This window comes from Nodosilinea sp. E11 (genome assembly GCF_032813545.1).
Taxonomy (GTDB): domain Bacteria; phylum Cyanobacteriota; class Cyanobacteriia; order Phormidesmidales; family Phormidesmidaceae; genus Nodosilinea.
Genome location: NZ_CP136520.1, coordinates 756296 through 871638, shown reverse-complemented (window position 1 = coordinate 871638; position 115343 = coordinate 756296). Strand labels below are relative to the sequence as shown.

General features: G+C 54.4%; 83 protein-coding genes, 1 tRNA gene, 1 pseudogene and 1 riboswitch (2 of these 86 running past the window's edge). Of the genes and pseudogenes, 45 read left to right on the top strand and 40 right to left on the bottom strand.

The features are described 5' to 3' along the window. Window positions 1-433, bottom strand: the 5' portion of a protein-coding gene (locus tag RRF56_RS06260; protein WP_317036778.1) for a response regulator transcription factor. The gene continues 329 nt to the left of window position 1, outside the view; 433 of the gene's 762 nt are visible here — the first part of the coding sequence; the start codon lies at window positions 431-433; its stop codon lies off the left edge, out of view. Window positions 434-593: 160 nt separating this feature from the next. Beyond that, entirely contained in the window at window positions 594-1916 is a 1323-nt protein-coding gene (locus RRF56_RS06255; protein ID WP_317036777.1) for an aminopeptidase P family protein, read from the bottom strand. A gap of 345 nt (window positions 1917-2261) precedes the next feature. Here RRF56_RS06255 and RRF56_RS06250 point away from each other — a divergent pair, with 345 nt between their 5' ends. From RRF56_RS06250 to RRF56_RS06240, 3 genes are all read left to right on the top strand, one after another. Further along, on the top strand, window positions 2262-2570 hold the full coding sequence (locus RRF56_RS06250) for a hypothetical protein (protein ID WP_317036776.1): 309 nt from the start codon (window positions 2262-2264) through the stop codon (window positions 2568-2570). 78 nt (window positions 2571-2648) lie between these two features. Next, window positions 2649-2852: riboswitch (cobalamin riboswitch) on the top strand. Window positions 2853-2958: 106 nt separating this feature from the next. Further along, window positions 2959-3396 carry a hypothetical protein gene (locus RRF56_RS06245; protein ID WP_317036775.1) on the top strand — a complete coding sequence of 146 codons (438 nt, stop codon included), beginning with the start codon at window positions 2959-2961 and terminating at the stop codon, window positions 3394-3396. Between the two features lie 71 nt (window positions 3397-3467). Beyond that, a complete protein-coding gene (locus tag RRF56_RS06240) occupies window positions 3468-3866 on the top strand; it encodes a DUF1636 domain-containing protein (RefSeq protein ID WP_317036774.1) in 399 nt (132 codons plus the stop codon). A gap of 54 nt (window positions 3867-3920) precedes the next feature. On the opposite strand, the gene RRF56_RS06235 is transcribed toward RRF56_RS06240, so the two are convergent. After that, window positions 3921-4418, bottom strand: coding sequence for an ureidoglycolate lyase (locus RRF56_RS06235; protein ID WP_317036773.1), 498 nt, complete (start codon window positions 4416-4418; stop codon window positions 3921-3923). Between the two features lie 375 nt (window positions 4419-4793). On the opposite strand from RRF56_RS06235, the gene RRF56_RS06230 reads away from it, so the two are divergent. Beyond that, a complete protein-coding gene (locus RRF56_RS06230; protein WP_317036772.1) occupies window positions 4794-5942 on the top strand; it encodes an alanine--glyoxylate aminotransferase family protein in 1149 nt (382 codons plus the stop codon). Between the two features lie 63 nt (window positions 5943-6005). Here RRF56_RS06230 and RRF56_RS06225 read toward each other — a convergent pair whose 3' ends face one another. Further along, window positions 6006-6887, bottom strand: a complete 882-nt coding sequence (locus RRF56_RS06225; RefSeq protein ID WP_317036771.1) for a CPBP family intramembrane glutamic endopeptidase — start codon at window positions 6885-6887, stop codon at window positions 6006-6008. Window positions 6888-7154: 267 nt separating this feature from the next. Between RRF56_RS06225 and RRF56_RS06220 the strand changes: the two genes are divergently transcribed. Continuing rightward, window positions 7155-8936, top strand: coding sequence for an adenylate/guanylate cyclase domain-containing protein (locus RRF56_RS06220; protein ID WP_317036770.1), 1782 nt, complete (start codon window positions 7155-7157; stop codon window positions 8934-8936). A 362-nt stretch (window positions 8937-9298) separates the two neighbouring features. Here the strand turns inward: RRF56_RS06220 and RRF56_RS06215 are convergent. From RRF56_RS06215 to psbZ, 3 genes are all read right to left on the bottom strand, one after another. Further along, a tRNA-Gly gene (locus RRF56_RS06215) sits at window positions 9299-9370 on the bottom strand. A 101-nt stretch (window positions 9371-9471) separates the two neighbouring features. Beyond that, a complete protein-coding gene (gene ribH, locus RRF56_RS06210) occupies window positions 9472-10041 on the bottom strand; it encodes a 6,7-dimethyl-8-ribityllumazine synthase (RefSeq protein WP_317036769.1) in 570 nt (189 codons plus the stop codon). Window positions 10042-10052: 11 nt separating this feature from the next. Continuing rightward, window positions 10053-10241 carry a photosystem II reaction center protein PsbZ gene (psbZ, locus tag RRF56_RS06205; protein ID WP_317036768.1) on the bottom strand — a complete coding sequence of 63 codons (189 nt, stop codon included), beginning with the start codon at window positions 10239-10241 and terminating at the stop codon, window positions 10053-10055. Between the two features lie 121 nt (window positions 10242-10362). On the opposite strand from psbZ, the gene RRF56_RS06200 reads away from it, so the two are divergent. The 7 genes from RRF56_RS06200 to RRF56_RS06170 all read left to right on the top strand — a co-directional run bounded on the left by RRF56_RS06200 (window position 10363) and on the right by RRF56_RS06170 (window position 20525). Beyond that, window positions 10363-13176: a CBS domain-containing protein gene (locus RRF56_RS06200; RefSeq protein WP_317036767.1), complete on the top strand. Its 2814-nt coding sequence runs from the start codon at window positions 10363-10365 to the stop codon at window positions 13174-13176. An 87-nt stretch (window positions 13177-13263) separates the two neighbouring features. Continuing rightward, window positions 13264-14808 carry a hypothetical protein gene (locus RRF56_RS06195; RefSeq protein WP_317036766.1) on the top strand — a complete coding sequence of 515 codons (1545 nt, stop codon included), beginning with the start codon at window positions 13264-13266 and terminating at the stop codon, window positions 14806-14808. A gap of 178 nt (window positions 14809-14986) precedes the next feature. After that, window positions 14987-15316, top strand: coding sequence for a DUF6825 family protein (locus RRF56_RS06190; RefSeq protein ID WP_317036765.1), 330 nt, complete (start codon window positions 14987-14989; stop codon window positions 15314-15316). Window positions 15317-15528: 212 nt separating this feature from the next. Then, the gene (locus tag RRF56_RS06185; protein ID WP_317036764.1) at window positions 15529-17322 is read left to right on the top strand and encodes an AarF/ABC1/UbiB kinase family protein; all 1794 of its coding nucleotides are present in this window, start codon (window positions 15529-15531) and stop codon (window positions 17320-17322) included. Between the two features lie 20 nt (window positions 17323-17342). Continuing rightward, the gene (locus tag RRF56_RS06180) at window positions 17343-18101 is read left to right on the top strand and encodes a PP2C family serine/threonine-protein phosphatase (protein WP_317036763.1); all 759 of its coding nucleotides are present in this window, start codon (window positions 17343-17345) and stop codon (window positions 18099-18101) included. A 618-nt stretch (window positions 18102-18719) separates the two neighbouring features. Then, window positions 18720-18914, top strand: coding sequence for an NblA/ycf18 family protein (locus RRF56_RS06175; RefSeq protein ID WP_317036762.1), 195 nt, complete (start codon window positions 18720-18722; stop codon window positions 18912-18914). Between the two features lie 738 nt (window positions 18915-19652). After that, window positions 19653-20525 (top strand): universal stress protein, encoded by an 873-nt coding sequence (locus RRF56_RS06170; protein ID WP_317036761.1) that lies wholly within the window; start codon window positions 19653-19655, stop codon window positions 20523-20525. Window positions 20526-20555: 30 nt separating this feature from the next. Here RRF56_RS06170 and RRF56_RS06165 read toward each other — a convergent pair whose 3' ends face one another. The 4 genes from RRF56_RS06165 to RRF56_RS06150 all read right to left on the bottom strand — a co-directional run bounded on the left by RRF56_RS06165 (window position 20556) and on the right by RRF56_RS06150 (window position 24978). Continuing rightward, window positions 20556-22097, bottom strand: coding sequence for a serine/threonine-protein kinase (locus tag RRF56_RS06165; protein WP_317036760.1), 1542 nt, complete (start codon window positions 22095-22097; stop codon window positions 20556-20558). Window positions 22098-22477: 380 nt separating this feature from the next. Further along, on the bottom strand, window positions 22478-22885 hold the full coding sequence (locus tag RRF56_RS06160; RefSeq protein WP_410510574.1) for a hypothetical protein: 408 nt from the start codon (window positions 22883-22885) through the stop codon (window positions 22478-22480). A gap of 198 nt (window positions 22886-23083) precedes the next feature. Then, window positions 23084-24256, bottom strand: a complete 1173-nt coding sequence (locus tag RRF56_RS06155; RefSeq protein WP_317036758.1) for an anhydro-N-acetylmuramic acid kinase — start codon at window positions 24254-24256, stop codon at window positions 23084-23086. 17 nt (window positions 24257-24273) lie between these two features. Then, window positions 24274-24978 carry a TrkA family potassium uptake protein gene (locus tag RRF56_RS06150; RefSeq protein ID WP_317036757.1) on the bottom strand — a complete coding sequence of 235 codons (705 nt, stop codon included), beginning with the start codon at window positions 24976-24978 and terminating at the stop codon, window positions 24274-24276. A gap of 171 nt (window positions 24979-25149) precedes the next feature. On the opposite strand from RRF56_RS06150, the gene RRF56_RS06145 reads away from it, so the two are divergent. Beyond that, window positions 25150-26313, top strand: a complete 1164-nt coding sequence (locus RRF56_RS06145; protein ID WP_317036756.1) for a GuaB3 family IMP dehydrogenase-related protein — start codon at window positions 25150-25152, stop codon at window positions 26311-26313. A 205-nt stretch (window positions 26314-26518) separates the two neighbouring features. Here the strand turns inward: RRF56_RS06145 and chlP are convergent, their stop codons facing one another. The 3 genes from chlP to def all read right to left on the bottom strand — a co-directional run bounded on the left by chlP (window position 26519) and on the right by def (window position 29089). Continuing rightward, entirely contained in the window at window positions 26519-27754 is a 1236-nt protein-coding gene (gene chlP, locus RRF56_RS06140; RefSeq protein WP_317036755.1) for a geranylgeranyl reductase, read from the bottom strand. Between the two features lie 234 nt (window positions 27755-27988). Then, window positions 27989-28351, bottom strand: a complete 363-nt coding sequence (locus RRF56_RS06135; RefSeq protein ID WP_317036754.1) for a hypothetical protein — start codon at window positions 28349-28351, stop codon at window positions 27989-27991. Between the two features lie 162 nt (window positions 28352-28513). Next, a complete protein-coding gene (def, locus tag RRF56_RS06130) occupies window positions 28514-29089 on the bottom strand; it encodes a peptide deformylase (protein ID WP_317036753.1) in 576 nt (191 codons plus the stop codon). Between the two features lie 527 nt (window positions 29090-29616). Here def and dnaA point away from each other — a divergent pair. Continuing rightward, window positions 29617-31032: a chromosomal replication initiator protein DnaA gene (dnaA, locus tag RRF56_RS06125; protein ID WP_317036752.1), complete on the top strand. Its 1416-nt coding sequence runs from the start codon at window positions 29617-29619 to the stop codon at window positions 31030-31032. Between the two features lie 25 nt (window positions 31033-31057). On the opposite strand, the gene RRF56_RS06120 is transcribed toward dnaA, so the two are convergent. The 4 genes from RRF56_RS06120 to RRF56_RS06105 form a co-directional block, all read right to left on the bottom strand. Then, window positions 31058-33289, bottom strand: a complete 2232-nt coding sequence (locus RRF56_RS06120) for an EAL domain-containing protein (protein ID WP_317036751.1) — start codon at window positions 33287-33289, stop codon at window positions 31058-31060. Further along, a complete protein-coding gene (locus tag RRF56_RS06115) occupies window positions 33282-36296 on the bottom strand; it encodes an ATP-binding protein (protein ID WP_317036750.1) in 3015 nt (1004 codons plus the stop codon). The genes RRF56_RS06120 and RRF56_RS06115 overlap by 8 nt, the downstream gene beginning before the upstream one ends. Before the next feature lie 424 nt (window positions 36297-36720). After that, window positions 36721-37332, bottom strand: coding sequence for a transglutaminase-like domain-containing protein (locus RRF56_RS06110; protein WP_317036749.1), 612 nt, complete (start codon window positions 37330-37332; stop codon window positions 36721-36723). Further along, complete coding sequence (locus RRF56_RS06105; RefSeq protein WP_317036748.1) at window positions 37329-37823, bottom strand: GNAT family N-acetyltransferase; 495 nt, start codon at window positions 37821-37823, stop codon at window positions 37329-37331. The genes RRF56_RS06110 and RRF56_RS06105 overlap by 4 nt, the downstream gene beginning before the upstream one ends. Window positions 37824-38076: 253 nt before the next feature. Here RRF56_RS06105 and RRF56_RS06100 point away from each other — a divergent pair, with 253 nt between their 5' ends. The 3 genes from RRF56_RS06100 (at window position 38077) to RRF56_RS06090 (ending at window position 47171) form a co-directional block, all read left to right on the top strand. After that, a complete protein-coding gene (locus tag RRF56_RS06100; protein ID WP_317036747.1) occupies window positions 38077-39471 on the top strand; it encodes a response regulator in 1395 nt (464 codons plus the stop codon). Between the two features lie 347 nt (window positions 39472-39818). Then, complete coding sequence (locus RRF56_RS06095) at window positions 39819-42188, top strand: sensor histidine kinase (RefSeq protein WP_317036746.1); 2370 nt, start codon at window positions 39819-39821, stop codon at window positions 42186-42188. 240 nt (window positions 42189-42428) lie between these two features. Beyond that, window positions 42429-47171, top strand: a complete 4743-nt coding sequence (locus tag RRF56_RS06090) for a PAS domain S-box protein (RefSeq protein ID WP_317036745.1) — start codon at window positions 42429-42431, stop codon at window positions 47169-47171. A 1129-nt stretch (window positions 47172-48300) separates the two neighbouring features. Here the strand turns inward: RRF56_RS06090 and RRF56_RS06085 are convergent. Further along, window positions 48301-48639, bottom strand: coding sequence for a hypothetical protein (locus tag RRF56_RS06085; protein ID WP_317036744.1), 339 nt, complete (start codon window positions 48637-48639; stop codon window positions 48301-48303). Window positions 48640-49247: 608 nt separating this feature from the next. Here RRF56_RS06085 and RRF56_RS06080 point away from each other — a divergent pair. Next, window positions 49248-50558 carry a hypothetical protein gene (locus tag RRF56_RS06080; protein ID WP_317036743.1) on the top strand — a complete coding sequence of 437 codons (1311 nt, stop codon included), beginning with the start codon at window positions 49248-49250 and terminating at the stop codon, window positions 50556-50558. Window positions 50559-51029: 471 nt separating this feature from the next. Here RRF56_RS06080 and RRF56_RS06075 read toward each other — a convergent pair whose 3' ends face one another. Continuing rightward, window positions 51030-51419, bottom strand: a complete 390-nt coding sequence (locus tag RRF56_RS06075; RefSeq protein ID WP_317036742.1) for an AbrB family transcriptional regulator — start codon at window positions 51417-51419, stop codon at window positions 51030-51032. A gap of 538 nt (window positions 51420-51957) precedes the next feature. On the opposite strand from RRF56_RS06075, the gene RRF56_RS06070 reads away from it, so the two are divergent. After that, a complete protein-coding gene (locus RRF56_RS06070; RefSeq protein WP_317036741.1) occupies window positions 51958-52728 on the top strand; it encodes an SDR family oxidoreductase in 771 nt (256 codons plus the stop codon). Window positions 52729-52990: 262 nt separating this feature from the next. On the opposite strand, the gene RRF56_RS06065 is transcribed toward RRF56_RS06070, so the two are convergent. The 4 genes from RRF56_RS06065 to RRF56_RS06050 form a co-directional block, all read right to left on the bottom strand. Continuing rightward, entirely contained in the window at window positions 52991-53479 is a 489-nt protein-coding gene (locus RRF56_RS06065; RefSeq protein ID WP_317036740.1) for an orange carotenoid protein N-terminal domain-containing protein, read from the bottom strand. Window positions 53480-53649: 170 nt separating this feature from the next. Continuing rightward, a complete protein-coding gene (locus tag RRF56_RS06060; RefSeq protein ID WP_317036739.1) occupies window positions 53650-54678 on the bottom strand; it encodes a formamidase in 1029 nt (342 codons plus the stop codon). 95 nt (window positions 54679-54773) lie between these two features. Beyond that, a complete protein-coding gene (locus tag RRF56_RS06055) occupies window positions 54774-56150 on the bottom strand; it encodes an aspartate aminotransferase family protein (protein WP_317036738.1) in 1377 nt (458 codons plus the stop codon). 103 nt (window positions 56151-56253) lie between these two features. Continuing rightward, a complete protein-coding gene (locus tag RRF56_RS06050) occupies window positions 56254-56505 on the bottom strand; it encodes a DUF6464 family protein (RefSeq protein WP_317036737.1) in 252 nt (83 codons plus the stop codon). Between the two features lie 200 nt (window positions 56506-56705). Here RRF56_RS06050 and RRF56_RS06045 point away from each other — a divergent pair, with 200 nt between their 5' ends. Next, complete coding sequence (locus tag RRF56_RS06045) at window positions 56706-58511, top strand: ABC transporter ATP-binding protein (RefSeq protein WP_317036736.1); 1806 nt, start codon at window positions 56706-56708, stop codon at window positions 58509-58511. Here RRF56_RS06045 and RRF56_RS06040 read toward each other — a convergent pair. The 3 genes from RRF56_RS06040 to RRF56_RS06030 all read right to left on the bottom strand — a co-directional run bounded on the left by RRF56_RS06040 (window position 58508) and on the right by RRF56_RS06030 (window position 59934). After that, entirely contained in the window at window positions 58508-59158 is a 651-nt protein-coding gene (locus RRF56_RS06040; protein ID WP_317036735.1) for a hypothetical protein, read from the bottom strand. The two genes, RRF56_RS06045 and RRF56_RS06040, sit on opposite strands and share 4 nt — an antisense overlap. Before the next feature lie 11 nt (window positions 59159-59169). Further along, window positions 59170-59505 (bottom strand): YtxH domain-containing protein, encoded by a 336-nt coding sequence (locus RRF56_RS06035; RefSeq protein WP_317036734.1) that lies wholly within the window; start codon window positions 59503-59505, stop codon window positions 59170-59172. 75 nt (window positions 59506-59580) lie between these two features. Beyond that, complete coding sequence (locus RRF56_RS06030; protein ID WP_317036733.1) at window positions 59581-59934, bottom strand: hypothetical protein; 354 nt, start codon at window positions 59932-59934, stop codon at window positions 59581-59583. A 90-nt stretch (window positions 59935-60024) separates the two neighbouring features. On the opposite strand from RRF56_RS06030, the gene RRF56_RS06025 reads away from it, so the two are divergent. Continuing rightward, window positions 60025-62181, top strand: coding sequence for an S-layer homology domain-containing protein (locus tag RRF56_RS06025; RefSeq protein WP_317036732.1), 2157 nt, complete (start codon window positions 60025-60027; stop codon window positions 62179-62181). 158 nt (window positions 62182-62339) lie between these two features. Here the strand turns inward: RRF56_RS06025 and RRF56_RS06020 are convergent, their stop codons facing one another. After that, on the bottom strand, window positions 62340-64397 hold the full coding sequence (locus tag RRF56_RS06020) for a prolyl oligopeptidase family serine peptidase (protein WP_317036731.1): 2058 nt from the start codon (window positions 64395-64397) through the stop codon (window positions 62340-62342). Between the two features lie 249 nt (window positions 64398-64646). On the opposite strand from RRF56_RS06020, the gene RRF56_RS06015 reads away from it, so the two are divergent. Beyond that, on the top strand, window positions 64647-65174 hold the full coding sequence (locus tag RRF56_RS06015) for a hypothetical protein (protein ID WP_317036730.1): 528 nt from the start codon (window positions 64647-64649) through the stop codon (window positions 65172-65174). Window positions 65175-65203: 29 nt separating this feature from the next. Continuing rightward, window positions 65204-67282, top strand: coding sequence for a hypothetical protein (locus tag RRF56_RS06010; RefSeq protein ID WP_317036729.1), 2079 nt, complete (start codon window positions 65204-65206; stop codon window positions 67280-67282). A gap of 61 nt (window positions 67283-67343) precedes the next feature. Here RRF56_RS06010 and RRF56_RS06005 read toward each other — a convergent pair whose 3' ends face one another. After that, window positions 67344-67658 (bottom strand): hypothetical protein, encoded by a 315-nt coding sequence (locus RRF56_RS06005; protein ID WP_317036728.1) that lies wholly within the window; start codon window positions 67656-67658, stop codon window positions 67344-67346. 143 nt (window positions 67659-67801) lie between these two features. Here RRF56_RS06005 and ligA point away from each other — a divergent pair, with 143 nt between their 5' ends. The 7 genes from ligA (at window position 67802) to RRF56_RS05970 (ending at window position 76498) form a co-directional block, all read left to right on the top strand. Further along, entirely contained in the window at window positions 67802-69856 is a 2055-nt protein-coding gene (gene ligA, locus RRF56_RS06000; RefSeq protein WP_317036727.1) for an NAD-dependent DNA ligase LigA, read from the top strand. 472 nt (window positions 69857-70328) lie between these two features. Beyond that, on the top strand, window positions 70329-71591 hold the full coding sequence (locus RRF56_RS05995; protein WP_317036726.1) for an EAL domain-containing protein: 1263 nt from the start codon (window positions 70329-70331) through the stop codon (window positions 71589-71591). Window positions 71592-71731: 140 nt separating this feature from the next. After that, entirely contained in the window at window positions 71732-73639 is a 1908-nt protein-coding gene (gene glmS, locus RRF56_RS05990; RefSeq protein WP_317036725.1) for a glutamine--fructose-6-phosphate transaminase (isomerizing), read from the top strand. Window positions 73640-73711: 72 nt separating this feature from the next. Further along, on the top strand, window positions 73712-74377 hold the full coding sequence (locus RRF56_RS05985) for a Uma2 family endonuclease (protein WP_317036724.1): 666 nt from the start codon (window positions 73712-73714) through the stop codon (window positions 74375-74377). A gap of 97 nt (window positions 74378-74474) precedes the next feature. Continuing rightward, window positions 74475-74924, top strand: a complete 450-nt coding sequence (locus RRF56_RS05980) for a DNA phosphorothioation-associated protein 4 (protein WP_317036723.1) — start codon at window positions 74475-74477, stop codon at window positions 74922-74924. A 23-nt stretch (window positions 74925-74947) separates the two neighbouring features. After that, on the top strand, window positions 74948-75508 hold the full coding sequence (locus RRF56_RS05975; RefSeq protein ID WP_317036722.1) for a hypothetical protein: 561 nt from the start codon (window positions 74948-74950) through the stop codon (window positions 75506-75508). A 15-nt stretch (window positions 75509-75523) separates the two neighbouring features. Beyond that, window positions 75524-76498, top strand: a complete 975-nt coding sequence (locus RRF56_RS05970) for an HNH endonuclease (protein ID WP_317036721.1) — start codon at window positions 75524-75526, stop codon at window positions 76496-76498. Here the strand turns inward: RRF56_RS05970 and RRF56_RS05965 are convergent. Further along, a complete protein-coding gene (locus tag RRF56_RS05965; protein WP_317036720.1) occupies window positions 76495-76722 on the bottom strand; it encodes a transcriptional regulator in 228 nt (75 codons plus the stop codon). The two genes, RRF56_RS05970 and RRF56_RS05965, sit on opposite strands and share 4 nt — an antisense overlap. 92 nt (window positions 76723-76814) lie before the next feature. Here RRF56_RS05965 and RRF56_RS05960 point away from each other — a divergent pair, with 92 nt between their 5' ends. The 7 genes from RRF56_RS05960 to RRF56_RS05930 all read left to right on the top strand — a co-directional run bounded on the left by RRF56_RS05960 (window position 76815) and on the right by RRF56_RS05930 (window position 79576). Next, window positions 76815-77138 carry a hypothetical protein gene (locus tag RRF56_RS05960; RefSeq protein WP_317036719.1) on the top strand — a complete coding sequence of 108 codons (324 nt, stop codon included), beginning with the start codon at window positions 76815-76817 and terminating at the stop codon, window positions 77136-77138. 122 nt (window positions 77139-77260) lie between these two features. After that, a complete protein-coding gene (locus RRF56_RS05955) occupies window positions 77261-77515 on the top strand; it encodes a hypothetical protein (protein WP_317036718.1) in 255 nt (84 codons plus the stop codon). Window positions 77516-77622: 107 nt separating this feature from the next. Then, complete coding sequence (locus RRF56_RS05950; protein WP_317036717.1) at window positions 77623-77916, top strand: nucleotidyltransferase domain-containing protein; 294 nt, start codon at window positions 77623-77625, stop codon at window positions 77914-77916. Then, window positions 77913-78311 (top strand): HEPN domain-containing protein, encoded by a 399-nt coding sequence (locus RRF56_RS05945; protein ID WP_317036716.1) that lies wholly within the window; start codon window positions 77913-77915, stop codon window positions 78309-78311. Before RRF56_RS05950 ends, RRF56_RS05945 begins: the two co-directional genes overlap by 4 nt. Next, the gene (locus RRF56_RS05940; protein WP_317036715.1) at window positions 78308-78886 is read left to right on the top strand and encodes an AAA family ATPase; all 579 of its coding nucleotides are present in this window, start codon (window positions 78308-78310) and stop codon (window positions 78884-78886) included. Before RRF56_RS05945 ends, RRF56_RS05940 begins: the two co-directional genes overlap by 4 nt. Window positions 78887-78990: 104 nt before the next feature. Next, window positions 78991-79290, top strand: a complete 300-nt coding sequence (locus RRF56_RS05935) for a nucleotidyltransferase family protein (RefSeq protein ID WP_317036714.1) — start codon at window positions 78991-78993, stop codon at window positions 79288-79290. Further along, entirely contained in the window at window positions 79274-79576 is a 303-nt protein-coding gene (locus tag RRF56_RS05930; protein ID WP_317036713.1) for a DUF86 domain-containing protein, read from the top strand. Before RRF56_RS05935 ends, RRF56_RS05930 begins: the two co-directional genes overlap by 17 nt. 210 nt (window positions 79577-79786) lie before the next feature. On the opposite strand, the gene RRF56_RS05925 is transcribed toward RRF56_RS05930, so the two are convergent. Next, a complete protein-coding gene (locus RRF56_RS05925) occupies window positions 79787-81094 on the bottom strand; it encodes a C1 family peptidase (RefSeq protein ID WP_317036712.1) in 1308 nt (435 codons plus the stop codon). Window positions 81095-81233: 139 nt separating this feature from the next. Beyond that, window positions 81234-81836, bottom strand: a pseudogene (locus tag RRF56_RS26370) (hypothetical protein). Window positions 81837-82125: 289 nt separating this feature from the next. Between RRF56_RS26370 and RRF56_RS05910 the strand changes: the two are divergent. Beyond that, window positions 82126-82365, top strand: coding sequence for a hypothetical protein (locus tag RRF56_RS05910; RefSeq protein WP_317036709.1), 240 nt, complete (start codon window positions 82126-82128; stop codon window positions 82363-82365). 9 nt (window positions 82366-82374) lie between these two features. Then, the gene (locus tag RRF56_RS05905) at window positions 82375-82698 is read left to right on the top strand and encodes a hypothetical protein (protein WP_317036708.1); all 324 of its coding nucleotides are present in this window, start codon (window positions 82375-82377) and stop codon (window positions 82696-82698) included. A 211-nt stretch (window positions 82699-82909) separates the two neighbouring features. Here the strand turns inward: RRF56_RS05905 and RRF56_RS05900 are convergent, their stop codons facing one another. The 7 genes from RRF56_RS05900 to RRF56_RS05870 form a co-directional block, all read right to left on the bottom strand. Further along, window positions 82910-84022 carry a response regulator gene (locus tag RRF56_RS05900; RefSeq protein WP_317036707.1) on the bottom strand — a complete coding sequence of 371 codons (1113 nt, stop codon included), beginning with the start codon at window positions 84020-84022 and terminating at the stop codon, window positions 82910-82912. Between the two features lie 63 nt (window positions 84023-84085). After that, window positions 84086-87238, bottom strand: coding sequence for a CHASE2 domain-containing protein (locus RRF56_RS05895; protein ID WP_317036706.1), 3153 nt, complete (start codon window positions 87236-87238; stop codon window positions 84086-84088). A 116-nt stretch (window positions 87239-87354) separates the two neighbouring features. Next, the gene (locus RRF56_RS05890) at window positions 87355-88965 is read right to left on the bottom strand and encodes a hybrid sensor histidine kinase/response regulator (RefSeq protein ID WP_317036705.1); all 1611 of its coding nucleotides are present in this window, start codon (window positions 88963-88965) and stop codon (window positions 87355-87357) included. Between the two features lie 420 nt (window positions 88966-89385). Next, window positions 89386-89766: a response regulator gene (locus tag RRF56_RS05885; RefSeq protein ID WP_317036704.1), complete on the bottom strand. Its 381-nt coding sequence runs from the start codon at window positions 89764-89766 to the stop codon at window positions 89386-89388. Window positions 89767-89946: 180 nt separating this feature from the next. After that, window positions 89947-94548, bottom strand: a complete 4602-nt coding sequence (locus RRF56_RS05880; protein ID WP_317036703.1) for a PAS domain S-box protein — start codon at window positions 94546-94548, stop codon at window positions 89947-89949. Window positions 94549-94985: 437 nt separating this feature from the next. Beyond that, window positions 94986-97115, bottom strand: coding sequence for an EAL domain-containing protein (locus tag RRF56_RS05875; RefSeq protein ID WP_317036702.1), 2130 nt, complete (start codon window positions 97113-97115; stop codon window positions 94986-94988). A 130-nt stretch (window positions 97116-97245) separates the two neighbouring features. Beyond that, window positions 97246-98388, bottom strand: coding sequence for an EAL domain-containing protein (locus RRF56_RS05870; RefSeq protein ID WP_317036701.1), 1143 nt, complete (start codon window positions 98386-98388; stop codon window positions 97246-97248). 534 nt (window positions 98389-98922) lie between these two features. On the opposite strand from RRF56_RS05870, the gene RRF56_RS05865 reads away from it, so the two are divergent. The 6 genes from RRF56_RS05865 (at window position 98923) to RRF56_RS05840 (ending at window position 113243) form a co-directional block, all read left to right on the top strand. After that, window positions 98923-100314: a diguanylate cyclase gene (locus RRF56_RS05865; RefSeq protein WP_317036700.1), complete on the top strand. Its 1392-nt coding sequence runs from the start codon at window positions 98923-98925 to the stop codon at window positions 100312-100314. 488 nt (window positions 100315-100802) lie between these two features. Then, window positions 100803-101525 carry a response regulator gene (locus RRF56_RS05860; protein ID WP_317038340.1) on the top strand — a complete coding sequence of 241 codons (723 nt, stop codon included), beginning with the start codon at window positions 100803-100805 and terminating at the stop codon, window positions 101523-101525. After that, window positions 101506-104922 (top strand): response regulator, encoded by a 3417-nt coding sequence (locus RRF56_RS05855; protein WP_317036699.1) that lies wholly within the window; start codon window positions 101506-101508, stop codon window positions 104920-104922. The genes RRF56_RS05860 and RRF56_RS05855 overlap by 20 nt, the downstream gene beginning before the upstream one ends. 72 nt (window positions 104923-104994) lie before the next feature. Further along, entirely contained in the window at window positions 104995-107361 is a 2367-nt protein-coding gene (locus tag RRF56_RS05850; RefSeq protein WP_317036698.1) for a sensor histidine kinase, read from the top strand. A gap of 415 nt (window positions 107362-107776) precedes the next feature. After that, complete coding sequence (locus RRF56_RS05845; protein ID WP_317036697.1) at window positions 107777-111757, top strand: PAS domain S-box protein; 3981 nt, start codon at window positions 107777-107779, stop codon at window positions 111755-111757. A gap of 850 nt (window positions 111758-112607) precedes the next feature. Next, entirely contained in the window at window positions 112608-113243 is a 636-nt protein-coding gene (locus tag RRF56_RS05840; RefSeq protein WP_317036696.1) for a response regulator, read from the top strand. 485 nt (window positions 113244-113728) lie between these two features. Here the strand turns inward: RRF56_RS05840 and ftsH3 are convergent, their stop codons facing one another. After that, window positions 113729-115343, bottom strand: the 3' portion of a protein-coding gene (gene ftsH3, locus RRF56_RS05835; RefSeq protein ID WP_317036695.1) for an ATP-dependent zinc metalloprotease FtsH3. Its footprint extends 227 nt past the window's final position; 1615 of the gene's 1842 nt are visible here — the last part of the coding sequence; its start codon lies off the right edge, out of view; it ends in the stop codon at window positions 113729-113731.

The following is a 115343-nucleotide window of genomic DNA, read 5'->3' as shown; positions in this document are numbered from 1 at the left end:
GGCGCAGCAAGGCCCGGCACCGAGCCACCAGCTCACGCATGCCAAAGGGCTTAGTCAAATAGTCGTCGGCCCCAATTTCAAGGCCCACCACTCGGTCGGTTTCGGTGCCCTTGGCACTCAGCACCAAAATGGGCACATCAATACTTTGGTGGCGCAGCAGCCGACAGAGGTCTAACCCATTCATGCCAGGCAGCATTAGGTCAAGCACCACCAGGTTGATTTCAGGTCGGTTGGCGTGGCTCGACACTGAGGTGCCGCCCAACATATCTAACGCCGTCAACCCATCTTCTGCCACTAAAATGTCAAATCCCTCTTCCGCTAGCCCCAGGGCTACCGTTTCTCGAATCAGCTCCTCGTCTTCAACGACTAACACTCGGCCTAGGCCGACCCGCAGATTAGACTGGGTCTGGGGTGCAAGCTCTAAAGAATCCATAGGAAACGGTTCATGACTAGGGTACTTCGATCATATCAGCCCCCCAGGCTGCTGGATAGCTGCTCTATCCCAGAGCCGTCATCAAAGGCCAGTCTGAAAGGCCAGCCCTGCTGGATGTAGACGGCTGCGGTGGCGTCACCGATTTGCGGTAATCCAGCTCTCAAGCCGCGCTGGCCAACGTTTCTATAGCTTCGACTTGGGTGGGCAGAGCCGCCGTTAAGACCGTGCAGCCGGTGGCAGTAATTTGCACATCGTCCTCAATACGAATCCCGCGCACCTCCCGGAAAGCCTCCAGGCGCTCCCAGTTCACCGCGTCGTCGTAGAGACCCGACTGCCGGGCCGGGGCCAGAATGCCCGGTACCTGGTAAAAGCCCGGCTCAATGGTGACGACCATATTGGCCGCCAGGGGCCGGTCTAACCGTAAAAACTTGAGGCCAAAGCGATCGCTGCGCTGTCTGCCGGGCGCATAGCCCGCTACATCACCCAAATCTTCCATATCGTGCACGTCTAGCCCCAGCAGGTGCCCCACCCCGTGGGGAAAGAACAGCGCGTGGACATCTCGTTCTACTAGACTGTCGGGTTGCCCCTGGAGTAGACCTAGCTCGACTAGCCCCTGGGCCAGGGTGCGACAGGCCAGCAGGTGCAGATCGCGATATTCTATCCCTGGTTTGGCGGCGGCAATGCAGGCATCGTGGGCTGCTAGCACGACGGTATAGATCTCCCGCTGAGCCGGAGTAAACCGCCCCGAAACCGGCCAGGTGCGGGTAATATCTGAGGCCCAGCCGCTGGGGGCTTCGGCTCCGACATCGGCCAGTAACAAGTCATTGGGGGCCAGGGTGTGGTGGTATTGCTCGTTGTGCAGCACCTCGCCATGCACGGTGACAATGCTGTTGTAGGCGCAGGTCATGTCGTGGGCCATAATCACCTGCTCCATGGCGGCTCGCACCTGGGCTTCGGTCTTTGCCTTGGGGGTTGCTGCCATACCCGCCTGGTGAGCCAAGACTGAAACCGCTGCCGCTGCTTTGATCTGCTCTAGGGCCGCTGTGTCGTGGTGCAGGCGCAGGGCAACCAAGGCCTCTACTAGAGCAAGGCTGCGATCGCGCTCGATCGAGTTCTGGGCGGGCAGGGTGGCGGCCGCTTGGCGGTAGCGCTCGGCGTGCCCATAGGGGTAGGCGGCATTAGCCCCTATCTCAGCGGCGATCGCCTCTCGACTGGGAGCTGGCCCGTGCCAAAGGGCAGCCTCGGGTGTAGGGTCATCCATAAAGAGCGTGAGCTGGCCCCCCTCTAGGTGAATGGCGGCATTGGCCAGGGACAAACCGGCAAAGTACAAGAAGTGACTATTGGCCCGAAAGGGGTACACATTGGCCGGAAAGTTGCGTGACACCGCCCGTCCCGACCACAGCATTACCGGTCCAGGATGTTGCTGGGCCAGGCGATCGCGCCGCTGCTGAAGGGCTTGCAAAACCAGGCTCTGAAGGGGCATAGATCAGTGACTACAACAATGCCCTTAGTCTGCCACAGGGCATGAGCCCTGGGGTGTACCCAGCCCACCGGAATCTAGGGGAAGTCTTACGGCCACCGTCATAGGGGCTAGACCGTAAGCAATCTTAGGGTGCTCAACCGCCTGCCGTTCAGTCCGGTTCTCAGCGAGGACATATCTTAACCAAAGTGGTTGCCGCCCCAGGCCCCACCGTTAACCCCAATCGCAGTGTGATCTCGTAAAATAAAACCAATAATAATTAATTTTCTATATAGCTTCTGTTCAAAAAGCAGTTCAAATGCACTATCTTTGAGTCTGTGACAGCTAGCCTACTGTAGGTGCAGCGCTATGGCTTCTTTAACGATTCGACCAGGGTCACAAGTTCGCCTCAAGGGCCAAGATGACCACGTGCCCGACTTCGTAGTAACGCGGTGCGATCGCGATCGCTGCTGGATTCGTCAGCACGACTGGGCACCCGATACCGAGCTGACGGTCAGCTTTAAGCAACTCTTAGTGCCCCCTGAGGCCGGTGCCACCCTAACTCTGGCTCTAGCTGAGCGGGTCAAAGCCTCGGGGTTGCTTGCGGCCCATAGCGACCACCGCGCCGGTAGCAACGTCATCTATATGGCCGCCCACCGCCGCCGTCGGGCCACCTAGGGCTGGTAGAGTTCGTCTCAATGGCTGAGGTCGCCACAAATCAATCGACCGATAGCGTGTTGCTCAGCCCCTAGGGTGTTAGGATGCAGCTCTATCGGTTTTAGTGGGGATCAGCCACTAAAGGAAACGGGGAAAGCGCAGCGAACATCTGCCACTGTCCCGCAGCTGTGAGCCGGTTTTGGTTGGCCAATTTGAAATTTTGGATCCACATCTTTCCAGAATTCAGCATTGCCCATTTAAAATCGTCAAGTCAGAATGCCCGCCGATGGATGCCCACCGTCATATCCATCTGCGAGGTACAGGTGACTTATAGTTTTTGGTTGGCCCTGGGGCGCTGCTTCCCTGGACCTTTGTTTTTGACCGTTTTCAGTCGCGTAGGGTAGTGGCCATGCGCGTACAAGACACGTTATGGCAGGGCTGTTTTGGCGACTGGCAGCCCCTGTTTATTCGAGACTATTGGCTGCCCCTCGGTCACCTGGCCTGGCAGGGATGGTTGCACCACGGCCCTGGTATGGTGGTCTGCGAGATCCATATCCCCACCGCCACGGTGGACTGGAGCTGTACGGCGGTGCCCTATACCGCCCGCTTTGTGCCCCAGGCCGATCTGGCGACCTGCTGGGGCGACTTGGGCTTAGCCGCCGACCAACAACCCGTCGTAGAAACCGCTGTCGTTACCTACGACCCCGAACAAGATGCCATTTTGCTGCTGCTAGGCGACTCGCCACCTCACCTCTCTTGCCTGAAGGGATGGGCCGTGCCGCCACCAGAGTGCTCTCGCCAAATGGGCCATCGCAGCGCTGAGTTTACGGTTACTTCCTCTCTTTAAGGTCCAACTTGCACCGCCAACCGCACAGCATGACTGGCTGGTGCAGCCAATTTACTTATTTTGTGAATCCCATGACCCAACAGTCCACGCTATTTGTTTGCTCCCTGTGTAAGTTTCCTCAGCCGGCTCCAGCGGCAGGCGACAACACCGGGGGCCAGTACCTAATCGATCAACTCACCCGCTGTCTAGACGGTGAGCACGCCATCGCAATTCAGCCGGTGCGCTGTATGGCCGCCTGTGGCCAGGCTTGCAATGCTGCCCTCAGCGCCCCTGGTAAGCTCACCTTTATCTTTAACGGTCTTTCGCCCCAGACGGCGGCCCCCGACCTGGCTGAATTTTGTCGCCAGTATGCCGAGGCTACGGGGGGTAAGGTGGCCTATGGACTGCGATCGCAGCCGATCAAACAAGCCACGGCCTATGTGCTGCCACCCCTGGCGGCTGGGGCAGTGGAGGCTGCGATCGCTCGCTAGTGGATGAGTGAATGAAGCCTGAACTACCCGCCTACCCGCCCACCCATCCACCCCCTACCCATCCACCATCTCAAACTCCAACCCCAACTCCCCCGCCAGGTCGCAGGTCTGGTGGTCAACCTCATTCGTATTGCTCAGCTCTAGGTTGTAAAAGCTGACAGCGGCGTGGCGAAAGTATGGCCCTGCATGCCAGGTGCCCACCTCCAGCTTAATAAAGCAGTTGCCAGGAATATGAAAGGCGCGAATGTCTTGCGGGTTGGGTTGGGCCGCCGCTCCTGGTGGAGCCACCGCCATCAGCCAGTCTTTGCCCTCTAGCGCCCCTAGGCACTGGGTGCAGCGCTGGTGCCGGGTAATGGTGCGAAATCGGGTGCCCTTGGCCGCCAGCGTCATGATGTAAAAGCGGGGAATGCCTGCATCTAGCCTGAGCTGAGCATCGGCGGGGCCAAAGGGGGCTTCGTCAGCACTGGGAAAAATCACTTGGCCAAAGGGAGCAAAGGCTTGAGGAGTAATGGGTTGGGCCTTCAGTTGGTGAAGGGTGAGCGGAAGAGTCATGGGTAGTGTGTGAAAACGTTCTTTGAACTGGGGCGATCGCTAGCTAGATAACGCATACCTAGGGCAGTTCGTTTTTTGTTCAGGGGTCTGCTGCCATTCTTTGTTTGCTAGTTTAGCCAACGGCTTGCCGTGCCGAAACCTCGGCGATCGGTAAGGCTAGACCCAGCGAAGTGGGCTTCTTATCCTGCATCCTGTTTGGTTACCCCTGATTCAGCAGGGTGTATGCCATGCGCCCCTGCGGTTTGGACTTTTGGGAATCGGGGTTATGCCATTCCGATTTGGTCTTACAACACTCCAAAAAATTGTCAGCCCCTCCCGTCCTTATTGGTAAGCTGGAGGTTTGTTTCTTTAGTTGCAGAGTTGGGGCAGTAAGGCATGGATAACAAGTTGATGCTGATGATTCCGGGGCCGACCCCCGTACCCGAGCAGGTGCTGTTGGCCATGGCCAAGCACCCCATGGGCCACCGCAGCGGCGAGTTTAGCGCGATCATGGCCGAGGTCACCGAAAACCTCAAGTGGCTGCACCAGACCCAAAACGACGTGCTGGTGCTGGCCGCCAGCGGCACCGGGGCGATGGAAGCAGGCATCATCAACTTTCTCAGCGCGGGCGACAAGGTGCTGGTGGCCAGCAACGGCAAATTTGGCGAACGCTGGGGCGAAGTGGCCCGCGCCTACGGCCTAGCGGTACAGGACGTGACCGCCGAGTGGGGCAAACCCCTGAATCCTGACGACATCAAGGCTGCTCTTGACGCCGACACCGCCAAAGAGATCAAGGCGGTGATTGTCACTCACAGCGAAACCTCCACCGGGGTGCTCAACGATTTGGAAACCATCAACCGCCATGTCAAAGCCCACGGCGCGCTGATCATGGTCGATGCAGTGACTAGCCTGGGGGCAACCTCGGTACCGGTGGATGCGTGGGGGCTAGACGTGGTGGCTTCTGGTTCTCAGAAGGGCTATATGATTCCCCCCGGTTTGGCTTTTGTCAGCGTCAGCGCCAAGGCGTGGCAGGCCTACGAAACCGCGACCTTGCCCAAGTACTACCTCGACCTCAAGCCCTACAGCAAAAATGCGGCTAAGAACACTACTCCCTTTACGCCGCCGGTGAATATGTTTTTTGCCCTGCAAGCGGCGCTGCAAATGATGCAGAAAGAGGGCCTAGAGGCGATCTTTGCCCGCCACGATCGCCAAAAGCGGGCCACCCGCGCCGCCATGACCGCGCTCAACCTGCCGCTGTTTGGGGCCGATGACTGCGCTAGCCCAGCGATCACCGCTGTCATGCCCCAGGGGGTTGAGGCTGAGCAGGTTCGCTCGGTGATGAAGAAGCAGTTTGATATTGCGCTCGCGGGAGGCCAAGACCACCTCAAGGGTCAGATCTTTCGCATTGGCCACCTGGGCTTTGTAGGCGATCGCGATATTCTCACCGCCGTCGCTGCGATCGAGGCTACGCTAACCAAGCTAGGTTACAACCAGTTCACACCGGGGGCTGGGGTCGCCGCTGCTGGGCAGATTCTGCTGAGCTAAGGGCTGCCAATCAGGGGGGTTGCGGCTGTGGCCTAGCCTCAAACCCCCTGATTTAGGTGAAGCCTACCGTCGGCCAAAGAGCAGAAAGCAAAAAATGGCGGCTACCCCCACCAGGCTCACCAGGCTAGCGAGCGGATTGAGCTGGGAGGCGGTAAACACCGACGGTGACGGCAGCGCAGAGTTGGCGTAGTTGAGGACCAGCACCACAAATAGGTTATTGGCGGCGTGCACTCCTAACGCCAGCTCTAAAGACTGGTCTTTGACCGTAATAAATGCCAGAAATGCTCCCAGAAAAAAATAAAGTAAAGCCATGATGAGCAGCCCTGACTGGGCTTCGGGGTTGAGCAGGTGAGGCAGCATAAATAACACCGAAGACCCCACAATCGGTATCCATGAATTGGACGCTTTTAAGGCTAGCCCTTGCATCAGGTAGCCCCGAAAAAACAGCTCTTCGGCAGAGGTTTGTAGCGGTGTGACGATCAGAGCAATGGGCAGAAAAATTAAAAATTGGGGTATGTCAAGCGTTAACTCAATCGTGCGCCCCAATAAAACTTCTCCCACCAGCGTTGCCAGCGAGATTAACAGGAAATAAAACCCAAAGCCTTGAAAGATCCGCTGCCAATTGATGCGATCGCTCGGCGTAATCAAAGTAATCAAGCGGCGTCGATGTAATCCATAAACAGCAATTAGCAGCCCGATCAGTAATCCAATTAACAGGCCGTTGATCGCCAAGTAGGGCAATAGCGGGTTGACGCCCTCAAACTGAAGGGTTTCAAGATTTAGCTGGGTCTCAGGATTATCGTCGAGATCCAGAGCAATGCTCAATGCCACCATTGGGATTGCGCCAACTACCTGATAGAAAAAGAGAATAATTGCAATGGCGATCGCGTAGCGCCACCAGGAATTTTTTCCTTGGTTTGCTAAGGCAAGATATGGATTGGTCATCGTTCTTCACCAAGGCACAGTTCAAATAACCTTAGCGCTAAGTCTGAGCATCGCTCAAGCGTTGGTCCTATGGTCTACCCAGTAGTCGGGCTATCTTAACAAATACGCCCTGCCCCATCGCCTTAAATAAGTCATTACAAAAAAATAAGTCATTAAAAAAACGGTTTAATTTCAAAGCAATGGTGAGGAGTAGGGATGTTTGGGTCCGTGTTGGCTACCCTACAGATTACTCTTGAGGGTTAACACCCCTCATAGCACACGCCCCCCATGAACCTGCGTCACAAGACCTTACTCGTCACTACGCTGCCTCTGCTAGGGCTGCTAGTAATTCTCTACAGCAGTTATTCCGCCATTTTGCAGCGTAGCTACGGTCGCCTAGAACGGCAAGACGCCCAGCGCAACCTGCAACGGGTTGATGAAACGCTGGCGGGTGACCTGGCTCAAATGCATAGCGTTACCCAAGACTGGGCTGCCTGGAACGATACCTACGCCTTTATTCAAAACGCTAACCCCGCCTATATCGAGTCAAATTTAAGCAAATATGCGTTTGAGAGCCTGCGACTCAACGTTGTGGCCTTAGTCAACCGAGATGGTGACTTGGTCTATGGCGCAGGCTACGACTTTGAAACGAGAGCCTTTTTGCCATTTCCCTCTGACCTTGCCCAGCAGCTCACCCCTGAGAGCCCCCTGATGCAGTTTCCGCACCTGGCTTACCACCATAAGGGCATTATGGTCGTTAATGGCCAACTCATGCTGGTGGTGGTCGAGCCGATTTTGCGCAGCGATGCGACCGGTCCAGCCAGGGGTGCTCTGCTGATGGGGCGTACCCTGAGTGATGAGGTGGTCGACACTCTAGCCCTGCGAACTCGGTTAGATCTAAAGCTGCACTTGCTTGACGATGATCTGCCAGAGACTCTTCAGACGGCGCTGGCGAGCCTGGGCGAAGTCTCAGATTCTACGACTCCTGCGACCTTAGTGCGATCGCACAGTGCCGATACGCTAGAGGGCTATGTTCTGTGGCCCGATATCTATGGCAATCCCCAGGCGCTGCTAGAGGTCAAGTTACCCCGCGACATTTATCGCCAGGGGCAGATTAGCCGTTACTACTTAGGCTGGTCACTGCTGGGGTCATACCTGATATTTACCGGTGGTATGCTGCTGCTGCTCGATCGCGTCATTTTGCGACGGCTGCTGAGGCTGAGTCAGCAGGTACAGCACATTGGCCGGTCGAATGATCTGAGCCAGCGGGTACAGGTGCAGGGCACCGACGAACTCAACCAGCTCGGCAACCAAATTAACGACATGTTGGGCGAGCTGCAAATTAGTAACGAAAAACTGGCCACCGAGCAGCAAAAGGCCGAGCAACTGTTGCTCAATATTCTCCCCGCCGCGATCGCCGGAGAACTGATGCAGGCCAAAACCTCGATCCCCCAGCACTTCGACGAGGTCACCATTCTGTTTGCTGACATTGTTGGCTTCACCAGCCTGTCTCACCATCTATCGCCCATCAAGTTAGTCGATCTGCTCAATCAAATCTTTTCTGCCTTCGACAGCCTGGCCGAGCATCTGGGGCTAGAAAAGATCAAGACCATTGGCGATGCTTATATGGTGGCGGCAGGGCTGCCCCTTCGTCGTCCTGACCATGCGGAGGCGATCGCTGAAATGGCCCTCGCTATGCAGCAGGTCACCACCTCCTTCAAAGCCGAGTCCGGTGAACCACTGGAGATTCGGATTGGCATCAACACTGGTGTGGTCGTAGCTGGGGTGATTGGCACCAAAAAGTTTATCTACGACCTCTGGGGCGACGCCGTTAACGTGGCCAGCCGCATGGAATCCTCCAGTGAGCCAGGCAGAATTCAAGTGACTGCCGCCACCTACGATCGCCTCAAAGACTACTACCAGCTAGAATACCGGGGCCGCACTGCGATCAAAGGGCGGGGCGAAATGGAAACCTACTGGCTGTTAGGGCATCGTCCTGATGCGCTGTTTTGCCCCCTCAAAAAATTTAGCCTGGAGGCCCACAATCCTGGCGCAGTCCTCGGGCCTTGAGTCACCCTAACCCGGTTCATTCATGCCTCTGGAACGTCAGTACTAATGCTGGGTCCGAATCGCATAACCCCGATTCTGAACAGGTGGATTGCGTAGGGGCAAACGGTGTTTGCCCAGCCTACCTAAGGCAAAACCATTTTTCCCAGAGCACCAAGACTTGCCTGAATACCCACCGGTGGCATCAGCCTCTGGCCCGTTCGGCACAGGTAAACCCTGACACCCGCAGCACCTAACTAGAGTAGTTATGGTTCTGTCAGCCCACACTCGCCTGAGCAGTTAACGGTAGATTGGCCCCAAGTCAGACCAAGGTGGCAGCTACCCCAACACTGACCTAGCGTCAGCAGAGCACAAGACCTTTAATAAGCGGGTAACGCGATTCGAACGCGCGACATTCACCTTGGCAAGGTGACGCTCTACCACTGAGCTATACCCGCATAAAAACCAGAGTCGGAAGCAATTCGTTCGCTGGTTTTGACTTTACTTAGAATCTCAAAAAAGGGTGACTATGTCAACATTTTTTTGAAATTGTTTTGCCTTAGACAGAACTGCCATCGCCAGCAATTGCAGGCTGGGCTGACAGGGCAACCCCTGGCCCTAACCTAGCGGCACTGCCGCCAGCGCCCATGGCTGAGTGAATTTCACCCATCAGGCTGGCCATTTCCAGGGCACTCATGGCGTAATCCCAACCGTGATTGGCCTTAATGCCAGCCCGCTCTAGGGCCTGCTGCAGCGTATCGGTAGTCAGTACCCCAAAGATAACGGGTACCCCCGTCTGAAAGCCTATTGCTGCCACCCCCTTAGCCACCTCTGCTGCCACATAGTCAAAGTGGGGTGTCGAGCCGCGAATCACGGCTCCTAGGCAGATGATGGCGTTGTAGCGCCCGCTTAAGGCTAGCTGCCGAGCCACCAGCGGAATCTCAAAGCTCCCTGGCACCCAAGCATAATCAACCTGGGTACCTTCGGGATTGACATCAATACCGTGGCGCTTTAGGCAGTCTTGGCAGCCCTCCAGCAGTTTACCTGTCACTAAATCGTTGAACCGGCCTAGCACAATGGCAAACCGAGGAGACCCTGTCGAGACTAATGTGCCTTCAAAAACCGCCATAAAACTAGTATCTACACCACAAAATAGTTAAGGCCGCCTACTACAACCACCAGCGCGCCCCAAATGATAGAGCCAAACAGGATGAGTTTTTTAGACTGATCCCAGTCTTGGGGAGAGGCGTAGGCCACGGGCACATACACCACCAGCACAAAAGACATCAGCACCAGGGCAAACAGCGCGAGTTGAAACAGAATTACCATTGGTTTATCTTAGCTCTCTCAAACACAGCAGCGGAGACGGCGGTGAACAGCCCGAAAAATCGGGCTAACAGCCACACTACCCTAACCAGTACGCTATCAGAAAGAGGCCCCTGGGAAAAGTATGGATCTGGTACTTTGTCACACTACCGCCGACTTCGACACCCTTGGGGCTGCCGTGGGGTTGGCGCGGCTACAGCCGGGGCGACGAATTGTGCTCACTGGCGGGTGTCATCCTACGGTGCAGCGGTTTTTGGCGCTATACCGTGACGAATATCCCTTAATCGAACGGCGAGCCGTAGACCCCAGCCAGATTGAACGTCTCACCCTGGTTGATGCCCAGCAGCCCAGTCGCTTTGGTCCAGCGGCCGATTGGATTGCCCAGGCCGAGCAAAGCTGTGTTCCCATCACTGTCTACGATCACCATCCCACCCAGGTGGCCTCCACCCAGGCGACCAGTGAGAATTCTGCCCTAAAGGCCACTGAAGGAAACACGATTGAGCCAGTGGGAGCCGCTACCACCCTGGCTGTTGAGGCCTTGCAAATCGCCAACCTAGAGCCCACGGTGGCGGAAGCCACCGTTATGGCCCTGGGCATCCATGTAGATACGGGATCGCTGTTGTACGAGGGGGCAACGGCGCGGGATGCCACTGCCCTAGCCTGGTTAATGGCCCATGGAGCTAATCTGGCGGTGGTTGCCGATTTTGTTGAGCCGGGGCTGAGCCCTGTCTTACAAGCTCTCTTGACCAACGCCATGGCGGCCCTTCAGGTAGAGGCTGTGGAGGGCCATAGTCTGGTCTGGGTATTGCTGAAGGTCGATGGCTATGTACCAGGGCTGTCGGGGTTAGCAGAGCGGCTCATTTCTCTCGCCGATGCCGATGCTCTGCTGTTTGGGGCCTACTATTCTGGTTCGGAACGCACTGGTCCAGGAGACAGCTCTACCGGACTGGCCAATCCGTCCAATTTGCCTGATTTAGAGCCGAGTTCCTACAAGCTGACTTTGATTGGTCGAGCTCGTGGTTCTCTGGGCGATCGCCTAGACTGGGGGCGCTTGCTCACCGCTTTAGGCGGCGGCGGTCACCCCACGGCGGCTTCGGTCACGCTGACCACGCCAAATCCCCCGGAAGTTTTGCGGGAAGTGATTGATGAGGCGCGATCGCAGCTGCCGCCCCGACCCACCGCCCGAGCGTTGATGTCATCGCCCGTGCGCACCATTCGCCCCCCCACCACCATTCGCGAGGCCCAGCGAATTTTGCTGCGCTATGGCCACTCGGGCCTGTCGGTCGTGGATGAGGGCGATCGCCTGGTGGGCATTATTTCGCGCCGCGATCTCGATCTAGCCCTGCACCACGGGTTTAGCCATGCACCGGTCAAGGGCTACATGGCCACCAACCTCAAGACCATCACCCCCGACACTCCCCTGGCCGAGATCGAAGACCTGATGGTGACCTATGACATTGGTCGCCTGCCGGTGCTGCACCAGGGAGCTTTAGTGGGCATCGTCACCCGCACCGACTTGCTGCGCCATCTGCACCAGGGCCATACCTCTCAGGCCTCAGCGCAAAAATGGCCTGCCCTGCCAACGGCTACCACCCTACAGCACACCCTAGAGGCCAGCCTGTCGCCCCTACTGCAAGATATTTTGCGCCAAATTGCTGCCGCCGCCCAAGAGCGGGGCTGGCATCTTTACTTAGTCGGTGGGGCGGTGCGCGATCTTTTGATTTGTGCTGCGTCAGCCGCCGCTACTTTGCCCGATTTAGATCTAGTCGTCGATGGATGGGTTGATACCGTTGGGGCTGGAGTCGAGCTGGCTGGGGTGATCAAACAGCACTTTCCGGAGGTCGATTTGCAGGTGCACGGGCGCTTTCAAACTGCATCGCTGGTGTGGCGCAAAGATCTCAACCATCCTCTAGCCGGGCTGATGATCGATATTGCCACCGCTCGCACCGAATTTTACCCCTATCCTGCCGCTAATCCTGAGGTTGAAGCCAGCTCCATTCAACAAGATCTCTACCGTCGCGATTTCACCATTAACGCCCTGGCCCTGAGGCTTACGGCTCCGGGGGCGGGGCAGCTACTCGACTATTTTGGTGGGCTGATTGACCTACGCGAGGGCACCATTCGCGTGCTCCATGCCAATAGCTTTATTGAAGACCCTACCCGCATTTATCGGGCGGTACGGTTTGCAGTGCGGTTGGGGTTCAGACTCGATGCTCAGACCGAGGGCTACATTCACCACGCCATGGCCAGCGGAGTTTGCACCCAAATCCAGCGCCAGATGCGGCGGGCTCCTGCCCTTCAGGTTCGTCTGAGAAATGAGCTGAAATACATCTTTGAAGCGCCCTATTGGCAGCCAGCCCTAGCCTTACTCGACCGCTTTCAGGCCCTGGGTTGTTTGCACAGCGACTTGGTGATGACTCCGGCTTTGTGGCGTCAACTCCGCCGCCTCACTCGCTGGGTGCAGCGCTTTAGCTGGCCCGATGTGGGGCCGCCTTGGTTGCTGCGGCTGGAGGGGCTGCTAGCAGCAGTGCCTGCCGAGGAGAGAGCGGCGATCGCCACTGCTCTGCATCTGCCCGATCGCACCATCCAGCGCCTGGCCCAGCTCAACGACTTAGAGCAGCGCTGGCAGTCTCTAGCGGTTAGCCAACCCCGCCCCAGCGATCTCTATGCCGCCTACCGTCAGGCCGATCTCTCTACCCTGCTGCTGGTGAGCGTTCGGCACCCTCGTCAACTGGGGCCGACCATCTGGCGATATCTAACCCAGTGGCTCGAAATATCGCCCCTAATTGACGGTCACCAGCTCAAAGCCCTGGGCTATCGACCGGGGCCAGCCTTTCGCCCTATGCTAGAGGCTCTGTTTGCAGCCCAAATCAATGGTGACATTGCCACTCAGAGCGAGGCCCAGCGGTTTTTAGCTCAGCACTATCCCCAGCCTTAATTGAGTCCCAAGAATATTGGCACAACGGCCTCTCGACCGGCGAAGAACAGGTTAAAGTGGCAAAGATATTCAGCGCCTTCTGTTTCTATGACCCTAGCCGTCGGCACCGTCCTCAAACATGGCACCTATGTCATTGATGCCTGGGTAAGCGAAGACACCGTTGGTCCGGTCTATCTAGCTATGGATGTGCCTAGAGGGCAGTGGATTCAGCTACGGGTGCTCGGCAGTCGTAACCCCCAGGACCTGCCCGAGGCTTTAGAGCGCCAGGCGTTTTACCAGTATTTACAGCAGGTTTCCGACCTAAAGCATTCGGTCTTTCCCCAGTGCCTGGGGGGATTTGAAGAAGAGGGGGTGTGTTACCAGATCTTAGCCAGCCCGACTGGAACACCCCTTGATCGGCTTGTGACCGCAGATCATCCGCTGCCCCCCAGCGTCAGCTTAGCCCTACTCAGGGAGCTAATTGCTGCCCTACAGGCCTTGCGACCCCTGGGCTGGACTGGGTTACGGCTCAGCCCTGACCAGGTTTGGTCTGACCCTGAGGCGAAAACTACCACTTTTATCGGCTTTGATCTGCTGCCCGGTTTTTCTGTGGCTCCAAGCTTCGCCGATAGCACACTAGCCGACCCGGCTCCAGTCAGCAGTACCTCAAACAACGGCGATTCAGATACCACAGCTTTAGCCCCTACCGTCGTTGCCCCCGCAGAAGCCGCCTTAGTGCGTGGGCTCAGCGATCTGCTGTATTTTTTGCTGACTGGGCAGGTGGCTACAGCCACCAAGGCCCCCTTGGCGGTTGAGGTGCGCCGCCGTTATCCCGCCCTGCCCCGCAGTTTAGATATTGCCCTAGAGCAGGGTAGCCCGACCGGCCAGCGTTTACCGGCGATCGCCCTGGCCGATTGGGCCGCCCTGCTGCCCGATGCCACTAGCTTGCCCCCCGACCCGGCCCCGGTGGTGCCGCTGCCGCCTTACCCTGTTGTGCCAGTCACCCTGGTTGTGCCAGGCGATCGCATCCCCGGCAGTGGGCCAAGCACCCAGGCGATCGCACCCCTCTCCTCTACCAAACACCCTTCTAAAAAAGTGCTGGCCCTCGGGCTGACCGGGCTAATTGCCACTGTCAGCGGGCTGGGAATCGGCCTTTATGCCCGTCTGCAACCCGCTAGTTCTGCCAGCCCAGAGCGGCTCAATCCCAATCAGTCGTTTCCACCCCAGCCTGGCTGGAACAGCAACCCGCTTTGGCAGCCCTGGGACGATGCTCCTGCCAATCGTAGGCGTCCCGATTATGGTGATACCCCACCGCCGGGCTCCGAACCCGTTACCGACTTTGTACCCAATGTTCAAGAGCCTGCGGCCCCGCCCCCAGCGGTATCTCAGCCTGCCCCCGAGCCTGAGTTCACCCCCGAGCCGACTGAAGTATGGGAGGCACCGGCAGAACCCTGGGTCACCCCCGCCCCAATAGAACCTGTGGCCCCTGCCCCCCAACCTGAAGTCGAGCCCGCCCCACCCCCTGTAGCTCCACCCCCGCCGCTAGAGGCTCCGCCCCTGCGCAGTCCGACCGAGGGGGCAGCGCCACCGCCCCTCAATGCCCCAGCTAATTTGTCTCCGCGCCCCGACGCTCCGGCTCCGTCGTCTAGTTAGGTCAGCTAAAGCGGTCCGGGAACTGCTTTCTGAACTGTTTACCAGGCTTCCTGAGGGCCATCTAAGCTCGATCCGGTTAGAATTCCTGCATATCTGCCCCGTGCTAGAGGAATAAGGGCGTTATAATTCTCTACAGTTAAATAGATATCTGTTACAAGCAAGCTTTTTGAGGTTAGCTATGAGTAGCCCCGTGCTGCATGCGTTTTTCGTGGGTCGCGCCCTAGCCGATGCGGTAAACGAGCGTGCCGAGCGATTCCTTACCGACGGCCTAAGTCTGGTAGGCAAGTTTGACGCCGAGCAACGGGAGCACCTGCGTCAGTTTACTGATGAAGTCATGGCTCGGGCTCGGCAAGCCGAAGCAGAATCTGTGACCTCCTATCCTGGCTCGACTGCAACGGCCCAGGGGGCCACCGCCACCGATCTTCAGGCCACTATCGATACGCTGCGAGCCGAAATAGCCCAGGTACGAGTTGCCCTTCAGCACTATCGGGCGACCTCTCAGGTCTAGGTGAATGGGTTGACCTCAGCTTTGAGGTCGAATCATGAATTAAGTTGCTGCCTCTAAATTAGGTCAGCACTCCGTGCCCTGATGGGCCTACTGTTTCAGTTCGTTCCACCCTTTTAGGAGCTCGAGTGTCTGCTGTTTCCGATTCGTCCGCATCGTCCAGATCACCCTCCCCAGAACTTCATGGAGAGGGCGATCTGAATCACGGTTTGGGAATGAATGGGCACCTGGATAGTATCCTTCCTGCGGAACTGGATGGGCCGGGTGCTTCTCATTTACCCTTAGCTAGCACCACTAACCTCAATGCCTCTTCCGCTGAAAAGCCTCTTCCCTTTCGCCAAGAGGCTTATCGGTGGAATCGGGGCAGTTACTCGCGTCAACGCCGATTCGTTGATATTTGGAGTTTTGTACTGCGGCTGCTGTGGGCCCGCTGGATGTACGGCAAGGCTTGGAGTTACGGTGGCACGATTACTCCTGAGGCCCAGGCTAGTCGCCGCCGCCAGTTAGCCGTATGGATTCGCGAAACCCTGCTCGATCTAGGTCCGACGTTTATCAAAGTAGGTCAGCTTTTTTCGACTCGGGCCGATATTTTCCCCATTGAGTTTGTTGAAGAACTCTCTAAGCTGCAAGACCGGGTTCCGGCCTTTAGCTACGAGCAGGCCCGTGGCATCATTGAGGCTGATTTGGGCAAGCCCATTCAGACGCTTTATCGTACCTTTGATCCGATTCCCTTAGCGGCGGCCAGCTTGGGTCAGGTGCACCGAGCCCAACTCCACAGTGGCGATGAGGTGGTGGTCAAAGTACAGCGACCGGGGTTGCGATCGCTCTTCACCATTGACCTATCAATCCTCAAAGGCATTGCTCACTACTTTCAAAACCACCCCAGCTGGGGCAAGGGTCGCGACTGGCTGGGCATTTATGGGGAGTGTTGCCGCATTCTTTGGGAAGAGATTGACTACCTGAATGAGGGCCGCAACGCCGACACCTTTCGTCGCAATTTTCGCGGCGAAGATTGGGTCAACGTGCCCCGAGTGTATTGGCGCTTAACCTCTTCACGGGTCGTCACCTTAGAGTACATGCCTGGCATCAAGATTAGCCACTACGATGCGCTTGAGGCCGCTGGGCTAGACCGCAAGCGTCTGGCTCGGCTAGGAGCCCAGGCCTATCTGCACCAGCTGCTTAACAATGGCTTTTTCCATGCTGACCCTCACCCTGGCAATATTGCGGTCAGCCTTGATGGATCGCTGATTTTTTATGATTTTGGCATGATGGGGCAGGTACAACCCCTTACTCGCCAACGGCTAATGACTACCTTTGTAGGGGTAGCTCAGCGGAATGCGGATCAGGTGATGGAGTCTCTAGTGGAATTGGGGGCGCTGGCTCAGATCGACGACATGAGCCCAGTACGTCGCTCTATCCAGTATATTTTGGATAACTTCATGGACAAGCCCTTTGAGGAGCAGTCCATCAATGCCATCAGCGATGACCTATATGCCGTCGCCTACGATCAGCCCTTTCGGTTCCCGGCCACATTTACCTTTGTGATGCGAGCCTTTTCGACTCTCGAAGGGGTTGGTAAAGGGCTCGACCCCGAGTTTAACTTTATGGAAGCGGCTAAGCCGTTTGCTGCACAGCTTATGTCCAATGGCAATCCGACCGATGGGGCAAATAGCCTGCTGGGTGAACTCAGCCGCCAGGCTGCCCAGGTAAGTACCTCTGCCCTGGGCCTGCCCCGGCGCATTGAAGACACGCTTGACAAGCTCGAGCGCGGCGATATTCGCGTGCGGGTGCGGTCAATCGAGACTGACCGAGCCCTGCGACGCATTAGCGGCGTGACGATGGCCAACAACTATGCCATTTTGGTAGGAGCCTTTACCCTGTCGGCGACAGGATTGCTGCTTTCAGAGTTTGTCTGGCTAGCGGTGGTGCCAGGGGTACTGGCCGTGGGGACTGGCATTGCGTTTTTGCGATCGGTGCTCAAGGTCAATCGAGCTGACCGGTTGCCTTAATGGATTAGCCCGGGTTTTCTATGACAGACCGTATTTTTTCAGGGCTAACTGATCCTGGGTTGCTGCGCACCAGCAACCAAGATGACTACTATATCGACCCCGAGGGCCGGTTTTTTATTGTGGCCGATGGTATGGGGGGGCACGCGGGCGGCCAAGAGGCCAGTCGCTTAGCCACCGCTGCCATCAAAACTTGTTTAGATCAGCACTGGCATACGGCTGAGACTGCTACCGGTCTGCTGTTAGAACAGGCCTTAAAGCAAGCGAACAACGCTATTCTCGCTGACCAACGGCGGCATCCAGAACGAGCTGATATGGGCACCACTGTTGTGGTGGTCACGTTTCGAGACAGTGACCCTCAGCCCTGGTGTGCTCATGTGGGTGACTCGCGCCTCTACCGCCTGCGAGGGCACCACCTAGAGCAACTTACCCAAGATCATACCTGGATCGCTAAGGCTATCCGCGCCGGGGAGGTGTCTGCGGCGCAGTCTCGCAGTCACCCCTGGCGTCACGTGCTCTCTCAATGCCTCGGGCGCGATGACCTCTCCGAGATGGGCATTCAGCCCATTGAAGTGCAAAGCGGCGATCGCCTATTACTGTGCAGTGACGGGCTAACCGAAGAACTTTCTGACCACCTGATAGCGTCTCACCTTAAGTCAATTCGCGCCTGTGAGGCCGCCGCCACAGCGCTAGTGAACTCTGCTAAGCAGCGGGGTGGACGGGACAATATCACCGTCGTGATCGTCAATCTATCGCCTCCTAGCAGCAGCGATGTTGAGTAACCTGAGTCTGATCTTGAGCAAGGATGATGCTCTATAGCAGGGCAGATTTTTGGTAGAGCCGGATTGCCCCCTCAGACTGGGAACAGCTCAGAACGAGTCTGCCTAAGGGGGCAGGTTGCGTCGTGCTTTCTGAGTTAGGCCTTCGGCTGCAAGAACCATAGACTTCTTTCTTTAGCGGCAAGACTAAATTCTGACGCCGCTCAGTGTAGCCACCCTAGGCCATCTGCTGACCAGTGGGCGATCGCGATCGCGACTTTGGAGCAAAGAAGACATGGATAAGTTTACCCTGAGCATTTTTACTCAGCAACCATTGCTAAAAATTGTAAATTCCCGATCGGTAGATGACGATCTAGGGATGACTTGTTATATTCGCTTACAAGACCAATGAATGGATCTTTGTCAAATGATTGTTATAATTTGTAAATCATCGCGTATCGGCTCAGGCCGACGCTGTGGTTACAACCTATTCCGGTAGTGCCGCCAGACGCATTGGGATTGGTTTCCTCCATGGAAAGCTAACCGAGTGCGTTAGGTACAGTAACCCAAACTTATTCAAATTTTGGGTGGCTGCTACTACAGGGATGTTGTTTTCTCTCTCTCTCTCTCAGGAGCAAATCCATGAACGAACCCATGCAACTTTCCTTGGAGCAACAATTTAGCCTGCGGTCTTTTGAAACCCAGGTTGATAAAATGAGTCGGGAGCAGGCCCAGCAGTTCTTGATTAAGCTATATGAACAGATGATGATGCGAGAGACGATGTATAAGCATTTTCTCAAGCATGAATGGGGTATTGGACCCAATCCTCAAATGTAGCGCTCAACTCTGTCACAACGGCATGAAGACGGCGACCTCCCTCTCTTGCAGGATTTCCTTCAATCAGGCTGGGGATGTCGGGGCGTCACCTTCACTGCTACTACAAAGCCTTAGCTACAGAACCCAACTACAGAGCCATCTCAATCAGACGCGATTGACTGCTTATCCGAACTACAGCTGCCCATCACGTAGCTTGAATCAAAGTAATCAAGTTTTTCTCCTCATCAGCGATACTGATTGCACGTTAAGGATGGCCCATTAGCAGTGCCATTCCACCTAAATTTTTTCAACATAGTCTTCTACGGACGCGAATAGGCCAAGATAACCGTTGAGATGAGTCAAGCTGGTGGCTTTGCGATCGCGACTCAAGCATTGCTCAAGCATTGCCGTATTCGGTACCGACATCAGCCAGCCTGCGCCTAGACTGTTTATAGACCAGCTTTGCCCAATTGCTGCTGCTGACCCCTTTGCTTAGTTCTAGGCTACGCCATCACTACCGTGGTCGTCGGTGCTGGTGGACCGCCCGCTCAAGGGCCATAACCTCGTTTTTGCAGCTTGGGGGTTGGGGGGTTGGGGGCGGGTTAAACAGCCCGGTCTAACGTTATGGTAATTAGGGGCTTGCTCTACCATCGGCGATCGATTGGGGAATACAGCCTTAACCATTGGGCTAGGCGCTTCTGCTCAAAGGAGCTCAGCTCAGCTCATTCTAGACGCTTGTTGCACCTGAACGGGGGATCTATGTTTCAGCGCGCGCTTATTTGCACTGACTTTACCGATAGCATGTATCGCCTGGCCCAATTTGTGCCGAGTTTAGCGGGCGGTGGGTTTAAGTCATTGGTATTTTTTCACAACGTTTCAGTGGAAAGCGGGCGCGAAATTCCGCGAGAAGACCCAGAGCTGCTAGAAAAGCCTCGCCAGCGTCTGCAAGCGCTGCTGCGAGAGGTTCCTAGCAATATTGATGTGACCATTGACGTGCAGATGGGCCGCGCCAGCGAAAGTATTTTGCGCTTGGCTAAACAACACCAGTCAGACGTGATTTTTCTGGGTACGCCCACCCGCACCATGCTCGAAGAAAAGCTATTTGGTAGTACTACCGCCCGCTTGGCCGAAAAAACCGGCACGCCCCTGATGATCTTGCGGCCTCAGCTAGTCTCAACCTATACCACTGCTGAGCTAGAGCTTCGCTGTAACCACCTGTTCCGCTATCTGCTCGTGCCCTATGACGGCAGCGATGGGGGCAAAACCCTGATCAAAAAAATTCATCATCAAGTCAAAACCAATCCTAACTCAGTGCTAGAACGGGTGCGCCTGCTATGGGTGATTGATGAAAATGTGCGTCGAGAGCTGCTGGGCGACAATCCTATGGAGCAGGCCCAGCAAGAGCTAGACAAGCTTCAGTCGGAGCTGGCGGCGCTAAACCTGGTAGTCAATACTACGATTGTGGAGGGTAGCCCCATCGAAGAAATTCTTAAAACTGCCGAGATGCATGATGTAGGGGCGATCGCCGCCTGTTCCCGGAGTATTGGCGGCATTCTCAAGTGGTCAGCCCCCAGTCTCACCCGTGAAATTTTGCGCGGTAGCTGGCATCCGGTGTTGTTCTTTCCCAATTAGAGGTGGGGCAGGCTAAACCTAGATAGGGAATCAGTCGTAAAGATTGGATCCGGTATCAACGTAGATAGATTCTAGCTTTTGCAAAACTTTGGGCTTGAGCTTGTTTTGGAGCTCGTTGCGCAGTAGGTCGCGGCTGGTGGCCGTGGCCCCGGTCGAAGGACGGCTGCGGGCGGTAAGCGCCCACTCTTGCAGCAGGCTGCGCTGGGGATCAGAGACGGTGCAGGTCAGCACATGGACACAGCGGCGCGGGTTTTCTAGGGCAAATAAGAGTAGTTTGTAGGTACCGGTCTTGCCTAGCAGCCCAGCCATGTCTTGGCCCAGGGAAGTTTTGAGGTCGAGGTAGCAGGGGAGCCAGCGCGCGCCATGGGCACTGCTGTACAGCACCGTGAGCCAGAGCATCATCGGATGGGGGGCCATGGTGCAGATAAACGTGTTGTAGCGAGTGCTAATCAACCGACGATTAACCTCGGCTTCGGGCAGCATAGCCCATAGGGTGACTAAGGGGCCTTGGCTAGTGGGTAGCGCGTGGGGAAAGACAATTTCAGCAATTGGTTTAGTGGTTGGCCACACCATGAGTCGGCACATCTGGTCTTCTTGCACCGCTTTAGCTTCGATCGGTTGCCGAGTGACCGGCAACCGATTGAGGGTGGTACTAATCCGCTGGCTAATGCGAAAACCATCGACGTAGCGCGCCTGAAGCGGTTCTAAGCGTTGCAAAATCTCTTGGGTACTCTGAGGACGCTCCGTGGGCAGCTTACCCATGCAGTCCATCACTAAGTCTTCGAGCAGCTTGGGGATCTTAATACTGCTGGCGACATCACCCATGCGCTTGGGAGCCTGGGTCTGATGCATCTTATACCAACCGCCAAAGGTATGGCTGCTAGCCCGCAGGGGTAAATGGCCTGTGAGCATTTGAAACATCATCACCCCAAGACTATAGATATCGGATCGGCCATCGAGGTCGCGGCCTTCCATTTGCTCAGGGGAAGCGTAGGCCAGGGTACCCATAAAGCAGTTGGTTTGATCGCTGTCGATCTGCACTAGCTTGGCGATGCCAAAGTCTAGAATTTTGGCCAGCTCCCCCAGAGTGGGGTCTTGCACGATCATGATGTTGCTGGGCTTGATGTCGCGGTGAATAATGGGCACCGGCTCAGGCTGGCTTTTGAGAATGATGCCTTCATGGGCGGCTTGCAACCCTAGACAAATCTGTCGTATCAGCCCTAAGAACCGAGGAATGGGCAAGGGTTGGAGGTTGACCATGTGGCTGAGGCTTTGTCCCTGGAGGTACTCCATGACGTAGAAGGGCACATCTTCGTCGCTGACCCCATAGTCGGTGACGCGCACCACGTGAATGCTTTTTTGGCCTAGTTGGGCGCAGGTCATGGCCTCTTGCATGAAGCGATCGCGCATCTGTTCGCCAGGCAGCGTCTGGGAGAGTAGCTTGATGGCAACTTTAACACTGCCCAACAGTAGGTCTTCAGCTAGATATACTCGCCCCATTGAACCCTGGCCAATCGGTTCTAATAGCTCATAGCGGTTTGCTAATTTACAACCCAGGTTTGAATCAGCCATAAACGATGGGAACCAGAGGGCAGGGGGGGACTAAACGGCGGGCAATAGTTGGTCTGAGGGGCGGGGGAAGCAAGTCTAGCGGGATGAAGTGCAACCTGAGTATTGAGGCATAGCTACTAGCTACTAACTAGGTAAAAGCACTGTTGGGTTTGGCAACCGTTGGATAGAGAGCTAGAGTACCCTAACCTTTGTAGGAATAATGGGTGAGGGGAGGGGTAGGTCTAAACCCGATAGATTTAAGCTGCCCCGATGACGACTTTGACCATGCCTCAGGCTAAAGGAAGCCGTGAGTTTAGTATCTAGAATTAATATGCCCAGCCGGGGCCAAAAGGTCTTGTTTCCACTGTAGTGCATTCTGCGGGAACGATGTTTGGGGGCGACTATAGGCCTGGGGGAGGGGCATTTTGTAGATGCAGGGTGGCCTCCATTGCACTGGTCAAATAATGCCCGGTCATGATGCCGCTGGAGAGGTGGTAGCGCTCGTTATCGAGTCGGTAGAGGGTCTCAAACCCAGTGCGGCGTTGGCGATCGCCCAGAGCCCAGTACCGTTGAATGATGGAGTCGGGAGCGACCCAACCCTCGCCTTCTACCCGACCCAGCAGGCTGTGCTGAAGCACAAAGGTATATTGGCAATCGCCGCTGGTGAGCCGTCCCCGATATTGAAGCGCCATTTCTGCCGGTTCTGTTTCGGGCAGCATGAGCTTCATCACCATGGTGAACCAGTCATCGCGACTCCAGGCAATCAAAATCTTGCCTTTGACCGGGGTGGGCAGTCGATCGCGCTCCATCCAGTGGCCCTGCAAGGTCCACCGCCCAGGCTCAATTAAAAAGCTATGCACTACACACTGCTCCCCCGGTCATTCGCCTTCCCAAGGCTACCCAATGCCCTATTTGCTTAGAGTTAGCCTGGTCTACTGTACTCTGTCCTGTGCTTCTCAAGCATACGCCCAATTGCCCAGACTGGGGTATGGGGCGGGGCAACCCCCCTAGGGGGCAAAGGGAGGATTGCTCCAGTGCCCCAGCACGGCTGGACGGGTTGCCCCGGTGACCGCAGGCAGATTACCTGGAAAACCCTGGCGTTGCCAGTAGCCCAGTACGGCGAAGGCGATCGCCTCTTTGTAGCTGGCCGATAGACCCACTGCATCGGTGGCCTGCACGGGGCACTCAGGCAGGCGGGCCTGGAGGCGGGCCATCAACACTGGATTGTGGCTACCGCCGCCGCTCACCAGCACCCGGTCGGGCAGGGTCGGCAAAAAGGCGCGATATTCTTGGGCCACCGAAGCGGCAGTGAACTCCGTTAGCGTCGCGATCAGGTCTACAGTACCGAGGCCTTGTCGCTGAGCCGCCTGGTGACATCGCTGAAAAAACTCCCACCCAAACAGCTCGCGCCCGGTAGATTTTGGTGGTGGCTGCATAAAGTAGGGGTGCTCTAGCCACTCGTTGACTAGGGCTAAACAAGGGGTACCTTGAGCGGCCCAGGCTCCGTCAAGGTCGTAGGTAAGCGTGCCTTCAGATAGGGTGTGGATAGCAATGTCGATCAGAGAATTGGCCGGCCCAGTATCCCACCCCAGCACCTTGGGCGGACTGCCCTGGCGATTCCAGGGAGGGAGATAGGCGACATTGCCAATACCGCCCAGGTTTTGCACGCATCGCCGCTCGCTAGGGTGACTGAGCAGACAGAGGTCTAACACCGGGGCCAGGGGAGCACCTTCGCCGCCAGCCTCGATATCGGCTTGGCGAAAGTTGCTGACCGTAGGCAGGCCTAATCTTTGGGCCAGTACGGCCCCGCGCCCCAGTTGCAGTGTGTAACCCAGCTGCATTGGCCCCTGGTGCCTCAGGGGCGGACGACCTACCGGGCGGTGAAATACCGTTTGCCCGTGGGAGGCCACCAACTCAGCGGGGCCAGCCTGGGCCATTAACGCCTGGGCCGCGTCGGCAAAGCTGTGGGCTACGGCATCGTCTAAACACGCCAGGTTTTCTAGACTGACAGCTTCTCCAGCACAGAGGGCTAAAACCTGCTGCTGAAGCTCAGCGGGGTAGGGCCAGGTCAGCCCCTCTATCCAGGTTAGGGTAATCTCGTAGCCCTGCCCACCCACGTCTACGAGTGCCGCGTCTATGCCATCGACGGAGGTGCCGCTGATCAGACCAATTACTCGCATCGAAGGACTCCTAGGGGCTATACCGGTAGACGCTCTAAACCTTTGTTGCTGCCGATCACTACCATTAGCCCCCCCGCCTTGAGCCGGGTGACTGGGCTAGGGTTGATTTCAAATTGGTCAGGCTCGTTTTCTTGGCTAATGGCCAGCAGAGTCAGCTCGTAACGGTTGCGCAGGTCAAGGTCAACAATGGTTTTTTGATGAAAGGCCTGGGGCACGATAATTTCGGCAATGCAGTGGTTGGGGTCGATCTCAAAGCGATCGAGAATGCCGGGGGAGGTGAGCGATCGCGCCAATTCGCAGCCCATCTCGTGCTCAGGGAACACCACATGGTCGGCCCCGACGCGATCGAGCAGCTTGCCGTGGATCTCTGACGACGCCTTGGCCACCACGTTTTTAACCCCCGCCTCTTTGAGGTTGAGGGTGGTAATAATGCTTTCTTCTACATAGTTGCCGATCGCCACAATGACCGTATCGAAGTCGGTAATGCCGGCCTCGCGCAGAGCCGAAGGCTGAGTGGTGTCGAGCTGAAGGGCGTGGGCGGCAATCTGGTCGGTGAGGGCTTGGCTAACCCGGCGCTCGTCGGTATCGGCGGCCAGCACTTCGTAGCCCAGGTTGTTAAGGGTACCGCACACTGCGCGACCAAAGCGCCCCAGCCCAATCACGGCAAACTGGCGGTTGGGCGATCGCATTTTGCGCAAAAACGTCAGCGACGACAAGTTCACAACCCTTTATTTCCCTCAAAAACTGTGGTGGTCCGGCCTGAGTCTGACCAATATTATCACTCGATATAGTTATCCTCGCTGGCACCGGGGTTTTAACCAATAGCTATACGGCGAGAATTCTTTTTTGCTAGGCTAGCCTAATGGTTTTGGTCCAGAGGGTAAAGGTAGGACGTGAATATACAACTTGGTCGCGGCAAAGTAGTCCGCAGAGCATACGGCATTGATGAAATTGCCCTGGTACCGGGGCCGAGAACCCTAGACCCAAGCCTGGCTAACACCCGGTGGCACATTGGCGGTGTCGAGCGCGAAATTCCCATTATCGCCAGCGCTATGGATGGGGTTGTGGACGTGGAGATGGCCATTCGGCTGTCGCAGCTAGGGGCGTTGGGGGTACTCAATCTAGAAGGCATTCAAACCCGCTACGACGATCCCAACCCCATTCTCGATCAAATTGCTTCGGTGGGTAAAGACGAGTTTGTAGGTCTGATGCAAACTCTCTACGCCGAACCCATCAAGCCAGAACTGATCACCAAACGCATTCAGGCGATTAAAGCAGGCGGCGGTGTGGCCGCAGTGAGCCTGACGCCGGCAGGGGCCGCCCGGTTTGGCAAAACCGTGGCCGAAGCGGGGGCAGACCTGGTCTTCGTGCAGGCCACCGTCGTCTCTACGGCCCACCTGTCGCCTGCCGACATTAGCCCGCTTGATCTGGCGGCCTTCTGTGCTGAGATGCCGATGCCGGTGATCTTGGGCAACTGCGTCACCTACGAGGTGGCTCTCAACCTGATGAAGGCTGGGGCGGCCGCTGTGATGGTCGGCATTGGCCCTGGGGCGGCCTGTACCTCTCGCGGGGTGCTGGGCATTGGTATTCCCCAGGCGACGGCAGTGGCCGACTGCGCCGCTGCCCGTGACGACTTCTTTGCCGAAACGGGTCGCTACGTGGCGATCGTCGCCGACGGCGGCCTGGTTACGGGTGGCGACATCTGTAAGTGCATCGCCTGCGGGGCCGATGGCGTCATGATTGGCTCGCCTTTTGCCCGCGCCGCTGAAGCGCCGGGTCGTGGCTTTCACTGGGGCATGGCTACCCCTAGCCCGGTGCTGCCTCGCGGCACTCGCATCAAGGTGGGCACCACGGGCAGCTTAGAGCAAATTCTGCGCGGCCCCGCTGGCCTAGACGACGGCACCCACAACTTCTTGGGGGCGCTGCAAACCAGCATGGGCACCCTAGGCGCTAAAGACCTCAAAGAAATGCAGCAGGTGGAGGTGGTGATTGCTCCCTCGCTGCTGACCGAAGGCAAGGTCTACCAAAAAGCTCAGCAGCTGGGCATGGGCAAGTAGCCTGATTAGACTGAGAAAAAGCGGCTGATCAAAGGTGCCTGAATTCGCCATGATTCAGGCACCTTTGATCTAGGTAGCGCTGGCCCGTGATGTGAATTGGGTGATCGGCAGGCTTGCCCATCGAACCCAGCTACAAAAACTGGCCTTGGCAGCATGGGCCAAGGCCAGTTGATTGGGGGGTTAGAAAGGAATGGAACCCGGCGGTCTACCAGCTGCGGGTAGGAGCCAGGGCATGGCCACGAATCAGGCTACCCACGGTCTTGGCGGTGATTTTCATCTGCACCAGGGGGTTGGCGGGTACCACGGTCTTGTAGAGATAGCTGTCGAAGGTGAGCTTCTGCACATCAATGTCAGAGCACATTTCGACAAAGGCCTCGCGGGTGGCGTCGGAACGGTAGAACACCGTTTGCAGCAGGTCTAGCACTTTGTAGGTGATGCCGTACTGCTTGTCCCAGCGCTTGAGGTAGACCTTGAGGTCGGCCTCGGTGGGAATGCGAGCCCCATTGTTAGAGAATTCCACAATGGTTTCGGCGCACATGCGGGCCGACTTAGCCGCGAAGTAGATGCCCTCGCCGGAGGATTTGGTGACGGTACCGGCGGCATCGCCCACCAGGGCCACGCGACCCACCACACGGCGGGGTCTGGGATGCTCAGGGATGGGGTGAGCTTCCACCTTGATGATTTCGCCGCCTTCTAGGCGCTTAGCGGCGCGGGCGCGAATGCCCGCCTGGAGCTTCTTAATTTGGGCCTGGTTCACCCGCATGGTGCCGGTACCTACGGCCACGTGGTCGTACTTGGGGAACACCCAGGCGTAGAAGTCGGGGGAGACGTCGTTGCCCACGTACATTTCGGCCAGGTCTTCGTAGTAGGCCATCTTGTCTTCGGGCAGGCGAATGCGCTCCTGGAAGGCGATCGCATAGTTGTAGTCGCCTGCCTTGATTGCCTTAGCGACGCGGGAGTTGGCCCCATCGGCCCCGATCACCAGATCCACTTGCAGCGACTTGTTATCGCCCACCAGCCCGTCTTCGCGGTGCTCGGTGTAGTGCAGGGTGTAGGCCCCGCTCTCAGTGGTGGGAATTTCGAGGGTGTGGACGGTGCCGTTGATCAGCTTGGCTCCGTGCTTGGCAGCGCGATCGCGCAGGAAGCCATCCATTACCTCACGACGGCACATGCCGATGTATTCATCGTCTTTGAGGGTGCTGCCAATATTGACCTCCACATTGGAGGGGGAGATCATCTTCATCTTGCGCACGCGGCGATCGATGATTTCGGGCGGCAAGTCAAACTCATCGACCATGCACAGGGGAATGGCCCCGCCGCAGGGTTTGGCGTTGTCGAGCTTGCGCTCGAATAGGTACGTTTCAATACCGGCTTTAACTAACGTCTCGGCTGCCGAGGAGCCTGCCGGACCTGATCCTACTACTGCTACCCGAAGTACCAAGGGTGCCTACTCCACTTATGTAAAAAGCTACGGATGAATCCTATCACGGGATTTCAGGCATTTCGGGCCACTCTCTCGGGTTGTAACTCGATTGAAACACTCGTTTACATTGAGTTATAGGAACCAGGCTGCGATCTATTTCTTGGTCAGAGAGAATTCTATGGACCTGAGGGGTTTGGGCTTAAAGGGTTTGGAGTTGCCGTACGTCTCACTCCCGATCCTTGCTCTCAGCCCTCATCCCCCGGTGAGATCGACCCCCAACTCATCGGCTAGCCAGTTGATCACCTGTTGGCGCTCGCCGGGGGTGAGATAAAAACGGCCCGTCTGGCGCAGGCGATCGTTCATATCTTCAACATCGGCCAGGGTAAATAGCCCGGCCGTGGTGCCCAGGGTGCAGAGAATGTCGTCTTGGCTCTGCTGGTCGAGATTGCCGTAGCGGTAGCGGGCAATATGTTTACCCAGGCGATTAAAGTCATAGCTGTCTTGGGAGAGCCGCTGCTTTTTGTCGTCGGGGATCGGTTCTCCCGCCGCAATTTTGGCGTAGTCGGTGTCTAACAGGTCGAGATGCACAATGTGGGGCTGTGGCTGAGAACTCAAACGGCCTCCTTTGGGCTTAGTCCGGTTAGAACACCTACCTAGAGATCTCCAGGCAGAGGTACCAGGTTAATAGAATGATGGGGGATGGTCCTGATCCTGTGGGATGTTTTATGGTTTAGAAATAGGCGATCGCGGCTGTAGGTTTGCCCTACGGCTGATTGACTAATCATGCGCCCCTTCACCCATTGAGGCGATTTCGATGGCCTGGTAGGCGGCTTCGGAGAGCAGGTCGGTTTCTGCCTCGAGGCGATCGAGAAACAGTTTGCCCGCCAGGTGATCGGCCTCGTGCTGAAAAATGCGGGCGACAAAGCCGTCCCACACCTGGCGCTGGGGTTGCCCCTGGCGGTCTAGGTAATCGACCTCAACAGTTTGGTGGCGGGCTACGCGGCCCCGCACCCCCGGTACGCTGAGGCAGCCTTCCCAGCCCAGTTCTGTAGCCTCACTGGCTGCGACCAGTCGGGGGTTAATCAGCACCGTAGGCTCCATGAGCGGGGCCTTGGGGTAGCGCAGGTTAGGCCGCGAGGCGATGACTAAAATTTGGAGTGACGCGCCCAATTGGGGAGCGGCGATGCCGACGCCGTGGGCCGATCGCACTGCCCTTAACAACCGCTCAATGAGCCGCTGTACCTGGGGGGCATTGACCGATACCACCGGCTGGGCCGCCTGTCGCAACACCGGATGCCCTAGAGTGATCACAGGGTCAGGAACGTTGGAATCTTGGGTCTGAGAGACTGACATAGGCGCTTGGTGAGGGGGGGATGGGGTAGCAGCGTAGCCCTATTGAGAAATGCTTTAGTCATTGTATACATCAGCCCTCAGGGCTGAGATCCTGTGCTTCAATAGACCAACGGGTTACCCTAAACCTGCGTCTCAAACAGGCATACAGGATCCGCCTTTGATTGAAACGCTAGATGTAGAACTGAGGACACTTTTTGCCTATATATCTAGTACCCTATAGATTCCCTAGCATTAAAGCTTCTGGCACTACCTGGCACTACCCCCGGGGCATTACAACTCTTGAACAGATGTCCTAGCCTTAGAATGCTTTACTGTGCCGTGGGGCTAGCTTGGCTTTGGCCAAGGCAGCTAGCGGATTGCTGCTGCCCAATTGATCAGGGGCCTTACCCTGAGGGTGTCTAATTCTAGAAGAGGGTCTGGCCTCAGGCTGCTCTGGGATGGTCAAGATGGCAGTCTTGCTTGAGGTTCGCGTTTCTCATTTGTTTGATATCACTGCCCTTGGGCAGCATGTGTTTAAGAGGTAAACCGTGGATCAGGCCCTGAATCGGTTGTGGGAAGAGGTACTGAGTCAGCTTCAGGTGGAGCTGAGCCGTCCTACCTTTGAAACCTGGATCAAGCCCGCCCAGGCGCAAACCCTGAGCGATCGCGCCCTGGTTATCTCAACCCCAAACCCCTTTGCCCGCAACTGGGTACAAAAGCACTATGCCGGTACCATTACCCAAGTGGTCAACAACATTCTGGGCAAAGCGATTGAGCTGCAGGTGACGGTGGTACCCGACAGCGACAATGGGTCTGCCGCGCTGCTGCCCATGGCTGAAGTTGATTGGCCCTCCCAGACCCAGGCCTGGCCCAGCCGCCCTACTTTGCCTACCCGTCAGGCCCCGGCAGAATCGCCCGTCGCGACCCAGGAAAACTACAACGACCTCAATCCCAAAGCCGTGTTTTCGCGCTTTGTGGTGGGAGCCAACAACCGCATGGCCCACGCTGCCGCCCTAGCCGTGGCCGAGTCGCCGGGCCGCGAGTTTAACCCGCTGTTTCTCTGCGGCGGGGTGGGGCTGGGTAAGACCCATCTCATGCAGTCGATCGGCCACTACCGCCAGGAAATTGCCCCCCAGGCGCGGGTGGCCTACGTCTCCACCGAGCAATTTACCAACGACCTGATCACGGCCATTCGCCGTGACAGTATGCAGCATTTTCGCTCCCACTACCGGGACGTCGATATTCTGCTGGTGGATGACATTCAATTTATTGAGGGCAAGGAGTACACCCAGGAAGAGTTTTTTCACACCTTCAATACGCTCCACGAGGCGGGCAAGCAAATTGTGCTGGTCTCAGACCGTCCCCCTAACCAGATCATGCGTTTACAAGACCGATTGATCTCGCGGTTTTCCATGGGGTTGATTGCGGACATTCAGCCCCCCGACTATGAAACTCGTATTGCTATTTTGCAAAAGAAGGCAGAATACGAGCAGGTGCAGCTGCCCCGAGAGGCAATCGAGTATATCGCCGCTAGCTACACCTCTAATATTCGCGAGCTAGAAGGGGCGCTAATTCGTGCGATCGCTTACACCTCTATTTCGGGGCTGCCCATGACGGTTGAGCACTTGATGACAGTGCTCAACCCCCCTGTCGACAAAATTGAAGCCTCACCTGGAGCGGTGATTGCGGCGGTGGCTGAGCAGTTTGGCGTATCGGTAGATGATCTCAAAGGTGCGTCGCGGCGTCGCGAAATTAGTCAGGCACGTCAGGTAGGCATGTATCTGATGCGGCGGCATACCGATCTCAGCCTGCCCAAAATTGGCGATGCCTTTGGTGGTAAAGACCATACTACAGTGCTCTATAGCTGCACCAAAATCGAAAAGCAGCTAAAGCGCGATCTAGATCTGGCTCAGACGATTCGCCAGTTGGGCAATCGCATTACGATGGCCGAGCGAGGGACCTGAGCCCAGTGGGCCACTGGGTATCTGCTCAATGGGCCACTGGGTTGAATGACTCCGCCGATTGGCTGTGCCAGTTCTTAAGAACCTGGCTAGTTTGTTCTAGCGGGAGAGGCCGAGAAAATAGGTAGCCCTGGGCGGCCTCACAGCCCAGTTGCTGCAGTTGGGTGAGCTGCTCCTCAGTTTCAACTCCTTCGGCAATGCAGTCCATCTCTAGATTGTGAGCCAGGTCAATAATAGCTTGCACAATGCCTTGCTTTTGAGGCCGCATTTGGTTAATAAAGGAGCGGTCAATTTTTAGCGTTTGCACAGCAAATTGACTGAGGTATCGCAGCGATGAGTAGCCCGTGCCAAAGTCGTCAATGCTCAGCTGCATGCCTCGGTTACTAATGGCGGCCAGGGTGTGGGCAATGCTTTCAGATTGCTCAAGCAAAATTCTTTCGGTAATTTCTAGTTTGAGGCGATGTCCTTTTACCCCAGTTTCTTTTGAAATTTGATCGAGGGTGTCAATAAAGGTCACATCGCGAAACTGTTGACCCGAAACATTAATACTGACCCGAAAATCTTTGTCTAGCTCGTACTGGCTCTCCCAAACCTTTATGGCCTCGCAAACCTGGCGAAAAACTTGTCCACCGATCGCTTTAATTAGACCCGTATCTTCAGCTAAATCAATAAAGCTGCCTGGCATGATCATCCCGCGGTTATGATGTTGCCACCGTACCAGCGCCTCAAACCCCAGCAGTTTTTTGGATTTTAGTGAGTAGATCGGTTGATAATGAGTGATAAAGGCCTGCTGCTGAATGGCTAAGCGTAAATCATTCTCTAGATTGAGTAGAGCGATCGCCGCCTGATACATTTCTAAACCAAAAACTTCGTAGCGGTTACGTCCCGATTCTTTAGCCCGATACAAAGCAATGTCTACATCTCTAAAAATTTCATTGCTGTCTTGGTAAGTGCCATTGCCCATCAAAATGCCAATGCTGGCAGAGGTGAAAATAACCTTGCCATCGACTTCGATGGGATTTTCTAACGTAGCTTTAATCCGCTCTGCCACCTGAATGGCTTCTTTAATATCCACAATTTTATCTAAGAGAATGACAAATTCATCGCCCCCCCAGCGCGATACCATGTCAATATCTCGGACACATTTTTTGAGTAGACTGGCAACGGTAATGAGTAACTTGTCACCGGTAAGATGGCCTAAGCTATCGTTAACGGCCTTAAAGCGGTCTAAGTCGATCATGAGTAAGCCAAACTGGCTAGTCTTGTAACGACGACATTGCAAAAGTTCTAGCTCTAGCCGCTTTGCCAGCCAATCGCGATTGGGCAAATGGGTCAACGCATCGTGCAGAGAGTCGTAGCGCAGCTGTTTTTCAATTTTGACTCGACGGGTCACATCCCTCGAACTAGTTACGATACCCGTCACCTGGCCCGTTTCATTTATCACTGGCTTGGCTAGGGTTTCGAGCCATAGGTAGCGTCCCGACTGACACCGTAGTCGATAGCAACTGGTGACCGATTCTGCTGATCCTAGGGGTTCTTTAAAGTGAATATGAATACACTGGCGATCGTCAGGATGGCAAAAATCTAAAAGATTTTTGCCTAAGAGTTTATCAGATTGATAGCCGAGCAGCGTCTGTATAGACGGGCTAACGTATAGAAGCTGGCCATCAGTGCTATGCAGGCAAACCAAATCACCCATGTTGTCGGCAATCAACCGATAGCGCATCTCGCTGAGACGCAGGTCTTGTTCAGTCTGCTGCCGCACCTGAATTTCGGCTTGCAGCAATTGATTGGCTATAGCAAGCTCAGAGGTGCGCTGTTCTACCTGATGTTCGAGTTCTTGGTTAAACTGCTGAAGTTTAAGCTGGGCCTGCCTGAGACTCAGCTGAGTGTTAATTCTGGCAACAATTTCTACGGTTTTGAAGGGCTTAGTGATGTAATCTACGCCACCGACGGCAAAGGCTTTGACCTTGTCGATAGCTTCATCTAAAGCACTGAGAAAAATAACTGGAATAGTCTGGGTAGCAGGATCTATTTTAAGGAGTTCGCAGACGGTGTAGCCATCCATGTCGGGCAGCATAATGTCAAGCAAAATCAGATCAATGGGAGTAGATCGGGCCACCGTTAAGGCCATGGTCCCGGTCAATACCCCTCGGGTTTCGTAGCCCTGATCCGTTAGCTCGCGCGTCAGCAGATGTAGATTTTCGGCAATGTCGTCTACTATCAGAATGGTAGGGTTAGAAACGCGAATGCTAATCATCTTCGCTGTCAGTAAGGGTAATAATTCTATCAAACTGGAAGTTGGTTACCCAAGCGTTGAGGATTTGACAAAGTTGCGCGGGTTCGCTGGGTAGGGCTTCGAGCAGCTGAAATAAGGCTTTTTGATCGGCTTGAGTAGCAGCTTTATGCAATTGGTCACGCCAGGGCTTAGACATGTGAGATAGGCTCTCGACCGATAACTCCAGAACTCCTAAGGTGGAGTTGGGCGTTGGGGCCGGGGTTTCTAAATCGGCGTAGATAAATTGCACCCCGAGGTGTTGGGCTAGCTTGTCGACAATGGCTCCCGTCTGGAACGGCTTTCTAACAAAATCATCGCAGCCAACGGCGAGCACTAAAGATTTTTCTTCATCAAAAACGCTGGCGGTGAGAGCAATAATAGCAGTGGCTTGGCCCTGCATTTGCGCCTTAATGTGGCGAGTGGCTTCGTAGCCATCCATGACGGGCATGCGCATATCCATCCAAATCAGCTGAGGTTGCCAGCTCTGCCAAATGGCGATCGCCTGCTGTCCGTCACTGGCTTCTCGTACAGCAAACCCTAGATCGGTAAGAATTTTTACGAGGAGGAGGCGATTGCTCAGCTCATCATCGACGACCAGCAGGCGGTATTGCGGTTGGTTAGGGGCGAGGCCAATGGCTGAGCGGGGTATAACCTGGGGCGTAAGTTGGGCCGAGGTGGTCTGCTGTACCGGCACCGTAACAATGAAGCGTGAACCGGCTCCCAGTTGACTTTCTACAATGATGCTGCCGCCCATGAGTTTGATAAACTGGTCGCTAATGCGTAGCCCTAGCCCGGTGCCCATCTGGCTAGCGCGTCCTGTCTCGGTTTGAGAAAAGGCCTGAAACAGCAGTCCAATCTCCTCCGAGGCAATGCCGGGGCCAGTATCGCTAACCTCTAAGCGCAACCAGCAGCTTTGGTCACCGTCGGTAGCGCCAGGGGTTAGAGAGGCCCGTAGGGTGACCTGCCCTGTTTTGGTAAATTTGATGGCGTTGTTGAGCAGGTTCATCAGCACCTGGCGCAGTTTGCGCTCATCGGCATGAATGAATTGCGGCAGATCGGCGGAGAGTTCTACCCAAAATCGCAGGTTTTGGATGTCGGCTCGCTGGTGAAATAGGCTATCTAGGTTGGCGATCAGGTCATGGAGGTTGAAGGCAGTTTCGTAGAGGCTGAAGCGTCCTGCCTCAATTTTGGCGAGGTCGAGCACGTCGTTAATCAGGTCGAGCAGATGCTCACCGCTAGATCTGATCAGGGCCAGTTCTCGCTGGTGCTCAACTAGGGCTGGTTGACGATGCAGCAGATCGGCAAAGCCCAAAATGGCGTTGAGGGGGGTGCGCAACTCGTGGCTCATATTGGCTAGAAACTCGCTTTTGGCTTGGTTAGCCACTTCGGCGCGTTGTTTGGCCTGCTGCAACTCCTGAAATTTTTGGGTCAGGGTGGTGGCCATCTGCTGGAAGTTGTGCACTAGCGATCGCAGCTCGACCACCGGGCTGCTGGGCCACCGAATAGCCTGCTGTTCTAGCACCTGGGTAGGCAGGTTGGTGGTGACCTGGGCCAGCTCAAACAGCGGACTGACAAACCGTTGGCTAAGCCAGGTGGCACTCGCTAAGGCTAGCCCCGCCACAAGCATGAGAAGCAATAAAGCTTCAATGTGCTTCTGCTGCATGAAATAAACGTAGGGCTGGGCCGATGACTCGAGCACTAGCGTCCATTCTGACAGGGCTGTGAGGGGTGCCTCTAGCACAAAGCGTGAGTTGTTCCACCGCTGGGCGTATAGGGTGCTTCCCAGGGGTGGTAACCATTGGTAGGCATTGGCTTGACCTGATAGGGGAACGATTTCCCCGGTTTGTCGCAGGTTGAAGGCTGTGCCCCAGGGCCGATCGGGGTCGGTGCTGATCAGCACTTGCTGGTGCTGATCAATGAGACTAACTTGGAGGTTGGTATCGCGGATGGCTTGAGTTAGGAGGGTGTGCAGCACCCTCAAGTTGATTTCACCCCAGACTCGCCCTTGAATGATCCCCTGGTTAAGTACAGGCTGGCTCAGCAGCACCATATTTTCCTGAACAAGACCCCCTTCAGAAGGGACCAACGTTAGCGAAGGTGTGATGGCTTGGGTCGCTAGACGGTCAAGCATGGGAAAAGAGAAAGGATGTCCGACATGGGTTGCCTCGGCTACTACCTCTCTAGCATTGTTAGTAATCACTAGATGCTCAAAGTCGGGCATCAGTAATTGAATAATTTTAGTTTTGGCCTGCAGGGTTGATTGCTCTTGAACCGTTAAAGGGGCAACTACCGCTGTTTGAGTGGCTAGAGTCGCTAGGGTAGCGGTGGCTTGGGTATGTTGCTGATACCAGTTATCAATTTGAGTGGCCAGAGGTTGAGCAATCAGTTCTAGATGAATGTGCTCTTCGGCGACAATAGCGGCTACCTGGCGGTAACTATCAAACGCCATCAAAATTAGCGAGGGAAAAAAGACAAAGGCAACCAGTAAGTTAAATAGGGTGTGCTGTAACGACAGTGCACTGTTGATCTGGGGCCGATTTAACCAGCGGTAGACAGGGGTATACGTTAACAGTAGGCTAGCCCCTAGAGCATTAAAAATGCCGTTAACCGACTGTTTGAGCATAATAATCTGGGTTTGGTTGGCGTTTAGCCCCAGAACTTGGTTGTAAAATAGCCAAACCAACGGGATTCCCAGAATCACCCAATATAGAGCGTCGAGCAGTGCCAGATTATTTTGAGGACGACGGCGATAAAGCCCGCCCACAAATAAAAATTCAGCAGTGAAAATAATAATGGCGTAGGGATGATTCCAAAGGAAATAGGTGTAGCTAGCGGCTACGAGAGCGGCGATCGCACCCCAACGTAGCCCATAAAAGCTGAGCACTAGCCACACCGCTATAGTGCCAAATAAAAAGTCAATATGAAAGAACAACGACCAACGAAAATAGTTGCCCAAAACGCCCAAGACTAGCAGAGTAACTAAACCCAATAGTCCTCGCTGATGTCCGGTTTGACTAGGTCGTGATGAGTCCCTTATATGATTTTTTGTTGGCCCCAATGTTTGCATATTCGATCCCTGTCAGTAAAGCCATAGTCACTTTAGGAGGTTGTAATGCCAACGGTACAAAAGCCTAGAGCCTACCGAACCAATTGCCTCTACACCCCCGAGCGTAGCTATTCTCTGCGGTTAGAATGCCCGCCCGGCAACAAAACTGGCTGTGTTACAGGAACTTAACCAAGGGGGTAGATTCATTTTGTTGTCCCCACCATCGCCCTAATCGAAGGCTGAGATGTAGGGTGAAAGTCGGTCAATACCAGCACTACCTATTCACGTTGCCGACCTCACTGATAGATCGCCCCCTGATCGCAGATGCGCCGCAGGCGGCTGACGGGGGTCGTGGATATAGATCGGCTTAGAGGGTCGCGGGGAGGTGGGCGATGAGGGCGGTGGCGGTGGGGTACGTTTGCAGGGCGGTGATGATTTTGGGGTGGGGCTGGGGGTAGAGGGCAGGATAATCGACTTCGCCCCAGTGAGAACGGATCGGGAAGGCAAGCTGTTCTTGTGAGGCTGCAAATTCGGCCTGGACGCCGGGTTTATTGCCTCGAGCATCTAGCCGCACCCAGCGGTCTAACTCTGGCAGGTAAACCGCATTCAGGCCATGCAGGGTAAATCGGTCGGGCTGGGCATCGTCGAACACAAGGCGCTGGTAGCAGAACCCAGTGGGAATACCGCAACTGCGCAGCAGTGCCGCCAGCAGGTGGGCCTTGGCAAAGCAGAAACCATGGCCCTGGTACAGCACGTCTGAGGCGGTGCAGGTGACGCGCGGATCACCAATGTCGTAGGTGTGGGAGATGCGATCGCGCACCCACTCGTACATCACCCTGACCTGTTCCGATATAGAGGAAACGCCTTGAGTCAGAGATTGCCCTAGGAGCACAATGCTCCGATGCTGCCAATCGATCACTGCCGAGGGGGCAAGATAGTCCGCCAGCTGGTTAGATTCTAGAGTTAGAGGGAGAGTCATGGGAGTTTGGTTGCGCTCAGATCAAGTTCCATCAAATTGCTGTCGCTAAAGCCGAGGCGCTGGTAGAGCGGGCGGGCCTTGGGGGCGGCGTTTAGCACTATTTTGGTGCAGCCGATGCTCTGCAAATGCTCCACGGTCAGTTGGGTTAGCTGGGTGGCGATGCCCCGATGGCGATAGTCAGGCTCCACATAGACACCCCAGATGTAGCCGTACTGGCGATCGCTAGGGGAGATAATCCAGGGGTACAGCCCAGCGAAGCGCTGCCCTCCGGCAGAGCCAATAATAGCCCCCTCCATCTCGGCTACAAAGGCTTGGTAATGCAGGTGCTGGCGGGCGTGGACTATGAACTCGGTGCACAGGGTGGGCCACTGGGGCACAATCACGGCGTCGGCTATGCCCAGGTCGCGCCACAGGTTGTAAAAGTGCTGGGCAATCACCCCATCTTCTTGGGGAGTGGCGGCTCGAAAGTTGATGGCAAGGGGTGTCACCATAAAGGCCTTCATTGCGTTCGCAAGCGGTCATCAACCAACCGTGCTGTATACAGTATCACTGGTAATGACGAATACTAGCGTCCCCTGCCTAGGGAAGACAATGGCCGCTTGGTTTCACAAGATTGTCACAGTTATTTCCCACTATAGAGATGGTCTTAACACTAGTCGACTGTCTCAATAGGTGGGGGTGTTGGCTGATTTCCCTAGACCCCACAGGATGTCGGCCATCGCGCCCCTTCTACCGACTTACGCTATGCAACCCTCTGCAACTACCTACCCAGCTACCATTTTGTGCATTGCCTGCGGCCCCGTCAATGGTTCACTCTTTCAGCAGTGGTTAGGCGACAAACGCTTCTATCGTCTGATCTTTTGGGAAAGCCCCGACAGCTTTGACCTTGATTCTACTGGGCAGCCGACGATTATTTTACTCGGTAGCCAAGCCGGCATTGAGAGTCTCCCAGCCCTAGCGGCTCAGTGGCCGACGGCCAGGGTGGTCGTCATCCTTGACCCAGCCCAAGCCAACACCGCTGCCAGTTGGTTAAACCGAGGAGCCGACGATTATTTAATGAACGACAGCTTCTCTGGGGCGCGGCTCACCTATAGTGTGCAGCGGCTACTGACCCAAGCCCGAGCCGTCGATCGCCAGGTGGCCGCTCGTACTGCTGCACTGCGCCAAGCCAAGGAGGCCGCCGAGGCTGCTAACCAGATCAACCGTCGCCTGATCACCGATTTGGGGCATGGTCTGCGCAATCCGCTCAACGCGATTTTGGGCTTTAGCCAGATGCTCTCTCAAGATGCAACTCTATCAGACCAGCAGCGGGAAGGGCTGGACATTATTCATAGCAGCGGTGAGCATCTGCTAGCTCTAATCAATGGCATGCTCGGCATGGCCAAGACAGAAGCCGCTGTTGCCCCCCGACCCTCAGATCGGCGCGCGGTTGCCCTCGCTGCTGGCCAACCCACCTATCGTCTGTTGATCGTAGACGATAATTGGACTAACCGGGTGCTGCTGCAGACCCTGTTGGCTCCTCTGGGGTTTGAGCTACAAGTGGCGACCAGCGGTCAGGAGGCCATCCCCATGTGGGCCGATTGGCAACCCCACTTGATCTGGATGAGCCTGGCTATGGCTGAGATGGACGGCTACGAAACTACCTGCCGCCTGCGCACCATCGAGCAAACACAGCTACAGCCCGAGACCCCAGCAGACTTATTTGTGCCGACTAAAATCATTGCCCTGACAGACGGCACAGAGGTGGAGCGCTTTAGGGCGATCGCCGCTGGCTGTAACGATGTAGTCTCAAAGCCGCTTCGGCCTCACCTGATTTTAGAGAAACTAGCTGACCATTTAGCTGTCCAATACACCTATGCTGCCGACCTCGGCCAGGCGGAGCAACTTTGGCAAAAAAACGACTCCGTCGCTCCGGCCTCGGCACTACCTCCAAACTGTCTAGCGTTTATGCCCATGCAGTGGCAGCGTCAGTTACACGAGGCCACAGTCAAGCTCGATGCCGATAACCTACTGGCTTTATTGGAGGCCCTGCCTGCAGATCAGGCTCCTTTAGCTGAGGCCCTGCGGGCTAGGATTCAGGAGTTTGATTTTGAAACCATTTTGACGTTAGTACAGACTGTGCTCGACCAGGCTAACTGAGTCGATGGTCCTGATGAGCACTGCCTAGTCATTGGTCTAGAGGCCCTAAGTGCTTGCTTTGGGGCGCTGGCGTTTGCTCGAAATCGTCCTGATTAGATCTAATCCTGCTATGGCTATGACCTCTTGCGATCCAGCTTTAGCCCCTGAAACTATCTTGATCGTGAAGGACCTCTTAGAGAATCTGAAGTCTTTAGCCAGAATATTCCAACAGCTGGATTCCTGATCCCAAATCCGAATTGCATACCCCCAAGTCCCAAACGCAAAACTGTAGGGCCGCCTAGTATGCACCCTGCTGAACTGGGGGTTAACTGCTCCTAACTAGCCCGGAGACCGCCATCATCCAGTTCTTGACCAAAGCTACCCGCCTAATTCAGCGGTTGCCTCTCGTTGCAGTGCTAGAGGTACCCTACCTGTTGCAAATGCTGACGGTGGTCGGCCTTACCGGCTGGGTGATGATGGAGTATCGACGGGTCACCGTCGCCGAACTGGCCGCTAACCTGCGAGAAGAGACTACGGAACGAGTTTTGGCCTATGTTGACCACCAGCTCCTAGTCGCGACTCGGCTCAATCGAACCCATGTGGCCGCCGTTGAGACCGGGTTGATAGACCTAGAAAATTTTGAGCAGATGGGGCGGTTTTTCTGGCAGCAGATGCAGCTTTACCCCATCGACTATCTCAACTATGGCAACCAGGCGGGAGAGTTTATTGGGGTTGAGCGCTCTGCCGATGGCACCCTGGTGATTAACGAAACCCGGCGGGACAATCTCGAACAGATGACTATTTATCAAACTGATGCCCGGGGGAACCGGACTCAAGCAGAGTCTATCGCTGCCCCCGAGTCCAATCAGGAGGAGGCTTGGTACGCCGATGCCGCCCTTGCCAAGCAACCCGTGTGGAGTCAGATTTATGCCTGGGAGGATCAGCCCGATGTGCTCTCGATTTCGGCTAGCCACCCTCTCTATACCCCCCAAGGCGAGTTGATCGGGGTGATGGGGGCTGATCTGGTGTTGACTCAAATCAACCGCTTTTTGCAAGCCATTCAGGTCAGCCCCTCGACCGAAATTTTTATTGTGGAACGCAGTGGGATGCTGGTGGCCAGCTCTGATGGGGTGGCTCCCTTTGAAGTGGTCGATGGCCATTCCCAGCGACGGCCCGCCATCCGCAGCTTCAATCCGCGGGTTCAGGCTACGGCTGAGCAGCTGATCCGCCGTGACCAGTTGACTACTGCTGGCCCTACGACCTTTGCTTTTTGGCTAGGGCGAACTCGTCAGTTTGTCAGCCTGACACCCTGGCAAGATGATCTCGGCCTCGACTGGCTAGTGGTGGTGGTGGTGCCTGAGTCTGACTTTCAGGCCCAGGTGGATGCCTATATCCGCACTGCCCTGCTGCTGGCTCTGCTATTACTGTCGGTGACGCTACTGCTGGCCCTGCTCGCCGTCCGCTGGATTAATCGCCCCATTGGGCAGATGGCGATCGCCAGTCGGGCGATCGCTAAGGGCGATCGCACCCAAACTGTGGAGATGCAGGGCATTCGAGAGGTAAGAATGCTGGCCGGTGCCTTTAACCAAATGGTGGCCCAGATGGACGCCGCGTTTACCGAAATGGAACGTCGAGTGGTTGAACGCACCACTGAACTGGCCACAGCCAAAGTGGCTGCCGAGGCGGCAAACGAGTCTAAAATCCTGTTTTTGGCTAACATGAGCCACCAGCTGCGCACCCCGTTAAATATCATTTTGGGGTTTATTCAGGTCATGCAGCATGACGCCACCATTCCTGCTAGGCACCAAGAGGCCCTAGCCAGTATGCGCCGCAGCGCTGACTACCTGTTGGCGCAGATCAACAACCTGCTGTTGGCCTCTAAGCTCGATACTGACGAAGGGGCAACTGTCACCCCCGCTTGGCTTGATCTGGGGCTGCTGCTAGAAAACCTCCAGGAGCAGTTTTCGGCTCACCAGATCCATCCGGTCGTGGAGTTTCGGGTAACTCTCGAAGGGCAACCGCCCCGGCAAATTTGCACCGACGAAGCCAAGCTGTACCAAATTTTGGCAAATTTGCTAGAAAACGCGTTTAAGTTTACTGTCTCTGGGCAAGTGACCCTACAGATCATTAACCCCATTGAAGTGGGCGCTGGCGATCCAACCGCTTCTCTGGGCCAATTGCCCAGTGCTGTCAGTCAGTACCATCTGACCTTTGTGGTGACCGATACGGGATCTGGCATTGACCACGCTGATCTAGAGCGATTGTTTAACCCCTTTGAGCAGTCGGCACCGGGCCAGCGATCGCAGCGGGGCAGTGGTTTAGGCCTGTTTATCTGTCAAGAGTATGTGCGGCTACTGGGGGGCGACCTCCGCTGCCAGAGTCAGCCCGGCCAGGGAAGCCGATTTGAATTTACCATTGCTGCCCAGGGCAGTGTGCAGACCCTAACGGCGATCGACGCTACCGCCGAGGTGCCCCCCACCCCGGCCTCTCTGTGCCCACCTCCGCTGAGTGATGATTTCGTAGCCATGCCGAGAGTCTGGCGCGATCAGCTCGAACTGGCCGCCACCATCGGCGACGACGGCACCGTTTTGGCTCTCACCCGAACCATTCCAGCGGAGCGGGCGGCCCTGGGCGACTGGCTGCGCTACTGGGCCACCGACTTTCAGTTCGATCAAATCCTCGATCTCATTCAGGCGGTGTCCCAGGAGAGCTTTGACTGCTCAGGGCGGGAAAACTAAAGATTGCCTGTTTTGCCCCGCCGCTGGCGGGGTGGTTAGCTCCTGTGAGGTGCTGGCTAAAGGCCGATCACAGCATCTAAAGCTTTATCCTGATCAGCGGTGGCCGCTGACTTGACCAGGGTATGCTCGGGCTATAACTTGATCGTTGACGTGACTGGAACTGCATCAACCAGATAGTCAAGGGCTCAGGGCCTGCGGCTGTAACTCGTGTTCTCAATCTCCCCTGGATGTCTCCATCCCATGGCTACCATTCTCTGCATTGATCACCATCCGCTGACGCCACAGCTACTACGGGCTCAGCTAGCAGAGGAAAATCCCGGCTATGACCTAGCCCTGGCTCTGACCACTGCCCAGGCGGCAGCTCAGATCGAAACCCTGGGAACTACCCACACCTCTGTGCCCCTGGTGATTGCCCGCCAGGGGCTGATCGACTCCGCTGGCATCCAGACCCTCTACCGTTGGTTTCCCCAAGCGCTGACAGTGTTGCTGCTGGAGTCAACGGATGGCACCGATGGTGGAGCGATCGCGGCGTTGATTCCCTCGGGCCAGCTCTACCGCTGTCTGAGGTCACCCTGGACTGAGGCCGATCTACAACTAACGGTAACCGAAGCCCTGCGGCGCTACCACTACGAGCAGCAGCTGGCGCAGATGCAGGCCCAACTGATGGCGGCCCAACAGCAGCCGGCAGAACGGGGCGATCGCCAAACCGCCGATCTTGCTCCCCCAGAGGACCAACTATTCTTTCAGCAACTGACCAAGAACTTGCCGGGGGTGGTGCATCGCTACGTGCGCCATGCCGACGGCACCGACGCCTTTACCTATGTCAGCTCTGGCTGTGAAGCCCTCTTTGGCCTCAAGGCTGAGGCGCTTTTGACGACAGCCCAGGCTCTATGGGATCTGGTTCATCCCGAGGATGTGCCGATGTGGATTGCCCATGTTGCCCATTCTGCTCAGCATCCAGAGGAGACCTTTCAAGGAAAGTGTCGAATTACCACCCCTGACGGTGAGCTGAAGTGGCTGGAGGTGAAGACATCGGTCCCCCAGCAGCTAGCGAATGGGGATCTGGTGTGGTACGGGTTTATGCACGACATTACCCAGCATCAACAGACCCAGCTAGAACTGCGCCGCAACCGCGAGCTGCTGGAAGCTGTGTTTAACCAATCGAGCGATGGACTGTTTTTAGTCGATACTCACACCCGTTTGATTGTTGACTGCAACGATCGCGCCGTAGAGCTATTTCAAGCCGAGACTAAAGCGTCCCTGATTGGCATTCAAGGCAACCAGTTGCAACGGCAGCCCTTTACCGAGGCAGAACTGACCGAGGCTCGCCAAATCATTGCCGAGCATGGATTTTGGAGTGCTGAGGTGGAGTATGTCAGCCTCAAAGGAAACCTGTTTTGGGGCAATTTAGCCACCAACCTGATCACCGTAACAGGGTCGGCAATGATGCTGGTGCGGGTCAGCGACATTAGCGATCGCAAGCGCATTGAGGCCGCCCTCAGGGCTAGCGAACAGCACCGCCAGCTGGCCCTAGAGCTTACCCACACCGGCAGTTGGGAGTTTGAGGTGGCTTCGGGCCAGGCTCTCTGGAGCGACAGCCACTACCACCTGATGGGGCTGACTCCTGGGATACACCCCAGTAACTACGCCACCTGGTGTCAGGCCGTCCACCCCGACGATCTGGCCCAGGCCGAGCAGGCCTTTGCCCAAGCCCTAGATACCCACAGTCTGCTCGATGTGGAATATCGGGTGGTGTGGCCCAACGGCGATGAACGGTGGGTGCTAACCCGAGGCCAGGGCATTTATAACGACAGCGGTCAGCCGATCAAAATGATGGGCGTGATGGTCGACATCAGCGATCGCAAGCGCATTGAGGCCGCCTTACAGCAAAGTCAGGAGCAGCTTCAGATTGCCCTAAAGTTTGGCCGCATCGGCCTTTGGAACTGGGATGCCTGCGCCAACCAGCTGACGTGGAATGACATCGCCTATCAGCTCATAGGCCTAGAGCCCAGGGCGGAGCCGCTGACCCACGACCGCTGGTTCCAGACCATTCACCCTGACGATCGCGCCGCTGTGCAGCAAGAGATTGATCAGGCGATCGGCGCAGGGCGGACGTTTCAGCACGAATATCGGGTGCTGCTGCCCGATGGCACCCAGCGGTGGATTGCCGACAGCGGGCAGGGCATCTACAGTGCCGACGGTGAGCTGTTGCGCATGGCAGGGGCTGCCTACGACATCACGCCGCGTAAAACCGCTGAGCTAGCCCTCCAGCAACTCAACGACGAGCTAGAACAGCGGGTGCAGCAGCGCACTCAAGAACTTCAAAAACTTGCCGCCATTGTGGAGAACAGCACTGACCTGATTGGCACCGCTAGCCTCAGCGGCGATACCCTCTACCTCAACCAAGCGGGGCAGCGGCTAATCGGGCGATCGGCAGCTTCGATCATCAATACCCCCATCGTCAATCTTCACAACCCAGCTGCTGTCACCCACCTCGTAGAGGAGGCACTGCCTACCGCGCTAAACCAGGGCTGCTGGCGAGGCGAATCTACTCTCCGGCACCATCAAACTGGCGAAGACATTGTGGTCGAGCAGGTAATTTTCCTCATTCGCGATTCCAACTCCCACGAGCCGCTGTGCCTGGCCACCATTTGCCGCGATATGCGCGATCGCTCGCGGCTTGACAACGAGCGTCAGCGGGCGGCGATCGCCTTGCGGCAGAGCGAAGAACGTTTTCGCGGCATCTTTGAGCAGGCCGCTATGGGCATCGTTGAGGCCGACCTAAACGGCCGCATTGTGCAGGCTAACCAAAAATTTTGTGATCTAGTCGGTTACTCAGCTCCAGAGCTGGCTTCAAAAACATATCTAGATCTGACCCATCCCGACGATATGTCGCATGACAATGCCAACGTGCAGCGTTTGCTCAGCGGTGAAATTTCAACCTTCATGATGGAGAAGCGCTACCTGCGCAGCGACCAGGCCATGGTTTGGGTCAGCTTGGCCGTTTCTCTAGTGCAAGATGGGTTAGGTCAGCCTCGCTATCTGCTGGGGGTCGTCAACGATATCAGCGATCGCAAGCAGGCCGAGCAGGCTCTCCAAGAATCGCGCACCATGCTGCAACTGGTGCTAGATACCGTTCCCCTACGTATCTTTTGGAAAGATCGTTACTCCCGCTTTTTGGGCTGCAACTACGCCTTTGCCAACGACTTTAACCTGACCCCCGAACAGATTATTGGCAAAACTGATTTAGAACTGCCCTGGGCGGCCTACGCCGAAGACTACCGCCGCGACGACGTCAGGGTGATGACCACGCAAATCCCAGAATTGGGCTACGAAGAACTCACCAACAATGCTAACGATGAAGAAACCTGGATTCGCACTAGCAAAGTACCGATTAGCAATGCCGAGGGCGATATTATTGGCGTCCTCGGTTGTTACGAAGACATCAGCGATCGCAAACAGGTCGAAGCATCGCTCCAAACCCTCAACCAGGAGCTAGAGCAGCGGGTGCAAGAGCGCACCCAGGCCCTGCAACAGGCCACTGAGATTGCCCAGTCGGCCAGCCAGGCAAAAAGCACGTTTTTAGCTAACATGAGTCACGAACTGCGCACCCCGCTCAATGCCATTTTAGGGTTCTCCCAGCTCATGGCCCGCGACCATGCCCTTAGTCCCAGCGATCGGCAATCGTTAGAAATTATCAACCGCAGCGGTGAGCACCTGCTTGACCTCATTAACGACATTCTTGAGATGGCAAAAATTGAGGCTGGGCAGGTAAGTTTTAATCCGCTCTGCTTTGATCTAGATATCTTGCTAAACACCTTGGCAGAGCTGTTTCATCTGCGAGCTAGCACCAAAGGGCTAAAGCTCATTATCGACCGCCATCCGGCTTTGCCCTGCTACCTCAGCAGCGATCAACCCAAATTACGCCAGGTGCTCATTAACCTTCTGGGCAACGCGATCAAGTTTACCGACAGCGGTCAGGTCTGTTTGCGAGTCACCCCTGTGCCTGTCCCGATCGATTGCCTAGCCCCTGGTACCAACCTAGCGATCGCCTTTGCGGTCAGCGATACGGGCATTGGCATCGCCGCCGAAAACCTCGACTGTCTACTCGATCCCTTTGTGCAAATTACCCAGAGAACTCGGGTTCACGAGGGCACCGGTCTCGGGCTATCGATCAGTCGTCAGTTTGTGCAGCTGTTGGGGGGTACCCTCACCGTAGAGAGCCAGCTGGGCCAGGGGTCTACCTTTGCCTTTACCCTACCTATGCAGGTGGTCGACAGAGTCGATGACGCTGAGCTCAGCCCGGCACTCCCCCCCATTACCCAACTGGCTCCAGGCCAACCCCCCTACCGCATTTTGGTGGCAGACGACGATCGCACCCACCGCCATCTGCTCACCCAACTGCTGCGCTCCGTTGGCTTTGAGGTTTGGGAAGCCCGCGATGGGCAGGAAGCGCTCGCCCTGTGGTTAGATTGTCAACCTCAGCTAATCTGGCTCGACATGCGCATGCCTATACTCAGCGGTGATCAGGTGGCTCGGCACATTCGCACTCAAACCCAAGCCGCTAATCTACCTGCCCCCAAAATTATTGCCCTCACCGCCAATGCCTTTGAAGAAGACCGGGCTCAGGCCCTGAGCGTAGGCTGCGATGATTTTGTGCGCAAACCCTTTCAGCTAAACCATGTGTTGGTTAAGATAGCCGAGCATTTGGGTGTGCAGTACACCTACGACTCAGCGCCAGTGGCGATCGCCGCTGAGCCCATGTCTACTACCGCTGCGATCGCCGCCCTACGAGCCTTGCCTAGTTCGGCGATCGCCCAGCTTTACGACGCCACTCTTAAACTCGACAGCGAACAACTTGCCCAGTTAGCGAACCAATTTCCTCCTAGCCTAAATGCCCTAGCTGATCTGATCCACCGGCATCTCGATAGTTTTGCCTTCGACACCATCCACGACCTGATCCAGCAGGCGATGGATAGCTGATTGGTTAATCAGTGATCACAAGATGCTGTTTTATATCGAATTCGAATTCCATGACCCCCGATTCCCAACCGGCCAGCCTGTAAGGGCGTTGGCACAGCCTGGCCAGAGGCTTTACCGCTGTTCGCCCAGTAGAATCGGGGGTAGCCAATCGGGATTTAGTATTAGTCCTCAATGCCCATGTCAGAGAACGATTACAGCTCTGATGGCTTTTGGGTGATTCATGGATGCAATCAAGAGCTACAAAAGAGGTGCTTGAAGTAAGAAATATTTAGAGTACAGAAGCCTTCAGGATATAGGCGTTGCATGGAAACATTAACGATACTTTTTCAATCCACGGTAAATTATTCTAAGCTAAGATGTACTCCCAAAGATCCTCCAGTTTGCTGTTCTGAGAATGCTTCTAAAACTTCAAAACTAATTAAATTGATTTTCCAGAAGAGGTGATTCGTTTGTGAGATTGTGCTGGCGGCAGTCAAAATTTATTTCTTAAAAAACTTGGGTGAGTCTGAAATATAGCTGTAGCCAGTCTGGTTAAGACATTTTTCCTAAGAACGTTCGAACGTTTCTAGGGTTGGATGTTCTAACCCAAGTGACTATGACTATAGCTGGCTCTCACTACTGTCATCTCTGCCTCGACTGAATGCCCTAGAAACCTGGCAAGCTACTATCGCTGAACTAGCTGTTGCCTGAAGCTATGACACTTAATGTTTCTATTTCCCAGGGTGACATTCTCATCATTGATGATCTAGTCGATAACCTTCGCATTTTATTTGATATCCTCTCTAGCGCAGGGCATCGGGTTAGAGCCGTAAGACATTGATCAATGGCGTTAATGGGAGCAGATCTGCTCCGCCCGACGTCACCCGTTTGATGACGCTGGATCCTCCTTCGATGCAGCCCACCAAGCCGTTGACACTATACTGTCCTATGCCGATTCCTTAAGTCGAAACCCTATCCTGAGCACAGAACAAATCCTGCGGCTACAAGAGCTAAAACGCTATGGGCAAGCTATGCTTTATCTCCTCACTACCCTTCATGGGAGTATGCTCGCAAACTAGAAAAAACTTAAAAAAATACCCCTACCTAAACTGATTGAAATCAGTGGTTTAGATAGGGGCTAGAGCAATTTCTAGTTTCTCTGGGAAATGTCGTAGTCAATGAGTTCTTGAACGTGGGCAGGCTTGAGTTCAAGCCACTCAATCATTTGATCTAACTTCCAACCCCTGTATTGTGCAATTAGGCGAATTTGGGCCAGAGTGATAGAAGGAAAGGGCTCAGTTAGCCAAGCTTTAGCTATATGCTTCGGTATGTTTAAGGTGTCCTCTAATTTTTGGAAATCGTTGAAGCAAAATTCATCATTGAGCCACTCTACTAGAGTTTTGGCATTCCAAGGATAGTAATTTTGCATGGTGCTCAAACTATTCATAACATCACGTATTAGGTTGGGGGCTTGACCGGTTTCAATCATAAAAGCTAAATGTGACAGCTTTGTGACCAAGGTCTCTTAAGGTCAATCTGGGCAATAGTGAATTAGAATTGATGGCCATTATGAAGCAATCATGATGATGTTAATCATGCTGATAAAACGGCAGGTTTTATGGTTTTGAGAGAGCGTCTTTATTGACTGGCAACGCATCGCGAGCGTCTGGGTGTTTTGCTGGATTGGCGTCACTATCAGCTTTTCAGCATGGTTATCTAGGTGGTTTGGGCAACTGTAGAAAGAGACGATCGCGCTTGGGATAACTCTTTTCTACCGGTGGTAACTACCTTTAAAGCAGTAGATATGCTTGAATTGTCGGGAATAGCTGTTTGAAGAATTGATGAGTTGTGGAACATCTTGTGGTGGTTTAGCGTCTAAATGCGCTAGTGCCAACTTGAATGAACGATGGGCGTAGGCAGGGGAGTAAGGGTGCCTTGAGTGCCATTGAGGCGAAGGGGCAGCGGTGAAGGGGCAGCGATCGCCTACAATCGTTCTGCTATTCGCGCATTGATGTGTACGACTTGAGAGTGGCGAAGTCTATGTACAGCAGTTACCAATACAGGAAGAGATCATCGCGGCGGCCGTTACGGTGGGCGTTGGTTCTTCTATTGCTGATTGGCATTCCTGTCGGGTTAGAGTTTTTAACCCGGATTGTGACCCATGCCACCGGCACTAGCGATCGCTTCACTGGTGCTCAAGCCGCAGGTGCGATCAACTCCTACCAACTCCGATTTGTCGATAAAGCCGGGCAACCATACATGGGGTTACCCGATAGCGGTGAGCTAAAAGCGGTACGCGATCCCCTGGTGGGCTATCGATTGGCGGCTAACCAACAAAGCGACTTTTGGCAGATTAACGAAAACGGCTTTCGCGAAACTGAACCCGTGCCGAGTTCAAAACCGGCAGGCGAGATCCGAATTTTTGTATTGGGGGGGTCAACGGCTTTTGGTCAGCTCAGCTCTAACAATCAGACTACCTTTACCAGCAAGCTCGAAACCCGCCTCAATGAGCGAGTCGCCCAGCAACGAGCTAATCCGAACCAATTTCAGCCCAGTGCGTTGCCCTTTCGGGCTGACCAGGTGCAAGCAGCGCTGGCGCTACCGCCGCGCATTCGCGATGGTCAGTACCGGGTGATCAATGCCGCCGTGCCCGGCTATGCCTCGGGCAATGATTTGGCCCTGCTGACCCAACAAGTAGCGGCCTACAACCCAGATTTTGTCGTGGTCATGGGGGGCTACGCCGATCTGATGTTGCCCAGCACTGACCGAGGCAGCGATGTGCCTGGTCTAGAGCAGTATTTGACCAGTGGTGGGCAGGGCTTTGGGGCCGGGCTGGGTGATCAGGTAGCCGCTTGGTTTAATCAGCTTTATATTGTTCAGGGTGTTAAGCACTATGGTTTGCAGCGGCAGCAGTCGGAGCAACAGTTGGTGGAGCCCCTCAATCTCTACGCCCCTACCCTCGATGCAACGTTAAGCGATCGCCTGCCCGCCGACTCCGCCGAACTCGATCAGCGCGTTCAGCGCTATGGCAACCACCTACGGCAGATGGTGCGCTGGGCGTCTGCCAACCAAAAACGGTTGATCATTGGCATTGAACCGGAAATTTCGACCCGCCAACCCGAGACATTGACGCCTGAGGAATCGGCAATTTTGGCAGAGCTAGACAATAGCTACCTTGAACAAATGCGTACGGGGTATGAAGGCTTGGCCGCAGCAGCCAACCAGGCTAGCCAACTGTCTGCCAATGCCCAGGTCTTAAATTTTTACCCCCTCTACGCCACCTTCGCAGGGCAGGCCTTTAAAAGCCCCGTGGGGCTCACCGATGAGGCCCACACCCTGGTGAGCGATCGCCTCTACGATGCGATCGCCAGCCAGCTTGCCCTTCAGCCCCAGCCCTTTGGGCTTTGAGTCTAACCAAGGGTTGAGCCCAAGCAGCCCCCTGACAGCTTTGTGTCGGGGGGCTGCTTGGCAGGGCGCATCGTCCTCGTGAGGCATAGAGACCTTAGCCTTCAATCTCTGAGTAAGGGCTAAGAGCATTGCTAATACCGAATCCGACTTGGCGAGCCAGGTTGGACTGGGCAAACGGTGTTTGTCCCTAAGCAATCCGCCTGTTAGAAATCGGGGTTGTACGATTCGGATTTGGTATCACCCATGTTTGGGGCTGCTTGGCCGACAAAGCCCTTGCACCGTCTTAAGTTAGGTGGCGCGTTGGTAGAGCCCAACTAAACTAGCTCTGGTATTGGGTGCTCCTGCGTTTTGCCCATCTGCCATTGAAGTTTGTCAGTCAACAAGCCTCGCTTCACCCAACTTAATCTCTAGAGATTTGTCAGTTAAACAGCCCTTTGGGCCAATCGCCTAGATCCACGTCCTAACCTGTGGTTACGATTGGTCTTCGTTGCCTTCATCATCTAGCTTAACCAAGTGAATATGCTTGTAGCCCAGCTTGATTTTGAATTCATCGCCCGATTTAAGACCCATTTCTTGGGTATAGGCTGCACCAATCACAATTTGGCCATTTTTGTGGACGGTGACGTTATAGGATGCTTCCCGACCTCTGCCATCCTTACTCTTCTCGGGCTCAAGCTGAATGCCCTTGGCCGACAGAAGAGCGTCATAAAATTCAGCTAAGTTTACGCGAGTCTGACCTTCTTTGCCCACCGTGTAGTAGCCACACTCTTTAGCGAGTTCACGTTTCGTGAGGCCATCGTTTTCTTTGACCTTGGTAAGCAGTTCTTTGCCAGTTAAGGGCTCTTTGCTTTTTACCGCCATAGTCTAAATCGTCCTGTAATGAGTACAAAAGCGCTGAAATGTCAAGAATGGATTGCTGACATTGCTACAGTAAGGGGTTTCTTCTTGGGCTGATCTAACTAAAACCCCAAGAAAATCAGGCCTCAAGTAAATACTACCCTGATTGTAATTGCTTGGTTCTAAAATGCGCTATTAATTTCACCCAATTAGCAAAGTAAAAATAGATTTTATTGCAAAAGGGCATAGTCCTTAGTGCCTCATCTCCCCGATAATCTCAATGTTTGAGATGAACAAAAGGCCAATAGCCCTAGCGCTAGTCTCGCGGCTCCTAAACCAGGCGTGCGGTGTAGAAGTAACTCAGTCAATCGCGCTCAGGGAGTTACTCGACCCCCCTTATTTGTGCATCGCACCGGATTTTCTGCTGTTAGGGGCCAAGCGCTGATGTTTTGGGATGGGCTAGTGTTGGTTATAGGAGATTGGTCGAACGAGATTATCGCTCTGCAACTTTTTAACTAACCCTTTAAGCTGATCAGAGGCTTACTTCTCTGAGGTCACTGCTATGCATCAGCTGGAACAGAAGCCCGTTGCGCTAGTCACAGGAGGGGCACAGGGCATTGGTTTTGGTATTGCTGAGCACCTGCTTACCCAGGGCTGGCACGTGGCGATCGCTGACATTAATCCTTCTTCCAGCACCGCTGCCCAGGCCGCCCTGGCCCAATTTCGCGAGTCCTTCAGGGTGATGCGTTGTGATGTCTCCCAGGAAAAGGATGTTGAGCGCTGTGTTCGGTCGGTTCTAGAGCAATTTGGCCAGCTCGATGGCTTGGTTAACAATGCTGGCATTGCCAATCCCCACAGTGGTCCGGTCGAAGCGTTGACCCTAGCCGACTGGAATCGCTGGATTGCTACCAATTTAACCGGCGGCTTTTTGATGGCCAAGCATACCGTGCCCCATTTGCGGCAGACTAAGGGGGCGATCGTCAACATCGCCTCCACCCGTGCTCTTCAGTCTGAACCTGACTCCGAAGCCTACGCGGCTTCAAAGGGCGGCCTTGTGGCGCTTACCCACGCCTTGGCCGTGAGCCTAGGCCCAGACATTCGGGTCAACTGCATTAGCCCAGGCTGGATTGATGTCAGTGCCCAACAACATCCATCCCAGGCGGCTAACCTCAGCCCAAGCGACCAGCAGCAGCATCCGGTCGGACGGGTGGGCCAGGCCCAGGATGTGGCAGAACTGGTCAACTTTTTGCTGTCAGAGGCGGCAGGCTTTGTCACCGGGCAAAACTTTGTTGTAGATGGCGGTATGACGCGGAAAATGATTTATGCCACCTAGTACTCTGCGGCCTAATACTGAATCCGACCTACAACCCCCCGATTCGAAGGCGATACCTCGCAGGGGCATTGCACTGCAATGCCCCTACACATTGAGGGTTATACCGATAGGATTTGGTATGGTCCAGCCAACCGTTCCTAAAACTTGACACCTAGCTGACCCAAAAAAGGGCGAAGGGACTGATGCTGCCCTGCCAGCGTCAGTCCCTTCGCTCCCCTCAGGTACTCTGGTGCTCAATAATGGTCATCTAGCGCCAGGCCTACTAGATGCTAGCGCCGCTGCTGGGTTCGCTGCCCATGCTGTTAGCAGCATCGCGCAGAAGAGTAATTTGGGCTTCGAAATCCATAGTTTCGAGGGCGGCCAGCAAGTCTCGCCCAGCGTCAGACAGCTCGTAGTCGTCTGGCATAGGAATGATATCGCCGCTATCCATACCCTGGGCTAGGTAGTACCAGAAGGCCAACTGGGTGTTGGCACTCAGCGAACCATATTCACGGCTGATCTGGTGCGACTGCTCTTTTCGGGCGATCGCGCGCATGGCATCGAGCTGCTGCTGTTGATCAAGCGCCTTCACTTGATCATAGAGACCAGTGGCAATTTCGGGGGAAGCAGAGCCTGGGGCCGCAGTGGTAATTGACTCGCCCATCTGCTCATAGACAAACCAGAGCAAGGCTAGTTGCTCGTCTACCTCTAACTTGTTGAACTGAGCGAGGGCCTGGTTGGGGCCATTGGTGGAGGTGGTGTAAGTTGTCATGTAAATATCCTTTTATTGCAATGGGGCAGCGGACGAGGGCACCCACGCCTTAGCGAGGTGCACCCTCTCCTATACCCGTTCTTTGCAAGGTAACGGAGTATTTACCTCACCCCCTCCTGCTAGAGCGATAACCACGGCTATACCAGGAGATGGGGAACCGCTGGCCCTGGCTAGGGCATTACCTTGTCTAAGGCAGGTGGCAGCTCTTCACCGCGATAGACCCGAGTCGGGGTGGAGAAACCGCAGGACGTGCCGTCGGTATGCACCACCTCTGCCTCCCAGGGCAGGCGATAAGATCCATCTACCATGTCTTTCATGTAGGTGTAGGGGCAGTCTTGGGCACCGCCTTTGACCGCCACATAGCCCCGGTGGCCAAACTGATAGATATTGTTCTCGACTCCCCAGTGAATGCGGGCCTCGCGTACTAAGTCGGGGCGCACCTCGGCGGTGATAATTTCGTCGGGGCGGTGGCTACCCATCACCAGAGGTTCGCCGTCGAAGTTGACGATCATGCCTTCACCCATCGAGTCAAAGGTGCCATCGGTGCCGCACATGCAGACCGAGGCCGTGACCATCAGGTTACAGAAGGCATTGGTCTGGTTAGTAATCCGCCAAGAGTGGCGAATCGGGGCGGTGTAACCTGCCGTGCGAATCATGATTTCGGCTCCTTTGTAGGCACATTCGCGGGCCATCTCGGGGAACATGCCGTCGTGGCAGATGATCAGGGCGATCTTGCTGCCGTTGGGGCCTTCGCACACGGGAATGCCCAGGTTCCCCGGCTCCCAGGGTTCTACGGGCACCCAGGGGTGGAGCTTGCGGTAGTAGAGTTTGATCTCGCCCAGGTTGTCGATGATCAGGCCGCTGTTGTAGGGGTTACCCTCAGGGTTGTACTCCATGATCGAGAAGCAGCCCCAGATGTCGTGATCGATGCAGGCTTGGCGAAAAGCCCCTACTTCGGGGCCATCTAGGCGACACATGATCTCGGGGTTAGTATCCATCGACAGCCCGTGGAGCGAATATTCTGGAAACACCACTAGATCCATCGTGGGCAGGTTGCGGCGGGCCTTGCCAACCATCGCGACAATGCGCCGGGTCTGGGCGGCCAGATCATCAGGGGTAACCACATTGGGCAACTGGAGTTGCACCATGCCCAACACCACACCATTCGGCGCTTTGTTCAGTCCACCAAGTCCGCTCATGGGTCTCTCCAGAAATTTAATCAGAGAGCACTATAGGCCATTGGGCCACCGCCATGGTGTTAGGGGTTACTCAAAATGGGGAGCCTGAGGGAATCCTAACTCCTGCTACCTATACAGTCGCCAATAGCCTGCTCTAAAATCGCTAGCCCCTGGTCTAGCTCGGCCGTGGTCACGGTCAGGGGTGGAGCAATGCGCCACACGCTCCCCATGCCGGGCAGGGCGGTAATGTTCATGCTCAGTCCCAGTTCTAAGCAGCGGCGGGTAATGGCGGCCCCAGTGTCGGGGTCGGGTTCGCGACGATCGCGGTTTTTGACCAACTCTACCCCCAATAGCAGCCCTTGCCCACGCACATCACCAATGATGTCGTAGCGGTCTTGCAGCGCCAGTAGCCCCTGCTTGAGGTAGGCCCCTTGGGTCGCGGCCTGGGCCACCAGATTTTGGCTGGTCAGCACCCGCAGCACCGCCAACCCCACCTCCGCTGGCATGGGGTCAGACACGTGGGAGGTGTAGTAGATAAAGCCCTGCTCGTAGCAATGGGTTTCGATCGCCTCGCTGGTGACGGTGGCCGCCAGGGGCAGACCGCCGCCCAGGGTTTTCGATAGGGTCAAAATATCGGGCACTATACCCAGTTGCTCAAAGGCAAAAAGGCTGCCCAGGCGACCAAAGGCGGTCTGGGCTTCGTCTAAAATCAGCACCATGCCGCGGGCTTGGCAATAGCTCTGCAACCGCTGAAAATAACCGGGGGGCGGCACCACTACCCCCCCGGCGCTGAGCACTGGTTCGGCAATCACAGCGGCGTAGGCCCCCACCGACTGGCTATCGACCAGCTCAAACCCCACCTCCAGGCAGGTCATGTCGCACTGGTCTTGGCAGTGGCGAATGGGGCAGCGGTAGCAGTTGGGCGTGGGCAAAGCCAGGTTGCCCGGAATCGTTGGGCCATAGCCCTTGCGGGCTGACACAAAGGTGCTGGCGCTGGCCCCGGCGGTCATGCCGTGCCAAGAGGCGCTCAACCCCACCACCTCAAAGCCGCCGGTATGCAGCTTGGCCATGCGCAGGGCGGCCTCGTTGGCCTCACTGCCGGTGTTGAGAAACAGCGCCTTTTGCAGGGGCGGCGGCAGCATTCCGCAGAGCGAGTCGGCCAGTTCGATCACCGCCGGAGACAGCATGCCGCTAAACAGGTGCAGCACCTCTGTGCAGGCCTTGTGAATCGCCTGGACGACATCGGGATGGTTGTGGCCCAGGGTGGCGCACATTTGCCCCGAGGTAAAGTCGAGAATCTGACGGCCCTGACGGTCGTACAGGTAGCTGCCCCGCGCCCGCTGAATTAGCCGAGGCGCAAAGCTGCCTCCGTAGCGGACAAGATGGTGCTCAGCAACGGCCCATAGATCCTCGTCGGTGGCAGTTGCTGCGGGTAGCACCGACGGAGCCGGTGGGGCAGCACTAGACGATCGGTCAGGGATAGAATCTGCCATAGAGACGGGGAAGAAACGACAGGAAGATGGGCTGGGGTTAGCGGTAATTTCAGCCCTGGGCTGTTCAGGGGGTGCGATTGGGGCTGTGAATTCGGGATCCGGACTAGTCCTCAGCATTCCAGAAGGCTAACCACTCTGCCTCGGTTGGTCCCCAGAACTGCATCCAGTCGGCTTCCACGGCGGCGGGGTAGACCCTGGGCTGCTCAACGACAGGGGTTAACGACTCAAAATCTGGACATTGGCGCTGCGATGGCCCGCTGGGATGCACCGCACAAACCAAATAGGGGCTACGGGCATTGAACCGACAGTTCCGGCACTGTCGCCGGGGGGCCAGATTGATCGAAGGGGTAACCATGGCTAAGATACAGTTGCCGTCAGTGCGCGTCAATGGGAAAATTCTAGCCCCTGAAGGGGGAGCCGATCAGACCTTGGGGATTAGAGGTTGGACGGTAGGGGGCCAGCCCTGGAGGTCAGTACTGGGAGCTTTGAATTGCTTAGAAATCTCCTCACGCCATCTTCAAAGCCGAGTCAAGCAACGTTATTAGGAGCAGGCAATTGGTTCAGTCTCAGCCCCAAGCCGCGCCTACGCGGCAGCCCCTCCAGCGGGTACTGAATAGTTTGGGGGCTCACCCTTGGCTGACGCTGGGGGCGCTGGCCAGTGCCCTGCTGCTGGTGGCGGCCTACGCGGCTACGCCCCAGCTATTTCGTTGGGCGATCGATCAAGGCATTGCCGAAGGCAATCTAACGGTGGTGCTGCAAAGTGGGGTGGGGCTGGTGGTGGCTGCCCTGGCCCGAGGGTTGTTTAACTTTGGTCAGAGCTTTTGTGCCGAGGCGATGTCTCAAAGCGTGGTCTACGATCTGCGCAACCGCATTTTTAGCAAAATTCAAACCCTGAGCTTTAGCTATCACGATCAGTCGCAGACGTCGCAGTTGCTGACTCGGGTGACCAGCGATATTGAGCAGATTCGCACGTTTTTAAGTACCAGCCTGGTGCAGGTGATTAGCGGTGTGGTGACGCTGCTGGCGATCGCCACGATTTTACTGGTGATGAACTGGCGGCTGGCACTCATTAGCCTGACCGTAGTGCCCATCGCCGGATGGCTGATGGCGCGGTTCTTTAACCAAAATAATTTGCTGTTTCGCCAGGTGCAGGAGCAGTTGAGTGAGCTCAACGGCGTGCTGCAAGAAAATCTGCTGGGGGTGCGGGTGGTCAAAGCCTTTGTGCGGGAGGAGATCGAAAGCGATCGCTACACCCAGCTCAACGGCGAGCTAGTGGCCGCCAACATGAAGACTATTCGAGCCATTCGCAACACCTTTCCCTTCATTTTTTTGGTGAGCAACCTGGTGATTGTGGTGGTGGTCGGCTACGGCGGCGCAGCGGTGATCAACCAGCAATTTTCGGTGGGCGAGCTGGTGGCGTTTAACGCTTACCTGCTGCTGATTTTGCAGCCGATTTTGCTGATTGGCTTTGCGGCTCCGGCGATCGCCCAGGCCTCCTCTTCCGCCGAGCGGGTCTACGAAGTGCTCGACGCTGAGGTAGAAATTCGCGATCGCCCCCAGGCCATTCCCTTTACCACCTGCGCCGGTCGGATCACCTTCGAGAATGTGTCGTTTCGCTACCCTGGGGCCACGGCCCCAGCCCTCTGCCAGATTTCTTTCGAAACGAAGCCCAATGAGCTGATTGCTATTCTGGGCATGACTGGTTCGGGCAAGAGCACCGTCACCAACCTAATTCCCCGCTTCTACGATGTGACAGCGGGGGCGGTGCGTATCGACGGGCGCGATGTGCGAGATTTTACCCTAGAGAGTCTGCGATCGCACATCAGTACGGTCTTTCAAGAGACCACCCTGTTCTCGGGCACCATTTTTTCTAACATTACCTACGCCAAAGCTGAGGCCAGCCTCGACCAGGTGATTGAGGTCGCCAAAGCTGCCCAGATCCACGACTTTGTCATGACCCTGCCCGAGGGCTATGACACCCTAGTTGGCGAGCGGGGGGTGGGTCTCTCGGGGGGGCAAAAGCAGCGGATTGCGATCGCCCGCACCCTGCTGACCGACTACAGCGTGTTGATTCTCGACGACAGCACCTCCGCCGTCGATGCTCAAACCGCCGCCCAAATTCAGGCGGCCCTCGACGATCTGATGCGCCGTCGCACCTGCACCGCCTTTGTGGTGGCCCAGCGAATTAGCACCGTGCGCACCGCCGATCGCATTTTGCTGATGGACCAGGGCCGCCTAGTCGCCCAGGGCACCCACGAACACCTGATGGCCACCAGCCCCCTCTACGGTGCAATTTTAGAATCTCAGGTAAAATCTGCGGCTCTGGCCCCAGACCCCGGCCCAGCGACTGGGGGCGCTTAGTAATCGCCTTGAATAGGTTGCTTCGGCAAAAACTGGGGTAAGTCATCGGGGCCGGGAGAGACTAGCCCAGCCTCTGGGGCGGCATGGAGCGAGGTTGGCTCTAGCTGGGGGCGATCGCTGCCCCCTTCACCATTAGTCTCTGGCTCGGCGGGAGAGGGAGTTGTCTCGGCAGACTGGCGATCGCCCAGGGCGGCTTCAGGGCTAGGGCGGAATGACGATGGATCGGCATTGGCCGGGGCTGAGCTAAACCGCTTGGGTTTCGACCGTTTTGGGCGGGCGGGCGGCTCCCCAGTCCAGGTTTGCCAAGCGGCCTTGGCCCCGGCCAGTAAGCTTTTGGTGCTGGTATTTAGCCGCTGAGCCCCTACCTGGGCCGAGGTCACGCTTTGGTTGACCTGCTGCACGACCTGCCCAGCGCTCTGCACACCATCGGTGAGGTCATCGGTGAGTTCAGTAATTTCTAACCCCGTTAGCCGAATTGCCTCTAGGGTGGGGGGCAACTCGCGACCCAGGGTATCAAACATTTTTTCGGCACTGCGGGCCGCCCGGCCCAGTTCGCGCAGGGCAGGAATAGCGACCACCAGCACCGCCGTCAAACTGACGACGACCAGCAAAAACGACAGAGCTAGCCAAAACAGCGGGTCGGCCAAAACAAACACTCCTAATCTTGGCTAGAACCGTTGCTGACCACAGGAGCCGGTTGGCTGAGCTGCTCATACTCCTGACGGCTGGCTTCTTGCCCAGCGGCGATCGCCTCCTTTAAGCGAGTCAGGGTATGCTCCCAGTTGACCAAGGCGGTTTCCGATAGGCGATCGGCCTGGAGATGTACCGTAGTTGAGAGATCCTCCACCAATTCTGGTAGGGCATCAGCCGATTTCTTGAGAATGCGGCGAGTTTCGCGGCCAGTGCGAGGGGCTACTAACAAACCAGCCACAGCCCCCATGGCGGCCCCTAGTACTAAGCCACCAATAAATCCTCCCGATTGCTTTTCGCTCATGGTATTTGTTTCCTATGGGTACCCAAGCCGCTGATCCTAACCGTTCTCTAGCCAGGAACTAAGGCAATCCTATCGTTATTTTGCCCGAGCTACCTTAACCCTGGGTCTGATTGAAAGCTGTCGCCGACTCAGGCCGACCCAGCGACCCACTAAGGGTAAAACCTGGATGACGGCCATCACCTGATTGAGCCGTTGCACCTGTACCTGCAAGCGATCGTAGCTGTGCCGCAGGCGGGCTGTGCCGGTTTGCCCCCGCAAAATCAGGGATGGAGTAGCCGCCGGGTTGAGAATTTTGTGGGTTTTTTGCTCCCACTGCCCCAGGGCATCGGCTACGGCAGCCAGGGTTTGGGTCAGTCGCCACAGCCGCCAGGCCAGGTAAAAGCAGAACAGCGCAATGACTAGATTTAGGCTAACGGCAACCGCGATCACAACTTTTCGCCCTATCCTTTTAACTGGCTAGATCATAACGGTATTCTGAGCCAACCGCTGTATTTCGTGCTGCTGTTAGGACATTCTCCGTTGGACACCCCTGCAAAAACCCTCGATGTGGACCCCAGCCGAGGGGTAGATGAACCCTCGGGTCGCCCCCATCTCCCCTACAGAACCCTTGGGGCGGCCCTCGGCGCGGCCCAGGGCAGCACGCTGATTAAACTGGCCCCTGGCACCTACAGTGCCGCTACCGGGGAGCGGTTTCCAATTACGGTGCCCGACCAGATCATGGTTGCCGGGCAAGAAGCCACCCAGGGCCAGGGCATTGTAGTGGTAGGTGGCGGAGCTGGCCCGGGCGGTATTTCGGTGGGGCTGGTGCTGCAGGGCGAGAGCCAGCTGCGGGGGGTAAGCGTGCAAAACCCCCAGGGCATCGGCATTTTGATAAACTCGGGGGCGGCTGTGGTGCGGGCCTGTCGCCTCAGCCAGTGCAGGGTGGGGCTGCAGGTGGCGGGGGCTGCTCGGCCCCTGGTGGCCAATACTCGGGTAGAAGACTGCGGCGATCGCGGTCTGAGCCTGATCGACCAGGCCCGTGGCGACCTGCAAGACTGTAGTGTAGAACGCTGCGGCACCGGCATTTACCTCAGCCACACCGCTGCCCCGCTGATTCGCGGCTGCCAGTGCTCGGGGAACCAGGTGGGGGTGCAGGTGAGCGGGTCAGCCAGCCCGGTGCTGCGGCAAAATCGCCTAGTGCAAAATCAGGTCGCGGGTCTGGTGGTGCAAGACACAGGCCGCCCCGACCTGGGCCAGGCCGATGACCCGGCGGGCAACATTCTGCGCTACAACCGCCAGGCCGACCTGCGCAATGACAGCCGCCAGCCGCTAACGCTGGTCGGCAACGATGTGCTGCCCCAGGCCTTGATCGGAGCGGTGACCTTGGGGGCCAGTCGTCGCCTCGACCCGGCGGCGGTGCCGCCCAGTTTGCTAGCTAGCTCCGTTCCCCCAGCGATTTCGCCCCCGCCCGCCCCCGCTGAAGAGTTTGGGTCGCCTGGGTTTGCCTCCCCCATGGCCACCCGGTTTAGCGATCTGAGCCATCACTGGGCCTCGGCCTATATTGAGGCCCTGGCCGATCGCGGTCTGGTCAAAGGTTACAGTGACGGCACCTACCGCCCCCAGGTAGCGATCAACCGCGCCCAGTTTGCGGCTCTGGTGACCGCTAGCTACGGCGATCGCATCCCAGTGCGCGGTGCGGTCAGCTTTGTCGATGTGCCTGCAACCCACTGGGCCGCAAGCGCCATTGACCAGGCCCAGCAACTGGGGTTTTTGGGGGGCTACCCCGACCAGACCTTTCGGCCTGACCAGGGCATGGTGCGGGTACAGGCAATCGTGGCGGTGGCCACAGGGCTTCAGCTCGCGCCGGCCCCCGCCAGCGGGCTAGGGGTCTATAGCGATCGCGCCCAAATTCCCAGCTATGGGATCGATGCCCTGGCCAGCGCCACCCAGGCGGGGCTCGTGATCAACCACCCCCAGCCCGACCAGCTACGCCCCCTCGAAACCATGACCCGCGCCGAGGTGGCGGTGCTGATCTACCAGGGTCTGGTGGCCCTAGAGAAAGCGCCCCGACTCACTACTGTTGTTACCCCCCCTACCCCGATGACCCGAGGCTCCTTTCCCGATATTCAAACCCACTGGGCGCTCGATTTTATCCAGGGTTTGCTCAACCTCGGCCTGGTGCAGGGCGATGAGGCCGGCCGCTTTAACCCCAGCCAGCCCATGACTCGGGCTCAGTTTGCCGCCTTGGTCAGCCGCACCTTTGCCCCCGCCCCCCGCCGACCAGCGCAGCTATTTCGCGATGTGCCGTCGAGCTACTGGGCCGCCAACGCCATTCAAATTGCCTACCGGGGCGGGTTTCTCTCGGGCTTTCCCGACCAAACCTTTGGGCCAGAGACGCCGCTGCTGCGCGCCCAGGTGTGGGTGGCCCTGGTGGCCGGGCTGGCCCTGCTGCCCAATCAGCCCGGCAATCTGGCGCTGCTCAGTCGATACCGCGATCGCAGCACCATTCCCGACTATGCCACCAACAGCATCGCCAAGGCCACCCAACTGGCCCTGGTGGTCAACGTGCCCGATATTGCTCAGCTCAACCCCAACCGGGTAGCCAGCCGCGCCGATGTCTGCGCGGCGGTGTACCAGGCCCTGGTGCTTCAGCTGCGATCGCCCCGCATCGACAATCCGTTCATCGTGCGGCCCTAAGGGGGTAGATGGGTGGGGCAATACCAAATCCGAATCGCATAACCTCAATTCCAAACAGGCGGATTGCGTAGGGGCAAACACCGTTTGCCCAGCCCATTGTTTCTTACCCCTCCACCCCTTCACCCCTTCACCCCTTCACCCCTTCACCCCTCCACCCCTTACATCCCCAAATTCGCCGCCAAAAACGCCCACTTATCCGACACCTCTTCGATCACCTTTGCCGTCGGCTTCCCCGCTCCGTGGCCCGCCTTCGTCTCAATGCGAATCAGAACCGGAGCCTCACCCCCGTGAGCTGCTTGCAGCGCTGCCGCAAACTTAAAGCTGTGGGCCGGTACCACCCGGTCATCGTGGTCTGCGGTGGTAATCATCGTCGCCGGGTAGGCCGTCCCGGATTTAAGGTTGTGCAGTGGTGAATAACCGTAGAGCACCTTAAACTCGTCCTCATTTTCGGGTGAGCCGTAGTCTGACTCCCAGGCCCAGCCAATGGTGAACTGGTTAAACCGCAGCATGTCCATCACCCCAACAGCGGGCAGCGCCGCCGCAAACAGATCGGGGCGCTGGGTCATGCAGGCCCCCACTAGCAGGCCGCCGTTGCTACCCCCTGCGATCGCCAATTTCTTCGCCGAGGTATAGCCCTCCGCGATCAGCCATTCCGCCGCCGCCATAAAGTCGTCGAATACGTTCTGCTTGTTCAACTTGGTGCCAGCTAGGTGCCAGTCTTCCCCGTACTCGCCGCCGCCGCGCAGGTTCGGCACCGCGTACACCCCGCCCATCTCCATCCACACTAGGTTGCTGACCGAAAACGACGGCGTCAGCGAAATGCTAAAGCCGCCGTAGCCGTAGAGCAGGGTCGGGTTTTGCCCGTTCAGCTTAATCCCGGTTTTGTGAGTGATGAACATGGGCACGCGGGTGCCGTCTTTGCTGGCGTAAAACACCTGGGTAGTGGTGTAGGCACTGGGGTCAAAATCGACCTGGGGCTGGCGGTAGAGGGTGCTCTCGCCGGTCACCATGTCGTAGCGGTAGATGGCAGGGGGCACCGTAAAGCTGGTGAAGCTGTAGAAGGTTTCGGTGTCTTCGCGCTTGCCGTCAAAGCCTCCCGCCGAGCCAATCCCCGGCAGCTCGACTTCGCGCACCAGCTCGCCTGAGAGCGAAAAAATGCGAATCGTGGTGTAGGCATCTTTCAAATAATCGACCACGAATTGATTGTTCAGCAGGCCTACCCCCTCCAGGGTGTCCTCGCTTTCGGGGATGATCTCCCGCCAGTGATCCTTCTCCGGCTGGGCAATGTCGATCGCAATCAGTCGCCCCTTCGGCGCATCCAAATCCGTCGTAAACCAGAACAGCGACCCCTCGTTATCGACAAAGCTGTAGCTGGCCTCAAATTCAGAAATCAGCTCCACCACCGGGTTTTTGGGATCGCTCAGGTCTTTGTAAAACACCAGGTTGTTAGGGTCAGTCCCCTTCCACACTGAGATGATCAGGTAGCGCCCGTCTTCAGTGACGCCACCGCCAAAGCCCCACTCCTTTTGGTCGGGGCGCTCGTAGACCAGCAGGTCTTCGCTTTGGGGGGTGCCAATGCGGTGGTAATAGAGCTTTTGGTAATAGTTAATCGCCTCCAGCTTCGTGGTTTCATCCGGTTCGTCGTAGCGACTGTAGAAAAAGCCCGCATGATCATGGCTCCAGGATGCGCCGGAAAATTTCACCCATTTCAGCCGGTCGTCGGTGTCTTTGCCAGTTTCAATATCTCGCACGTGCCACTCGACCCAGTCGGATCCGCCCGAGGATAGGCCGTAGGCCAGGTAGGCCCCATTCTCGCTCACCGCCATGCCGCTGAGCGACACCGTACCGTCCTCCGACAGGGTGTTAGGGTCAAGCAAGACGCGCGGCGCGGCCTCCAGGCTGGGCAGGGTGTAGAGCACGCTCTGGTTTTGCAGCCCGTCGTTTTTGAAATAAAAGTAGCGCCCGCCCCGCTTAAAAGGAGTGCTATAGCGCTCGTAGTTCCAGATCTGGGTGAGGCGATCGTTGATCTCTCCCCGCTTCGACAGCGTTTGCAGATAGCCGTCGGTGACCGTATTTTGGGCCGCAATCCACTCGCGGCTGGCAGGCGACTGGGGGTCTTCGAGCCAGCGATAGGGGTCGGGCACCGTTACGCCGTGGTAGGTATCGACTTGGTCGTGCTGGGGGCTGAGGGGGTAGGCAAAGGTGGAGGAAGGCATAGGAGATAGGAACTAGGGGTTAGTAGTAACCCTAGCAATAAGCATAGGGAAGCGGAAAACAAACTCAGACATTATCTTGGCTCCCAAGTTTCTACGGCTGTCAATATTAGCTGGGCCAACCCTATAGAGATATCTATAGTATCCTTAAATAGTTACTGCAAATATTTACCTTTTCTTTACGAGGCAATGTATAAGTTATAACTTATACTACTAAATATATATTGCTCGATATAGGTTGAGAAAAATAAGTTGATAGACAAAAATCGTATCCAGGTGATCGAGGAACATCTCGCTCTTCTACGCGAACAGTTATATGGCTTAGAACAAGCAAAGATATTAGCGTCAGCAGATGAAAAAGTGAGGCTTGAACAACGTATAAGAATACAATGCAAGCCAGAGATCAGAAAGTATGAAATAGAATACTGGGAGACTCTAGCAAATCAGAGTAGATTTCTTCAGATACCTGAGACAGAAGCAGACATCGCTGTTAAAGAAATAACTCAGCAGGTCAGTCTAATAGAGAACTCTAACGATATACTTCCTGGAGAGAAACTTGCCGACGCAATAGGAATTCTTGTTGAAATTAGGGATAAGCTTAATCATTCTAATGATTCAGCAGCCTTAAAGCTTAAAGGCGTTATCTCTTCTTTTCCTCCATTTGTTGGCATTGCTTGTGAAGCAGAGCTTGACACAGAAAAATTTTTAGTAAAGTATTTTCCTACTTTTATTGGTTGTATTGAGAAAGCTAAAAAAAAATTACTTCCTCAACAGATCTAAATCATCAGAGTACTGCAGGAGTTTTGAATATGGAAGTTCAAAAGAAGCTTTTGCAATCTCTTAGAGATACTGGAATAAAGTTTCCCCACAGAAGCCGCGAGGAAGTGTCATTAGATGATTTCTTTGTTTTCCCTGACCTAAAGGTCATTAGTGAATCCACTGAATCTGTTCAACCTGACGTTAAAGGGGAGAGAATCCTAGGTCACGACAGTAGAATAGTTATTTTCGGAGATGAGCAATCTGGAAAGACAACATTTGCGAGAAAACTGTTTCTAGATGCGTATGAATCCAACTTGTTGCCAATAATTATAGAAGGCTCATTAATCAAGGGTTCTAATGCAGAAGATATGGTTAGAAGCGTAGTTTTAGATACGTATCCGAACTTGAGTTATGAGGATTATCTATCAAGCGAAGGTAGGATCTGTATTATAGATGACATCTCATCTAGCAAGCTTCGAAAGACGGCTAAAAATAAATTTATATCTATTATTAATTCTATTTTTCCAAGTAGTATCTTCTTTGCAGAAGATGCTTTTCAGTTTGCAGCTCTAGATTTGTCGAGCCTCGATGAATATAAAAAGTTTCAAATCCTTCCATTTGGAAATGTTCGTCGCGGGGCTCTTGTCGAAAAGTGGGTTGAGTTAGAACTAACAGAAGAAGCCGAAGACAGACATTTTTGGGCAAGAGTGGATGAACTGAGACTTCATGTTGATTCACTTGTTCATAAGAATATAGTGCCTGCAAAACCATTCTATATTTTAATGCTTTTGCAATCTTTTGAATTGGTAACAGTGCAAAGACTTGAGCTAACATCTTACGGGCATTGTTATCAATACTTAATTTACCAAGCATTAGAGCGTGTACACGTAAGGCCAATTGATTTTGATGCTTACCTAAATATATTATCAGAACTTGGTGGTAGACTTCTGAAATCTCCTTCAACTAGTCTTACCTTTGATGAACTCGGTTTGTTTTTTGAAAGCTATTCCAAGGATTTTTTGCCTGTTGATCAGAAAAAGATAGTTGATGACTTAATTAACTCAAGTATTCTTAGAAAAACTGATAAGGGAATTAAGTTTCGCTATCGCTACTTATTTTACTTTTTTGCGGCAAAGAATTTGGCTGACTCTCTTAGCAAAGGAGACAAAGCAAAAGACGAAATAAGACGTTTGATTGATACTATACATCTCGAAAAGTCATCCAATGTAGTCTTATTTTTGACACATCACTCCAAAGATCCGTGGATTTTGGATGAAATATTGTACTCAATTATGGATATTTTTTCAGACGAAGAGCCTGCTACATTGGAATCAAAATCCCTATCTTTTCTTCGTGAATTTATAAATGAGATACCTGAAATTATTTTGGAAAGTCGGGATTCGAGAGAAGAGCGGTTAAGAATAGACGAACAAAAAGATTTGGTCGAGCAGAGAGATGGTGAAGAACTGATTCATTCTGAGGATGAAGATCTCTCGGATTTCATAAATAAAGTTAACAAAGCTTTTCGGGCAACCGAAGTCTGTGGCCAAATGCTTCGAAATAGAATTGGCTCTTTAGAGCGAAAATCATTAGAGTCTATATATGAAGAATCGCTCCTAGTCTCATTGCGATTTCTGAATCTTCTGCTCAAATCTTCGGAATACATGCAAGAAGAAGCAATAAGAAAAATACAAAGAACTTTGGATCAATCTCCAGATATTCCAGACAAGGAAATTGCGAAGAAGGCAGAGACTTTTTATGTCACACTTAATTACATGGCTATTTTAGCAATTTTAAATAAGGCGGCTTTCTCCCTAGGTTCCTTTAAAGGTCGTGAAATCTACATAAAAGTTACTGAGGATGGAGATACGCCTGCATTAAAGTTAATACAAGAAATAATTGAATTGCAGTTTGAAAAAAGACTGGATTTCCGAAAAATTCAAAAGATTCATGATGATTTCGCCAAGAACCCAATTTGTGACCGTCTTCTTAAGCATATAGTTTTACGCCATTGTTATATGCACGATATAGGTTATAAAGATCGACAAAAACTAGCTACAACATTAAATATACCTATTCAAGTACAGCGTTCTATTTTAGCTACATCTAAAATTAGGAATGGCGCATAACGGTTTACAAGTGGGCCATGAGCAAAGTTTTGGCAGGTTAGCTCTTTTCAAATCGGGTTGCTTATGATTGTTCCTCTCGATCTTCACGAATCAAATCGGTGCTGTCAGAGAATTCGCCATAAGATTTGAAGAGTTTTGTACGCAAATCATCGATCTGAAGAACAATATCTTGAGATTGGCTAGTTAAATCATGATTTGTTATGACAGCAGTTTCAGCAGTCATGCCTAGCCAACTATTTGCGCAGATAGCTTCGATCGCACCCTCATCCCCCAGCGGCTGAAAAAGGCTGTTGAGGGTTTCCAGTAGAGCAGTTTGCTCCTCCGTAGGCAAGGCCCGAACTACCTCAATAATAGAATTGACCAGCTGAGTATTCATAGCTGCCTCAGATTTCCGTGTCTCTAGTTTACGCAATCAACCTGAGGCGGTGTCATGGAGATATGGCGGTTAAAAGATATGCAGCTGCATCGGAGGCCTAGCGGCGCTACACTAGCCACCGGGCAATTGTAGAGAACCGAGCCATGAACCAGGCCGCAGACGACACCACCGCCGCCAGAGTGCAGTCCCTCAGGGCGCAGCTCCAGGCTGCCAGCTACGCCTACTACGTACTCGATGCCCCCGACCTGCCCGACGAAGTCTACGATCGCCTCTACCGCGAGCTGCAAGACCTCGAAGCCGCTCACCCCGAGCTGATTACCCCTGACAGCCCCACCCAGCGCGTCGGCGAAAAGCCCGCCGCCCAGTTCACCTCCGTTCGCCACAACATCCCCCTCTACAGCCTAGAGAATGCCTTTGACCTAGCCGAATTTCGGGCCTGGGAAGACCGCTGGCGCAGGCAGGCCCCCGAGGTCGGCAAGGTCGAGTACGTCGCCGAACTCAAAATCGACGGCAACGCCCTGGCCCTCACCTACGAAAACGGGGTACTGGTGCGCGGCGTCACCCGAGGCGACGGTGTCTCTGGCGAAGACATCACCCCCAACGTGCGCACCATTCGCTCTATCCCCCTACGGTTGGCTATTGACAACCCGCCCCCGGTGGCTGAAGTGCGCGGCGAAGCTTTTTTGCCGCTGGATGTGTTTGAGCAGATCAATGCTGAACGTGCCGGGCGCGGTGAAGCCCTGTTTGCCAACCCCCGCAACGCCGCTGCCGGTACCCTGCGCCAGCTCGACTCTCGCATTGTTGCCGCCCGCAGGCTCGATTTTTTTGCTTACACGGTTTATTCAAGTGAGTTTGATCTGGCGCAGATGCCCTCTGCGCCAGATCAAATTACAAGCCAATGGCAGGCCCTCGAATTCCTCAAGACCCTCGGTTTTCGCGTTAACCCCAACCGTCAGCTCTGCCAGTCAGAAACCGATGTGCAGACCTACTTCAACGAGTGGGATACTAAGCGCACCCGGCTCCAGTACCTGACTGATGGCGTGGTGGTCAAGCTCAACGACTTTGCCCTTCAGCAGCGGCTGGGTTTCACCCAAAAGTTTCCCCGCTGGGCCGTGGCGCTGAAGTACCCCGCCGAGGAAGTGCCCACTGTGCTTGAAACCGTCAGCTTTCAGGTAGGCCGTACCGGAGCCGTCACCCCCGTGGCCGAGTTGCGCCCGGTACCGCTGGCGGGCACCACCGTCGCCCGTGCCACCCTGCACAACGCCGATCGCTTGGCCGAGCTGGATATTCACCAGGGTGACACCATCATCGTGCGCAAGGCTGGGGAGATCATCCCTGAAGTGGTGCGGGTGTTGAGGGAACTGCGACCTGAGAACGCAATCAAAGTCACCATGCCCACCCACTGCCCCCAGTGCCGCAGCGCCCTGGTCAGACCCGACGATGGCGCAGTCACCCGCTGCATCAATAGCTCCTGTCCGGCGATCGTGCAGGGGGCGATCATTCACTGGGCCAGGCGCGATGCCCTCGACATTGAGGGCCTGGGCGAAAAGTGGGTAAAGCAGCTGGTGGAGCAGGGGCTGGTGCAGTCGGTGGCCGACCTCTATGGGCTGACGGTGGAGAACCTGCTGCCACTCGATCGCATGGGGCAGAAGTCGGCGCAGAATTTGGTGAATGCGATCGCCGCCTCCACTGCCCGCCCCTGGGCCTCGGTGCTCTACGCGCTCGGCATTCGCCACGTGGGTACTGTCAACGCCAAGACCCTAGCCCAGCGCTTTCCTACAGTAGAGGCTCTGGCCGCTGCCAGCCCCGACGAGATTGAATCCGTCCACACGATTGGCCCTGAGATTGCCCAGGCCGTGGCCCAGTGGTTTGCCGTACCCGCCAACCAAACGCTGATCGATCGCCTGCGGCAAGCGGGCCTGCAACTTGCCGCCAGCCCTGCCGACCAGACCCAAGCCGCCGCTGGTCTCCTGGTGGGTAAAACCTTTGTGCTCACCGGTACCTTGCCCACCCTTACTCGCCCTGAGGCCAGTGCCATCATTGAGGCGGCGGGCGGCAAAGTGACTAGCAGCGTCAGCAAAGCCACGGACTATCTGGTCGCTGGCGAAAAAGCGGGATCCAAGCTTGCCAAGGCTGAGGGGCTGGGCATTGCCATTCTCAGCGAGGCCGATCTGCTGGCCCTGGTGGCAGTGGTCTAGGGCAAGAGTCGTGATCTCTATGGCTTCGATTTAGCACCTGGGCTCTGGCCTGTGTTTTTGTAGCGGCATCCCCACCGAGATCCTTTCAGTTTGGAAATCCCCCCCGCAGACTTAGGCTGGTCTATGGCGATTAATTGCCGAGATCTCTTTCTTTCAGCATAAATTTTGCCGTTGTTTCGCCCTCGCAAATGTGCTGATAATGTTATGGAGTTCTAAGATTGGTCAGAGGTACCCTTTAGGGAGATTGGGAAAGCGATTGACGGTTGCTTTTAGTCACCTGCCGATCTCCTTTATCCTGCTTAAAAAGGAGAAAAAGGGCCTATTTTAGAGGATCTAAGGGGAAATTCAGCATAAATTTCATTTTTATTCCCAAAAATAGGATCCTTAAAGTGCCTCTTTAAACTATTTGGCCTATTTTAATCTGAGATCGTCTGTAGTGATTGAAACAGAGTGCTACGGAGAGTGCTACTGAATGGACGAACAATCGATTTTGGATTCGACGAAGCCCTCTGGTAAGCTCTCGCTGATACCCTACATGTTTTTGGCAGCCGCCAATTCAGCAGAGCGGTCGATTGATGAAGTTGTTTTAGATGCTCTGGGTGCCATTCGCCAGTACCTAGGCATGGAGGTGGCCTTTGTCTCTGAGTTTGCGGAGGGCCGACGCTGGTTTCGCTATGTGGATTCGGGGCTGGAGACCTCAATTATCAATGTGGGCGACTCAAACCCGCTGGAGGAGAGCTATTGCCAGCGCGTGGTCGATGGTCGGCTGCCCGAGCTGATTCAAGATGCCACCACCGTTCCAGCGGCGTTAGAGCTGGCGGTCACCACCGATCTGCCGGTAGGGGCTCATCTCAGCGTGCCTATTCGCCTTGACAATGGCCAGGTCTACGGCACCTTCTGCTGCTTTAGTACCCGGCCAGACCTGAGTTTGGGCGATCGCGACCTGGCCATTATGCACCTGTTTGCTGAGTTTGCCTCCCGCCAAATTGCCCGCGACCTCACGGCCAACGTAGACCGGCGAGAAATGATCGAGCGGGTCACGGCCATGCTAGAGGCAGAGTTGTTTTCTGTGGTCTATCAGCCCATCGTTGACCTAGAGAAAAACAGAATCATTGGCTTTGAGGCGCTGACCCGGTTTTGGGATCAGCCCATTCGCAGCCCAGATACCTGGTTTGCCGAGGCCGCTCAGGTCGGCTTTGGCGAACAGATGGAGATCGCGGCGATCGCCAAAGCCCTGGTGGCCCTCGATCGCATCCCCGAAGCGATCTACATTTCACTCAACGTATCGCCTGAAACTATTCTCAATGGTGCGATTCATCGGGCGCTGGAAAATGTGCCGCTCCGTCGGCTGGTGCTCGAAGTGACCGAGCACGTGGCGATTCCTGACTATTCACAGTTTGATGAATGCTTGGCTTCCCTGCGCGATCGCGGCATTCGCCTGGCAGTTGACGATGCTGGGGCAGGCTACGCCAGTTTTCTGCATATTCTTCAGCTCAACCCCGACATCATTAAGCTCGACATTAGCCTGATTCGCCATATCGATACTGACCCTACTCGGCGGGCGCTAACGGCGGCCCTGGTGGGCTTTGCCCGCGAAACCGGCAGCAGTATTGTCGCTGAGGGGGTAGAAACCCAGGCCGAGTTAAACGTCCTGCAACAGCTTCGGGTCAACAAAGCTCAGGGCTATCTGCTGGGCAACCCGCTACCCCTTGACGAAGCCGCTGGGCTGTTTTAGTTGCTCTGGCCCCTCCCGCTTAGGCCGGGTTGAAATCGTCTGGCCAGATCGCAGTCACCGACTCACCGTGTATTCTATAGTGTCAGTCTGATCCGAGACACCCGCCCGTAACCCCAGGCAGTTACCTAAGGAGACAGCGTATGTGTGGCATTGTGGGATATATCGGCACCCGGCCCGCCGCCGACATCTTAATGGATGGCCTGCGTAAGCTCGAATATCGCGGCTATGACTCGGCTGGCCTGGCCACCGTGTACGAAGACGACCTGCACTGTGTGCGGGCCAAGGGCAAACTGCAAAACCTGCAAGACAAGCTCGACGGCCAAGACAACCCCGCCCGTCTGGGCATTGGCCACACCCGCTGGGCCACCCACGGCAAACCCGAAGAGTACAACGCCCACCCCCACCGCGATGCCACCGGTCGCCTGGCCGTGGTGCAAAACGGCATCATCGAGAACTACCGCGAGCTGCGCGAAACCCTCAAAGCCCAGGGCGTACAGTTTGCCTCCGACACCGACACCGAAGTGGTGCCCCACTTAATTGCTGTCTACCTGGGGCAGGTGAGTGAAGCGACTGCCCAGGGGCGATCGCGCCTGCTAGAGGCCACCCGTCTGGCCGCCCAAGACCTGCAAGGGGCCTTTGCCCTCGCCATTGTCTCCGCCGATTTTCCTGACGAGTTGGTGGTGGTGCGCCAGCAGGCCCCGCTGGTGATTGGTTTTGGCCAGGGCGAGTTTTTCTGCGCCAGCGACACTCCGGCGATCGTGCCCTACACCCGCGCCGTGCTGCCGATGGAAAATGGCGAACTGGCCAGCCTGACGCCCCTGGGGGTAGAGGTGTACAACTTTGCGGGCGATCGCCAGCGCAAGCACCCGATCACCCTCAACTGGAACCCGATCATGGTGGAGAAGCAGGGGTTCAAGCACTTCATGCTCAAGGAGATCTACGAGCAGCCCGGTGTGGTGCGTACCGCCCTCGAAACCTACATCAACAGCGCCTGGACGACGGACAGCACCAGCACTCCCCTCTCCCCCATGAGCCTGGGCCTGCCCGACGAGTTGCTCACTGGCCTAGAGCACCTGCAAATTGTCGCCTGCGGCACTAGCTGGCACGCCGCCCTGGTGGGCAAATACCTGATCGAAGAGTTGGCCAACCTGCCGGTGATGGTGCAGTACGCCTCCGAGTTTCGCTACTCGCCCACGCCGCTGATTCCTCACACCCTGACTGTAGGCGTTACCCAGTCGGGCGAAACCGCCGACACCCTGGCCGCTTTGGAGATGGAGCAGACCCGACGGGCGGCCCACCCCGACCCCCGCTTTGCTCCCCGCATGCTAGGCATCACCAACCGGCCCGAAAGCTCACTGTCGCGGCTAGTGCCCCACATCATCGACACCCACGCGGGCATTGAGATCGGCGTGGCGGCGACCAAGACCTTCACCGCCCAGGTGATGGCCTTTTACTTCTTGGCGATCGATCTGGCCTATCGTCGCCAGACCCTAACGGGCGATCGCATTGAGGCGATCCTCAACGGGCTGCACCAGTTGCCCGCTTACATCGAGCAGGTGCTCGAAAGCCAGGAGCGCTACATCGAAGAACTCGCCCACGAGTTTAATGAAACCCAGGACTTTATCTTTTTGGGCCGGGGCATCAACTTCCCCATTGCCCTCGAAGGGGCGCTAAAGCTCAAGGAGATCAGCTACATTCACGCTGAGGGTTACCCCGCTGGCGAAATGAAGCACGGGCCGATCGCCTTGCTCGATGCCAAGGTGCCGGTGGTGGCGATCGCCATGCCCGGCAGCGTCTACGACAAGGTGCTCTCTAATGCCCAGGAGGCCAAGGCCCGTGACGCCCAGCTGATCGGCGTGGTACCGATGAACGATGCCGATGCTGCCGACACCTTCGATCGGCTGCTGCCGGTGCCCGTCGTGGACGAGCTGCTGTCGCCGATTGTGGCGGTGATACCGCTGCAACTGCTGGCCTACCACATCGCGGCGCGGCGCGGTCTAGACGTTGACCAGCCCCGCAACCTGGCCAAGAGTGTGACAGTAGAATAGGAGCATCGCCCTGAGTTTAGATCCCAGGGTTCTCAAAGAACCCTGGGATCTGCTTTTGCAGAGAATACTGTTATGGTCAGCACGACCCCGACATCCCAGCCCATCGCCACTGATCAATGGGTATCGATCCAGTGGGCCGAGTATCTTCATATCCTTGAAGATCCAGCACTAGAAGAGGCTCGTTGCTATTTTGATTCAGGCTATATGAGGCTAGAAATGGCACCATTGGGGCCGCTGCACGGGAGAGAAAATTCGATTATTTCTACCCTGGTGGTGCTATTTGCCACCCTCAGAGGCTTGCGTATGGTGGAGCTGACCAACACCACCATACGCAAAACAGGTTTGCAAGATGCCCAGCCCGATATTGCTTTTTATGTGGGCCAGGGGTTTGACCTGCCGCCGCGCGACAATCGACCGATTGATGTATTGACACACGGTGCGCCTCAGCTGGTGATAGAAATTGCCTCGACCACGCTAAATGACGACTTGGGCAAAAAGCGGCTGCTGTATGAGCGGCTGGGCAGCGCCGAATATTGGGTGGTGGATGTGCAGGCGGCCCAGGTGATTGCCTTTGAGATTGCTGAGCGCCGCAGTGGGCAAGTCGATGAGTCTCGGGTGTTGCCGGGGTTGGCGATGACGACGCTGGAGATGGCGCTGGAGCGATCTCAGCGTGAGGATGATGCAACCATCACTCGCTGGCTGCTGGAGCTGTTTAGCCAAAACACCCAGGAAGGCTAAATGGTCTTAACGTTAATGATGGCTAATTTGTAAAGGGCAGCGTGGAATTGGTGCTGTTCCGTTGCTTGCTTAGACTCTACTCTTTACTTCTAAAAAAATGGCAGATATACGAATTAAGGTTGCGAAGGATAAGTCGAAGCTAGTGAAGGCGCTCAGGGCAGGGGAGGGATCGACTGGGCCTTTTCAGACTTATGCAGACGTAGTAACATTTGCAGCAGCTTTTGGATTTAGCAAGAAAAATCGTGTGCCATTTGAGCAAGCGTCAAAGCGTGATCCAGACCCAATACCAGGTGATCAATTTAAGAATCGCGGCCTTATAGATCTAATTGCTATTACTGAAACTCAAAACCCGAATATTTTGAGTAGTAGTGATGAGCAAGTTCAGGAAAAGGCTCGTATCTTTGAGGAATATGCTAATGGCGGCTTTGAGCTTTTGGAAGACAAATTTGGCGGCGTTGGCGACATCTCGAAACAAATATTTCTATTCATAAAGTCATTAGATAGAACCTTTGATCTAGAGGACATGGATGTTCTATCATTCCTTTAGTTCCCTCAGCATCATTTTTGCCCTTGCCTCCTGAAAAGCTTAAGGCTCTCTACTACTATTCTCGGAAGTTTCAGACGATACGGGTAGATCGTGTGCATGGGGTTGCGCCACATAAACCCATTTTGCTGCTTGCTATTATTGAAATGATTGGCAACCAAGAGATCAATGAAAATGAGATTTACCTTACGCAGTTCCTAAACCAGAGATTCTTAAAGTATTGGAGTTATCTAGGTTCAGAGTCTCACAATCCTGATATATCTCGCCCATACTTTCATATGAGAAGTGGGAAGTTCTGGCATCTAATGCCAAATTCAGGACATGAAAAAGTAGTTTCTTCAAAGGTGAAACTGAGGACACTCTCTGAAGTAAAACGAGCAGTAAATTTTGCGTACCTTGACGAGAATCTATTCGATTTCTTGTGTACTAAAGAAACGAGAAAAAGTCTGTTGTCTGTCTTAGTTGGCTGGTGGTTCCCTGGTAGACTAGATGAAATCGAGGCAATCTCAAAGACTCAAGAATTTAGGAAGCCTATGATTGCTCTAGAGAAAATCAAAGCTTCACTGCAACTCAAAGGCATTATCTAGGAGATTTCATGGCTAGTGGCTAAAGACCTGAATTACTATATTCGCCGAATTAAATCCTTGAGGGTAAACGCCAGTAAGGGGTTGACTCCTTATCAACCCTTGCTTCTTTTGACTGTTTTTGAGCTAATAGAAAGAAATTATATTCAGGAAAATAGAATTTATCTAACGCCATCCTTAATATCAATATTTGTAAAATACAGAAGTCAGTTAAGCCCTTCGCATTATCAAGCAGATCTGGCACAGCCATTCTTTTTCATGAGTCGCTCAAGCGATCCTTTTTGGCATTTATTCCCTAAATCAGGAAGAGAAGTTGTTCTTGAGTCTGGTAGTAGGCTTAACCGAATCAACCTGCTTCGAGAAAATGTTGAATATGCTTATCTTGATGAAGAATTATTCAACTATCTTCAATCATCTATCTCTAGAAATGCATTGATTTCAGCTTTGGTAGATGCCTGGTTTTCTAGCCAACTCTCTAAGGTCGAAAAATTGATGGGTGTCAACCCGTTTAAGAATTTCACATACTCGGGCTTGGAAAAGAATTACGAACTACCCCTAGTAAGCGATTTAGATATAGCTAAGTCAGATGTAATTTTCGAGGCTGTTCGCGACACAACTTTTAGAAGAAATGTAGTCAATCTATACAACTATAGATGTTCATTTTGTCAGCTAAGAATTGTTGCTGGCGATGAAAGTAATATTGTAGGCGGTGCACACATTAAGCCATTTGCAAAATTCAAAGATGACAACTATTCAAATGGAATTTCACTATGTAAAAACCATCATTGGGCATTTGATCATGGTTGGTTCGGCATTGATAGTGATTACCGAATTTTAATCAAGCAAGGGTGGCTTGACGAAGATGCACCCTCCGACTTGCGCTTCATTCAGGAATATCATAATCAGGAGATACTTTTGCCCCACGATGAGGAATTCTTTCCTGATTTGAATGCTTTAGCTTGGCATAGAACTGAATGGAAGATAGCTAGCTAGTATTCATTCTCTATGTATAACTCTCCAAACTTTTTCGCCGCATCAGGATTAAGTGCTTTCAGGGCTCTGACGATTTCCAAAACTGTTTCAGCCGTTGGATCGCGCTTTTCGTTGACCCATCGATAGACGTTGTTGCGTTCCACATCCATAGCCACCGCCAGCGCAAACTGGCTGATGCTGTAATCCTCTAAAACCTGCTTGAGCGCTTTGCCTGCTTTTCCCATGCGTTCATGGTTTCAGAGTTTTACCCATCCAGACACATCCTAGTGGTTGACAGTCAACCTTCAGGCAGGGTAAATTACCTCGCAACGTCCTAATGGTTGACAAGATTATGCAAGACCAATCCCCCTCCGCCCGCTACAGTGCCCGCATTCTCAACCCCGAATCTTCCGGGCCGGTTCACCTCGAACTCACCCTCAAGCTCCACAGTTACCCCCACCCCGATCGCGAACCCGTCAAAATCCTCGTCATTGGCAGCAAGCAGTCGGTAAGCTCCATCGTCGTTGCCCTCCACCAGCTCGGCTTTGCCAAAATCTTTGAGTGGACAGACTTTCTCAGCGCCCCTAATGCTGACAGGCCGTTGCAGTTCCAGCCCCATGAGGTGATGAAAGCGTTGGTAAAGTATCTGCCCAGAGAGTAGCAGCAGTAATTTATCACAAAATCACCAGCCAAAAAATCCACGATCCCCGCCCTAACGCCGACACCACCACCCTCGGCCCCGACGAGTGGGCCATTCTCATCACCCTCTGCGACAACGACCCCATGTATCTCGAACTCGTCGCCAAACTCCTCGACACCGAGCGCAAATACCAAACCATGAGCCGCCGCACCGGCATCTACAAAGCCCTACAAGCCTGCTTTGAAACCAGCGCCCTCGCCAAAGTCCCTGCTATCCAGCGAGCCGAAACCATTCGCGACCTCAAAATCGCCGAAGAAACCGGCGATGTCGAGACCTTTCAAACCGCCTGGGCCACTCTCAAATACGGTCAAGTACCCCCTTCAAGCGAAGAAGAGTAGAGGCGGTAAAGGTGGTAAGGGTTCCCCAGGTACAATTGAGTCATTCTTAAAAGGCTGCGGGTCAATCTCTGCAACATATTATGCTGTCAGCACACGACCAAAAGATTTTGACAGAATTTGCCAGCAAAATCCGTGCCCAATTTCCCCATGCCAGCATTTGGGCGTTTGGCTCACGGGCCAAAGGCAGCGCCCAGCCCGATTCAGACTTTGATATTTGTGTCGTTGTAGATAAATTAGACCGCACCATTTGGAAAGCCATTAGCGATATAGCGTGGGAAGTTGGCTTTTACCATGACGTGGTTATTACCACAGTCAAATATTCCCGCCAGCAGTTTGAGGCCAGCCCTTATACAGCCAGCCCTCTCGTTCACAACATCCTCGCAGAAGGTATTGCTGCATGAGCCAGTCAGACGATATTGGTGCTCTGGTTAAAGCGCGACTTCAGCAGGCTCAAAATGCCCTAGACGCTGGGCAGCTTTTGTTTGAGCAAGACCTTTATTCTGACTCCATCAATCGTTGCTACTACGCCATGTTTTATGCTGTCTTGGCACTGCTCGTCACACGACAGCTTGGCACGTCAAAGCACAAAGGGGCAATTTCTTTATTTGATCGTGAGTTTGTCAAGACAGGAATTTTTAGCAAAGAAATGTCTATGTGGCTGCATCATACCTTTGAGCAGCGACTAGAGGCCGACTATGCCGATCTGATCGAGTCTTCTATAGAAGCAGCCAATGAGTGCTATGTGCAGGCTGAAAATTTTGTGCGCCAAGTGAGGGAGTACTTACAAACCCTATGATTTTCCTCGATCTCACCCTGCAAAACTTCGGCCCCTACGGCGGGCGGCACCGGCTCAACCTGCGACCCCACACCGTAGGCAATGCCCACCGCCCCATCATCCTCATCGGCGGGCTCAACGGCGGCGGCAAAACCACCCTCATGGATGCCCTGCGCCTCGTCCTCTACGGTCAACGCGCCCAATGCTCCAACCGGGGCACCCTCGCCTACGCCGACTTTCTCAACCAAATCAACCAGGCGATCGATCGCACCAAAAAAGACCTAGCCACCTACAGCCAACTCGCCATCGACCTCAAAAACACCGATCACCTACTCCAGTCCGCCGCCAAAGTAAAACAAACACTGGCCATCTTTAAACAAAAACTCAAACTCCACAAACTCAACCACCTCGAAGACCTCGTCACCAAACACTTCCTCTACCTACTCCGCAAACCCGACTTCGTCCACCGAGTGCAGATCGACACCGACACCCTTCGCCTCAGCCTCTACGACCACAACGGCGATCTGATCTTTCCTAAGCTAGCCACCAGGTCATCCTGCTTTCCACCGACACCGAGATTCGCGCCGAAGAAGTAGAGCGGTTACGGGGGCAGGGGCGATCGCGCGCGACTATACTTTGGAGTACGATCCAAAGCAAAGACAGACTTCGATAGCACCAGGCTATTTTTGGTAGCTCAGTCATGCAAATCGAACTTCCCCAAATGGCCATCAGGCGCTTTTGTCAACACCACCATATTCGTAAGCTATCGGTATTTGGTTCTGTGCTCCGGAAGGATTTTCAGCCAGAGAGAGCTGTCGATTTCTTAGTTGAGTTTGATCCGAACCATATCCCTGGCCTTATTCGCCTAGCAGGCATTGAGCTAGAGCTGTCCGAAATCATTCATCGCAAAGCCGACCTGCGCACCCCAAAAGACCTCAGTCAATATTTTAGAGAGCAGGTTCTCCAGACCGCCGTGGTGCAGTATGACAGCGCTCAATGACGATATTCGGCTTAGGCACATGCTCGACGCCGCGAAACAAGCGCTAACCTTCATGGAAGGCAAAAGCAATGTCTCCCTTGATGCTGATGCCATGCTATTACTAGCGGTAGTGAAAGCCATTGAAATCGTTGGCGAAGCTGCCGCTAAGATCACCAAAGAACGCCAAGCCACCATTCCGCAGATCCCCTGGCCCCAAATTATCAGAATGCGTAACCGGCTCACCCATACGCCAAGTTCGCCAAGCTCAGCCAGCAGGAGCAAAAGTGGGACCTACTGGAGGATGTGAAAGCCATTTTCGACCGGCGCGGCTGGGAGCAGTGCTTACTTGATCACGGGGTAGATTCGCGCGGATACCGAGTGGTGCGGCGGAAGGCAGCAGATTAATCGTTGAATCAGGGTTTCTCAATGCGAATTCAGGATTAGGCACCTACCGAGCCCACCCTCCTTTTGCTAAGGAACGGCTACCATTTCAGCAACGTCGCGGAATTTAGACAAACTATTCTTCCTCGCTGTAGTCTTCATCCTCATACTCTTCCTCATCTTCAAACTCTTCGCCTTCCGATTCTTCGGCTTCTTCAGATTCCTCTTCGTCCTCAGCACAATCTTCCTCTGATTCCTCGTCTTCGTACTCCTCTTCCTCCGATTCCTCGTCTTCGTACCCTTCGTCTTCAGATTCTTCCTCTTCCGACTCATCGTTTTCGCTACTGCCGTAGCTGAAGCCGTAGGATTCATCGGCGGCGTATTCTTGGCAGAGGGCATCTAGCTCGGCGACAAATTCGGTGCCGTCTTCAACGCTAAGGTCAAAGTTGAGAATATTGAGCAAATAGGGGCTGCCTTCGTCTTCCTCATACCCGTAGTCAAAGTAGTAGTTGTCTTCGCTTTCGACGTAGGTTAGACAGAGGGCCTCAAGCGCCTCTGTAAAGCCCTCGGGGTCTTCGGTGTGGATATAAAAGTCGTACAGCAAGAGTGAGCAGTCGTCGGCGAAGAAGGACTCGTCGTCTTCCCAAACGTCGGCACTAAAGTCGAGATCGCTGAGCGATTTTATAATCCATGAATCGTGACCGTTGTAGTCGTCGTGGATGACGTAGTCGTAGGGAACATAGCAGTAGCCGCGATCGCCCCACTCTGACCCCCAAGAGTTGCGCACAATAAAAAAGCGGTCTTTATCGGAGTAGCCAACGCACAGCATGGCGTGCCAGCCGTGAGTTTCGCGCACATTGTCAGAGCGTTTGGGCTGGGGCACTCGGCCTTTGTTGCGGGTGGCTTCGTCAAACGACTCAAAGGTGTTGAGGGCAAAGGCGATCGGGTAGCCTTCGGCCAGCGTATGCCGCCAGAGGTCTAGATCCGTATCAATAGCCTCAGCTTCAATAATTTTGAAATTGGCGGCGTGGTCGTAGGCGCCAGTATCCGGCTCGGTAAAGATCAGCTCTTCGTCATTGGGCCAGAGGTCTTCGGAGCAGGCGCCGTGCTGCATCAGGGTTTCGATCGCACAGTACATTTGGGTGCCACCGTCTTCGTTGTGACTGCCGGTCTGCGATCGCGCGTTGTAGTACACAAATAGACGACTTACGTCGGCGGCATCGCCCAGGTCGCGCTTGGCCAGATACTCGTAGGCCCCCACAAAGGCATTGGCTACGCAACTGTTGCCCACCTGCTCCTCCACCTCGGTCATGTGCCCGCGCAAATCAACTCGACCCGGTAGCTGCTCTTTCTCAAATCGCCCCACCTGGTGATGCTTAACGTTGTCTGGTTTTTGCCCCGCCTGGTAACCGCCAATGCGAAACTTTCGGTTCTGCGTAAACATGCTGGCCTTCCGGGATAACCCTTTCAGAGTTCCCAGGGTAGATCCGGCGACAGCAACATAACCGCAGGAGTTAACAGAATCAACATGCTGAATGGGCGACGATCGGGGGTGTGGGCACGGCGATCGTCGGGTTGGCCCTTTAAGCACCGGAGTTTACGGAATACCGGATGGGTGTTCCCTTGGGGGTAAATGTCCAAATATCCCGCTTGTGTTGGGGGCCGTAGCTGATGTGGATAGGGCGATCTGCTCCATAGAAGTAGAGGGAGTCAAACGGCAGTCCCTGGGTCACAATCCAGGCCACCAGTTCATCACTGGGCAGGTCGAGAATACGGAAATCACAGGCGGCCCCCAGGCGATTCGCGAAGCGATCCCTATGGGAATCGCAGTAGTACCGCCCATTCCGATTCACCTCATGGGCCATGTGCTGATCCAGACTGGGGGTAGCGATACCGTGCTTTTTCCTTGTCAGCGGGTCTTTCTTCGCCAGCCACCGCTTCAGATCTATTGAGCAAAAGCCGTAGGTGAGCTAAAAGCGTTGGCGTAGCCTCTCCGAGGGAGAATCGCGCCCAAATGCTTCAATCACTGGATCCACAAGGTGCTGACACAGCGCCTCTAGAGCTGGCATCGTCTCATCCAGATTCTTAGGAAACGGGTCAATCTGATCTGCGTACCGCTGGTAGGTCTGGGTACAGGTGCAGAACTCCACCAGCGTCAAATATTTCCCCAGAGTTGGTCTTGGCATATCAAACCTACTATTCCTGCCAAGCAGAGGCTACACCGAAGATTCTCTTGCCACCCCCCAAGAGTCTTACTTACGATTAAGATGGCTTATCGAGTCTATTGCTTGTATCCTGGCAGCTGCCTGCCCCACGGTATACAACTTTATTTTTCAGAATAGATCGCCCAAAATTACTTCAACTCTGAGCAGTATACAACTTTAAAAATTCTTGCCTTCAAAAAGAGTATGAGAAATCAATGGTTTCAGGGTTTTCTAGTATAGAAGTTTATTTTGTGTTTACACCCGTTTAGCCATGCCAACTCAACCTGAAACTAGACCTCTCGGCGAACTGTTGCGGCGGGCAGGATTGCTCTCTCAGGCCCAGCTTGAGGTGGTGCTTCAAGATCAGCAATGGCAGCCTGATCTGAGACTTGGCGACATTCTTGAGCTGCGCGGGTGGGTCAAGCGCGACGCCATTGAGTTTTTTGCTGAACAGTGGCCAAAGCTCGCTACGGGCAGCCGAAACAGCCCCATTGGCTATTACTTTCAGTAGGCGGGGCTGTTGGACTCGCAACAGATAGACGCTCTGCTGAAGGAACAGAAGCAGGCGGGGTTGAGAATTGGGGCGCTGGCGGTTTTACGCGGCTGGCTCTCTCAAGAGACCCTAGATTGGTTTCTGCGATCGCTGGCACCGGAGGAGTCTACGTCGTCGGCTTTTATCAAGCGGAAGCAACCGAATGGGGGCGATCGCACCAGCCAAGCCGCTCAGCCTCACTCAGCACCGGAGGTGGCTCGGGCACAACCCCGCCTGCCAAAGCCAACTCCAGGTCTGCCAACCGAAGCGTTAACCGAACCCAAAGCGGATGATATCTTCTGGGTTGATTAACACGGCGGCTAAACCATGGGCGTGGTAGCCCTTTCCTGATGACTCCAGAGCCGCTGGAGCAGACAACGATTGCCCTTAAGACTAAATCCTATTTGGTTACCCCCGGTTCAGCAGGGCGCATGCCATGTGCCCCTACGAATTGGCCTTTTGGGAATCGGGGTTTTGCAGGTCAAATTTGGTCTGGCTGCTGGATTTTATCGATCGCTTGAGGTTAAGAACCTTTAATCGTGAAATGAAACGTGGTGCCTTTACCCAGCTGTGATGTGGCCCACAATTTGCCACCATGATTCTCGACAATTTTTTTGCAGGTGGCTAAGCCAATACCCGTGCCGGGATAGATTTTTGCAGCCTTATCGCGATGAAAAATATCAAAAACTTTTTCGAGATCTTGTGAGTCAATCCCAATGCCGTTGTCATGAATTTCGAACAACCAGTATTTTTTTTGCTGAGCAGCAGATATTCTAATCTCAGGAGTCACACCGGGACTAACAAACTTGATGGCATTATCGATGAGGTTTTGCATCAGCTGGACCAGCTGCATTTCATATCCCACCACTAGGGGAAGTGGATCACAGGTTAGAGCAGCCTGATTCTTGATAATCGTGCTGTTCAGATTGTCTAGAACTTGATTAAACACGGCATTAAGATCAACCGGCTTCATCTCCTGGTTTTGGGAGCCTACCTTAGAGTAAGACAGCAAATCTTGAATTAGATGCTGCATGCGATCGCCCGATTTTTGCACCCGACTGAGGTAGTCAATGGCCATTTCATCAAAGTCGTTTTCATACTTTAGCAGCAAGACTTTGACAAAACCGGTAATGCTCTGTAGCGGTTGCTGAAGGTCGTGGGAGACCACGTAGGCAAATTGCTGAAGCTCTCGATTAGAACGCACTAATTCTTGATTGTGCTCTAAGAGCTGTTGCTTGAGTCGTTGAATACAGAGCTGATGCTCAATGCGAGCCAAGACCTCCATTTCTTGAAAAGGCTTAGTAATGTAATCTACCCCGCCTACGGCAAAGGCTTTAACTTTATCTAGAGCATCATCTAACGCGCTAATAAAAATAACTGGCACATCGCAGGTGTTAGGGTCGGCCTTTAACTGTTGGCAAACGGCATAGCCGTCCATGCCCGGCATCTTAATATCGAGCAAAATTAAATCAGGTGGGTCTGACTGCACCGATGCGATCGCTCGTGGGCCATTCAAAGCCTTCCGAACCTCATAGCCCTGGTGAGTGAGCATGGCCGATAGCACCCGTAAATTGTCGGGGGTATCATCTACTAATAAAATGTCTTCTTGTAGATCGCCTGCTGAATAGTTGACCATGCTATGACTTTGAGTTAGATAAAGAATTAAAAGTTGTTTTTAATCAAAATTTTTAAGTTTTGGCTAGTTTAACTTTGATTTAGTGAGTTGAATGATTTCGTCAAAATTAAAATTTTCTATCCAATGGATAAGGGTTTTTGCCATGTCATCATGCTCTTTAGGAATCTCTGAAACTAGCTTGAGCATAAGCCGATCGGCTCCCTTGATTGTTAGATCATGCAGTTGTTGAATCCAGGTTCTTGGCATTTGTGAAAGCGCTTCTTCAACGGCCTCAGGTGATAGCAGCGTTGAGTGAGTGAAGGAAGACTGAACTTCTGTTGCTATGTCTTGATTTTTGTAAAGATACTGCACATTCAAATGTTCAGCTATTTTGGCTAATAGAAGGCTTTCTTGAATCGGTTTGCGCAAAAAATCATCACAGCCGATTGCGATCGCATTGGCTTTGGTTTCCTCAAACGGGCTGGCGGTGAGGGCAATGATCTTGGTGCGAACGAAGGCAAGGGCAGATAGGGATGACATCTCTAGATAGGCTCTATTCTCGTCCCGCTGGATGGTTGTCACGTCAGCTTGGTTATTATCTATCCCTCTACTGTACTCAATAGCGCGGATAGTTTGAGTTGCCTTAATGCCGTCCATCACCGGCATTCGCAGATCCATTAAGATTAAGTGAGGATGCCATTGCTTCCAAAGGTTAATGCCAGCTTGACCATCCTTGGCATGGCATAGGTCAAAACCCAGAGGCTCAAGCAGTTTGACCAAGATCTGACTATTCTCCCACAGGTCTTCAACGATCAGAATGCGATAAGTGGGTTGACCAGGGGCCAGGGCGATCACCCGTTTGTTAGAAACCTGGTCTGCTGGGTGGGGAGCCTTAGCCAGATCAACCTGGATGTGAAATTTGAAGACGCTTCCTTGGTTAGGGATGCTGTGTACGGTAATATCCCCCCCCATGAGGCGCACAAAGGTCTGGCTGATGGCCAGGCCCAGGCCAGCACCGCCGTGGGTTAGCTGATCTGGGTTGACCTGGGTAAAGGGGTGAAATAACTGCTCAAGGGCCTCAGCTGCAATGCCTATACCGGTGTCCTCGACCTCAAAAACTAGAGTCATAGGCGAGGTAGAGGGTGAAGACTTTGTCGGTCTAACCCGCAGGGTGATGCGTCCAACTTCAGTAAATTTGATGGCGTTGCCGAGCAGATTCAATAGAATCTGACGTAGTTTCCCTTCGTCGGTAGCAATGTAACGCGGGACATTGGCGGCCGGTTCAAAGGCCAAGTTTAGGTGTTTGGCCTGGGCTTTTGCACTGACCATGACCTCTAGGTCATTTAACAGGTGAAACAGATCAAATCTGGTTTTATTGAGTTGAATTCTGCCCGCCTCAATTTTAGAAATTTCTAAAACGTCGTTAATCATGCTCAATAGATGCTGGCCGCTGCGATTAATAATTTTGAGGTGGGTGCGGTGGTCAATGGACAGCGCCTGATCGTGGCTAATCACTTGGGTAAAACCCAGAATGACGTTGAGTGGGGTGCGAAGCTCATGGCTCATGTGGGCTAAAAAATCGCCTTTAGCGCGACTGGCTGCCGCACTGCGCTCGGCCTCCCGCAGGGCAGCTTCTTTGGCCTCTTGTAGGGCGGCCTCGGCCTGTTTGTGGTTAGTAATTTCTTCTAAGATCAGCAAAAAACTAGGGTTGGAGGCGTTGCCCGTAAAGGGGTGCAGGGCACTTTGGGAGGGTAAGGGCTGAAGAATTAGATCAAACCAGCGATCGCTCCGGTGTAGATCGCTATAGCGGACGCTGTTGCCGAAGCCTAACTTGTCGAGACTGGTTTGCCACTGAGTTGCACTCAGCCAGTGGGGCACGACCGCCGGATGAATTAGGCTGCCCACGGTCGTCTGAAACAGCTGAGTGGCAACGGGGTTGCAGAACCAGATCAGGCCCTCTCCATCTACGGCCATTAGGCCCATCGGCAAACTGCGGGCGATCGCAATTTGCATCGCCTGAGATCGCCCTAGCTGTTGGGCCAGATCGGCTAGTTGGGCTACCTGAGACAGCGCACCTTTGGGTCGGGGGGGCTTTTGGGTAGATGTCCAGCCTGCCTGGGTATCGGCGGGCAGGTCTTGGTGATAGTGGTGCCAGAGGTAAGTCACCTGACGCCGCAGTAGGTAGTCTTCGCGGAGGCGATCGCAGAGGGCAACCGTAGCCGCAGTCAGGATAAATAGACTGATGGGAGCGGCCGTGGGTAGCCAGTAGTTAGCGTGAAACAGCAATAGGCTGAGCAGTCCCCACCCGCCGCATAGACCGACCATGGCCAACAGCTGTTGGCGGGTATTCCAGCCTGTCAGCAGCCAGCTAACGCTGGGCGCACTGAGCAGTAAGAGCAGCCAAAATTGCAGGCTACCCAAAGGGCGCAGCGCACTGTTTTGTAGTAGGTTATCGATTGCGGTGGCATGAAGGTATAGCCCACTGGTCGGCGGGTTGCGATCAAAGGGGTTGACGAGGGGGTCGAGTCCCGCCGCCGTTGCGCCGACTAGCACGATTTTGTTACGAAAGACTTGGGCATCAATGCGGCCTCGCAGCACATCGATAAATGAATAGGTGTCAATCTGGGCAGCGGGGCCAGGCCAGTTGAGCCAGAGGGGGGCCGCCATATCGGGAAGAAAAACCGAGCCCGCCACTAGGTTGTAGGCTTGGATTGCCGCAAACCCTAAGGCTGGCTGGCTCTGTAGCAGAGGATTGACTTGACGCACTAACCCGTCGGTGTCTTCCTGCCGCAAAATGTGACCCGTGGCGATCGCCGATTGATCTAAAATGGGCACCGGCTTGAGCATGTCTCCTTCGGCATCCCAGGCCTGGGCCAGCACCGTAGCCCCCTGCCGTTGGATGGCCTGGGCTAATGCCGCATCATCGGGGCTGGGTTCTGACCACAGCAGGTTCATCACCACCACACTGACCCGGTAGGTCGTGAGTTGATCGAGCAACTGCGTATAGTAGTGGCGTGGCCAGGGGAAACGCCCTAACTCTCTCAGGCTGACATCGTCAATGGCGATGATCACGACGCGCTCATCGACGGGCACCGGGCCGCGCAGGTCAAAGAGGCAACGGTAAGCTATCTGCTCTAGGGACTGAAAAATCTGTACCTGAAGCAATAATGCGATCGCTGTGGCCGCGATCGCACCTGAAAGTAGCCGCCATAGATGCTGACTAAGTCGCTTAGTCATAGGCAGCGTCCTGGGTTAGGGCTAAAACATCACTGGGCGAACTATCCATGGGTAGGCATTGCAGGCTTTGGCAAACAATAACTCTATTAAGCAACGTTCCTATTGAAGATGCGGTCTTAGCCTTTGGGGTCTGTCGCCATGAACCCATAGTTAGAAGTTACGTTAGAACCCTCCAAAATCCGTTGAGTAATCGTAATAATTTGGTCAAACTGAAAATTTCGATTCCATTCTGAAAGTGCAGCAACTAGAGATGATTGAGTGCCTGGAATATCCTGAATTAGCTTGGCAATTTGGTGGTCGGATCCTTGAATGGCAGCTCTATTGAGCCGGTTGACCCAGGCTGTCGACAATCCTTCCCCTAATGTTTTAATTATCATACCTTCAACGTCACTAGGCGAGACTACAGGGTTTTTTGGGAAAACATTGCTGTAAGTCCCTAGCTCTATGGGTTGAACCTGCACTTCTGGAGCTAGTTCTAAGGGCACTACTTCAACGGGAACATAGAAACGCACGTTTGTCCCCTGGCCGGGAGTACTCGACAGCGTTATATTGCCGCCGATTGCCTGAAGATATTGATGGCTGATATAGAGGCCAAGACCGACCCCACGCTCTGATCGTTGTCCTGACTCAGTTTGTGAAAAAGCTTGAAAAAGACGGCTCATCTCGTAGTCAGCGATTCCAGAACCAGTGTCTTCAATTTCAAAAAACAGAAGGATGGGGTTGTGTCTTGCTCCCTTTTTAGTGCAATCAAGAGGAGGCAATTTTCCCCAGCCGCTATCCTCGGTCATCACCCGCAGACTGACCTGTCCTGAATCCGTAAACTGCACGGAATTCTTTAGAAGCTGTAGCACAATTTGGCGCAACTTGCTGACATCTGCTCGAATAAGTCTAGGTACGCTGGAGCTGAGGGAAAGATCGAAATTAAGCCCCTTTTTCTGAGCCTGAAACTGCCAATCTGACGCTATAGATTTTAAGAATGAATATAGGTCAAAGGTCTGCTCACTGAGAGAAATTTGATTGGATTCTCCTTTGGTGATGCTTAAAATTTGGTTGATAATTTGTAGAAGAAGACGAGCGCTCTGATAAATACTTTTAACATAGTCTTTATGCTCTGGAGAAAGAGCTAAGCTGTTATTCATTAGCCCAGAAAACCCTAATATGCTGTTTAAAGGGGTCCGAAGCTCGTGGCTCATGCGAGCTATAAAATTGCTTTTTGCATGATTGGCGATTTCGGCAGCCTCTTTAGCATCCTGTAAGGCTGATTCAGTCTTTTTGTGGGCCTCAATTTCCTGTTTCAACTTTTGGTTTTGCGTTGCCAGCTGATGTTGTAACCGTTGGATAGTGAGCTGGTTGGCAATTCGCGCTAATATTTCCTCCGTATGAAAAGGCTTGGTGACGTAGTCAGCACCCCCCATTTGAAAGGCCTTAACTTTGTCTACTACATTGTCAAGCGCACTTAAGAAGATAATAGGAATATCTTTTGTGCTGGGGTTGGCTTTGATTTTTTGGCAGACGGCATACCCATCTAAAACAGGCATGCAAATGTCGAGCAAAATAAGATCTGGCGGACAAGAGTTAATGCTGAGCAGAGCCATTTCGCCATTGGTAACACAGCGAACCTTATAGCCTATATTAGTCAGGCTAGTAGATAAAACTCGTAGATTGTCAGGGGAATCATCTACGATCAGAATGTTGCCACTGTAGTTGCTCTCTGCGCTTGAGTTCATCTGGGTTAGGGTGAGGCTAATATCAGCGGTATGACAAGTTTCTCTAAGCTTAGCTCTCCTGGCAACGGTGGATGAACAACGCAGATAGACCTTGCTGCTAAAATCCTAACCGACTGTGTTTGATGGCTAAATGAACTCCTGTGCCTAAAGCGTAAAGCTCAAATGTGACATCTCTGTGGAGGGTTGCCAGATTTGGGGGTTAATCAAAATGTTGATTGATGGACAAAACCGGTGAAATGTCTACTATAGCTAAAGCCAATCAGGTTAGGCCAAAGCCGTCATTCCTGTGTAGAGCCTGCCCTCGCGAAGGCGTGGAGCGGAAATCCACTAGCCCGTAACTGCTCTCAAATGGGTTTCCGTTATGGCGATATGGCGTAGGCTCGGGGGCGCGACTGATGCTGGGGTTGGCAAGCGTTAGCGCTAGTCGCTATCCCAGTGCAGAGCTGCGGCAATTTGATCCCCTAGTAGGCCGGGGTCAAAGGGTTTGGCCATGATGGCCTGGGCCCCGAGCTCAGCGTATTGTTGATCAGAGACAATACCGCCCGTTGCCGTCAACATGATCACCGGAATGCGCTGAGTCGCCGGGGTTTTTTTGAGGGTGTCAAGGGTGGTCAGGCCATCTACGTCGGGCATGATGACGTCTAGTAAAATGGCATCGGGCTGGTATGCGGTGGCGATCGCCACCCCTTCTTGCCCAGAACAGGCCGTCAGCACTTGCCACTGCTTCGAGATCTGGAGACTGACCTTAGCAATTTCACGAATATCGTCTTCGTCGTCAATCACCAGGATTTGTTTGACCATCGTGCTAGACCGACTCACCACACCTAATTGTCTCTACCGTCTAAGGATACGCTGTCACCCTCGATTATTCCCGGCTCACTGCCCCAACCAACCAAAAGGGTTGCTTTTGTAAACAGGGTTTGGGGCTAGTCGATGGGTTCACGCCAGGTTTGCCAGGGGCGAATTGGGCTCAGTGGTGGTTTAGGCCGTGGCTTCAAGGTGGGGCTGGGTCAGTCGTAAGATTACTTCAAACTTGTACTCCTCCAGACATCGACTGAGGCGATTGATCAACTCAGTATGCTCAGCCGGAATTTGCTGAATGAGTCGAGCCGTATCGTAGCTATCGCAGAGTAACGCCGTCTGATAAAGAGCGGCGATCCAGTCGGGTGGCATGACTTGAAGGGCACTGGCGTCGAGGCGAGAGGAGATTTGAGGTTCTGGTGATTCGGCGTGGCGATATTGCAGGCCCAGGTGGTCGGTTATTTTGCCCAGCAACTGATCAAGCTGAACGGGTTTGCTCAAAAAGTCATCGCAGCCTGCGGCAAAGGCCTGGCTGCGCTCATCGTTAGAAGCCTGGGCTGTCAGAGCGATGATGATGGGGTCAGGAAGGCCGCTAGCCTTCGCCTCTGACCGAATGCGGCGGGTCGTGTCACAGCCATCTTGGTCTGGCATGCGTAGATCCATCCAGATCAGGTGGGGCTGCCACTGCCGCCAGCGGGCGATTGCCTCGGCTCCACTGCTAGCCTCTTCTACCACCAGCCCAATTTGGGAGAGGGCCGCCACTAGCAAATAGCGGTTTTCGGGCTGGTCGTCCACAACTAAAATGCGGTAGGTGGGCTGCCCTGGGGCCAGGCCAATCACTGGACCGAGATCGTTGTCTAGGGCGACATCTTCGGCCCTGCCCAGCGCAAAGGGCAGCGAGAAACAAAAGGTGCTGCCCTGGCCTTGAGTGCTTCTAACGGTCAGTTCACCCCCCATTAAGTGCACTAGACTGCGGCTGATCGTCAGCCCCAGGCCGGTACCTTCTAAAGAAATTTTGCCGGCTTTGGCCTGGGTAAAGGCATCAAAGATCGCTGTGAGTTCAGTGGGAGCGATGCCGATGCCCGTGTCTTCAACGCTAAAGGACAGATGGATGACGGCGTCTGAATCGGGCTCAAACCTGCCGCCATCGGCGGGTAAACGGGCAACCCGTAGAACGATGCTACCTTCTTCGGTAAATTTGACAGCATTGCCCAGCAGATTGATGAGCACTTGACGCAGTTTTTGGGGGTCAACAATGATGTACTGGGGCAGATCGGGTGCTAGCGCCAGGTTGAAGCGGAGATCTTTGTCTTCGGCCTGCTCTTGGAACATGGCTTGGATGTCGTGGAGCAAACTGAAAAGATCGGTGCTTTCGGGCTCAAGGGTGATGCGGTTAGCGGAAATTTTAGACAGATCGAGAATGTCGTTAATCAGGTGCAGAAGATGGTCGCCGCTGCGGTGCATGATGCGGATATAGTCGCGCTGCTGGGCTTGGAGGGAGAGATCGGCGTTTAAGATTTGGGCAAAGCCTAGAATGACGTTGAGGGGGGTGCGCAACTCGTGGCTCATGTTGGCTAAGAACTCATCTTTGAGACGGGTGGCGCGGCTCAACTCTTGGTTGGCAATGGCAAGCTCTTGGTTGCGCTCGGTGAGGGCCTGCTGGGCCTGCTGTCGCTCGGTGAGTTCTGATTGCAACTGCTCAACCAAAATGGACTGCTGAATGGCGATCGCCAACTGGTTGGCCAACTGCTGTCCTAGTTCAATGTCGGTCTCGAGCCATTGGCGAGGGCCACTACACTGATGAATACACAGCAGCCCCCACAGACGATCGCCACAGAGCAACGGTATCACCAGGTTGGCGCGTACCTGAAGCTGGGCTAGAAGCTCGACATAGCAGGGTTCTAAGTCATCTTGGTAGATGTCATTGGCGATAGAGTAGTGACCTTTGGTGTAGAACGCCGCCTGTCTTGCTCCAAAGCAGTGATCGCGAATGGGACTGGCGATCGCAGGTGCGAAGTCATTGACCACAGCCTCGGCCACCAGCTCACCGGCGTTGTAGTCAGCGTGAGAATAAAACTTAAAAATTCCCACCCGGTCAGCCTGGAGACAGGCGCGAATCTCTTGGCAGGCGGTGTTGAAAATAGTTTGAAGATCTAGCGATTGGCGAATGTGCTGGGTGATTTCCCGCAGCAGGGTCTCGCGCTCGGCTTGCAGGCGAATGGTCTGTTCGGCCTGTTTGCGATCGCGAATATCGATCACCACCGCCAAATTGCCGACGATCTGTCCGTCTTCATCGCGCAGCAGAGAAATCATGGTCTCCGTCCAAATCCAGTCGCCATTTTTGTGGCGCTGGCGTCTTTCTAGTCTGAGGTTGTCAATCTCACCGCGCAAAATCTGCGCGACTGGCTCTCGGTACTGGGCGAAATCCTCCGGGTGGATGAGATCTTCGATTGTGAGGGCCAGCAATTCTGCTCTGGAATAGCCCAGCAGATCGCAAAAATACTGATTGGCTTCTGTAAATTGCCCCAGCGTATCGACTTGATTAATTCCTGCTAGAGCCTGGTCAAAAATAGCGCGGAGTCGGGCTTCACTGGCTTGTAGCGCGGCGTTGGCCCATCTCAGATCGCGAATATCTACCACGATCGCCAGATCAGAGACGACCTGCCCGGCTCCATCTCGGATGGCCGACAGCGTCGCTTGAGTCCAGATCCAGTCACCCTGCTTGTGGCGATAGCGCTTCTCGATGGTGACGAATTCTAACTCTCCCGTAAAGAGACGAGATATTGAAGCTGGGTTTAAATCGTCGGGGTGGGTAACATCTCGAAAATTCAGGCTCAGTAACTCAGCTTGGGTGTAGCCCAATAGATCGCAGAAATATTGATTGGCTTGGATGAACTGCCCTGAGGCATCTGCCTGGTTGATGCCCACTGCCGCTTGCTCAAAGATGCCCCGAAACCTAGCCTCACTGGTCTGTAGGGCCTCTGCCGCCCGCTTGCTGTCGCTAATATCGCGATAGATGCCAATAAACCTGACCGGATTGCCCTGCTCGTCCCACTCAATGATTTTTCCCTGCACCGAATTCCATTTATAGCTGCCATCTTGGCAGCGAATGCGGTGGGTGCTTTCATAGATCTCGGTGTGGCCCGCGATATGCTGACTGACATCCGCCTGCAGCTGGGCTTTGTCTTCGGGATGAATCCGGTTGTCCCACTCAGTGATGCTGTTGCTGAGGGGTTCATCTGGATCAAAGCCCAGAAAGGCTTTCCACTGCTTTTCATCAAACACCACCTGATTGGTCTGCATATTCCAGTCCCAGGTGCCGGTGCCGCTGCTGTCGAGAGCTAGCTGTAGCCGCAGTTGGCTGGCTTGGAGGGCTATTTCGCTCAGCTTGCGATCGGTGATGTCGAGGGCAGTCCCAAACAGCCGCACCACTTGGCCGTTGCGATCGCGCTCAACTCTGCCGCGCCCCTCGTGGTAGCGCATAGAGCCGTCAGGCAAGAGTGCCCGATAGTCGAGACGATAGGGTGTTCCGGCTATGGCGGCTTGGTTAACCAACTGCTGCAACAGTTCGACATCGTCGGGATGAATCAATTGCAGGTAGTCGGCATAGGTCGGCTCACCCTGAGCTGGGTCGAGGCCAAACATGTGAAAGAGTTCGGGAGACCAGGTGATTGTTTGGCTGGTCAGATCAAACTCCCAGTTGCCAATGTGGGCGACCTGCTGAGCCTCTAACAGGGCCGCTTGTAGGGTGCTGCGCTCTAGCTCAGCTCGCTTGCGTTCGCTAATGTCTAAAATGATGCCGTGCCAGGCCACCTCACCATTGGGGCGCTGCTCTGGACGAGAGCTGGCTTTAAGCCACTTGGTTTTGCCCGAGGGAGTGATAATCCGCCACTCGCACGTAAACGTTTCCATCGCCGCTAGACTAGCGCTGTAGGCCTTGCGGTACCGCTCTCGATCGTCGGGATGCATTTGCTCAGAGATCAACGATCCGTTCTGTAACAGATCGGCTACCGAAATCTCATGAATCTCCTCAGCCGCCGGGCTCAGGTACTCAAACCGGACAATGCCTGTCGCACCTTCGATCACGGTGTAAATCACCGCCGGAGACGCGGCTACTAGGCGTTGAAAGCGGGTTTCACTGGCGGCCAGCGCCAGTTCGGCCTGCTTGCGATCGTGAATATCTTGCCCTACCGACTGTAGCTCTATCAGGTGGCCTTGTTCGTCATAGAGGGCTTTGTTGGTCCACTTGGTCCACCGGACTTCCCCTTTGGCATATACGCGGTTTTCGACCGTGCTGATCGGGTGATCTGGCGACAGCGCCGCTAGGCATCGATTGATTACCGGCTGATCGGCGGGGTACACCCTAGGCTCATAGCTGCGCCCTTCTAGGTTTGCCCTGGGCAGGCCAAAATAGCGACAGTAGGCATCATTGACAAAAATTATGCTGCCGTCTGGTTTGAAGCGGGCAATCAGCTCTGTTTGCTCTTCTAAGATCGAGAGATAGCGAGCTTCCGCAGACTGAAGGGTGGCGGCGATTGCCTGACCTGGGCCAGTGGCGGCAGCCATCGGCTTTGCAGCAGTGCGTTGGCCAATGGTTAGACTCAGGGCGACTGCCTCTAGGCCAGCACACAGTGCGATCGCCAAAGTGAGACTGCTCTCTGCCGTCGCTAGCGAGTTAACCAGCAGTACTCCAATCAGGCCTGCAACCGCCGCAGCCTGTAGAACCAGGGACAGCAGCAGTGTAGAGCCCACAGAACGGGTTGACTCACGACGTTGACGCACAGCAATGCCTAACTATTGGTTATCCATCAATTATCCCATTGGAGAAATGATGTGAACTTGGAGGAGGGATAGTTTTGGCCATGTGCAGTTTTGCTCAAACCTATAGCCAAGGGCGGCAGATGCGTTTTACTTAACCTTACCCGCTTCACGGCTCTACCTAACACACCTCAGGCATTGTTTTATGGAAGTCTGTGACTCTAATCCGCTAAATAAGACTCTGGCAGTTGCTCTAGATCAGTCGGTTTGGGCTGGCCATCTGAGCCGTGGCCAATCAGCTTTCCTAGGCTACGAGATACGTCGTCAGCGCTAAAGTCACACGTATCCTCAGCTTTAGGACGCCAGCGTTTAGGTATGGAAGAGTTGGATTGGTAACTTGAAATTCTAGACGAGTAACGCATATAAAATCCCCCTGAAAACGTACCAAGCTAGCAATTGTTCTAGTTAGTGTGTGAGATGCACCAATCCTTGGCTTCAGCCTTGATAAGTGGTGTAATCTCTTGGGATGAAACAGGTTTTCCAAAGTAAAATCCTTGCCCATAGTCACAGTTGAATGATCTTAGCCAGGCTACATGGCGGGTGCACTCTATTCCTTCTGCGATCACTTCAACTCCTAGGTTGTGGGCTAGCCCAATGATGGACTGAATAATCGTAAATCCTGTGCTGGTTGCATCATTATCCATGCCATTTATGAATGATTTATCGATTTTGAGAGCATCAATGGGTAAATCATGTAAATAGCTAAGAGATGAATAGCCAGTGCCAAAGTCATCAATGAAAATCTTAATGCCTATTTTTTCTAGCTCCTTGAGGATAGCGATCGAGGATTGAATGTTGGCCATGATAGTAGATTCGGCTATTTCTAGCTTTAGTCTGTGGGCACCAAATTGGTATTTACCCATTACGTGGTAAATAGTATCTAGAAAATCAGGAGCAGAAAATTGGCGCTTGGAAATATTGATACTCAAAAATAGGGGGAAACTATGGGCAAGTTTGCTTTCCCACTCTCTAAGCTGCTTGAGAGATTGCTGTAAAGTCCATTTGCCGATCGCATCCGTTAGCCCGGTTTCTTCAGCTTGCCCAAAAAAATGATGAGGCTCAAGTAGCCCTTTTTGAGGATGAAGCCATCGGATTAAAGCTTCTAGCCCAATCATTTTCTGAGTTTTGAGCTCGAATATGGGTTGATAGTGAAGCACAAATTCTTGGCGCTCAATAGCTCGCTTAAGAGCACTGTCGAGCTGTAAAAACCCCAGCATCTTATCATTATCTGCATGTTCGAAAACAGTGTATTGAGATCGACCAGAAGCTTTTGATCGATACATCGCAATATCGGCATCTTTAATAATTTCTTCGACATTATTATAAACTGTCTTGCTAAAAGCTATGCCAATGCTGGCGCTGGGAAAAATTTCTCTATTTTCTAGCGTGAGCGGTAGAGAGAGCTTTACTTGAATTCTTTCTGCTACTTCAACCGCATCATCAACGGTTTGGATGTCGTGTAGCAAAATAGCAAATTCGTCGCCCCCTAGCCGCGCCACAGTATCCTGAGGTCGAAGGCAGTCTTTGAGCCTGATGGCAACATCAACCAGCAGCTGATCTCCAGCCAGATGACCAAGGCTATCGTTAATTATTTTGAAGCGATCTAGATCAATAAACATTACGGCGAAATTATAGCTTTTCTTTCGCTTCTTTAACGACACAGAAATCGCAACTTTTTCCATGAAAAGATTACGACTGGGAAGCCCGGTAAGACTGTCGTGAGCAGCCTCCATCAGGATTTTTTTCTCTAGTTTTTTCCGCTCGTTTATATTTCGAATGATTACAACTTTTTGGTGATTAAGGCTAGAGTAAATTCTAGCTTCGCAAAACAAAAACTGATTACCTACAGGTAAGGAGGATTCAAATTCTTTGGCAACCTGCGAATTTTCTAATTGGCGAATGTGTTTAAACAAATTAATGGCAAAATTGATTGAAAAACACTCGGCCACAGATTGCCCAAGATGGCGAGAGGATAGCTGTGGTAGCTCAGGATCGGTGGCATTTTGAAATCCTAGTATGTGGCCGTCTGGATCAAGACTAATGATGAGATCGGGAAAGCCAGAAAAAAAGCCAATCTTAGGCTGTGATCCACAGCTTATTGGGGCCGAATTTGAGATAGAAGCTTTGCTTTGAAAAGCGTATTGACCACTATTTTCTTGATCAGCTGTATCAACATCATGAGTTGTTATTTCGGCGCAAACTCCACGACAAAATGTAATTACGTCACCGACGTTAAGTTTTTTCTTTTTAACAATCTTGCCGTTGACCAAAATGCCGTTTTTGCTAGGGCCAAATTCTGGATCGCCATCTACAATGTAGTAGCTACCATCTAGCAAAACTAAGCTGGCATGGGAACGAGACACACCTGGGGAAGACAACCGGATATCTTTGTCTGAGTCGCGCCCAATTGAGTAATAGTTTTTTCCCAGGGTCACTGTGATCTCATCGTTACCATCTTTAATGGTAAGTGTTAGAGCCGTTAGAGTTGACTGGGTTAACGGACAAAGATCATTTTTCTGGGTAGATTTCATTTCGTAGAGCACCGACGGAGACAAAGCTTACCTAATTTTTTATCAAAATGTCTAGGTTTTTTGTAGATCGCAACTCAAGACTGAGGATGTCGGTAGTCGCAGTTTTTAAGTCGAGGCTATGCCTTTATTCCTAGGCTCTAGGGACTGTATCGGCTTTGGGATTTTGGTGGTAATCGCAGGCCGGCATAGAGTTGCCGGCAACGCTAGATCTGTTTTCTAACATCTGTCCCATCAGCATAGACGAGATCGTGATCTCATCCATAGGCCTAGAGAAAAAATATCCCTGCATTTTTTTGCAGCCCAGCTTTTTGAGGCAAAGAAAATCTTCTAAAGTCTCTACTCCTTCAACTATGACATCTAAATTTAGTCTTTGGGCAAGTATCAAAATAGCTTCACTCATGGCCCAATTTTTGCTATGAATAAAGGATCGATCGAGCTTTAGGGTGTCGAAGGGAAGCTCTTGTAGGCGACCTAAGGACGAGTAGCCAGTACCAAAGTCATCAATATAAAGCTGTATGCCAATCTGCTGTAACTGTACTAGAGTCTCTAGTGCTAAACGTTTATTTTCAATCAGAGCGCTTTCAGTGATCTCTAGCTTTAGACTAATGGGAGAGATATGAGTTTGCTTAAGAATCTGATCGATTTGCTCCGGGAGTCCAGGCTGTAATAACTGTAAAGCGGAAAGATTGACACTGATACTAAGGGGAGAAATAGAGGGGAATTCTGTTTGCCATCGCCGTAACTGATGACAGGCTTGCTTTAGTAAAGAGAATCCCATGGCATAGATTAAGCCAGTTTTCTCTGCCAATGGAATAAAAATTTCTGGCGAAATGACACCCCGGGTGCTGTGCTGCCATCGAGCTAAGGCCTCAAAGCCAATAATTTGATTGGTTTCAAGTGAAACAATGGGTTGGTAGAGCAAAAATAGTTCTTCTTGCTCTACTGCTTTGTGTAGGTCATTTTCGAGCTGTAGCAGCTCGATTTTTGAATCAGAAAGCACCGTCAACAGAGGGGTAGGCGTCACCTCTAGGGCATCGGCTAGGCGGACTAGTCGATCGGTGTTGTTGATCGCAATGGCCAGCAGCCGCTGCCCATCATCGGATAGTGCTCCAAAATGCTGACCTCCCAAAAGTTTTAGCGCCCCTTGTATCGATGTCAGTGGGGTTCTCAGTTCGTGGCAGATGCGTAGGGACGAATCGTGGGTGGGATGGATTAAGTCGCGAGTGGCTAAGGTCGTATTGTTAGCGGGCTGAGCTGGAGGAAAAAGAGCCATGAAAATTCTACGCAATGCGACTAAACAAGGAATTAACCAGGGACACTGGAAGAAGTTGGCGGCACGATCGCGTCCTGAAATGGGGGCGTTCGCAGGATGGAGCGGCAGCTTTAGCGATTAACGGGGTCTGGAGTGATCCGATCTGCTGAGGGGAAGGCTTCAGTATCACTCTAGAAAATAAATGTGGCTTTTCTGTGAACACTAAGGGTGGGTCGTTACCGGAACTGTGGCGCTGGGCTGGACCGGTAATGGGCCTAGATCGTGAATCTTGTGCGTTTTCACCGCTAGGGTCGGGAGTAGCAGGGCGACTGATTGCACTCTAGGTGCTTGAGCGGCAAGGCCGGTGGAGATGTAGCTGAACTGGCATACTTCCGCTCTAAGTCCCCTTAAGCTGTGGTACTTACACCATATCTCTACTCGATCTGGGCTCACCGGTAGCCCTCTTTTAAGCTGGAGGAATGAAAAGCACCGTCACCATGCCATCACTGAGTTAGTTCCCGAAATATGTCAGACAGTCAAGCCTTTGAGAACCTAATGATCACGGAGCCAAAGGAAATCTTAGTCGTCGACGATACCCCCAATAATTTGCGGCTGCTGCTGCTGGCTTTGTCGGCAGCCGGATATTTGGTACGTTGTGCTAAAAGTGCAGCCCTGGCCCTTAATCGGCTACAGGAAACCCTCCCCGATTTGGTGCTGCTAGATATTCGTATGCCCCAGATGAATGGCTACGAACTTTGCCAAAGGCTTAAGGGCGACGCCAGAACCCGCGACATTCCTGTTATCTTCCTCAGCGTGTCCGACGACACCCGCGATAAGGTGCGGGCCTTCAACCTAGGGGGCGTCGACTACATTGCCAAACCCTACCAAATTGATGAAGTGCTGGCTCGCGTGCGTTATCAGCTTCAGGTGCAGCGGCAGCAGCAACAGCTTCAGGTCGAAAACGATCGCCTTCGCCATGAGAATTGTGAACAACAGCGATCGCTAATCCATATAGAGCAGTCATACCAACTGCTCAGTCAGGTACTCAATTCTCTAGCCGAGGGTGTGGCCGCCTTTAAAACCACCCGTAACCAGCAAGGAGACATTGAAGATTTTCAGTGGTTGATGGGCAATGCTGCCCTGGCCGACTGGGTGGGGCGATCGCCCGTTGAGTTGGCGGGTGTCACCCTTTCTGAGATCCTGGCTGACAACCCCCACAGTGACGATGTGTTTAATCTATTTGTTCAAGTGGTAGAACAGCATGAGTCGTTACAGTGCGAACTACTCTGTCAACCCAACGGCGAGATTCCGTTGTGGTTTGAGCTGATGGCCAGTCGCTTGGGCGATGGTCTAGTTGCCCGGCTTAGCAACATGACTCAGTACAAACAGGTGGTCGCCCAAATGCAGGCCACGATCAGAGAGCTTCAAATCTTAACCACCCAGGATGGACTAACCCAGGTGTCTAATCGGCGAGCCTTTGACCAGTATCTTCAGATGGAGTGGCAGCGGCTAGCCCGAATGCAGCAGCCCCTATCGCTAATCATGGGCGATATTGATCGGTTTAAGCGATTTAACGATCTCTGTGGCCATGCCATTGGCGACGAATGTCTGCGGCGGGTAGCCGAGGTCATAGCCGCTGTCGTCAAGCGCCCCGCCGACATGGTCGCTCGCTACGGGGGCGAAGAGTTCGCCATTGTGCTGCCCCATACGACTAGGCAGGGTGCGGCTCAAGTTGCTGAGCAGATCCAGAGGGCGATCGCCAGCCTTCGGTTAGGGGTTCCGCAGCCAGAGTGTGAGCGGGTGAGCCTGAGTTTGGGAGTGGCAAGCCAAATTCCCCTGCCGACAGGCACGGCAGATCAGTTATTGGCAGAGGCCGATAGCGCGCTTTACCAGGCTAAAGCCCAGGGGGGCAACCAAATTTGTCTCAGTAGTTCAAACGCTATTTAGCAGACAGAACCGCCTAGTCCTCTGCAGTATCAGTCGGCCAACTATACCCGAGACCCGACACCCGACACCTTGAACCCACTCACCTATCCCCGTTGGCTTGGCAGACGACTGGGTCGTTATTGCCGGGGTTCCCCCAACGGGTAAAAACAGGCTCGCCAGAAAAAGGTTTCCGGTTTCACAAGATTGTCACAGTTAATTTCCATGATGGAACTGTTCCTGAAATTGACACTTTAACTGTGGGAGCAGGGCTCATTTTGCAGGGTTGACGAATTTTCAGCTCTTAGAACCTGGGCCAGGCTCTCACAGTTATTTCTGCCCTTATGCAATCTTTCTCAGCTTTAACCCCAATCACTGTGTTATGCATAGCCTGTGGCCCCGCGGATAATGCCCTTTTGCGGCGGTGGCTAGGATGTAAAAGTGGCTACCGCCTAATCTTTGGGGAGCAGTCTAGCGGTTCTGCTCCCCCTATCATTGGCCCCCCGGTGGTGATGGTACTGGGTAGCAGCCTAGGGCTCGACGGCCTAGCGGCTCTAAAATCTCAGTGGCCAATGGCTAAAGCGGTTATCGTTCTGGAGCCTAGTCAAACCTTAGCGATCGATGCCTGGCTCAGTTGGGGGGGCGATGCCTGTTTACCCAGTACCCAGTTCTCTGAGATGGACCTTGTTTACACCATCGATTGGCTGCTTGCTCAAGCTATTGTTCACGATAGGCTGAGCGATCCTCCGTTAGAGCCTGTTTTTGCAGATCGAGAGGCGCGACGGGCGATCGCGCTAGCCCCTGGTCACCCCCCCTACCGAATTTTGATCGTAGATGATGACTGGAAAAGGCGTGTGCTGCTTCAGACTCTGCTGGCACCGCTCGGGTTTGAGCTTCAGGTAGCCACGAGCGGGCAAGAGGCTATTCTGGCTTGGGCCAGTTGGCAGCCCCATTTAATCTTGATGGAGATGGCCATGGCCGAGATGGATGGGGCTGAAACTGTGCGGCACTTGCGCACCATTGAACAGCGTCAGCTACAGCCCGAGACTCCGGCAGAGTTGTTTGTGCCCGCAAAAATCATTGCCCTAGCGGAGAGAATAGAGGGGGGATACCGGGCTCTCCTTCAGGCCGGCTTTGACGACGCGGTGGCTAGGCCCCTGCGGTCTGATAGCCTGCTGCAAAAGATAGCTGACTATCTGGCTGTAGAGTATATCTATGCCCCTGGTCATGTTTAGACCTGCCCCTGCTTCTGTCATGGGCCACTACGCCCCAGCCCCGGCTGATGTAACCATCCTGGTTGTCGATGACTCCCTCGAAAATTTGAAGCTTTTGTCGAGGGTGCTTCAGCAGCAGGGCTATGGGGTGCGCTGTGTCAGAAGTGGAGAAATGGCGTTGACTGGGGTACGGGCTATGCAACCCGACCTGATTTTGCTGGATATTCGAATGCCTGGGATGGATGGCTACGCCCTGTGCCAATGCCTCAAAGCCGATGCTGCTACCCAGTCCATTCCAGTGATTTTTCTCAGCGCTTTAGGGGATGTGGCTGATAAGGTTAAAGCGTTTGATGCAGGGGCCGCCGATTACTTAGCCAGACCTTTTCAGGTAGAAGAACTGGTGGTGCGGGTGGCCAACCAACTGACGATTCATGCCCTGCAGCGCCAGACGGTAGCTCAAAATCAACAGCTTCAACAGGAGATTCGCGATCGCACCCTAGCCGAGGCCAATCTGCAACAGGTGACGGCCCGCCTGATAGACAACTCTGAATCCCTCGGCTACTTTAGTCGCAGCCTTAAAGAACTCCACCGCCTCAGCCTGACTCGGTTTGCCAGTTTTGATGAGTTGTTGTCCGACTATCTCCGCACCGGGTGCCGAATGTTGGGGTTTAGCGGCGGAATTGTGGGCCGCATTGATGGGCCTGACTACGTGGCTAAGGCCATGGTGGCCAACCTGCCGGGCCTCGAACCCGATCTGCGCTGTAGCCTCGACGATACCTTCTGTGGCATGGCGATTCGGCATCAGATTACGGTGAGCTTTGACCATGTGGGGGCGATTCCTGAACTCAGGACGCATCCGATCTATCAGCAGCTCAAGCTGGAGGCCTACCTGGGCACACCGATTGTCGTAGAGGGTGACGTTTACGGTAGTCTTTGTTTTTTTGACACCGCACCCCGGCCCCAGGGCTTTAAACAGCACGAAACCGAAATCATTGAGCTGATGGCCCAGAGCATTAGTAAGGTGATTAGCACCCATCGGCTGGAGCAACAGCAGCAGCAGGCCAAAGCTGAACTCCTAGCCAGCGAGCAAAAGTTTCGTCAGCTAGCGGAATACATCGACAGCGTGTTTTGGATCTATGAGCCCCAAAAGCGCCAGTTCTGCTACGTTTCGCCAGCCTATGAGAGCATTTGGGGCCGAAGCTGTAGTGAGCTGTACGAAAACCCCGCCGCCTGGATTGAGGCCGTACACCCCAGCGATCGCAGACGGATCTGTAGTCGCTTGCCCGACCGCAGCGATGCCGCCGCTCTAGCCAACTTCAGCTACGACGAAGAATTTCGCATCGTGCAGCCTCAGGGGCAGCAGGCTTGGGTGCGGGTGCGGGCCTTCCCGATTCGCGATGCCGAGGGAGAGGTATATCGCCTGGTGGGCGTGGTCGAAGACCTGAGCCAGACCAAACGTCAGGAAGAATCGCTGCGGCTGATGGTAGAAGGCACCGCAGCCAAAACCGGCCACGACTTTTTTGAATCGCTGGTGCGTTACCTGGCCGATATTCTGCAAGTGCGTTGTGCCTTGGTCGCTCAGCGCCTACCTACCGATGATCGCCAAGTCAGTGCCCTGGCCTTTTGGCAAAATGGAGTACTGGCAGAATGCTACCAGTACGACCTCATTGATACCCCCTGCGAGCGAGTGCTGGCGGGGGAAGTGGTGTATGTCCCTTGCCAGGTCCAGGCGCTTTACCCCACCAACACCCATTTGCAGGAGCTAGCCGCTGAGAGCTTTTTGGGCATTCCCCTCGTCAATCGAGCGGGGGGGGTGATCGGCCACTTGGCCGTGATCGACGATCGGCCTATGGTAGACGATCAAACTCGAGAGCTGATCCTGCGCATTTTTGCCGCTCGGGCCGCAGCAGAGCTAGAACGCCAGCAGGCTGAAGATGCCCTCCGCCAGGCCCGAGAAGCTGCCGATAGGGCTAACCGTGCCAAAAGTATGTTTTTGGCCAATATGAGTCATGAACTACGCACCCCCCTCAACACCATCATTGGGTTTTCCCAGCTGATTACCCGCGACTGTCATCTCGACAGTGAGACGAGAAATTATCTAGAGATTGTCAGCCACAGCGGCGAGCATCTACTGGCCCTGATTAACGACGTGCTAGAGCTGTCAAAAATTGAAGCAGGGCGTGCCTCTTTAAATATCAGTGCGTTCAACCTGTCTGATTTGCTCATTAGCCTAGAGGCTATGCTAATACTCCAGGCTGAGGCCAAGGGCCTACACCTCACCTTTGACTGTGACCCGGCCCTACCTACTTACATTGCCACCGACGAAGGTAAGCTGCGCCAAACGCTGATCAATCTCCTGAACAACGCCATCAAATTTACGCCATCTGGTTGGGTGATATTGCGGGTCAGCCCCGCACTGCCGCTGCCCCCAACGATAGCCCATCCCCAGGCTAATGCCGCTCTAGAATTTACCGTGATCGATACTGGCCCAGGCATTGTCCAGGCGGATCTTGACAAACTGTTTGAGCCCTTTACCCAAACCGATGCCGGATTGCAATGGTCCAAAACTGGTCTGGGGGCAGCCTATCAGGGTAGTGGCCTCGGGCTACCGCTGAGCCAACAACTCGTTCGCCTGATGGGGGGCGATCTGACCGTCGAAACTCAGATCGATTGCGGTTCAGCGTTTGCGTTTACCCTGCCCGTACAAGTGATTGAGGAGTTAGACCAGACCCCAGCTTCTACACCAGCCCCCATTCTTAAACTGGCTCCAGGGCAGCCGCCCTATCGGATCCTGGTAGTAGAAGATCACTCCGCCAATCGATACCTGTTGGTGCGGTTGCTCCAGTCCGTGGGGTTTGACGTCCAAGCGGCTCAAGATGGCCGGGAAGCGGTCGAAAAAGCCCAACTCTGGCAACCCCATCTGATCTGGATGGATATTCGCATGCCCTACCTTGATGGCTACACGGCGACCCGCCAGATTAAAGCCCTCTCCCTCACGCCTAGGCCGGTGATTGTTGCCCTGACGGCCAGCCCCTTCGAAGAAGAGCGAGCTAAGATTTTGGCGGCTGGCTGTGACGACTTTGTGCGCAAACCCTTTCAAATTCAGGCAATATTGGAAAAAATTGCCGACTATCTACCCGTTCGCTATCTCTACGGAATCGTAGACCCCAATGCGACGGAGACGCCACCGCCCCAGCGCCTTGACCCAGCGGAGATGGCGCAATGGCTTCAGACTATGCCCGTCGATTGGCAGCAAGCCCTGACTCATGCCGCTATGTCTGGCTCAGATCGTCGTCTGGTGCAGCTACTAGACCAGATGGATGAGGCCCCCCAAGCCGTTGTGCAAACCCTCTCGGCTTGGGCTCAGAGCTTCCAGTTTGACAGTATCTTAGCTTGTTTATCGTCCAGTCCTCCCTAGGTTGCTCAACCTAGGGCTTCCCTTGCGAGTTGAGGTTTCAGTTCCTGCTTCCTTTTGCCGCTCTCAATGAGCATGGAGATTACTATCGTTCAGGTTTTTGCTAAAACTGCCCGTTTACTTCAGCGGTTGCCGCTTGTGGCCGTGCTGGAATTGCCCTACCTGCTTCAGATGCTGACGGTGCTCGGCCTGACCAGTTGGGTAACGGTTCAGTATCGGCAGATCACCGTCGCAGATCTGGCCACCAGCCTGCGAGAAGAAACTACAGATCGAGTTTTAGCCTACGTGGATCACCAGCTATCGGGAGCGGCTCGCCTCAATGCTAGCCACGTAGCTGCAGTTGAGACTGGGCTGCTAGATCTGAATGATTTTGAGCAGATGGGGCGATTTTTTTGGCAGCAGATGCAGATCTACCCCGTTGACTATCTTAATTACGGCAATCAGGCTGGAGAGTTTATTGGCGTTGAGCGGCTCGACAACGGCACCTTGGTGATTAACGAAACCCGCCGCGATAACCTAAAGCAGATGACCATTTACCAAACCGATGCCGAGGGCCACCGCACCCAGGTTGAGGCAATTGACCCTGCTGACCCGATTCAATCGGAGGCGTGGTATGCCGAGGCCGCAGTGGCGGGGCACCCCCTCTGGAGCCCAGTCTATGCCTGGGATGACCAGCCCAATGTGCTCTCGATTTCGGCCAGCCAGCCTCTCTACGATGCCCAGGGCCAGCTCATGGGTGTGATGGGAACTGACCTGTTGCTAACTCATATAAGTCAGTTCTTGAGCACCGTTCACGTGAGTCCTTCGACCCAAATTTTTATTGTGGAGCCTAGTGGACTGCTGGTAGCTAGTTCCGATGGCCACCCCCCCTATACGGTGGTCGATGGCCAAGCCCAGCGCCAGTTGGCTACTCAGAGCGCTAATCCGCTGGTGCGGGCCACCGCTGAGCGTCTCATCCAGGGCAGATTGCTCGAAACTGCTGCCTCTGCAACCATGACGCTGCGGCTCGGCTCGGGGCGGCAGTTTGTCAGCGTGACGCCCTGGCAGGATGATTTAGGCCTCGACTGGGTGGTGGTGGTGGTGGTACCTGAGGCTGATTTTTTGTCCCAGGCAGATGCTTTTGCCCGTACCACGCTGCTGCTGGCACTGCTGTCGGTGGCCGTGGCGGTGTTGCTGGCGCTGCTCACTGACCGCTGGATCAATCGTCCTATTGCCAATCTGGCCCAGGCTAGCCGGGCGATCGCCCATGGCGATCGCACCCAAACCGTAGAGGTGCAGGGCATTCGCGAGTTAAAAACTTTGGCTAGTGCCTTTAACCAAATGGCAGCCCAAGTGGCCGATACTTTTGCTCAACTGGAAAACCGGGTGACCCAGCGCACCGCTGAGTTGGCCACGGCCAAGGTGGCTGCTGAGGCCGCAAACCAGTCTAAAAATGTCTTTTTGGCCAACATGAGCCACCAGTTACGCACCCCTTTAAACATTGTGCTGGGGTTCATTCAGGTGATGCAAAAAGATGCCGCCCTCTCGGCTCAACATCAGGCCTCGCTGACCAGCATGCGCCACAGCGCCGACTATCTGCTGGCTCAGATCAACAATCTGCTGCTAGCGTCTAAACTCGATGGCGAGGGGCAGTTAGCCGCTACCCCTAGCTGGTTTGATCTAGGGGAGCTGTTGCAGGATCTTCAGACCCAGTTTTCTGCCTGGAGAGGGCAGCCAGCGGTAGCGCTGAGGTTTGATCTCCAGGTTCCGATCCCTCAGCTGGTTTATACCGACGAAACTAAGCTGCGTCAAATTCTACTTAACCTGCTAGAAAACGCCTTCAAGTTTACGACGGCGGGGCAGGTGACGCTGCGCCTGGTCGGCCAACCCCAGCACTCAGGTCCAACCGATGATCTCAGCCCAGTTGCTTTACCTGAGGCAACTGGCGATTACACCCTGACGTTTACCGTCACCGATACCGGCCCTGGAATTGACTGCCACGATCTCGGTCGGCTGTTTTGCCCGTTTGAGCAGTTGGAGCCGGGGCAGCGATCGCAGCGGGGTAGTGGCCTGGGTCTGTTTATTTGCCAAGAGTATGTGCGCCTGCTAGGAGGAGAGTTATGCTGTCATAGCCACCCAGGTGAAGGCAGCTGTTTTCACTTTGACCTAGAGGTCAAGGGCAGTTGTCAGACCCTGACCTACCATTTTCCTACCGCCGACAATTCATCTACTCTGGCAGCCACTTCCCCGCCTGAGGCAGAGCACCTGATGGCGTTACCCAGCACCTGGCGTGAGCGACTGCGAGTGGCCGCTGCCAAAGGGGATGATAGAGCCATTTTGACCCTGCTTGAGGATCTGCCAACCGAAGATGCTGCCCTGGGTGACTGGCTGCACCACTGGGCAATCAACTATCAATTTGATCTGATTTTGGAGCTAATCGAGGGGGCAACGCCTGATGCTTAGCCCCTAGCTCAGGGCCAGTAGGGCCAAATCATGTTCTGTCTAACCTTGGAATAGTGGGTTGGTGAAGAACCCTCCGGGTCTGAATTGGGCTGAGCCGGTAATGGGCAATACTTTAGCCGTTGCCCATCGGCCCATTTATCGGGGCAATCTAGCTAAGAAGAGTAGGGAATGCCATGGCAAAGGTGAGGGTGGTATAGCCATAGTCACCTGGGTTAGGACATCCAGAAACCTAAGAGCGTTCGAACGTTCAAACGTTCTTAGGGGAAATGTCTTAACCAAACTGGCTACAGCTATATATGGGCCGATCGCGATCGCCTGTGAGAAACGTGCTGAAAGGAGCTAACTGTCCTGTTTTTAGCAATTACTCTAGCTATAAGCAGTAAAGGACTGATAATCAATATCAATTTCTATGGGTATGGCCACCGTTCTCTGCGTTGATGACAATCCGCTGCTGCCGCCCGTGCTGATCGCTCAGCTGGCCGTGGCGGGGTTAGACTGTGGCGTGGCTGTGGCTGCCACCGGGTCAGCGGCGATCGCTCAAATTGAGGCCCTTGTCACCACCGCTGGGGAGATACCGCTGGTGGTAGCCCACCAGTCCCTGGCCGACGCGGCCTGGTTGGAAGTTCTCTACAGTGCCTTTCCCCAGGCGCTGATGGTGCTGCTGCGATCGTCGGCCCCGCTGGAGCCGGTGGTCGAGCTGATTCCTGGCGGGCAGCTCTATCGCTGCCTGGTACCGCCGCCGGATGACGTCGATCTGCGGCTGACCCTTGTAGAAGCCCTGCGGCGCTACCGCCAAGATCAAGAGTTGGCCCAGCTGCGGACCGATCTGGCCGCCCAGCCCCTCATCGCCGCTGATCTTGACCCAATCGAGGACGGGGCCGCCTCCCTGGCCTTGCAGACTAGCGAAGCGCAAAAGCGGGCTATTCTCTCAGCGGTGCCCGACATTATGACGGTGGTGACTGCCCAAGGGCAGTACGTTGACTTTTGTAGCAACCAATTTGTTGGCACAATCTTGCCCCTCGATCGATCTGCTCTGATCGGAGCCTACGTTGGGGATATCTTGCCGCCAGAGGTGGCCCAGAGGTGGCTAGACGGCATTGCCCACACCCTGGCCACCGGGGAAAGACTGTGCTTTGAGCAGCAGCTGCGCTTTGGCGATCGCCTCCAGTACGAAGAGGTGCGTCTGGTACCCTATCAGGCCGATCAGGTGCTGGCGATGGTGCGTGACATCAGCGATCGCAAAATTGCCAAGCTGGCCCAGCAGGAGAGCGAGACCCACTTTCGGCAACTGGCCGAAAACTTGCCAGGTGTGGTGTACCGCTATCTGTCTCGGGCTGATGGCACCGATGCCTTCACCTACATAAGTCCGGGTTGCGAAGTCCTCTACGGTGTCCCCGCCGCCGCCGTGATCGCGTCATCTAGGGCGATCTGGGATTTGACGCATCCCGAGGATGTGTCGCTGGTGGTTGCGGGTTTAGCAGACGCCATGCAGCATCCTGAGCTGGGCTTTCAGGTTGAGCACCGTATTATTACCCCCAGTGGTGAGCTGAAGTGGGTTCGAGTCGAGGCCCTCAACGTCTCTCAACGGCCCAACGGCGACCTCCAGTGGAATGGTTTCGTTCGCGATATTACTGAGCACAAGCAGGCCCAGTTAGATCGCCGCCGCAGCCGCGAACTGTGGGAAGCGCTGTTTAACGCCTCGGCCGATGCGCTGTTTCTGGTCAATCCTGAGACCGATTTAGTGATTGACTGTAACGATCGCGCCGTTGTGCTATTTGAGGCTGAGACCAAAGCTCGGCTGATTGGTCGGCCTTGCAGCCCATTGCAGCGTCAGCCCTTTAGCGATGACAAACTGGCAGAATCGCGCCATGCTCTAAAGCAAGAGGGGGTTTGGAGTGCTGAGGTAGAGTATGTCAGCCTCAAAGGCCAGCACTTTTGGGGAAACCTGGCCGCCAAGCCGCTAACAGTGGCCGGAACGGCTATGGTGCTGGTGCGGGTGGCCGACATTACCCGGATCAAAGAGGCTGAACTAGCGCTACAACAGCTCAACGCCGACCTGGAGTTGCGGATGCAGCAGCGCACTCAAGATCTGCAAAAAGTTGCCGCTATTGTTGAAAACAGCATTGATTTTGTTGGTACCGCTAGCCTCAGCGGCGAGACGCTTTACATTAACCGGGCGGGACGACAACTGGTCGGGCTAGCGGCAACTGAGGCTTTGTATCCGTCTATTACTGAGTTTTATTGCCCCGAGATGGTAGCACAGCTGGTGGAAGTCGCATTGCCTACAGCCATGAGCCAGGGCTGCTGGCGCGGTGAATCTGTCCTCCGGCATCTTCAAACCGGCGAAGCCATTGTCGTTGATCAGGTGATCTTTCAAGTTCGCGATCCTCAGTCTGACCAGCCGTTGTGCCTGGCTACTGTGTGTCGCGATATTCGCGATCGCAAACGCAGCGAAGCCGAGCGCCAGCAGGCCGAACTGGCCCTGCAAGAATCGCGCAATCTATTGCAGCTAGTGCTCGACACCATTCCCCAGCGGATGTTTTGGAAAGATTGTGAATCGCGCTATCTGGGCTGTAATCGTGCCTTTGCCGATGACCTAGCCCTTACCCCCAACCAGGTGATTGGTCAGGGCGACGCCGAGCTCCCCCTAGCCGCCAGCGCCGCCCGTTATCGCGCTGAAGACATGCAGATCATCTCTGCCCAAGCGGCCCACATAGGCTACGAAGAACTACTGGCTACCCCCAACAAGCCCAATATTTGGATTCGGATTAGCAAGGTGCCCCTCACTAGCCCCGATGGCGAGATCATTGGTGTACTGGGCTGCTACGAAGACATTACCGATCGCAAGCAGGCTGAAGCCGCCCTCCGCCAGCTCAACGCTGAGCTAGAGCAGCGGGTACAAAATCGCACCCAGGCTCTTCAGCAGGCTATGGAAGCCGCTGAGTCGGCCAGCCGCGCCAAGAGCACGTTTTTGGCCAACATGAGCCACGAGCTGCGCACCCCCCTCAACGCGATCCTCGGCTTTGCCCAACTCATGGCCCGCGACACCGCCCTGGGCAGCCGCAACCATCAGTCTTTAGCGATTATTAACCGCAGCGGCGAGCACCTCCTCAGCCTGATCAATGACATTTTAGAAATGGCCAAGATTGAGGCCGGTCAGGTCAGCCTCAATCCCCTTTGCTTCGATCTAGATACCCTGTTGGCAACGCTGAGGGAGATGTTTTACGTGCCTGCTAAGAGCAAAGGGCTAGAGCTGATCATCGATCGCCACCCCGATCTCCCGTGCTATTGGCGCAGCGACGAACCCAAGCTGCGTCAGGTGCTGATTAATCTGCTGGGCAACGCGATTAAATTTACGCTTCGGGGGCAAGTCCGCCTACAGGTCGCTCCGGCTCAGCTCGATCTCCCTAGCCCAGCCCCTGATCTAGATCAATGGCTGACGTTTACCGTTAGCGATACCGGTATCGGCATTAGCCCTGAGCATCTCGGCCAACTGTTTGCCCCGTTTGTGCAGGCCAACCAAGGGACGCAGGTGTTTGAGGGCACCGGTCTGGGGCTGTCGATTAGCCACCAGTTTGTGGAATTGCTGGGGGGTAAGCTGACGGTCGAGAGCCAATTAGGGGTGGGGTCTATTTTTGCTTTTACGCTGCCTATACCAGTCGCCGAAGGGGTTGAGGCTGCTAAGCCGGTGTTGCCATCGGCCCAGGTTGCCGAGCTAGCTCCTGGGCAACCCAGCTACCGAATTTTGGTGGTTGATGACGATGACAGCCATCGCCTGTTGCTGGTTCAACTGCTGAGTTCTGTAGGCTTTGAGGTCTCTGAAGCCAGAGATGGTCATGGGGCGATCGCCCTCTGGCACAGTTGGCAGCCCCAGCTGATCTGGCTCGATATGCGTATGCCAAGTATGGGCGGTTACGATGTGGCCCAGCACATTCGCCGCCAAGAACAGACTGCGCCCTGTCCCACTACCAAAATCATTGCCCTGACCGCCAATGCCTTTGAGGAAGATCGCGCCGTAGCCATTGAGATCGGGTGCGATGACTTTGTGCGCAAACCCTTTCAGTTAAACCACGTCTTGGGGAAGCTAGCCGAGCATCTTGGGGTGCAGTATACCTATGGTTCAGAGGCTGCGGCCGCCCCCGCTGCCCTCATGACCGAAACCGATGCGATCGCCGCCCTGCGCACCCTTCCCTCAGACTGTCTGGCCCAACTCTACGACGCCACCCTCAAACTCGACAACGATACACTCTCCCAGCATATTGCCTGCCTCAGTGCCGACTATGGTCCTCTGGCTGCACTGCTTCACCACTATCTAGACGATTTTGCCTTTGACAGCATCCACGCACTGCTTCAGCAAGCCACAGCCAGTTCAGCCCCAACCCATCCCCAGGCCTAGAACGCCGGTCCAGAAACTTAATGTTCGGACCAGAAAATTAGTCATGCCCTTAGAACAGCAATGAATCAACCGGTTTTTTAGATCTACTGTACTGATGCTGCTGTGGATATCGTGCTGAGCCCAAACATGTGAACCTTATCCATTCCATATAAGTTTTATGTATGATGGATAGCCATTTGAAAAATGCTGATTCTGAGTACAGTCCTGAAAGTTTCTAAATACTATTGTGAGTTTTCTTTAAAGAATGTTGTTGATCAAACGTATTTTCACCATGGTTTGTTTTTTTAGGTTATTGTCCAAAGATTAAAGACTTTGGTCGACGGCTAATTTGCCGTGCTTTGCAGCCTATAACGCTCCTCTCTGGACTGTGAAGGCTGTAGAATTGCGCGGTTAAGTTACGGTTCTTGCCTTCACCCCAAGTGCAGCTCACGTTTGTCATCCGATTCGTAAAACAAATTTAGAGAAGCAACGAAACGGCTTGTAGCGAAGGCTCTCAGCCCTCGCGCAAGAACAGGCTTCTGAACATAGCGATAGCGAAGTGAAGCATGATATCTGTAAAGCCGAGATGTAACCCTTCACTCCAGTTAAATGGCTGTCAGTTAAATGGCCTAAAATAATCCATTTAATCAGGCTTCTAAAGTGCTATGTGGCTAAGTTTGTAGTGATTTAGCGCTAGGGTTAGTGAGATTGATTTACTTAGTTAGATAGACTTAGCGAATAACATTTGAGAGATAGGCCTCTTGCCTCAAGGCCCAGATTCCCGCTATGCGCACATAGACCTATCCAGATTGCTGTAAGAAGAGTTCAGATACTCTAATTATTAGAACCAAATTTCTTCTTGGTTTCATTTATGGCTTTTAATATCCTTACTTCTCCCGGCGATATCCTCATCGTGGATGATCTGGCTGATAATCTTCGCGTTTTATCTGACACTCTTTCCCGCGAGGGTCATCGAGTCAGGGCGGTAAGAAACGGCCCTATGGCCTTAGTGGGTGCAAAGGCGGCTCCACCCGACGTTATTTTGCTAGATATTCGCATGCCAACCATGGATGGGTTTGAGGTCTGTCGACAGCTCAAGGCCGATGCGATAACACAGCACATTCCGATCATTTTTCTCAGTGCTTTAGATGAGGCGGTTGATAAAGCCCGAGCCTTTGAGGCTGGAGGAGTTGATTACATTACCAAGCCTTTTCAGGCCGATGAAGTGCAGGCCCGAGTGCGGCATCAACTCACTATCCAACAGCTGCGGCAACAGGTTATGGCTCAGCAAAGCCAGCTAGAAACTCTGACCCAAAGTGTCGCTAATCAGCCAGCACCGTCAGAGTTTTCGCTGAGGTCTATGACCTGTGCGGCTAATACTATCCTGGCCTGTGCCGATGACCTGGCTCAAAATCATACCCTAGGGGCAGAGCAGATACCTTGCTTACAAGCGGTGCAGCAGCATGGCCAGGTCATCTGCGATCTGCTGGCCACACTGGAGGGATAGCGTGGCTATAGATTGAACGTTAATCTGACTATGGGTTTGTCCCGGCTGGGTAATACCAAACTCGGATCGCATAAACCCGGATCCCAAGAGGTCAAACTGTAGGGGCAAACGGAATTTGCCCTGCCGAATCAGGGGTGATACAGAATCCGAGTTCCACCCAAATCCAAATCGCATAACCCCGATCCTAAACAGGCAGATTGCGTAGGGGCAAACGTGTTTGCCCAGCCCAACCGGGGCTAGCCAAGTCAAATTCAGTATTAGTATGGCTATAGTCACTTGGGTTAAGACATCCAGAAACCCTAGAAACGTTCGAACGTTCACGTTCTGAGGAGACATGTCTTAACCGAACTGGCTACAGCTATAAGTCGCGGACAATGTGCCGTGAAAAGGATTCGCCCTACAGCGTGGCCTTAACGAAGGCGTAACCCAAAAAAAAGGATGCCCATTATGGGCATCCCTGAGGTCTAAATTTGCTTCAGCCGGGTCTACACGATGGAAGCCATGCTGACATCGTTGGTAGCGAGCAGATGCTGAAGTTCTTCCGAATCTACAGTCTCTTTGTCAACCAGCATACGAGCCAGTTGGTCTAGCACGTGGCGGTTGTTGGTGAGCACCTGCTTGGCCCGCAGGTAGGCCTGGTCGACCAGACTACGCACCTCGGAGTCGATGGTGGCAGCAGTTTCTTCAGAGAAATCGCGCTCGGCGGCGATGTCGCGGCCCAGGAACATATTGCCCTGCTGACGACCCAGGGCCACGGGGCCGAGTTTGTCGCTCATGCCAAAGCGGGTGACCATCTGGCGGGCAACGCGGGCCACCTGCTGGAGGTCGTTAGAAGCGCCTGTGGTAACTTCTTCTTCACCAAAGATGATCTCTTCAGCGATGCGGCCACCCAGGGCCACGGCCATCTGATTTTGCAGATAGGAGCGGGAGTAGAGGCCCGACTCTAGGCGATCTTCGCTGGGGGTAAACCAGGTCAGACCACCGGCTCGACCGCGAGGGATGATGCTGATTTTCTGTACGGGGTCGTAGTCGGGCATTAGGGCACCGACTAGGGCGTGACCGGCTTCGTGGTAAGCGACTAGCTCTTTGCGCTTTTCGCTCATCACCCGGTCTTTCTTCTCGGGGCCAGCCAGGACGCGATCGATCGCATCGTTGACCTCATCCATCGAAATTTCGGTGAGGTTGCGGCGGGCGGCGAGAATAGCGGCCTCGTTCAGCAGGTTCGACAAGTCGGCCCCGGTAAAGCCAGGGGTACGACGGGCGATCTTCTGGAGGTCAACATCCTTAGAGAATGTCTTGCCGCGAGCGTGGACGTTGAGAATTTCGAGGCGACCAGCGTAGTCGGGGCGATCGACCACCACCTGACGGTCAAAGCGACCGGGGCGTAGCAGAGCCGCATCGAGTACATCGGGACGGTTGGTAGCGGCAATGATGATAATGCCGGTATTGCCCTCAAAGCCATCCATCTCGGTGAGCAACTGGTTGAGGGTTTGCTCACGCTCATCGTTGCCGCCGCCAAGGCCTGCGCCCCGCTGACGACCGACGGCGTCAATCTCGTCGATAAACACGATACAGGGGGCGTTGGCCTTGGCCTGCTCGAACAGGTCGCGGACGCGGGAAGCACCCACACCGACAAACATTTCGACGAACTCAGAACCGGAGATGGAGAAGAAGGGCACGCCCGCTTCACCGGCTACGGCCTTGGCCAGCAGAGTTTTACCGGTACCGGGAGGGCCGACCAGCAGCACACCCTTAGGAATCTTGGCACCGACGGCGGTGAAGCGATCGGCGTTCTTGAGGAAGTCAACGACTTCGGTCAGCTCGAGCTTGGCCTGCTCAATGCCGGCTACATCGCCAAAGGTGACCTGGGTTTGAGGCTCCATCTGCACCCGAGCTTTGGATTTACCAAAGTTCATGGCCTGGCTGCCGGGGCCACTCTGGGCGCGGCGCAGTACAAAGAACAGTACCCCTAGCAGCAAAATGGGAATCAGCAGAGTGCTAAAGGCCCGCACCCAAACGCTGTCGTCGCTCTGGGGCATGACCACGATGTCGACGTTGTTGGTTTCTAGGGTGCTGATCAGGTCTTGGTCGTTGGGCAGG

Excerpts from the sequence above, each read along its gene's own strand:
- RRF56_RS06090 (WP_317036745.1), top strand. The coding sequence starts at position 42,429 with ATGGCTACCATTCTCTGCATTGATCACCATCCGCTGACGCCACAGCTA.
- RRF56_RS05930 (WP_317036713.1), top strand. The coding sequence starts at position 79,274 with ATGACAGCGCTCAATGACGATATTCGGCTTAGGCACATGCTCGACGCC.
- RRF56_RS06070 (WP_317036741.1), top strand. The coding sequence starts at position 51,958 with ATGCATCAGCTGGAACAGAAGCCCGTTGCGCTAGTCACAGGAGGGGCA.
- RRF56_RS06005 (WP_317036728.1), bottom strand. The coding sequence starts at position 67,658 with ATGAATACTCAGCTGGTCAATTCTATTATTGAGGTAGTTCGGGCCTTG.
- RRF56_RS06175 (WP_317036762.1), top strand. The coding sequence starts at position 18,720 with ATGAACGAACCCATGCAACTTTCCTTGGAGCAACAATTTAGCCTGCGG.
- RRF56_RS06160 (WP_410510574.1), bottom strand. The coding sequence starts at position 22,885 with ATGGAGCGCGATCGACTGCCCACCCCGGTCAAAGGCAAGATTTTGATT.
- RRF56_RS05985 (WP_317036724.1), top strand. The coding sequence starts at position 73,712 with ATGGTCAGCACGACCCCGACATCCCAGCCCATCGCCACTGATCAATGG.
- RRF56_RS05995 (WP_317036726.1), top strand. The coding sequence starts at position 70,329 with ATGGACGAACAATCGATTTTGGATTCGACGAAGCCCTCTGGTAAGCTC.
- RRF56_RS05945 (WP_317036716.1), top strand. The coding sequence starts at position 77,913 with ATGAGCCAGTCAGACGATATTGGTGCTCTGGTTAAAGCGCGACTTCAG.
- glmS (WP_317036725.1), top strand. The coding sequence starts at position 71,732 with ATGTGTGGCATTGTGGGATATATCGGCACCCGGCCCGCCGCCGACATC.
- RRF56_RS06195 (WP_317036766.1), top strand. The coding sequence starts at position 13,264 with ATGACCCTAGCCGTCGGCACCGTCCTCAAACATGGCACCTATGTCATT.
- ligA (WP_317036727.1), top strand. The coding sequence starts at position 67,802 with ATGAACCAGGCCGCAGACGACACCACCGCCGCCAGAGTGCAGTCCCTC.
- RRF56_RS05860 (WP_317038340.1), top strand. The coding sequence starts at position 100,803 with ATGGTACTGGGTAGCAGCCTAGGGCTCGACGGCCTAGCGGCTCTAAAA.
- RRF56_RS06245 (WP_317036775.1), top strand. The coding sequence starts at position 2,959 with ATGCGCGTACAAGACACGTTATGGCAGGGCTGTTTTGGCGACTGGCAG.
- RRF56_RS05965 (WP_317036720.1), bottom strand. The coding sequence starts at position 76,722 with ATGGGAAAAGCAGGCAAAGCGCTCAAGCAGGTTTTAGAGGATTACAGC.
- RRF56_RS06075 (WP_317036742.1), bottom strand. The coding sequence starts at position 51,419 with ATGGCGGTAAAAAGCAAAGAGCCCTTAACTGGCAAAGAACTGCTTACC.
- RRF56_RS06165 (WP_317036760.1), bottom strand. The coding sequence starts at position 22,097 with ATGGCTGATTCAAACCTGGGTTGTAAATTAGCAAACCGCTATGAGCTA.
- RRF56_RS05870 (WP_317036701.1), bottom strand. The coding sequence starts at position 98,388 with ATGGCTCTTTTTCCTCCAGCTCAGCCCGCTAACAATACGACCTTAGCC.
- RRF56_RS06105 (WP_317036748.1), bottom strand. The coding sequence starts at position 37,823 with ATGGTGACACCCCTTGCCATCAACTTTCGAGCCGCCACTCCCCAAGAA.
- psbZ (WP_317036768.1), bottom strand. The coding sequence starts at position 10,241 with ATGGTAATTCTGTTTCAACTCGCGCTGTTTGCCCTGGTGCTGATGTCT.
- RRF56_RS05910 (WP_317036709.1), top strand. The coding sequence starts at position 82,126 with ATGCCAACTCAACCTGAAACTAGACCTCTCGGCGAACTGTTGCGGCGG.
- RRF56_RS06120 (WP_317036751.1), bottom strand. The coding sequence starts at position 33,289 with ATGATTAGCATTCGCGTTTCTAACCCTACCATTCTGATAGTAGACGAC.
- RRF56_RS06225 (WP_317036771.1), bottom strand. The coding sequence starts at position 6,887 with ATGACCAATCCATATCTTGCCTTAGCAAACCAAGGAAAAAATTCCTGG.
- RRF56_RS06220 (WP_317036770.1), top strand. The coding sequence starts at position 7,155 with ATGAACCTGCGTCACAAGACCTTACTCGTCACTACGCTGCCTCTGCTA.
- RRF56_RS06250 (WP_317036776.1), top strand. The coding sequence starts at position 2,262 with ATGGCTTCTTTAACGATTCGACCAGGGTCACAAGTTCGCCTCAAGGGC.
- RRF56_RS06235 (WP_317036773.1), bottom strand. The coding sequence starts at position 4,418 with ATGACTCTTCCGCTCACCCTTCACCAACTGAAGGCCCAACCCATTACT.
- RRF56_RS05850 (WP_317036698.1), top strand. The coding sequence starts at position 104,995 with ATGGAGATTACTATCGTTCAGGTTTTTGCTAAAACTGCCCGTTTACTT.
- RRF56_RS06010 (WP_317036729.1), top strand. The coding sequence starts at position 65,204 with ATGGAAGTTCAAAAGAAGCTTTTGCAATCTCTTAGAGATACTGGAATA.
- RRF56_RS06065 (WP_317036740.1), bottom strand. The coding sequence starts at position 53,479 with ATGACAACTTACACCACCTCCACCAATGGCCCCAACCAGGCCCTCGCT.
- RRF56_RS06055 (WP_317036738.1), bottom strand. The coding sequence starts at position 56,150 with ATGGCAGATTCTATCCCTGACCGATCGTCTAGTGCTGCCCCACCGGCT.
- RRF56_RS06110 (WP_317036749.1), bottom strand. The coding sequence starts at position 37,332 with ATGACTCTCCCTCTAACTCTAGAATCTAACCAGCTGGCGGACTATCTT.
- RRF56_RS05885 (WP_317036704.1), bottom strand. The coding sequence starts at position 89,766 with ATGGTCAAACAAATCCTGGTGATTGACGACGAAGACGATATTCGTGAA.
- RRF56_RS06255 (WP_317036777.1), bottom strand. The coding sequence starts at position 1,916 with ATGCCCCTTCAGAGCCTGGTTTTGCAAGCCCTTCAGCAGCGGCGCGAT.
- RRF56_RS05940 (WP_317036715.1), top strand. The coding sequence starts at position 78,308 with ATGATTTTCCTCGATCTCACCCTGCAAAACTTCGGCCCCTACGGCGGG.
- RRF56_RS05840 (WP_317036696.1), top strand. The coding sequence starts at position 112,608 with ATGGCTTTTAATATCCTTACTTCTCCCGGCGATATCCTCATCGTGGAT.
- RRF56_RS06100 (WP_317036747.1), top strand. The coding sequence starts at position 38,077 with ATGCAACCCTCTGCAACTACCTACCCAGCTACCATTTTGTGCATTGCC.
- RRF56_RS06170 (WP_317036761.1), top strand. The coding sequence starts at position 19,653 with ATGTTTCAGCGCGCGCTTATTTGCACTGACTTTACCGATAGCATGTAT.
- RRF56_RS06190 (WP_317036765.1), top strand. The coding sequence starts at position 14,987 with ATGAGTAGCCCCGTGCTGCATGCGTTTTTCGTGGGTCGCGCCCTAGCC.
- RRF56_RS05925 (WP_317036712.1), bottom strand. The coding sequence starts at position 81,094 with ATGTTTACGCAGAACCGAAAGTTTCGCATTGGCGGTTACCAGGCGGGG.
- RRF56_RS05855 (WP_317036699.1), top strand. The coding sequence starts at position 101,506 with ATGCCCCTGGTCATGTTTAGACCTGCCCCTGCTTCTGTCATGGGCCAC.
- RRF56_RS06050 (WP_317036737.1), bottom strand. The coding sequence starts at position 56,505 with ATGGTTACCCCTTCGATCAATCTGGCCCCCCGGCGACAGTGCCGGAAC.
- RRF56_RS06155 (WP_317036758.1), bottom strand. The coding sequence starts at position 24,256 with ATGCGAGTAATTGGTCTGATCAGCGGCACCTCCGTCGATGGCATAGAC.
- RRF56_RS06035 (WP_317036734.1), bottom strand. The coding sequence starts at position 59,505 with ATGAGCGAAAAGCAATCGGGAGGATTTATTGGTGGCTTAGTACTAGGG.
- RRF56_RS06200 (WP_317036767.1), top strand. The coding sequence starts at position 10,363 with ATGGATCTGGTACTTTGTCACACTACCGCCGACTTCGACACCCTTGGG.
- RRF56_RS05900 (WP_317036707.1), bottom strand. The coding sequence starts at position 84,022 with ATGGTCAACTATTCAGCAGGCGATCTACAAGAAGACATTTTATTAGTA.
- RRF56_RS05935 (WP_317036714.1), top strand. The coding sequence starts at position 78,991 with ATGCAAATCGAACTTCCCCAAATGGCCATCAGGCGCTTTTGTCAACAC.
- RRF56_RS05845 (WP_317036697.1), top strand. The coding sequence starts at position 107,777 with ATGGCCACCGTTCTCTGCGTTGATGACAATCCGCTGCTGCCGCCCGTG.
- RRF56_RS06180 (WP_317036763.1), top strand. The coding sequence starts at position 17,343 with ATGACAGACCGTATTTTTTCAGGGCTAACTGATCCTGGGTTGCTGCGC.
- ribH (WP_317036769.1), bottom strand. The coding sequence starts at position 10,041 with ATGGCGGTTTTTGAAGGCACATTAGTCTCGACAGGGTCTCCTCGGTTT.
- RRF56_RS05980 (WP_317036723.1), top strand. The coding sequence starts at position 74,475 with ATGGCAGATATACGAATTAAGGTTGCGAAGGATAAGTCGAAGCTAGTG.
- RRF56_RS06230 (WP_317036772.1), top strand. The coding sequence starts at position 4,794 with ATGGATAACAAGTTGATGCTGATGATTCCGGGGCCGACCCCCGTACCC.
- RRF56_RS05875 (WP_317036702.1), bottom strand. The coding sequence starts at position 97,115 with ATGAAATCTACCCAGAAAAATGATCTTTGTCCGTTAACCCAGTCAACT.
- RRF56_RS05955 (WP_317036718.1), top strand. The coding sequence starts at position 77,261 with ATGTATCTCGAACTCGTCGCCAAACTCCTCGACACCGAGCGCAAATAC.
- RRF56_RS06240 (WP_317036774.1), top strand. The coding sequence starts at position 3,468 with ATGACCCAACAGTCCACGCTATTTGTTTGCTCCCTGTGTAAGTTTCCT.
- RRF56_RS06185 (WP_317036764.1), top strand. The coding sequence starts at position 15,529 with ATGAATGGGCACCTGGATAGTATCCTTCCTGCGGAACTGGATGGGCCG.
- RRF56_RS06020 (WP_317036731.1), bottom strand. The coding sequence starts at position 64,397 with ATGCCTTCCTCCACCTTTGCCTACCCCCTCAGCCCCCAGCACGACCAA.
- RRF56_RS05890 (WP_317036705.1), bottom strand. The coding sequence starts at position 88,965 with ATGAACTCAAGCGCAGAGAGCAACTACAGTGGCAACATTCTGATCGTA.
- RRF56_RS05895 (WP_317036706.1), bottom strand. The coding sequence starts at position 87,238 with ATGACTAAGCGACTTAGTCAGCATCTATGGCGGCTACTTTCAGGTGCG.
- def (WP_317036753.1), bottom strand. The coding sequence starts at position 29,089 with ATGTCAGTCTCTCAGACCCAAGATTCCAACGTTCCTGACCCTGTGATC.
- RRF56_RS05865 (WP_317036700.1), top strand. The coding sequence starts at position 98,923 with ATGATCACGGAGCCAAAGGAAATCTTAGTCGTCGACGATACCCCCAAT.
- RRF56_RS06060 (WP_317036739.1), bottom strand. The coding sequence starts at position 54,678 with ATGAGCGGACTTGGTGGACTGAACAAAGCGCCGAATGGTGTGGTGTTG.
- RRF56_RS06085 (WP_317036744.1), bottom strand. The coding sequence starts at position 48,639 with ATGATTGAAACCGGTCAAGCCCCCAACCTAATACGTGATGTTATGAAT.
- RRF56_RS05960 (WP_317036719.1), top strand. The coding sequence starts at position 76,815 with ATGGTTGACAAGATTATGCAAGACCAATCCCCCTCCGCCCGCTACAGT.